Source organism: Phormidesmis sp. 146-20, assembly GCF_052939475.1.
Window position 1 is genome coordinate 57,672 of record NZ_JBJPHT010000006.1, and the last position, 114,663, is coordinate 172,334.

The 114,663-nt window shown below is 48.7% G+C and carries 107 protein-coding genes, 2 tRNA genes, 1 other RNA gene and 1 pseudogene (2 of these 111 running past the window's edge); 57 read left to right on the forward strand and 54 right to left on the reverse strand.

From position 1 onward, the window contains the following. On the reverse strand, positions 1–812 hold the beginning of the coding sequence (gene alaS, locus ACKFKH_RS07270; RefSeq protein ID WP_446857593.1) for an alanine--tRNA ligase. 1,810 nt of this gene lie to the left of the window's left edge; 812 of the gene's 2,622 nt are visible here — the first part of the coding sequence; its start codon is at positions 810–812; the stop codon falls past the left edge of the window. 174 nt (positions 813–986) lie between these two features. Between alaS and ACKFKH_RS07275 the strand changes: the two genes are divergently transcribed. Then, positions 987–1,562, forward strand: coding sequence for a TVP38/TMEM64 family protein (locus tag ACKFKH_RS07275; RefSeq protein WP_446857594.1), 576 nt, complete (start codon positions 987–989; stop codon positions 1,560–1,562). Between the two features lie 121 nt (positions 1,563–1,683). Here ACKFKH_RS07275 and ACKFKH_RS07280 read toward each other — a convergent pair whose 3' ends face one another. Next, the gene (locus ACKFKH_RS07280) at positions 1,684–2,322 is read right to left on the reverse strand and encodes an FHA domain-containing protein (RefSeq protein ID WP_446857595.1); all 639 of its coding nucleotides are present in this window, start codon (positions 2,320–2,322) and stop codon (positions 1,684–1,686) included. Positions 2,323–2,518: 196 nt separating this feature from the next. Between ACKFKH_RS07280 and ACKFKH_RS07285 the strand changes: the two genes are divergently transcribed. The 3 genes from ACKFKH_RS07285 to ACKFKH_RS07295 all read left to right on the forward strand — a co-directional run bounded on the left by ACKFKH_RS07285 (position 2,519) and on the right by ACKFKH_RS07295 (position 5,259). Continuing rightward, positions 2,519–2,734 (forward strand): DNA-directed RNA polymerase subunit alpha C-terminal domain-containing protein, encoded by a 216-nt coding sequence (locus tag ACKFKH_RS07285; protein WP_446857596.1) that lies wholly within the window; start codon positions 2,519–2,521, stop codon positions 2,732–2,734. Positions 2,735–2,756: 22 nt separating this feature from the next. Next, entirely contained in the window at positions 2,757–4,280 is a 1,524-nt protein-coding gene (locus ACKFKH_RS07290; RefSeq protein ID WP_446857597.1) for a hypothetical protein, read from the forward strand. Between the two features lie 661 nt (positions 4,281–4,941). Further along, entirely contained in the window at positions 4,942–5,259 is a 318-nt protein-coding gene (locus ACKFKH_RS07295) for a DUF6679 family protein (protein WP_446857598.1), read from the forward strand. Positions 5,260–5,306: 47 nt separating this feature from the next. On the opposite strand, the gene ACKFKH_RS07300 is transcribed toward ACKFKH_RS07295, so the two are convergent. Together ACKFKH_RS07300 and ACKFKH_RS07305 are read right to left on the reverse strand one after the other, a co-directional pair. After that, a complete protein-coding gene (locus ACKFKH_RS07300) occupies positions 5,307–5,669 on the reverse strand; it encodes a cupin domain-containing protein (RefSeq protein WP_446857599.1) in 363 nt (120 codons plus the stop codon). Positions 5,670–5,697: 28 nt separating this feature from the next. Beyond that, the gene (locus tag ACKFKH_RS07305; RefSeq protein ID WP_446857600.1) at positions 5,698–5,979 is read right to left on the reverse strand and encodes a hypothetical protein; all 282 of its coding nucleotides are present in this window, start codon (positions 5,977–5,979) and stop codon (positions 5,698–5,700) included. Between the two features lie 204 nt (positions 5,980–6,183). Between ACKFKH_RS07305 and ACKFKH_RS07310 the strand changes: the two genes are divergently transcribed. The 3 genes from ACKFKH_RS07310 (at position 6,184) to ACKFKH_RS07320 (ending at position 11,123) form a co-directional block, all read left to right on the forward strand. Beyond that, on the forward strand, positions 6,184–7,656 hold the full coding sequence (locus tag ACKFKH_RS07310) for an HlyD family efflux transporter periplasmic adaptor subunit (RefSeq protein WP_446857601.1): 1,473 nt from the start codon (positions 6,184–6,186) through the stop codon (positions 7,654–7,656). Between the two features lie 398 nt (positions 7,657–8,054). Beyond that, a complete protein-coding gene (gene rimO / locus ACKFKH_RS07315; protein WP_446857602.1) occupies positions 8,055–9,410 on the forward strand; it encodes a 30S ribosomal protein S12 methylthiotransferase RimO in 1,356 nt (451 codons plus the stop codon). Positions 9,411–9,689: 279 nt separating this feature from the next. Next, the gene (locus ACKFKH_RS07320; RefSeq protein WP_446857603.1) at positions 9,690–11,123 is read left to right on the forward strand and encodes a DEAD/DEAH box helicase; all 1,434 of its coding nucleotides are present in this window, start codon (positions 9,690–9,692) and stop codon (positions 11,121–11,123) included. 333 nt (positions 11,124–11,456) lie between these two features. Here the strand turns inward: ACKFKH_RS07320 and ACKFKH_RS07325 are convergent, their stop codons facing one another. The 3 genes from ACKFKH_RS07325 to ACKFKH_RS07335 all read right to left on the reverse strand — a co-directional run bounded on the left by ACKFKH_RS07325 (position 11,457) and on the right by ACKFKH_RS07335 (position 15,982). Next, on the reverse strand, positions 11,457–14,240 hold the full coding sequence (locus ACKFKH_RS07325) for a hybrid sensor histidine kinase/response regulator (protein WP_446857604.1): 2,784 nt from the start codon (positions 14,238–14,240) through the stop codon (positions 11,457–11,459). Between the two features lie 193 nt (positions 14,241–14,433). Further along, positions 14,434–14,814: a response regulator gene (locus ACKFKH_RS07330; RefSeq protein ID WP_446857605.1), complete on the reverse strand. Its 381-nt coding sequence runs from the start codon at positions 14,812–14,814 to the stop codon at positions 14,434–14,436. A 217-nt stretch (positions 14,815–15,031) separates the two neighbouring features. Continuing rightward, positions 15,032–15,982, reverse strand: coding sequence for an aldo/keto reductase (locus tag ACKFKH_RS07335; protein ID WP_446857606.1), 951 nt, complete (start codon positions 15,980–15,982; stop codon positions 15,032–15,034). Between the two features lie 79 nt (positions 15,983–16,061). Between ACKFKH_RS07335 and ACKFKH_RS07340 the strand changes: the two genes are divergently transcribed. Next, on the forward strand, positions 16,062–17,558 hold the full coding sequence (locus tag ACKFKH_RS07340; RefSeq protein ID WP_446857607.1) for a BCD family MFS transporter: 1,497 nt from the start codon (positions 16,062–16,064) through the stop codon (positions 17,556–17,558). A 442-nt stretch (positions 17,559–18,000) separates the two neighbouring features. Here the strand turns inward: ACKFKH_RS07340 and ACKFKH_RS07345 are convergent, their stop codons facing one another. Next, positions 18,001–18,663 (reverse strand): hypothetical protein, encoded by a 663-nt coding sequence (locus tag ACKFKH_RS07345; RefSeq protein WP_446857608.1) that lies wholly within the window; start codon positions 18,661–18,663, stop codon positions 18,001–18,003. Positions 18,664–19,114: 451 nt separating this feature from the next. Between ACKFKH_RS07345 and ACKFKH_RS07350 the strand changes: the two genes are divergently transcribed. Beyond that, a complete protein-coding gene (locus ACKFKH_RS07350; RefSeq protein WP_446857609.1) occupies positions 19,115–19,969 on the forward strand; it encodes an inositol monophosphatase family protein in 855 nt (284 codons plus the stop codon). 4 nt (positions 19,970–19,973) lie between these two features. Here ACKFKH_RS07350 and ACKFKH_RS07355 read toward each other — a convergent pair whose 3' ends face one another. Both ACKFKH_RS07355 and ACKFKH_RS07360 read right to left on the reverse strand, forming a co-directional pair. Next, entirely contained in the window at positions 19,974–20,528 is a 555-nt protein-coding gene (locus ACKFKH_RS07355) for a hypothetical protein (protein WP_446857610.1), read from the reverse strand. A gap of 262 nt (positions 20,529–20,790) precedes the next feature. Then, positions 20,791–21,609: an SAM hydrolase/SAM-dependent halogenase family protein gene (locus ACKFKH_RS07360; protein WP_446857611.1), complete on the reverse strand. Its 819-nt coding sequence runs from the start codon at positions 21,607–21,609 to the stop codon at positions 20,791–20,793. Positions 21,610–21,738: 129 nt separating this feature from the next. Here ACKFKH_RS07360 and pirA point away from each other — a divergent pair, with 129 nt between their 5' ends. The 4 genes from pirA (at position 21,739) to ACKFKH_RS07380 (ending at position 24,234) form a co-directional block, all read left to right on the forward strand. Then, positions 21,739–21,894 (forward strand): arginine synthesis PII-interacting regulator PirA, encoded by a 156-nt coding sequence (pirA, locus tag ACKFKH_RS07365; protein ID WP_446857612.1) that lies wholly within the window; start codon positions 21,739–21,741, stop codon positions 21,892–21,894. A 264-nt stretch (positions 21,895–22,158) separates the two neighbouring features. Then, positions 22,159–23,067, forward strand: a complete 909-nt coding sequence (thyD, locus tag ACKFKH_RS07370; RefSeq protein ID WP_446857613.1) for a thylakoid membrane protein ThyD — start codon at positions 22,159–22,161, stop codon at positions 23,065–23,067. Between the two features lie 45 nt (positions 23,068–23,112). Beyond that, a complete protein-coding gene (locus ACKFKH_RS07375; RefSeq protein ID WP_446857614.1) occupies positions 23,113–23,664 on the forward strand; it encodes a Uma2 family endonuclease in 552 nt (183 codons plus the stop codon). Positions 23,665–24,018: 354 nt separating this feature from the next. After that, positions 24,019–24,234 carry a hypothetical protein gene (locus ACKFKH_RS07380; protein WP_446857615.1) on the forward strand — a complete coding sequence of 72 codons (216 nt, stop codon included), beginning with the start codon at positions 24,019–24,021 and terminating at the stop codon, positions 24,232–24,234. Between the two features lie 93 nt (positions 24,235–24,327). On the opposite strand, the gene ACKFKH_RS07385 is transcribed toward ACKFKH_RS07380, so the two are convergent. From ACKFKH_RS07385 to ACKFKH_RS07400, 4 genes are all read right to left on the reverse strand, one after another. Next, the gene (locus ACKFKH_RS07385) at positions 24,328–24,567 is read right to left on the reverse strand and encodes a hypothetical protein (protein ID WP_446857616.1); all 240 of its coding nucleotides are present in this window, start codon (positions 24,565–24,567) and stop codon (positions 24,328–24,330) included. A gap of 149 nt (positions 24,568–24,716) precedes the next feature. Further along, positions 24,717–24,923, reverse strand: a complete 207-nt coding sequence (locus ACKFKH_RS07390; RefSeq protein WP_446857617.1) for a hypothetical protein — start codon at positions 24,921–24,923, stop codon at positions 24,717–24,719. 565 nt (positions 24,924–25,488) lie between these two features. Next, positions 25,489–25,908: a tetratricopeptide repeat protein gene (locus tag ACKFKH_RS07395; protein WP_446857618.1), complete on the reverse strand. Its 420-nt coding sequence runs from the start codon at positions 25,906–25,908 to the stop codon at positions 25,489–25,491. Positions 25,909–25,971: 63 nt separating this feature from the next. Continuing rightward, a complete protein-coding gene (locus ACKFKH_RS07400; RefSeq protein WP_446857619.1) occupies positions 25,972–26,328 on the reverse strand; it encodes an iron-sulfur cluster assembly accessory protein in 357 nt (118 codons plus the stop codon). A 214-nt stretch (positions 26,329–26,542) separates the two neighbouring features. Between ACKFKH_RS07400 and ACKFKH_RS07405 the strand changes: the two genes are divergently transcribed. The 5 genes and pseudogenes from ACKFKH_RS07405 (at position 26,543) to ACKFKH_RS07425 (ending at position 32,957) form a co-directional block, all read left to right on the forward strand. Next, positions 26,543–28,171 carry a DUF6930 domain-containing protein gene (locus tag ACKFKH_RS07405; RefSeq protein ID WP_446857620.1) on the forward strand — a complete coding sequence of 543 codons (1,629 nt, stop codon included), beginning with the start codon at positions 26,543–26,545 and terminating at the stop codon, positions 28,169–28,171. A 421-nt stretch (positions 28,172–28,592) separates the two neighbouring features. Further along, on the forward strand, positions 28,593–29,759 hold the full coding sequence (locus tag ACKFKH_RS07410) for a hypothetical protein (RefSeq protein WP_446857621.1): 1,167 nt from the start codon (positions 28,593–28,595) through the stop codon (positions 29,757–29,759). 410 nt (positions 29,760–30,169) lie between these two features. After that, a pseudogene (locus ACKFKH_RS07415) lies at positions 30,170–30,481 on the forward strand (HU family DNA-binding protein); the annotation flags it as partial. A gap of 38 nt (positions 30,482–30,519) precedes the next feature. After that, a complete protein-coding gene (gene cobD / locus ACKFKH_RS07420; protein WP_446857622.1) occupies positions 30,520–31,569 on the forward strand; it encodes a threonine-phosphate decarboxylase CobD in 1,050 nt (349 codons plus the stop codon). A 20-nt stretch (positions 31,570–31,589) separates the two neighbouring features. After that, positions 31,590–32,957, forward strand: coding sequence for a dihydrolipoyl dehydrogenase family protein (locus tag ACKFKH_RS07425; RefSeq protein WP_446857623.1), 1,368 nt, complete (start codon positions 31,590–31,592; stop codon positions 32,955–32,957). Positions 32,958–33,104: 147 nt separating this feature from the next. Here the strand turns inward: ACKFKH_RS07425 and dcd are convergent, their stop codons facing one another. The 3 genes from dcd to ACKFKH_RS07440 form a co-directional block, all read right to left on the reverse strand. Further along, positions 33,105–33,686, reverse strand: a complete 582-nt coding sequence (gene dcd, locus ACKFKH_RS07430; protein WP_446857624.1) for a dCTP deaminase — start codon at positions 33,684–33,686, stop codon at positions 33,105–33,107. Between the two features lie 9 nt (positions 33,687–33,695). Next, a complete protein-coding gene (locus ACKFKH_RS07435; protein WP_446857625.1) occupies positions 33,696–34,229 on the reverse strand; it encodes a P-loop NTPase family protein in 534 nt (177 codons plus the stop codon). Positions 34,230–34,475: 246 nt separating this feature from the next. Beyond that, entirely contained in the window at positions 34,476–35,273 is a 798-nt protein-coding gene (locus tag ACKFKH_RS07440; RefSeq protein ID WP_446857626.1) for an MlaE family lipid ABC transporter permease subunit, read from the reverse strand. Between the two features lie 280 nt (positions 35,274–35,553). Here ACKFKH_RS07440 and corA point away from each other — a divergent pair, with 280 nt between their 5' ends. Beyond that, positions 35,554–36,720: a magnesium/cobalt transporter CorA gene (corA, locus tag ACKFKH_RS07445; protein WP_446857627.1), complete on the forward strand. Its 1,167-nt coding sequence runs from the start codon at positions 35,554–35,556 to the stop codon at positions 36,718–36,720. 57 nt (positions 36,721–36,777) lie between these two features. Here corA and ACKFKH_RS07450 read toward each other — a convergent pair whose 3' ends face one another. The 3 genes from ACKFKH_RS07450 to ACKFKH_RS07460 all read right to left on the reverse strand — a co-directional run bounded on the left by ACKFKH_RS07450 (position 36,778) and on the right by ACKFKH_RS07460 (position 37,756). Then, entirely contained in the window at positions 36,778–37,146 is a 369-nt protein-coding gene (locus ACKFKH_RS07450) for a phasin family protein (protein ID WP_446857628.1), read from the reverse strand. A 181-nt stretch (positions 37,147–37,327) separates the two neighbouring features. Next, positions 37,328–37,424, reverse strand: an RNA gene (gene ffs / locus ACKFKH_RS07455) — signal recognition particle sRNA small type. Between the two features lie 65 nt (positions 37,425–37,489). Further along, a complete protein-coding gene (locus ACKFKH_RS07460; RefSeq protein ID WP_446857629.1) occupies positions 37,490–37,756 on the reverse strand; it encodes a YciI family protein in 267 nt (88 codons plus the stop codon). Between the two features lie 142 nt (positions 37,757–37,898). Here ACKFKH_RS07460 and ACKFKH_RS07465 point away from each other — a divergent pair, with 142 nt between their 5' ends. Then, positions 37,899–38,450 (forward strand): 2'-5' RNA ligase family protein, encoded by a 552-nt coding sequence (locus tag ACKFKH_RS07465; RefSeq protein ID WP_446857630.1) that lies wholly within the window; start codon positions 37,899–37,901, stop codon positions 38,448–38,450. 106 nt (positions 38,451–38,556) lie between these two features. On the opposite strand, the gene ACKFKH_RS07470 is transcribed toward ACKFKH_RS07465, so the two are convergent. The 4 genes from ACKFKH_RS07470 to lpdA all read right to left on the reverse strand — a co-directional run bounded on the left by ACKFKH_RS07470 (position 38,557) and on the right by lpdA (position 42,856). Next, a complete protein-coding gene (locus ACKFKH_RS07470) occupies positions 38,557–39,687 on the reverse strand; it encodes a hypothetical protein (RefSeq protein ID WP_446857631.1) in 1,131 nt (376 codons plus the stop codon). 152 nt (positions 39,688–39,839) lie between these two features. Beyond that, positions 39,840–40,112: a DUF5340 domain-containing protein gene (locus ACKFKH_RS07475; RefSeq protein ID WP_446857632.1), complete on the reverse strand. Its 273-nt coding sequence runs from the start codon at positions 40,110–40,112 to the stop codon at positions 39,840–39,842. Positions 40,113–40,229: 117 nt separating this feature from the next. Next, entirely contained in the window at positions 40,230–41,120 is an 891-nt protein-coding gene (trpC, locus tag ACKFKH_RS07480; RefSeq protein WP_446857633.1) for an indole-3-glycerol phosphate synthase TrpC, read from the reverse strand. A gap of 245 nt (positions 41,121–41,365) precedes the next feature. Beyond that, positions 41,366–42,856 (reverse strand): dihydrolipoyl dehydrogenase, encoded by a 1,491-nt coding sequence (gene lpdA, locus ACKFKH_RS07485; protein WP_446857634.1) that lies wholly within the window; start codon positions 42,854–42,856, stop codon positions 41,366–41,368. Between the two features lie 240 nt (positions 42,857–43,096). On the opposite strand from lpdA, the gene ACKFKH_RS07490 reads away from it, so the two are divergent. Next, positions 43,097–43,321, forward strand: coding sequence for a hypothetical protein (locus ACKFKH_RS07490; RefSeq protein ID WP_446857635.1), 225 nt, complete (start codon positions 43,097–43,099; stop codon positions 43,319–43,321). A gap of 69 nt (positions 43,322–43,390) precedes the next feature. Here the strand turns inward: ACKFKH_RS07490 and ACKFKH_RS07495 are convergent, their stop codons facing one another. After that, positions 43,391–44,188, reverse strand: a complete 798-nt coding sequence (locus ACKFKH_RS07495) for a TrmH family RNA methyltransferase (RefSeq protein WP_446857636.1) — start codon at positions 44,186–44,188, stop codon at positions 43,391–43,393. A gap of 161 nt (positions 44,189–44,349) precedes the next feature. Beyond that, positions 44,350–44,433: transfer RNA gene (locus ACKFKH_RS07500), tRNA-Leu, on the reverse strand. 229 nt (positions 44,434–44,662) lie between these two features. Between ACKFKH_RS07500 and murA the strand changes: the two genes are divergently transcribed. The 3 genes from murA (at position 44,663) to ACKFKH_RS07515 (ending at position 47,084) form a co-directional block, all read left to right on the forward strand. Continuing rightward, positions 44,663–46,018 (forward strand): UDP-N-acetylglucosamine 1-carboxyvinyltransferase, encoded by a 1,356-nt coding sequence (gene murA / locus ACKFKH_RS07505; protein WP_446857752.1) that lies wholly within the window; start codon positions 44,663–44,665, stop codon positions 46,016–46,018. A 136-nt stretch (positions 46,019–46,154) separates the two neighbouring features. Further along, positions 46,155–47,024, forward strand: a complete 870-nt coding sequence (locus ACKFKH_RS07510) for a M48 family metallopeptidase (RefSeq protein ID WP_446857637.1) — start codon at positions 46,155–46,157, stop codon at positions 47,022–47,024. Continuing rightward, positions 47,003–47,084, forward strand: a tRNA-Leu gene (locus ACKFKH_RS07515). Before ACKFKH_RS07510 ends, ACKFKH_RS07515 begins: the two co-directional genes overlap by 22 nt. A gap of 483 nt (positions 47,085–47,567) precedes the next feature. Here ACKFKH_RS07515 and ACKFKH_RS07520 read toward each other — a convergent pair. From ACKFKH_RS07520 to ACKFKH_RS07530, 3 genes are read right to left on the reverse strand one after another with little or no spacing between them, the layout of a single operon-like run. Continuing rightward, positions 47,568–47,834, reverse strand: a complete 267-nt coding sequence (locus ACKFKH_RS07520) for a hypothetical protein (RefSeq protein ID WP_446857638.1) — start codon at positions 47,832–47,834, stop codon at positions 47,568–47,570. A gap of 29 nt (positions 47,835–47,863) precedes the next feature. Next, positions 47,864–48,490, reverse strand: a complete 627-nt coding sequence (locus ACKFKH_RS07525; RefSeq protein ID WP_446857639.1) for a TVP38/TMEM64 family protein — start codon at positions 48,488–48,490, stop codon at positions 47,864–47,866. A gap of 24 nt (positions 48,491–48,514) precedes the next feature. After that, positions 48,515–48,748: a hypothetical protein gene (locus ACKFKH_RS07530; RefSeq protein ID WP_446857640.1), complete on the reverse strand. Its 234-nt coding sequence runs from the start codon at positions 48,746–48,748 to the stop codon at positions 48,515–48,517. Positions 48,749–49,123: 375 nt separating this feature from the next. On the opposite strand from ACKFKH_RS07530, the gene ACKFKH_RS07535 reads away from it, so the two are divergent. Beyond that, positions 49,124–49,324 (forward strand): LysR family transcriptional regulator, encoded by a 201-nt coding sequence (locus ACKFKH_RS07535; RefSeq protein ID WP_446857641.1) that lies wholly within the window; start codon positions 49,124–49,126, stop codon positions 49,322–49,324. Between the two features lie 206 nt (positions 49,325–49,530). Here ACKFKH_RS07535 and ACKFKH_RS07540 read toward each other — a convergent pair whose 3' ends face one another. Beyond that, a complete protein-coding gene (locus ACKFKH_RS07540) occupies positions 49,531–50,403 on the reverse strand; it encodes an NAD(P)-dependent oxidoreductase (protein WP_446857642.1) in 873 nt (290 codons plus the stop codon). Positions 50,404–50,610: 207 nt separating this feature from the next. Between ACKFKH_RS07540 and ACKFKH_RS07545 the strand changes: the two genes are divergently transcribed. The 6 genes from ACKFKH_RS07545 to ACKFKH_RS07570 all read left to right on the forward strand — a co-directional run bounded on the left by ACKFKH_RS07545 (position 50,611) and on the right by ACKFKH_RS07570 (position 53,670). Next, positions 50,611–51,516, forward strand: a complete 906-nt coding sequence (locus tag ACKFKH_RS07545) for a LysR substrate-binding domain-containing protein (protein WP_446857643.1) — start codon at positions 50,611–50,613, stop codon at positions 51,514–51,516. A gap of 228 nt (positions 51,517–51,744) precedes the next feature. Continuing rightward, positions 51,745–52,131 (forward strand): cupin domain-containing protein, encoded by a 387-nt coding sequence (locus tag ACKFKH_RS07550; protein WP_446857644.1) that lies wholly within the window; start codon positions 51,745–51,747, stop codon positions 52,129–52,131. Between the two features lie 76 nt (positions 52,132–52,207). Continuing rightward, positions 52,208–52,426 carry a hypothetical protein gene (locus ACKFKH_RS07555; protein WP_446857645.1) on the forward strand — a complete coding sequence of 73 codons (219 nt, stop codon included), beginning with the start codon at positions 52,208–52,210 and terminating at the stop codon, positions 52,424–52,426. 141 nt (positions 52,427–52,567) lie between these two features. After that, positions 52,568–52,792 carry a hypothetical protein gene (locus ACKFKH_RS07560; protein WP_446857646.1) on the forward strand — a complete coding sequence of 75 codons (225 nt, stop codon included), beginning with the start codon at positions 52,568–52,570 and terminating at the stop codon, positions 52,790–52,792. 186 nt (positions 52,793–52,978) lie between these two features. Beyond that, positions 52,979–53,536, forward strand: a complete 558-nt coding sequence (locus tag ACKFKH_RS07565; RefSeq protein WP_446857648.1) for a GNAT family N-acetyltransferase — start codon at positions 52,979–52,981, stop codon at positions 53,534–53,536. A 2-nt stretch (positions 53,537–53,538) separates the two neighbouring features. Then, complete coding sequence (locus ACKFKH_RS07570; RefSeq protein ID WP_446857649.1) at positions 53,539–53,670, forward strand: hypothetical protein; 132 nt, start codon at positions 53,539–53,541, stop codon at positions 53,668–53,670. 50 nt (positions 53,671–53,720) lie between these two features. On the opposite strand, the gene ACKFKH_RS07575 is transcribed toward ACKFKH_RS07570, so the two are convergent. After that, positions 53,721–55,241 carry a hypothetical protein gene (locus tag ACKFKH_RS07575; RefSeq protein WP_446857650.1) on the reverse strand — a complete coding sequence of 507 codons (1,521 nt, stop codon included), beginning with the start codon at positions 55,239–55,241 and terminating at the stop codon, positions 53,721–53,723. Between ACKFKH_RS07575 and ACKFKH_RS07580 the strand changes: the two genes are divergently transcribed. Further along, on the forward strand, positions 55,240–56,034 hold the full coding sequence (locus ACKFKH_RS07580; RefSeq protein WP_446857651.1) for a hypothetical protein: 795 nt from the start codon (positions 55,240–55,242) through the stop codon (positions 56,032–56,034). The two genes, ACKFKH_RS07575 and ACKFKH_RS07580, sit on opposite strands and share 2 nt — an antisense overlap. Before the next feature lie 1,321 nt (positions 56,035–57,355). Here the strand turns inward: ACKFKH_RS07580 and ACKFKH_RS07585 are convergent. After that, the gene (locus ACKFKH_RS07585; protein WP_446857652.1) at positions 57,356–59,086 is read right to left on the reverse strand and encodes a ShlB/FhaC/HecB family hemolysin secretion/activation protein; all 1,731 of its coding nucleotides are present in this window, start codon (positions 59,084–59,086) and stop codon (positions 57,356–57,358) included. 140 nt (positions 59,087–59,226) lie between these two features. Next, positions 59,227–64,668, reverse strand: coding sequence for a beta strand repeat-containing protein (locus tag ACKFKH_RS07590; RefSeq protein ID WP_446857653.1), 5,442 nt, complete (start codon positions 64,666–64,668; stop codon positions 59,227–59,229). Between the two features lie 227 nt (positions 64,669–64,895). Here ACKFKH_RS07590 and ACKFKH_RS07595 point away from each other — a divergent pair, with 227 nt between their 5' ends. From ACKFKH_RS07595 to ACKFKH_RS07655, 13 genes are all read left to right on the forward strand, one after another. Further along, positions 64,896–66,380, forward strand: coding sequence for a protein adenylyltransferase SelO (locus ACKFKH_RS07595; protein ID WP_446857654.1), 1,485 nt, complete (start codon positions 64,896–64,898; stop codon positions 66,378–66,380). 19 nt (positions 66,381–66,399) lie between these two features. After that, positions 66,400–66,963 (forward strand): ribosomal protein S5-alanine N-acetyltransferase, encoded by a 564-nt coding sequence (gene rimJ / locus ACKFKH_RS07600; protein ID WP_446857655.1) that lies wholly within the window; start codon positions 66,400–66,402, stop codon positions 66,961–66,963. A gap of 2 nt (positions 66,964–66,965) precedes the next feature. Continuing rightward, positions 66,966–68,333, forward strand: a complete 1,368-nt coding sequence (gene mnmE, locus ACKFKH_RS07605) for a tRNA uridine-5-carboxymethylaminomethyl(34) synthesis GTPase MnmE (protein WP_446857656.1) — start codon at positions 66,966–66,968, stop codon at positions 68,331–68,333. Positions 68,334–68,603: 270 nt separating this feature from the next. After that, positions 68,604–69,245: a hypothetical protein gene (locus ACKFKH_RS07610; RefSeq protein WP_446857657.1), complete on the forward strand. Its 642-nt coding sequence runs from the start codon at positions 68,604–68,606 to the stop codon at positions 69,243–69,245. 234 nt (positions 69,246–69,479) lie between these two features. Continuing rightward, entirely contained in the window at positions 69,480–70,412 is a 933-nt protein-coding gene (locus ACKFKH_RS07615) for an NAD-dependent epimerase/dehydratase family protein (RefSeq protein ID WP_446857658.1), read from the forward strand. Between the two features lie 105 nt (positions 70,413–70,517). Continuing rightward, complete coding sequence (locus tag ACKFKH_RS07620) at positions 70,518–71,732, forward strand: F420-0:Gamma-glutamyl ligase (protein ID WP_446857659.1); 1,215 nt, start codon at positions 70,518–70,520, stop codon at positions 71,730–71,732. 72 nt (positions 71,733–71,804) lie between these two features. Continuing rightward, on the forward strand, positions 71,805–73,133 hold the full coding sequence (locus ACKFKH_RS07625; protein ID WP_446857660.1) for a GNAT family N-acetyltransferase: 1,329 nt from the start codon (positions 71,805–71,807) through the stop codon (positions 73,131–73,133). A 23-nt stretch (positions 73,134–73,156) separates the two neighbouring features. Then, entirely contained in the window at positions 73,157–73,603 is a 447-nt protein-coding gene (gene ruvX, locus ACKFKH_RS07630; protein WP_446857661.1) for a Holliday junction resolvase RuvX, read from the forward strand. Positions 73,604–73,634: 31 nt separating this feature from the next. Next, complete coding sequence (locus ACKFKH_RS07635; protein WP_446857662.1) at positions 73,635–74,378, forward strand: DUF3727 domain-containing protein; 744 nt, start codon at positions 73,635–73,637, stop codon at positions 74,376–74,378. 225 nt (positions 74,379–74,603) lie between these two features. Next, positions 74,604–75,713 carry an endolytic transglycosylase MltG gene (gene mltG / locus ACKFKH_RS07640; RefSeq protein WP_446857663.1) on the forward strand — a complete coding sequence of 370 codons (1,110 nt, stop codon included), beginning with the start codon at positions 74,604–74,606 and terminating at the stop codon, positions 75,711–75,713. Positions 75,714–76,193: 480 nt separating this feature from the next. Continuing rightward, positions 76,194–76,718 carry a YqeG family HAD IIIA-type phosphatase gene (locus ACKFKH_RS07645; RefSeq protein WP_446857664.1) on the forward strand — a complete coding sequence of 175 codons (525 nt, stop codon included), beginning with the start codon at positions 76,194–76,196 and terminating at the stop codon, positions 76,716–76,718. A 1,125-nt stretch (positions 76,719–77,843) separates the two neighbouring features. Beyond that, positions 77,844–78,968 (forward strand): hybrid sensor histidine kinase/response regulator, encoded by a 1,125-nt coding sequence (locus ACKFKH_RS07650; protein WP_446857665.1) that lies wholly within the window; start codon positions 77,844–77,846, stop codon positions 78,966–78,968. A 10-nt stretch (positions 78,969–78,978) separates the two neighbouring features. Next, the gene (locus tag ACKFKH_RS07655) at positions 78,979–83,325 is read left to right on the forward strand and encodes a PAS domain S-box protein (RefSeq protein WP_446857666.1); all 4,347 of its coding nucleotides are present in this window, start codon (positions 78,979–78,981) and stop codon (positions 83,323–83,325) included. Between the two features lie 19 nt (positions 83,326–83,344). Here ACKFKH_RS07655 and ACKFKH_RS07660 read toward each other — a convergent pair whose 3' ends face one another. Beyond that, positions 83,345–83,521 carry a hypothetical protein gene (locus ACKFKH_RS07660; protein WP_446857667.1) on the reverse strand — a complete coding sequence of 59 codons (177 nt, stop codon included), beginning with the start codon at positions 83,519–83,521 and terminating at the stop codon, positions 83,345–83,347. 418 nt (positions 83,522–83,939) lie between these two features. Here ACKFKH_RS07660 and ACKFKH_RS07665 point away from each other — a divergent pair, with 418 nt between their 5' ends. From ACKFKH_RS07665 to ACKFKH_RS07680, 4 genes are all read left to right on the forward strand, one after another. Next, positions 83,940–84,416, forward strand: coding sequence for an MgtC/SapB family protein (locus ACKFKH_RS07665; protein ID WP_446857668.1), 477 nt, complete (start codon positions 83,940–83,942; stop codon positions 84,414–84,416). A gap of 196 nt (positions 84,417–84,612) precedes the next feature. Continuing rightward, entirely contained in the window at positions 84,613–86,271 is a 1,659-nt protein-coding gene (locus ACKFKH_RS07670; protein WP_446857669.1) for an ArnT family glycosyltransferase, read from the forward strand. A gap of 276 nt (positions 86,272–86,547) precedes the next feature. Beyond that, a complete protein-coding gene (locus ACKFKH_RS07675) occupies positions 86,548–86,913 on the forward strand; it encodes a hypothetical protein (protein ID WP_446857670.1) in 366 nt (121 codons plus the stop codon). A gap of 15 nt (positions 86,914–86,928) precedes the next feature. Then, on the forward strand, positions 86,929–87,426 hold the full coding sequence (locus ACKFKH_RS07680; RefSeq protein ID WP_446857671.1) for a hypothetical protein: 498 nt from the start codon (positions 86,929–86,931) through the stop codon (positions 87,424–87,426). Positions 87,427–87,434: 8 nt separating this feature from the next. Here ACKFKH_RS07680 and lspA read toward each other — a convergent pair whose 3' ends face one another. Beyond that, positions 87,435–87,905, reverse strand: a complete 471-nt coding sequence (lspA, locus tag ACKFKH_RS07685; protein WP_446857672.1) for a signal peptidase II — start codon at positions 87,903–87,905, stop codon at positions 87,435–87,437. 53 nt (positions 87,906–87,958) lie between these two features. After that, the gene (locus ACKFKH_RS07690) at positions 87,959–88,600 is read right to left on the reverse strand and encodes a biotin transporter BioY (RefSeq protein WP_446857673.1); all 642 of its coding nucleotides are present in this window, start codon (positions 88,598–88,600) and stop codon (positions 87,959–87,961) included. Positions 88,601–88,682: 82 nt separating this feature from the next. On the opposite strand from ACKFKH_RS07690, the gene bioB reads away from it, so the two are divergent. Further along, positions 88,683–89,705, forward strand: a complete 1,023-nt coding sequence (gene bioB / locus ACKFKH_RS07695; protein ID WP_446857674.1) for a biotin synthase BioB — start codon at positions 88,683–88,685, stop codon at positions 89,703–89,705. 4 nt (positions 89,706–89,709) lie between these two features. On the opposite strand, the gene ACKFKH_RS07700 is transcribed toward bioB, so the two are convergent. The 9 genes from ACKFKH_RS07700 to ACKFKH_RS07740 all read right to left on the reverse strand — a co-directional run bounded on the left by ACKFKH_RS07700 (position 89,710) and on the right by ACKFKH_RS07740 (position 101,052). Next, on the reverse strand, positions 89,710–90,021 hold the full coding sequence (locus tag ACKFKH_RS07700) for a hypothetical protein (protein ID WP_446857675.1): 312 nt from the start codon (positions 90,019–90,021) through the stop codon (positions 89,710–89,712). An 85-nt stretch (positions 90,022–90,106) separates the two neighbouring features. Beyond that, positions 90,107–91,489, reverse strand: coding sequence for an O-antigen ligase domain-containing protein (locus tag ACKFKH_RS07705; RefSeq protein ID WP_446857676.1), 1,383 nt, complete (start codon positions 91,487–91,489; stop codon positions 90,107–90,109). Between the two features lie 201 nt (positions 91,490–91,690). Beyond that, complete coding sequence (locus ACKFKH_RS07710) at positions 91,691–92,854, reverse strand: glycosyltransferase family 4 protein (protein ID WP_446857677.1); 1,164 nt, start codon at positions 92,852–92,854, stop codon at positions 91,691–91,693. A gap of 24 nt (positions 92,855–92,878) precedes the next feature. Further along, positions 92,879–94,069, reverse strand: a complete 1,191-nt coding sequence (locus ACKFKH_RS07715; protein WP_446857678.1) for a glycosyltransferase family 4 protein — start codon at positions 94,067–94,069, stop codon at positions 92,879–92,881. A 49-nt stretch (positions 94,070–94,118) separates the two neighbouring features. After that, a complete protein-coding gene (locus ACKFKH_RS07720) occupies positions 94,119–95,300 on the reverse strand; it encodes a glycosyltransferase family 4 protein (protein WP_446857679.1) in 1,182 nt (393 codons plus the stop codon). Positions 95,301–95,355: 55 nt separating this feature from the next. Then, complete coding sequence (hepA, locus tag ACKFKH_RS07725; protein ID WP_446857680.1) at positions 95,356–97,206, reverse strand: heterocyst formation ABC transporter subunit HepA; 1,851 nt, start codon at positions 97,204–97,206, stop codon at positions 95,356–95,358. A gap of 246 nt (positions 97,207–97,452) precedes the next feature. Then, a complete protein-coding gene (gene hepC / locus ACKFKH_RS07730) occupies positions 97,453–98,382 on the reverse strand; it encodes a heterocyst development glycosyltransferase HepC (protein ID WP_446857681.1) in 930 nt (309 codons plus the stop codon). Positions 98,383–99,113: 731 nt separating this feature from the next. Further along, positions 99,114–100,307, reverse strand: coding sequence for a chromate efflux transporter (gene chrA, locus ACKFKH_RS07735; protein WP_446857682.1), 1,194 nt, complete (start codon positions 100,305–100,307; stop codon positions 99,114–99,116). 472 nt (positions 100,308–100,779) lie between these two features. Next, positions 100,780–101,052, reverse strand: a complete 273-nt coding sequence (locus tag ACKFKH_RS07740; RefSeq protein WP_446857683.1) for a GlsB/YeaQ/YmgE family stress response membrane protein — start codon at positions 101,050–101,052, stop codon at positions 100,780–100,782. A gap of 439 nt (positions 101,053–101,491) precedes the next feature. Between ACKFKH_RS07740 and ACKFKH_RS07745 the strand changes: the two genes are divergently transcribed. Both ACKFKH_RS07745 and bioA read left to right on the forward strand, forming a co-directional pair. Further along, positions 101,492–102,262 carry a biotin--[acetyl-CoA-carboxylase] ligase gene (locus ACKFKH_RS07745; RefSeq protein ID WP_446857684.1) on the forward strand — a complete coding sequence of 257 codons (771 nt, stop codon included), beginning with the start codon at positions 101,492–101,494 and terminating at the stop codon, positions 102,260–102,262. 95 nt (positions 102,263–102,357) lie between these two features. Further along, positions 102,358–103,641, forward strand: a complete 1,284-nt coding sequence (bioA, locus tag ACKFKH_RS07750; protein ID WP_446857685.1) for an adenosylmethionine--8-amino-7-oxononanoate transaminase — start codon at positions 102,358–102,360, stop codon at positions 103,639–103,641. A gap of 1 nt (position 103,642) precedes the next feature. Here the strand turns inward: bioA and ACKFKH_RS07755 are convergent, their stop codons facing one another. The 9 genes from ACKFKH_RS07755 to ACKFKH_RS07795 form a co-directional block, all read right to left on the reverse strand. Further along, on the reverse strand, positions 103,643–103,852 hold the full coding sequence (locus tag ACKFKH_RS07755) for a hypothetical protein (RefSeq protein WP_446857686.1): 210 nt from the start codon (positions 103,850–103,852) through the stop codon (positions 103,643–103,645). Positions 103,853–103,934: 82 nt separating this feature from the next. Beyond that, positions 103,935–104,072, reverse strand: coding sequence for a DUF6760 family protein (locus ACKFKH_RS07760; RefSeq protein ID WP_446857687.1), 138 nt, complete (start codon positions 104,070–104,072; stop codon positions 103,935–103,937). Further along, positions 104,057–104,386, reverse strand: coding sequence for a phage tail assembly protein (locus ACKFKH_RS07765; protein WP_446857688.1), 330 nt, complete (start codon positions 104,384–104,386; stop codon positions 104,057–104,059). Before ACKFKH_RS07765 ends, ACKFKH_RS07760 begins: the two co-directional genes overlap by 16 nt. A 13-nt stretch (positions 104,387–104,399) precedes the next feature. Next, positions 104,400–104,750 (reverse strand): hypothetical protein, encoded by a 351-nt coding sequence (locus tag ACKFKH_RS07770; protein ID WP_446857689.1) that lies wholly within the window; start codon positions 104,748–104,750, stop codon positions 104,400–104,402. Between the two features lie 24 nt (positions 104,751–104,774). Beyond that, a complete protein-coding gene (locus ACKFKH_RS07775; protein ID WP_446857690.1) occupies positions 104,775–105,269 on the reverse strand; it encodes a phage tail protein in 495 nt (164 codons plus the stop codon). After that, complete coding sequence (locus tag ACKFKH_RS07780) at positions 105,270–105,773, reverse strand: phage tail protein (protein WP_446857691.1); 504 nt, start codon at positions 105,771–105,773, stop codon at positions 105,270–105,272. Between the two features lie 197 nt (positions 105,774–105,970). Beyond that, a complete protein-coding gene (locus ACKFKH_RS07785) occupies positions 105,971–106,438 on the reverse strand; it encodes a phage tail protein (protein ID WP_446857692.1) in 468 nt (155 codons plus the stop codon). Positions 106,439–106,477: 39 nt separating this feature from the next. Next, the gene (locus ACKFKH_RS07790; RefSeq protein ID WP_446857693.1) at positions 106,478–108,175 is read right to left on the reverse strand and encodes a phage tail sheath family protein; all 1,698 of its coding nucleotides are present in this window, start codon (positions 108,173–108,175) and stop codon (positions 106,478–106,480) included. A gap of 31 nt (positions 108,176–108,206) precedes the next feature. Beyond that, positions 108,207–108,722, reverse strand: coding sequence for a Pvc16 family protein (locus ACKFKH_RS07795; RefSeq protein ID WP_446857694.1), 516 nt, complete (start codon positions 108,720–108,722; stop codon positions 108,207–108,209). A gap of 338 nt (positions 108,723–109,060) precedes the next feature. On the opposite strand from ACKFKH_RS07795, the gene ACKFKH_RS07800 reads away from it, so the two are divergent. The 5 genes from ACKFKH_RS07800 to ACKFKH_RS07820 all read left to right on the forward strand — a co-directional run. Continuing rightward, positions 109,061–110,149, forward strand: coding sequence for a sensor histidine kinase (locus tag ACKFKH_RS07800; RefSeq protein WP_446857695.1), 1,089 nt, complete (start codon positions 109,061–109,063; stop codon positions 110,147–110,149). Between the two features lie 30 nt (positions 110,150–110,179). Next, positions 110,180–110,854 carry a response regulator gene (locus tag ACKFKH_RS07805; RefSeq protein WP_446857696.1) on the forward strand — a complete coding sequence of 225 codons (675 nt, stop codon included), beginning with the start codon at positions 110,180–110,182 and terminating at the stop codon, positions 110,852–110,854. Between the two features lie 128 nt (positions 110,855–110,982). Beyond that, complete coding sequence (locus tag ACKFKH_RS07810) at positions 110,983–112,209, forward strand: DUF4255 domain-containing protein (protein ID WP_446857697.1); 1,227 nt, start codon at positions 110,983–110,985, stop codon at positions 112,207–112,209. Further along, the gene (locus tag ACKFKH_RS07815; protein WP_446857698.1) at positions 112,206–114,116 is read left to right on the forward strand and encodes an ATP-binding protein; all 1,911 of its coding nucleotides are present in this window, start codon (positions 112,206–112,208) and stop codon (positions 114,114–114,116) included. Before ACKFKH_RS07810 ends, ACKFKH_RS07815 begins: the two co-directional genes overlap by 4 nt. Before the next feature lie 71 nt (positions 114,117–114,187). After that, positions 114,188–114,663 carry the start of an eCIS core domain-containing protein gene (locus ACKFKH_RS07820; protein WP_446857699.1) on the forward strand. Its footprint extends 1,582 nt past the window's final position, so only the first 476 of its 2,058 coding nucleotides appear in the window; it begins with the start codon at positions 114,188–114,190; the stop codon falls past the right edge of the window.

Below are 114,663 nucleotides of genomic sequence, written 5' to 3' on the forward strand. Positions count from 1 at the left end.
GAAACTTTTGTAGTCTCGTCAGCATTGTCATAGCTGATTCCAGCAATTTGCGCCGCTGTCTCCACAATCGGAAAGATCAGATCCGTTTCGTAGTTATTTGGCTTCTTTTGCAGGATCTGCGCCATTCGCTCTAAGCCAAGCCCCGTATCAATATTTTTGTTTGCCAACGGAGTCAGGTTGCCGTCTGCGTCCCGATTGTATTGCATGAATACCAGATTGTAGTATTCAATAAATCGGCTATCGTCTTCGAGGTCAAGTACCGCGTCTCCTTGCTCAGGATGAAAGTCGTAGTAAAGCTCAGAAGAAGGGCCGCACGGGCCAGTCGGGCCAGATGCCCAAAAGTTGTCCTTCTCACCCATGCGCTGAATTCGATGCGCCGGGATGCCAACTTCGTCACGCCAGATTGCAAACGCTTCGTCATCATCTTCAAACACGCTGACCACGATTCGTTCTGGTGGCAATTGATAAACCTGCGTCGAAAGCTCCCATGCCCAAGCGATCGCCTGCGACTTAAAATAATCGCCAAAGCTAAAATTGCCCAACATCTCAAAAAACGTGTGGTGTCGTGCCGTTCGTCCCACATTCTCGATATCGTTAGTGCGAATGCATTTCTGAGCCGTCGTCGCCCGTGGCACTTCTGCCTGCTGCTGTCCCAAAAAGATCGGCTTGAATGGCAACATCCCGGCGATCGTCAACAACACGGTCGGATCTTCGGGCACCAGAGAAGCACTGGGCAAAATCTTGTGTCCACGCGCTGCAAAAAAATCGAGAAACTGTTGTCGGAGATGAGAGCCGCTAGTGAGAATAGACATGACAGTACGCAGATGGAGGGACGAAGCTACAGATCTCTCTATATTAGTCATGACGCACCCCTGACGGAGCAAGATTCCATCAAAATTGGAACGAATGCTGGAGTGCAGAAATCAGAACTTGTAGATACCGTTCTTCCTTATCCTTCGATTTAGCTTTGAGCCTGCCGTCCAACTATGCAAAATAAACTAAGACTCAAGAAAGCGTTGGTAGCAATTCTGCTATTCACACTCACGTATGTTGGCATGGCGATCGTGCTTCAAAAAGTTGGTTTAGAAAACGCTCATCTTTTTATTAGAAATTCAGGTATTTGGGCACCTGTTATTTTTGTGATAGTTTGTGCTTCTACGCTGATTGTTGCGCCTCTGAGCGGGAGTTCTATCTTTGTATTAGGCGGCGTTTTGTTTGGCAAAGATTCTGCTTTTTTCTTGAGTTTCTTTGCTTCCCTAATCGGCTGTAGCATCAATTTTTGGCTTTCAAGAACCTTTGGTCGTCACCTTGCAGAACGCTTGATCGGCAAAACAGATCTAGAGCAGTTAGACCGCTTAATCAATCGCTTATCGGCTCAACAAAGCATCTTCTACATCATTTTACTAATGCCGCTTTCACAGGATATCGTCAGCTACGCCGTGGGTCTAACCAGAGTCAACTATTGGAGATTTTTGGTCGCGCTAATTGTGAGTGCGATCGCCGTCGTGGCCGCTTATGTTTATCTAGGCAGCAGCTTACTTGAATTCTTCATTCAACGCTGAGATCATGAACTGAATAAACCTAACGTCTCAAAGTTCCCCAGAATGGGAGGTTGGGGGGCAAAAGCCGTAAACACCGCAGCGAAAAAACCTAACTGAATCCACCTTCATCGCCTCGATCGCGCTAGTCCCCAAACGCAGTTCTCCGCGTCTCTCGATGGCTAAAGCGACTAAACACTTCGGGATGAATCAGATCCAACGTGCGAGAGGTTTGGCTGACGTAAAACGAGAATTCGGTATGACCCAAACACACTTGATCGCCATCCCGCAAAACCTGACGCTGTTTGACCCGATCGCCGTTCACATAAGACCCATTCATACTATTGAGATCCAGCAGATAAAACTGGCGGTCTGCATACAAAATCACAGCATGACGGCGCGACATTTTGCGATCTTGAAGCGGTAAGGCGGCTGCCCGATGGCGACCGATCGTCCAGACTCCTTGAGATTGAATCAATGTCTGAGACTGATCTTGCAGCAAATTGGTAATCAAATAGACCTGTCCCGATTGCAAAACGCCCTGTACGTATTTAGGCTTGAGGTCGATCGCCGTTTTTTCAAACTCACTGTCAGATTGCTCATTGAGGTCAATTAGCAGCGTTTGTTTGGCAGCGACACTTTCGACACTTTCCTCAGAGATCTCGTCCAAATCGTTCCAAAAAGCTTCTTCGGCAGCCTCAACCTCAGAAACTGCTTGAAACACGGACACGATCGGGTCGCGATCGTCGGGTTGACTTTCAGGGGGAATGGGTTCTGAGTTCATAATTCTTGCAACAGACTGCAATCTGAGTGGTGTCTACGACGGGATGCCCTAGAGTTCCCTAGCAAAATTGCCCTTAACCGCTTTCTTTTGCACAATTTAGAACAGACCCTAATTCCCTTTGAGCGCAAACTTTTGATCGAAATCGTTTTTGAGCGCAGGCACCCTACACTAGAAGGCACAGTTTACGCCGATGACTATGAATGACTCCCTTGATCGCGTCCCTATCGAAGACCTGCAACTCTCGATAAAAGCGATCGGCTGTCTCAAGCGGACACAAATCTACACGATCGCCGATTTAATGAACTATACCCAGGAAGATCTTAAAATTCTAGATCCCCAATCTGGCGAAGAGGTGATCTCAGCCCTACAAGAAAAAATGGGGCTAACTCTGCCGCTCAACGATCTGCAATAGTCCTTTCTGAATATCGGTTCCCATGCAAACGCCGACCGCACCCGCCAAACCATTTCCGCAGCCCCTCGATCGCGTCTCGATCGCGGTGATCCTGTTGCTGGCTATTTTGATCGGAGCGTTGATTTTAAGCGGCGATCGCAGCGCTCCACGAGTTCGAGCATTCAACTGGCAAGGCAAACAAATTGGAGCAGACGACAGCGCCTTTGTCTTCACCTTTAGCCGCCCGATGAATCATCTCAGCGTCGAGCAAAACTTAAAAATCGACCCACCTCTACCCGGAAAATTTAGCTGGTCAGGCCGCCGCATGGCCTACACGCTCACCACTCCCGCCCCCTACGGCACGACCTTTCAAGTCAAGCTCGAAAACGCCCAAGATCGCTTCACCGGATCTAGTCGAGCCAGCATCCAACCCTTCAGAGGACAGTTTCAGAGCCGCGATCGCGCGTTTGCCTACATTGGGGTCGAAGGAGACGACGCGGGCCGGTTGATCCTCTTCAACTTGAGCAAGCAAGAAAAGAAAGTGCTGACCCCCGCCAATCTGTTGGTCATGGACTTTAAGCCTTACCCAGACAGCGATCGTATTTTGTTTGCGGCGACCGATCGCGCCCAACAAGCCCAATCCCTCGTCGAACAAAAGCTCTACACCGTCACGACGGGCATCTCGATTCAATCTCCCGCCGAGCTAGGTACCCCATCCGCTAACCTGCCCTTTTTACCCGAATCGCCCGCCCCCGACCCCCAGCCCGCAGGTCAGATTAACCTTGTCCTCGACAACGCAGAGTATCAAAACCTCAAATTTGATCTGTCTGCTGACGGAAATGTCATTGTTGTGCAGCGCGTCAATCGCAAAAATACCAACGATTTTGGCCCGTGGATTCTCCGAAAGGATGCTCCCGCTCAACCCCTCGACAGCAAGCAGCCCGGTGGAGAATTTTTGATCACACCCGACAGCGCATCGCTAGCCATCACCCAGGGACAGGGACTCGCCCTCCTACCCCTTCAGCCCCAAGCCGACCCCCTGGACTTTTTGCCCAAATTTGGCACTGTCTTAGACTTCTCCAAAGATGGCTCCTCAGCCGCGATGGTAAAATTTAACAACGACTACACCCGATCGCTCTATCTAATCAGCAACCAGGGCACCCAAAAAGAAATCTTCAAAACTACTGGCTCGATTCTCAGCGCTCAGTTTGACCCCACCAAACAAATTCTCTACTGTCTGCTGACCAATCTGGTGCCCGGAGCCAACTATCAAGAACAGCCTTACCTGGCAGCGATCGATCTCAAAGCCGCCGTCGCGGCTACTGACCCCCTCAAAGCCCTTTATCCTCTAGTCCTACTGCCCAAACAGCGAGACATTCAGATCAGCCTCGCCCCCGACGGACTGGCCTTACTCTTTGACCAGACTGACACAAATGCTCAAAGATCGGACGGGAAAGAAATCGCTAACAGTCGTCTCTGGCTTCTTCCTCTGACAGGCGATCTCACCGTCAAAGCCCAACCCGAATCGCTCCCCCTACCTGGTTTTCATCCCCGCTGGCTTCTCTAAGGTTCAAAAAGAACAGACAAAAAGACAGACAAAACCTGTTTTACTTCATCCCGTATCCCCAGCAGAGACCCCTTCATAGACCTTTTTCTAATAATTGATCGATTTGTATCAACAACTCCGCTTAACAGTCGATAGAATAGTTGGTAGAATCCGATACTTAAAGACGGCTCAATTTGCAAGCCTTCTTAGAGGTTCATTCACCTAATGGGAACACTCAGCACAATGGCTAGATTCATGGCTAGATTCCTCACTGCCTCGCCGCTTCTTGTTAACCGACACCGAGCTAACACCGTTCTGCTTCCTGGCCCGTTTCGGCCTTGCATCCAGTGAGTTGAGCGTCCTGTTTGCCTCAAATTTGCCTCAAACAATGATTCCAATCCTTAGCCACTCAGGACAGATGCATTGATTCAATCGCCCTTTGCAAGTCCTGTCCTTAGCTAGAATTTTCAATCCCTGGTCTAGCGCTAGTCTTATCTTATGCATCAAAGACTTGCCCCAAAGACGACGCTTCCCCCCAATGGGTTAAAAGCCAGGGTATTCGCAGCAGGGAAACAATTGTGCCATTGCCCCTCGCTGATTTGAGAAAATGCGGGTGCTCTAATGCTAGAGTTGCCCCATTACGACGCATTTCAAAAGTCATTTTGCTCAGGAGAAGCAACTTATGCTACACCGCAAGATCTATCAACTCTGTAGTGATGGTCGTGAAGTTTGGATTTTCTTGCGGGACCAGCAACGCTGGATTGAGCGCGCCAAGATTCTCGACATTGAGGGTGATCTGGTGACGCTGCGCTATGAAACCGAGGAAGACGACGAAAATTGCTCTTGGGAAGAGATGGTGCGACTGGAAAGCATTGGTGCTGTGACTCAAAAGCTGGCATCAGTTCCCAAAGGGAATGTAGAGCCACTGGTTTCTGACGACTGCCCCGAAGCAGAACAAATTCCTAACAACCGTCACTATCCAGAGGCAAACCCAGAATAGAGTCAGCTAGGGGGCGGATTGGCGACAATCGTTTCTTCCCCCTTTACTCACTCATAAATCGTCTCATCCTTCTGCTTCCAGGCTGGGTCAACAATACAGATAAAGACGATCGGTTCACTCCCTGTATTTTGCAAAAATTGCTTTGCGTTCGGAGGAATATAAATTGCATCCCCAGGCCCAATGGTCTGGGTTTCTGCGTTAATGTGCATTTCACCCGTACCGCTGAGAATGTAGTACACCTCAGAGGTAGTGAGAGAATGGGCGATCGACGTTTGTCCGATCGGCACAATGGCCTGAGCCAGACTGTACCGCAAACTCAATGACTGTTTAGCAGGATGCAACAACTCTCTTAGCAGCGTCCCATGGCCCGCCACAATCTCAGGGCAATCCTTTAGTTTTCGTACCAGCATGACTTACCTTCGACAAACTCCCTTAATCCTAATAGGGAGAAGGAGCTGGCGTATAGTCAGGGCAGTTGATTGCATCTTCAGACAGCGCTATAGAAGGGTGAACCGTACACTTTAGCGTGTAGTCCCCTGTAAAATATTGACAGTCCGCACAGGGAATTCGATGCATCTCCCGCGCTTTGCTAAACCCAGACATTGCCATCGAAGCAATACTCCAGACGGTCAACAAAACGAATGTCCAGGCAAAGAAGAAGCAGATCGGAACCAAAAACGGCTGGAGAGCCTGAACGATCGGATATAAAAGTTGAAACACGATGCGCTAAATAAGGGATGAAACTTGGGCAATTTAAGATCAATCTTAGTGATCCGCCGACCGTCTGCGCCCTAGCTTAAGGCTTATTCAACGCCCAACACATTCTGTTACTTTAGACGGTCTGTTTCTTTGCACGACTGCGACGATCGGCTATGGTGTACCTAGATTCAAGCTTCGCTGTCCACCCCCTGACACTCATCTCTTATGCGAGTTTCTCTGTCTAACTCTCCCGCCCAATCTCAACAAGTCAAACAACAGCTTGCCCAGCCCGAAGAGTCGCTCTCGTTTGAGTTGGGGAAAGCCGTCCAGGAATTGCCGCCGCTCTACACGCGCATTCTGGCAGGTACGATTACCTTTATTGTGCTGGGCACGATCGGCTGGGCCCATTTCAGCAAAATTGAGGAAGTAGCCGTCGCCAACGGCAAGTTGATTCCTTCGACCGAGGTGCGTCCCGTTCGTTCTCTAGGCGCAGGCAGCGTTACTGAGACAAAAGTCAGCGTGGGATCAACGGTCAAAAAAGGAGACGTGTTAGTCACGATCGATCCTGGGTCTGCTGAGACGAGTGTGACCAGTTTGGAGCAAGATGCCGCCAAGATTCGCGAAGACATTGCTCGCCTCCAGGTTGAGAGAAGCGGTCAGGGCGAAGCTGGGACTCCTCTACAAGATGAGCTAATCGCAACCCGTCAACAAGAGTTTTCTAAGAAACAAGCGGGCGCGATCGCCGATGCCAACAGCAGAGCCGGAGCCTACCAAGAGTCTCAGTCTGAGCTAGTCCGATTTCAGGAAAACCTGACCGCCGCCCAAACCACGTTAGACAATGCCACCGCTAACAAAATTCAGGCAGAAAACTCGTTGGCGCTGGCTCAAAAACGTCAAGCAATGCTCAAACCCCTCGAAAATTCAGGGGCGATCCCTAACCAGGAAGTGATCAGAGCCGCTCAAGAAGTCACTCAGGCCACCCAGCAAGTCATCAGCGCAGACAACCAGATTGCGGAAGCGGAAGATCGGATTGGCTCTCTGAGAAATAAGATTCAGTCTCAGCAAGGGCAAGTTCAGCAAACCCAGCAGGCATACGAGGCCGCAAAAAATGCGGCTCAGGGGCTAAGTCCTCAACGTCAGTCAGAAGTCCTCACCCAACTCAATCAGCGTCAAGAAGAATTGACCAAAAAACTGGGTGAACTCGCTGTCGCCAAACAGCAGCAGAGCGATCGCGAGTCGGTCAAAGCGCCGTTTGATGGCAAAGTTTACAACTTGAAGGTGACGCAAGGGCCGGTTCAGCAAGGCGAAGAACTCCTGTCGATTTCTCCAACGGATCAGGATCTAGTGCTAGAAGTCAAAGTGTTAAACCGAGACATTGGCTTCATTCAACCTGGTATGAAGGCAAAAGTGAAACTGGCAACCTTTCCTTTTCAGGAATTTGGTGTGGTAGAAGGCGATGTGATTTCGGTGAGTCCTGATGCGGTCGTTGAGAAGGATGAAAATGGACGAGACATGGGGCCCGTCTTCTTGACCAGAGTGCGCCTCAACAAACGAGCGATCGACGTGAGAGGAAAAGCCGTCGAACTCACTCCCGGTATGGCGGCCTCGGCGGAGATCGTCACCCGCAAAAAATCAATTCTCACCTTCATCACAGAGCCTGTCACCCGACGATTTAGCGAAGCGTTCTCAGTGAGATAGACATTCCAAACACCACTGGCTAAAGACCTTAGAGAGATCCCTGGCTTCGATCAGGCGTTGGGGATCTCATCGTTATGGTGCAACCATTCAAGCAGGATTGCTGAATTCGCCTAAACAAGGCCCAAAGTTTTGAAACTTGTTGCCAGAAAGCGCTAGAATAGCCTCTCAGTTCTGCATCCCTCCCTACACTCCTGAAAGAAAAATAATTGTTTAACAGAACGTAATATTTGCAGAACTGCGTTATCATAGAGACCAATACAACAAAGCGATTGCATTATCTGTATCCAACAAGCATTTACTGCCTGGATTGTGAAGCGAGGGGACAGACCATCGCACCCGCGATCGCTACAGTTCATCCCTGTCACTGACCTTTCGTTCTCCCTCCATTCAGGTATTTCATGGGCAACAAGCCAACCATTGCCATCTCGCATTTAGGCTGCGAAAAAAATCGAATCGATACCGAACATATGCTGGGTCTGCTGGTGCAAGCTGGATACTCTGTTGATGCCGACGAAGCGCTTGCAGATTATGTTATTGTAAATACTTGCAGCTTTATTCAAGCGGCCCGTGAGGAATCTGTTCGCACTTTAGTTGAGTTGGCAGAATCCGACAAAAAGATTGTGATCACAGGCTGCATGGCGCAGCATTTTCAAGAAGAACTGTTAGAAGAACTTCCAGAAGCCGTTGCGCTAGTCGGGACGGGCGATTACCACAAGATTGTGGACGTGATCGAGCGGGTCGAGACAGGCGAACGAGTCAAAGAAGTTTCTCAAGAGCCGACGTATATCGCGGACGAGACGACTCCTCGGTATCGCACCACGACTGAGGGCGTTGCCTATCTGAGAATTGCCGAAGGCTGCGACTACCGTTGTGCCTTTTGCATCATTCCTCATTTGCGCGGCAACCAGCGATCGCGGACGATTGAATCGATCGTTGCCGAAGCGGAACAGCTTGCCTCTGAAGGAGTCAAAGAGATCATTTTGATCTCCCAGATCACGACCAACTACGGTCTAGACATTTACGGCGAACCGAGACTGGCAGAGTTAATTCGAGCCTTGGGGCAGGTTGATATTCCTTGGATTCGGATGCACTATGCCTATCCCACGGGGCTGACTCCCAAAGTGATCGAGGCAGTTCAGCAAACGCCTAACGTTTTGCCTTATTTAGACTTGCCCCTTCAGCACTCCGATCCTGAGATCTTACGGGCGATGAATCGTCCCTGGCAGGGTCGGGTCAATGACAGCATTATCGATCGCATCAAAACTGCGATTCCGAATGCTGTCTTGCGTACAACCTTCATCGTTGGTTTTCCCGGTGAAACAGAAGAACAGTTTCAGCATCTGCTGCAATTTGTTCGACGACACGAGTTCGATCATGTAGGCGTGTTCACTTTCTCACCCGAAGAAGGCACTGCCGCCTACGAGTTGCCCCATCCAGTACACCAGTCTGTGATGGATGCCCGTCGCGATGCCCTGATGCAGCTTCAGCAACCGATTTCTCTCAAAAAGAATCGATCGCAGATTGGTCAGGTTGTCGATGTCTTGATTGAGCAAGAAAATCCCCAAACAGGTGAATTAGTGGGGCGTTCTGCCCGCTTTTCGCCAGAGGTTGACGGACTGGTTTATGTCCAGGGTGAAGCCTCGTTGGGGTCGATCGTGCCTGTGGCGATCGTGGATGCTGACGTGTACGACCTGTATGGGCAAGTTGCGACCGCAGCCGACCTGATGCAGCACTCACTTGTTACGTCACGATAGTTGCGATTTGATGTCTACGATTTGATATCTACCACAAAAGTGCCGGATGAACTGATTCTGACCTTTTAGAATCCGATCCCCGCTTCTCACACACTTTTTTCACACACGACCGACGCGCCTTTTTCGACAGTTGTCCGCAGCAGGATTGATTGTGCCCCGGCACCCACAGTTCTGATGAGATTCCGTGACTGGGTTTCAGCACTCCCTTGAGTCCATTTGCTCAGTCAGATATCCTCTGTCGAGTCTTGGCGTTTGACCTTGACACCTCTAGGAGATTCAATGACCCTTTCTTTCCAAAGCCTTGGACTTTCTGAAACCCGGATTCGCCAATTAGAAGAACTTGGCTTTACCGCTCCAACTGCCATTCAAGCCCAAGCGATTCCTCATCTGATGTCTGGGCGCGATGTCGTCGGACAAGCTCAAACCGGGACAGGCAAAACGGCGGCTTTTTCGCTGCCTATTCTGGAGCGGCTTGATGCCAAAAATCCCGCAGTGCAAGCATTAATCCTGACTCCGACTCGCGAGTTGGCCATGCAGGTTTGCCAAGCGATTAAAACGTTTGTAGACGATCGCCGCGTTAAGGTCGTCACGATTTACGGCGGACAGTCGATCGACCAGCAAATTTCTCAACTAAGAAGAGGCGCTCAAATCGTCGTCGGCACACCGGGACGAGTGATCGACCTGCTAGGCCGAGGCGACCTCAAGCTCGACCAATTGGGCTGGATGGTGCTGGACGAAGCGGATGAGATGCTCAACATGGGCTTCATTCAAGATGTCGAAAAAATCCTGAGTAAGGCACCCCCTGAGCGGCAAACGGCTTTCTTCTCAGCCACGATGGAGCCTTCGATTCGCAAATTGGTGACCAAGTTTTTGCGATCGCCGATCACCGTGACGATTGAGCAGCCCAAAGCCGCTCCCAATCGGATCAATCAAGTCGCTTACACGATTCCTCGTGGGTGGACAAAGGCACGATCGCTGCAACCCATTCTCGAACTCGAAGATCCCGAATCGGCGATCATCTTCGTACGGACTCGTCGCGCTGCGGCAGAATTGACCAGCCAACTGCAAGCCGCCGGACACAGCGTGGATGAATACCACGGCGATTTGACTCAGACCCAGAGAGAACGCCTGTTGTTGCGGTTCCGTCAGCGTCAGGTGCGTTGGGTGGTGGCAACCGATATCGCGGCGCGTGGGCTTCACGTCGATGACCTGACCCATGTGATCAACTACGATCTGCCGGACAGCGTTGAGAGTTACGTTCACCGGATTGGTCGGACAGGCCGCGCTGGTAAAGAAGGAACGGCTCTGTCGATCGTTCATGCCCTTGATCGTCGCAAACTGCGTGACATCGAAAACCACGTTCGTCAGCGTTTAGAAATTCGCAACGTCCCGACTCGTGCCGAAATCGAAGCGCGTCAGCTAGAAAAACTGCAAGAGCAAGTTAAAGAAGCTCTGGCGGGTGAGCGGATGGCTTCCTTCTTGCCGATCGTGGCCCAGCTTGCTGAAGAGTATGAACCTCATGCGATCGCGGCGGCGGCTCTACAAATGGTCTATGACAAAACCCGTCCTTCTTGGATGACTTCCGGAAGTGATGCGGCGGATGATGCGCCTCGTGGCGGTGGTCATCGCAATGGTGGCGGCGGTCACAATAACGGTGGCGGTAATGGTTCTGATAAGCCGAAGCCGATCAAACGAGTCAAGACTGCTCACTAATTAACGTCAGTTCGATGAACGCTTCGCTTCGCTTTTAGATTCAGGAACGCCCCCTAGATCCCCCACATGTGAGGGACTTTGAACCAGAATTCTCTCTGAAAGTCTCCCAAAATTGGCAGATTGGGGAGCAGGAGCCGTGAACAACGAAGCGAAAAAACTCTCATCGAATTCACGTTAATCACCGTTTGAATGAATGAGGCGGGTTGAGAATGATTCTTGACTCGCTTTTTTCGTGCGATCGTTTTTCTTCTAAACCAAAATGAATTTGACCCCTTGCGGGGAACTCGAAGAGATGGAGTGTTTCGCTTTGGTGGTGAGTGCTAGAGCGCCGATTCAAAGTTCTATATTTATGGGGGCACTGGATTTGTAATCGTAGTGAGGCAGTTGATCGAACCTACGTTGAAGCAGCGTCGTGATCAAGCGGACAAATTCTTCGGGATCGATCGGTTTCGACAGATGGGTATCAAATCCGGCTGCGATCGCTTGTTGGCGATTTCCTTCTCCCGCGTAGGCAGTGAGGGCGATCGCCGGAGTTCTCAGGTTGGATTGCCGGAGTTGGCGGATCAGCGCGTAGCCGTCCATGTGAGGCATTCCAATATCGCTGATCAGAAGATCGGGGTTGAGCGTTGAAAAGATTTGCAGCGCTTGAGAGGCAGAGGAGGCAGCCGTCACCTTTGCACCATAAAGCTCTAACACAAATTGGATAAACTCGCGCGAGTCTGGCTCATCATCGACAATCAAAACTTGAACCCCATTGAGGTCAAGCGTTTGGGCGGCAGGAGTCAGCATAGCCGTATCTGTAACGGTCTGATGATGAATGGGCAATTGTACTGTAAATGTGGCTCCTTTGCCTTCTCCGGGGCTGGTTGCGCGGACGGTGCCGCCGTGGAGTTCGACGATTTGCTTGACGATCGAGAGTCCCAATCCCAGTCCGCCGTATTGTCTTGTAATCGTGCTGTCTGCCTGACGAAAAGCCTCAAAAACGCAGGGTAGAAAGTCTGCATGAATGCCTTTTCCGGTATCGGTGACGTGAATTTGAGCAACGGAATTCCCAGCTTGAGCATTGAGGGCGGAGGATTGTAGCCTAACTTGAACCTGACCGCCGGAGGGCGTAAACTTGACCGCATTCGAGAGCAGATTCCAAACGACTTGCTGCAAGCGACTGGCATCTCCAATCACCAACCCCACCTCTGGAGCGATCGTAGTCTGAATTTGAATTGACTTTGCCTCGGCTGACAAATGCACTGTCTCGATCGCCGCCTCAATTACCTGACCCAGATCGACCGGATCGTGAGCTAACGTCAATTTTCCGCGCAGAATTCGAGCGATATCGAGCAGATCATCAATTAGTTGAGTTTGAATTCGAGCGTTGCGTTCGATCGCGGACAGCGCTTCGGTCACTTTTTCGTCACCCAGTTTGCGACTCTGGAGAAGCCTCGTCCAGCCGAGAATTGGATTGAGGGGCGATCGCAGTTCGTGAGACAACACGGCTAAAAATTCGTCTTTGATGCGGTTAGCTCGACTCAATTCGTCGGCTTGTTGCTGGAGTTGAATTTCGGACTGTTTGCGATCGCTGATGTCGCGAGAAATGCCAATCACCCCAATCACCTTGCCTGCTACATCGCGCCACGGATATTTGGAAGAGAGCAACGATCGCAATTTTTTTTGCCTGGGCACTTCTTCCTCGTAGCTGACAGATTTTCCGGTCTGCATGACTTGGCGATCGATCTGCCAAATCCGTTCTGCTACGTCTGAGGGAAACAACTCAAAATCACTGCGCCCTAACATCGCATCAACGGTCGTATTTAACCAGTGAGCAGCGGTTGGATTGACGACGACATAGCGACCCTGAGTGTCTTTGACAAAAATAATGTCAGAACTGTCCTCAATGACCGATCGTAAAATGCTGTTGGTTTGAGATAGAGCAGCTTGTGCCTGTTTACTTTCGGTAATTTCATAAACCACGACATTCACCCCTAGCACCGTGTCGTCGATCGCTTTGAGCGGATAGAGACTCACCAGCCAATCACGCTCAACTCCCGGTTGGGATGCATTGGGGCCGCGAGCTTCAAAATTTTCTAAGGGAATTCCTGTCTGCATGACCTGGTGATAGAGCGGTTCGAGACTGTCTGCCATTTCGGGCAAAATTTCGCGCAGCGTGCGACCGATGTGAGCTTCGGCTGGAGTGCCATTGATTTCAGCCAGGCGATCGTTGATCCGCACAAACCGCAAATTGGGATCGACAAAACAAAGCCCGATCGGAGCCGTAGCATAGATGGCATCAATTTCGGCAAGTCGCTGATAGGCCGTTTGTTTTTGTCTTTGCAGGGACGCTTCGGCAACTTTTTGGTCGGTGATGTTTTGAAAGTAAACGGCCAGACCAGAGGTGATCGGGTACGCCCTCACCGCAAACCAACAGTCAAGCGGCGGATAAAACGCTTCAAAGCTAACCGTAACTTCTTGAGCAACGGCGCGATGATACTCATAATCAAACAAGCTACCGATCGCTTCAGGAAACGCTTCCCAGACATTTCTGCCGATGAGGTCGTTAAAGCCACGATTTAGAACCTGCACGGCTTGGCTGTTGAGATAAGTGAATCGCCAGTCGCGATCGAGCGAAAAAAACGCATCAGTGATACTTTCTAGCGTGTTTGACAAATCTTGTAGCGACGCTTGGCGAAAGTAGCGATCGTGTTCGGTGTTTATCGTCGGAAGTTGAGTAAACGTCGTCACTACTGCATAGGGAGTCGCTTCGCCAGCCCGAAACAGCGGCTGAGAATTGAGCGAGAGCCACATAATTTCGCAGTCTGGTCGGTGAAAGCCCATCGTTGCCGTAGAAGGCTGACCCGTTTGTAGGGCAATCATAGCGGGGTGCATCTCACCGGGGAAAGGCGACCCATCTGGGTGAATGGTTTGCCAGGGGTAATCGATCGACGTAACGCCCTGCATCTGTCCGATCGTCATGCCTAACAACCGTTCAGCGGTGGCGTTGCAGGCTTGTATCGTCCCGTCTGCCATCTGCAAAACCATGCCCATATCACTCAAATAAGTTGAGGAATTCAAGGATGTCTGAGTCAGTGAGGGGTCAGAAGCTGGGTCAGATTGCTGGCTGTACATGAACAAAAGGCATGAGATAGACAAACTGGCCGCTTAAGCACCTGGAGAACCTGCACATTTAAAGATTTTTGCAGTCGTGCAGTGTCCTCTCAAAGGAGGAGTCAAGTTCTTTTAGTCTATGCCTTTGTGGTGATTCCGTTGATCTACTGAAAGGAGGAGAAGTGTACTCTAGCTAATTTTCTAGAAGATTCCCTTAAAGGTTGCAGCGGGTGCGTTCTAGAAGATACCGGACGGCGTTCATCATTTCGATCGGGCGATAGGGTTTAGAGATGTAAGCGTCGGCTCCTTGTTTTAGCCCCCAGTAGCGATCGAAGTCCTCATTCTTAGTCGTACACATCATTACAGGAATGCTTTTGGTTTTGGGATCGCTTTTGATCCAGCGACACAGTTCGTAGCCATTCATGCGCGGCATGACAATATCGGTGATCACCAGATCAGGGCGGTGAGATTGAATGTGGGCGATCGCTTCGACACCATCGATCGCTTCCACAACCTCAAATCCCGACTCGCTCAGATACTCTTTGAGCATCAACCGAATCATTGCACTATCGTCAACGACCAAAACCGCACACATAGACGCTTCCTCTCGCTACGCACGTTCCCTTTTGAAGTCACTATTCACGGTTGCGACTTTCGATTCAGGGAGTTTTATGTGTAGAGAGCGTGAAGGAGGGAAAGACGTTAGACAAAAAACGTTAGACAAAAGACGTTGGACAAAAGACGTTAGACAAAAAACGTTAGACAAAAGATTTGAAATGCCGTTCTGTCTAAAGTCCAGAGTCCAAAGTCTTCTATCGTCGATCGCGCGTCAACAGATCCAACTGCGTAAATTCTTCGTCACTAATTGACCAGCCGAGGGCACCTGCATTTTGTTGCGCTTGATTGGCATTTTTTGCCCCAGGAATCGGAATCACGTTGCCTTGTTTGATCAGCCAGTTGAGAGAAACTTGAGCGGGAGTGCGATCGTGCTTTTCGCCAATTTGCCGTAGAAGGTTGGTCACAGGCGCGAGTTTCTCTAATCCCTGACGACTAAAGCGCGTATCTAGCTTGCGGGCACCCGTTACAGAATCGGCATTTTCGGGCGTGTACTTTCCGGTGAGCAAGCCTTGAGCCAGGGGACTATAAGCCAAAATGGTCACACCGAGTTGACGAGCCGTATCGAGAATTCCATCCGTCTCAATTTGACGAGTAATCAGCGAATAGCGCACCTGATTGACTGCCAGAGGAACGCCTTTTGCAGCCAGATATCCGTGAGCTTCGCGCATCTGATCATCGGAATAGTTGCTGACTCCGATCGCGCCAATTCTCCCCCGCTTCACTTCATCCGCCAAAGCCTCCATCAGCGTTTTCTTACTCATAAAGAAGTCAAAGGGCATGTGAACTTGGTAGAGGGCGACCCGATCGACCTGCAACCGTTTCAAGCTTTCTGTCACCGCTTCATAGACGGCATCCGCAGAAAATCGCCAGGGCAACGGCATATATTTTGTCGCAATCTGAATCGGCTGGCTGGTTTGTTTCATAAAGCGTCCCAGCAGTTTCTCAGACTCTCCTAACCCATAGATTTCTGCCGTGTCAAAAAAAGTCACTCCCGCGTCTACAGCCGACTTAAACGCATTCTGCACATCTGTCTCGCTGTAATCTTTGCCATAACTCCAAAACAGAGAATCGCCCCATTGCCACGTCCCAATACCCAGGGGAGCGAGTTCCAAACCGTTTGCGCCAAGAGAGAGCGTTTGCATCATAAGAGAAATACCAACAAACTTAATATTTCTTAGTGTAACGATGAACCTTTGATTCACCCGCCCTTCTGGAGAGTCATTTATGATCGAATACTCAAAGCCCTGTCGGTTGCCCTATCCTAAAAAACAAGTCCTAAAAAATAAGAAAGTCCTGCTCACACTCACAACGATGGATATTAATCAGCCGATCGACTTCACCGCCCCCGAAAAGTCACTCCCAAAAGTGGGCTTGTTTACAATGTTTCGCCTCGGTCTGTTTCAGATGGGGTTGGGGATGCTCTCCCTGTTGACCTTGGGCGTTCTCAATCAAGTGATGATTTCAGAATTAAAGGTGCCTGGTACGATCGCGGCAGGGGCGATCGCCATGTATCAGTTTGTGGCCCCAGCGCGAATCTGGTTTGGGCAGATGTCCGATGCAAAGCCGATTCGAGGCTATCACCGCACGGGCTACATTTGGAGCGGCATTGCCTTACAGGTCGTCTGTCTCCTGTTAGCCATCCAAGTTGTCTGGAGATTGGGTGCCAGTATCACCGACGGATGGACAACGGCCAGTACGCTTTGGGCGATGTTGTTAGCGTTCATGTTCGCATTGTATGGACTGTGTATCAGCGCGAGTTCGACTCCATTCACAGCGCTGTTGGTGGATATTTCGGATGAAGAAGATCGATCGAAGATCGTTGGCGTAGTCTGGTCAATGTTGATGGTGGGGATTGTTGTAGGCGCGATCGTCGGTCAAAGAATGCTCACAGGCTTAACTCCAGAAACATTGCAACCTGTAATCAATCGATTATTTTTAGTGTTTCCGGTTTCGGTTTTTTGTTTAGCGATCGTGGCCACCTTTGGGATTGAGAAAAAGTATTCGCGTTACGCTTCGCGTTCTCAATTGGTTGAGCGTGAAGATCAAATCACGTTGGGAACTGCGATCAAAGTGTTGACTGCCAGCCGTCAAACTGGAATCTTCTTTGGCTTCCTGTTAGTGATGACGATTAGCTTATTTCTGCAACAGCCTGTCTTAGAACCCTATGCGCGAGAAGTCTTTGGGATGACGATCGCCGAGAGCGCTGGACTCAACAAATATTGGGGCTATGGCATTCTAGCGGGCATGGGCGTGACGGGATTTCTAATCGTGCCTCGTCTGGGCAAACAGCGGACGGCTCAATTGGGATGTTGTCTCACGGCAGCTTGTTTCGTTTTGATCATCATTTCTGGCTTGACGCAAACTCAGACGTTGCTCAAAAGTGCGGTAATTTTGTTTGGGTTATCGTCTGGGGTGTTGACCAATAGCGCCGTCAGCCTAATGTTGGACTTGACCGCCACCGAGACCGCCGGAACCTTTGTCGGAGCGTGGGGTTTGGCGCAAGCCCTGTCGCAAGCATCGGCCACCGTCACCGGAGGCGCACTCCTCGATTTAGGACGAAAACTCTTCCAGCAGCCGTTTCCAGCCTTTAGCGTCGTGTTTGCTTGCGAAGCGTTGGGGATGCTTTTAGCCGTGACGCTCCTTCGACAAGTCAACGTGCAAGAATTCCGCAGCAGTTCTCGTAAAGCGATCGCCGCCGTCCTCCACCACGAACTAGACTAACCTGCATCCCTGCTTATAGCCGTTTTTTTCCTTCAGGAGACTTTGGACGAGAGACTTTGGACAAAAGACTTTGGATGCTAGGTTTTCTGCCTAAACTCTTAGGTCTCAGGTCTAGAGTCTGCACAACTTCTGTAGCACTAATTTAACGTGAATTCGATGGAATCTTTCGCTGCGGTTATAGATCCAGGCAGCCCCCTAAATCCCCCAATTCTGGGGGACTTTGAACGAGAAATCTTGCCCGAAAGTCCCCCAGAATTGGGGGGTTGGGGGGCAGAAGCGTTGAGTAACGAAGCGGAAAACCTTTGTCGAATTCACGTTAATTTAAAGAACTAGTAAGAGGGAAGAAGCCGTAGCTAGGAAGAGTAGAGAATCTGTGGTAATAAAAGATCAGCTTATTGCATTCTTATTTCACAACAATTCTATTAAATCTCTATTCGGTTGTTCACGGATTGTTAAACCGAAACGCTAACAGTGAAGGACGCAAACATAAATAGGCGAGCGGGCCAAACAAGGGAACCCACGCTGCTATATGAAATAGTTGAGATTTGGGGGTCAGTCCGCGTCGCACCATATCATCCTCTAACAGAGTTGGATAAGGAAATAGCCCACAAAACAGACAAAACGCCAAGCTCATTCCATGTACAAATCGGTTGGTTGTAAACTCTTGTATAAAGCCAGTCCAATCGCCCCACAAAACTGCGTAAAGAACCAAGATAACTGTGCTGATGGTCAACACTACGCCAGTCGTCTGCGAATCGAGTACAGCAATCCAGGGATCTTTTTTACCTGAAAACGATTGATTGGGCTGACGCAGGGCGAGGTATGGAATGAGCGCAAACACCCCGGTCGCGATCGTTGCCAGCATAAACGCCCACGCGGGTAAAGACTGCATTCTCCCGTCTGCAAAAATCAAACAACTATAAATCAATAGCCAAATACCCACCAAACTAAACAGTGACACAATCACTGGATTGATAGAAGGAAACTGTCCAGATAGTAGCGATCGAAGGGGTTGAAACGTATCAGATTGAAGGGGCGGCGCAAAAAACAGCAAATAAATAATAAAGCCAAGCCAAACAAACCAGAGTGTCAACGATCGCGCCATATAAATGAACCTCTTCGCATTACGTTTGATTGTTAAAGCTTGAGAGAGATCAACACACCTCCTAAAGATAGATTGATAGAAATACAGCGTCTAATTTTCTATTTAAGATGTAAATGACTTTGTAATAGTAAGTTATTCTACATAAAACAACTTTCTAACCTCTTTCAATATAGTTTTGTAGATAGAAAAATTGTATTTTACAACGTTTGATGGAGATAATTAAATTCACAGAAGCTACCTTTAGCAGAAGGCAATAATGTCTAAGGTGTTAGCGCTGATTTAGAGAACTGATATTACTCCCTGATTACCCAATCTTTGGTTAAATGATTCCATGCCCTCACCTTCACCCTATACAAAAGATAGAGGGAACAGGACTTGGTTTAGCTCCCATCGTCATAGCCTCATCCTTCATCCCTCATCCTTCATCCCTCATCCCTCATCCCTCGCCTTCATGGACTGGACACAAATTCTCAACTTTGCTGAAACAACGACTCATCAAGTCGGGACACAGCTTCTCAAAGATTTCGGGCAGGTGCAAGCGTCTCAAAAGTCGGACGGAAGTTTGGTAACCCAATCAGACCAATGGGCGGATCAGGTCTTGCGGGATGCGATCGCTCACACCTTCCCCACTCACGGCGTTTTGAGCGAAGAAGTGGAGCATGTTTTCCCGCATACAGACTGGTGCTGGGTGATCGATCCGCTCGATGGCACGACCAATTTTGCCAGAGGATTGCCGCTTTGGGGAGTGTCGATCGGACTGCTTTACCAAGGCATTCCCGTCTTTGGCTATGTGCATTTTCCGCCGTTGAGACAGTCCTTTCATGGCTTTTGGCAGGGTGACTCTGGGTTAGAAATGCTAACGGGCGCGTTTCTCAACGGCAAACCGATTCACGCCAGTCAAGATGCTTTAACTAGCAACCATTTCTTTAACCTGTGCGCTCGAAGTGTTTCGGTTCTCAAACAGCCCTTTCCTGCCAAAATTCGCATGTTGGGTGTAGCAACCTATAATCTGCTGACCGTAGCAGCGGGAGCAACGTTGGGCGGAGTCGAAGCCACTCCAAAAATTTGGGATATTGCGGCAGTTTGGGCGATCGTTCAGGCCGCAGGCGCAATCTGGCACCCTTTAGAATCTGAACCTATTTTTCCATTAACCGTGGGACAAAATTATCGGCAGCGATCGTTTCCTACATTAGTCGTCAGCCGATCTGATTTATTGCCTGTGTTTGAACCGTTGGTTAAGTCGATCTCTTCGAGTTACCCGCAAGGGGTCGCTTCGAGTTACCCGCAGGGGCCGGCGCGAAGGTGACTCCTCAATAACCAAATCGACTGCGAGTTTTCTTTGAGCTTTGATGCAACTTGTCGATAATTGCTTTGACGTAAGGCTTGTCGAGTTCGGGGCTGCCTGCTGCGATCGTGTCAAACACCCCAATCTCCGCTCTCAAAAACTTACCAATCACAATCTGCACATTTCTAATCTCAGCCCATCGCTCTTGAGGTAAAGAACTGTCCCGATGCTGCTCTAGCAAATCGATCAAGTAATGATGATAACCCCAGACGATTTTGGCGGTCGATCGCGTTAGAAAAATTGCATGATCAGAAAGCCAACTGTCATACTGCTTCTGAAATTCAATTAGCTGTTGATTGTTTGGAGCGCCATACTCAATCACATTGTTTAGATCATTCAAGGCTTTAAAGAGAATAGGATATCCTTCTATTCGTTTGTCAAATAAAGAAGTTGTATATTTCTGCTCTAATTGTCTACTTAGCTTGCGAAATTCTGTCCGTGCTTGATAGAGGGCGACAAAGAAAGAAGCCAATACTGTAATTAGCCCTGATACGATCGGTATCCACAATTCTGGCTTCATAGTCTTGTATAGATCTAATTGCAACTTCATCGGACGACATTAACAAAACGCGAATTCGATAAAGTTTTTTTGCTTCGTTGTTCACGTCTTCTGCCCCCCAACCCCCCAATTCTGGGAAGCTTTAGAGCAAGATTTTCAAATCAAAGTCCCTCACTTGTGGGGAATTTAGGGGGCTGCCCAAATTGACGACCGCAGCGAAAGATTCCGTCGAATTCGCGTTAACAAAGCATTATTACTGAATTTGCACTGAAATACGATCTCTTCAAGTTACCCGCAAGGGGTCGCTTCGAGTTACCCGAAAGGGGTCGCCCCAGTTCAGTCCCAGTTGCCTTTGAGCATTTCCTTGGTTGGTGGCGATTTCGATCCAGTTGTGACTGCCAATTAATGCCAAAACTTCTCCAGGTTCACTGTCTGCATAGGTCGTTTTGCTTGGATAAGTTATGTGAGCGATCGTCACGCTCCAGTCCCTTCCCTCCACTTCTGTCCCCGGAATATTCGTAATCAGATTGCCAAAATGGTCGATCGCTTGAATCGATCCTTCAATTGTGTGATCTGTCCGAATGGGATTAGCAATGGGAAACTGCACGATCGTATCCAACTCGATCGCTCGTCCCAATTCCCTCAACGGTACGCCACTCGCCAAATGTGCGCCAACCGGGGCAAAAATATCGCGTCCGTGAAAAGTCTGACTCGGAGCCAAAACGCGCCAATAATTGGGATTTGTCAACTCAACGGCGGCGACCCCTTGCGGGTAACTCGAAGAGATCGCTTTCCACTGGCTCAACACGCCACTCACCAACCCATTGTCAGGACTGACCAAAAAACCAGACCCAAGCTGAACGGCGATCGCTCGTCTCGCACTGCCCACCCCCGGATCAACGACAGCTACATGCACCGTTCCATCAGGGAAGTAAGGATAGGCATTCATGAGTTGAAATCGCGCCATCGCTACGGATTGAGGCGGAATCTGATGGGTAATATCGATCACTTGTAGATGAGGATTGACGTGAGCGATCGTCCCTTTCATCACCGCTACATACGCATCACTCAGTCCAAAATCAGTTAGAAGGGTCAGGATCATTTATCAGTAGGTTCAGTAATATTTATGTTTTTAATGTTAACTTTGGTAGCATAAGCTACGGATTATTCTACTAGCTGCTACCATTAGAATAAGCGAAAGCTAACAGGTGACACTCTAGGAACGTTTAACATGAACAGAAATCGTAATCAAAACGCCGCGCAAACTGCCAGCGTCCACCGTGAAAACCTTCAGAAAAACCTGCAACGCCGCATCGAAGCTGCCAGAGCTAGCGGTGACACCAACCTTCTTCGACTGCTAGAAGCAGAAGCCAGCTATCTCAAGTAGTGCTTCACTCATCATTCAATTCTGCTCCTATTTAGGATTCACGCAGAGGTACAGGCTAAAAGGTTTGTGCCTCTTTTATTTTGGGCTTTTTTTGATCTTCTGTTGATCTTCTGCTTTGATCAAGTTGCAGCAGTTCTCTGGTGAGTCAGGACGGTTGAGTAGAGGACGCTTGTATACTGAATTCTAAGTTTTGTGGAGGGGTTCTCAGAATTCCTTTCTCTATTTAATTTTCTAAAAAAACTTTAGAGCACACGGAGACACTCAATGAAAGTCGCAATTACAGGGGCAACGGGATTTGTGGGCAGTCGTTTGGTAGAGCGGCTTTTGGCTGAAGGGCATCAGGTCGTTGTGTTGACGCGCAATCCTGCTAAGGCTGCTTTTCCTCAGTCGTCGAGTCTCGAAATCGTTGCCTACAATCCAACTGAGTCGGGCGATTGGCAAAATGTCTTTTACGGCTGCGATGGTGTAGTTAATCTGGCAGGAGAAGCGATCGCCGAATCCCGCTGGACACCCGAACGCAAACAAGCGCTGATCGACAGCCGCAAAATCACTACCCAAAAGATCGTCGAAGCCATTGCCAAAGTCGATCACAAGCCTTCTGTCTTGGTGAATGCATCAGCGATCGGCTTCTACGGCACCAGTGAAACGGCCACCTTTGACGAAACAAGTTCTGCGGGAGACGATTTCTTAGCGGAGATCTGCCAAATCTGGGAAGCCGAAGCCAGCAAGGTTAAGGAAATTGGAACTCGATTGGTCATTCTGCGATTGGGCGTTGTGTTGGGAGATGGAGGCGCGTTAGGTAAGATGTTACCAGCCTTTAAGTTGTTTGCGGGTGGCCCGATCGGCAGTGGTAAGCAGTGGTTTTCGTGGATTCACCGAGACGATGTAGTGAGTTTGATTGTGCGGGCACTGACGCGATCGGACATGGAAGGCACTTTTAACGCAACGGCTCCCAATCCCGTCCGTATGGTTGACCTGACGAATACGATCGGTGAAGTGATGAATCGTCCTTCCTGGCTGCCTGTCCCTGTTTTTGCGTTAGAGGCGATGTTAGGAGACGGCGCAAAAGTGGTGCTAGAGGGTCAGGAAGTCTTGCCCAAACGAACCCTATCCAGCGGATTTGAATATCAATATCCAACCCTCAAGCCAGCACTAGAAGCCATTCTAAAATAAAGTTTTGAGTGGTTCCTTTATTCAACAAGTCCTGGAGAATTGCCAATGACCATCGCAACTTATAAATGGACAATCGATCGCTATCACCAGGCGGTAGAGGCTGGCATATTTGACGATCAGCCTATTGAATTATTGAATGGAGAATTGATAGAGATGTCCCCCGAAGGAGTTCCCCACGCTGGCTTGAGCGACAGTTCATCAAGGTATTTGCAAAGGCTACTAGGGGAACGAGCGATCGTGCGTGTAGGGCACCCAATCACGTTGCCTAATTGTTCTGAGCCTGAGCCAGATTTAGCGATCGTTCAACCTCTAGAGCAGGTCTACAAAACTGAGCATCATCCCTACCCAGAGAACATCTTCTGGGTAATTGAATATGCAAACTCTAGCTTACAGAAAGATACGGACATCAAGCGTAGAACTTATGCGGCGGCGGGAATTTGTGAATACTGGGTGATTAATCTCAGAACGATGGCGTTGATTGTCTATCGCAATCCTGTCAATGGGGATTATCAATCTGAAGTCACGCTGACCAGTGGAACCATTCATCCATTATCTTTTCCAGAGGTTGCGATCGAGGTGATGAGATTAATTCATTGATCGCTGAATTGGCTCAGACTATTAATTGAAGGATTGGCCAAAACGGAGCGAAGTCACCGCCGCCTCAATCACTGCAAAAAGTACTTGACTTTTACAGAGAAATTCTTGTACGCTCTCTGGTTAAGTTGCCTTGCGTGAAGTGTTCGGCAATCGGATACCCAAAAATTCTAGCCGTCGCCGCTCAAAGCTGACTGAGACCCAGCAATGAACGGCTGACCCCCAAGCTGACTGAGACCCAGCGTGGAGGCTAATGGAGAATCATAGCATTCCTCCTAGTCATCCTGCTTTGTCCTGCTTGTGGGATGGCTAGGTTTTTGGGCCTTCCTGCATCCCAAAATTTAGGAGAACCCCCAAATGTCTGACAATCTGCGCGATTTTCTGTCTGACGACGAGCCGCCCACCGACTACGAAAAGCTGAAAATTTTGATCATTGGTTTCCCAGCAGGGGTTACCGAAACGATTCACGCGCTATACAGCCTTGGGTTTGCCGAAGTGAATGATTGGAGTCCCCTATTACCCGCCCCTAAACCAGGAGAAGTGATGAGCATTTTGAGGCGCGATCGCGGATAACTCAAAGCGATTGGACTCGATAAAAAAGTGGCGGCGGATATCAGTGGATTTGAAGATCCATCTGCTCTCAAGTCCGTTGCCATCTTCTCAACCCTACTGACTGAGCCGTTTTGTTAGCCAACTTGTCGCACCACTGATCAGCGCACCTGCCATGAGAACGCCGATCGCGGGCGTAAAAACAGGCTCCCAAAGTTTGTACCAAAGATCTAACCCCAGCGGAATTTTAGCCCCTCGACCAATCACAGCCGCCGCCAGCCAAAAGAAGCTAAAAAGCACCAGAAATAAATCCAGCATCAAAATGAAGTTAAGCCACTTCAAAAACTGCTCTTTCATATAAGGTTATTAACCTAAAGTTGTTAAACGCATCGGCAAGAATTGATCTACACTTCATACCTTATCAAAACACTTTATCAAAAAATAGGGCTGCCTCTGGGATTCAGGACAGCCTTATCAACGATCGAATCAACATTGCAAATCAGAATTTACAGTTCCTCAAATTTAGGTAATCCTTTGTGGTGCGATCGTTGCAGATTTTCTGGATCGACATAGTGACAGACCGCATCACTCACACAGATGATCGCCCACCCTGCCTGATCTATCTCTCTTAGCTGATACCCCGAAGCTTGTTGAACAAAGCAACCTCTGTGATTCCGTGTGCCCGGTTTAACGCCTACGAATTCATACAACATGGCTAAATTATTCCTAAACGAATCAGTGGATTTGCACAAGAAGCTTTCACACCCCTTCACAACCAAAAGTGATGATCGAGTCGATCGAGTCGTTATGAGTTTTTGCAGTTAGTAACTGAAGCGATCGTTGAGTGCCTTCTGATCATCAAGCATTCAAAAATCGCGCCTTTTAATAACTGTGAAATGGTGTAAAGACTACTCTTTGTCTTGTTAGTTGAATCTTACCATTCTATTTCTGAAAGCATCATTAAGTTAGTTGTGATATTGTTTCGAGTAATGTATTTCAGTCGTCAAGATCTTTACCGCGTTGCAAGTATTTCAGCCGTTTTAATGTAGTTTTATGACCAGCATCCTCTAGCTTCGATTTAATCAGCCGTTTATTCTAGCGGCAAGTTCAAATTCTCTTAAAGTCCCCCAAGATTGCCAGCTTGGGAGGGCAGAAGCCTTAAGCAACGCAGCGAGATTTATGATCAACTTCACGTTAGTTTACAGAACTAATCCATAAAAAAATGGAGCCAGGTTCAAAAACACTAACTCCAGCTCAACTTGGACTTTGATTCAAAACTTACTCAGCCAGCCAGGCCTTAACTCGCTCCATACTGACCCAACCTGGCTTACGAGTTAGCCCATCTTCGATATTTTTCTCGACCTCTTCGCGCAATTCTGGAATCGCCATCGTCAACTGTTGAGCCACTTCGACATGGGTTCTGACCCCCTTCTTGTTTAAGTCGAGCATGGCCAGCACTAGATTGATTCGTGCTTGCGGATCTTGGGGATTGAGCTTTACTGCTTTTTGGGCAGTCGTAAAGGCCAAAGAATGCTTGCCAGTCAAGAGATATAACCATGAAAGACAAGTCCAGGCAGCGCTAGTTTTACCAGAGCGATCGCAGATTTCCTTAAAAACAGGAATCAACTCCTCTGGGGATTCGCCTTCCTTGTAGCGTTCCAGGGCTTCATCAAAGATGGTTTCAATAGTTTGAGTCATGATTGAGCTAAAGGTCTAAAAATTAAACGATCGCAATGGCAGTCTGAAACTAACGCCGAAACCCTATGCCGAAAACGATTTGCCACAGCCACAGGTCTGATCCGCATTGGGGTTTGTAAACTGAAAGCCGCCGCCAATTAAAGCATCACTATAGTCCAACAGCAACCCATAGAGATAGAGCATACTTTTGGGATCACAGACCACCTTAAAGCCGTCGTAATCGTAGACCTCATCATCCGATCGAATATTGCTGGGATCTTCAAAATTCATCGTGTAGGACATGCCAGAACAGCCGCCGCCTCTGACCCCCACCCGCAAACAAAGATCCTGCCCTTGCTTTTCTCGCAGCGCCATCACATGCTTGAGGGCCGCATCACTCATGAGAATTCCACGCTTTTGGGACTGAGTTGCCTGTGTCATGGTCGTCTGACTCCTAAGATCTTTTGCTGATTGATCTAGTTTATCGATTATTTGAGTAAAACAGATTTCTGAGTCACAATCTTACCGAACTGACTATGCTGATAGAAGGCTTTTGTACGACGTTTCAGAATGTCGGTGAGGAAGTAGATTAGCGTCTAAGATAAAGTCTGCTGTCCGAGAGCCTTGCATCGTCCCTCCGTTAATTGACTTGGTTATGACTGGTCTCAATCGTGCTACTCGTCGTCGGCTGCTGCAACTACCGCAGGTTCCTAGTGTCTGGGAGGGCGATCGTCGGCCACTCTCTACAGGGTTGTCGATCGCCAGCAGTCCGACGATAGACTCGACAAATGCCCATCCCGATGGCGACTGTATTCTTTGGGTCGATGGGTCACAAGGGGTCGTCAGAGCAATGGATGTGGTGCCGGATGAGACGGGGCATGAAGCGATCGTTCGCACTTTGTTACGAGCGATGGAGCATCCCCACAATCCAGGAAAGCCGGCTCGTCCTCAAAAGATCGTGGTGCGCGATCGAGAAACCCAGTTTTACCTGAGAGGCGTGCTGCAAGATTTAGAGATTACTCTGGACTATGTGCCTGAGTTGCCGCTGATTGATGAGATCTTTCGCGGATTTCAGGATGCGACGGATACTCGTCCGCCTCAGTTGCCACCCCAGTTTGCCGATCAGTTGATCGAGAAGGCAGAAGGACTTTGGCAAGATGCCCCCTGGGAAGTGTTGGGCGATCATCAAATTTTAGAAATCGAATTAAATCAGTGGGATCTGCACAGCCTCTATGCCTCAGTGATGGGGATGCTGGGGATGGAATATGGGATTTTGCTGTATCGATCGCTCGATTCGCTGAAACAATTCCGGCAGCGCGTGTTGGCTAACGAATCGCTTGAACAGATGGAAGAAGCTTTTCTGGGTCAAGATTGCCTGTTTCTCACCTTTGAATCGGGCGAAGACGAAGACGAAGACCCGCTAGAACTCGTCGATCCAGACTCAGAAATTACGCCTGTTTTTGGGACGCTCCATCCGTTAGAAGGGATTCGATCGTTTCTCTACGACGAAGAAGCCCTATCACTGCTGGTCATTCTAGAAGCGCTGCATCGATTTATGCGGCAACATCGGCGCAAATTTGAGGGCGATGCTTTTCCGGCTGTCAGCAGTAAGTACAAAATTCCCCTTCCTGAAGGGAGCGAAGCAAACACATCAGCCGTATCGGTCAAGGTTTCGACGATGCCCGATCTGGCAAATGAACTGTTTGCAATGGTAGACGACGAGGAAGAGGAGCCGTTCTTTCCGGTGATTCGGGACGACTTGGTGCCAGAGCATTCTTTCTTGAGTTTGGGCGTGATGCCGTGGGAAATGGTGGAGCGAATGCGATCGCACGTCGATCATCACCAGGGCGGCGAACCGACAGAATCGGGAGAAGGGTTGCCCGTGATTTTAATCCAGACTTCTCGACCCAAAGCGAAGGCAATGGTAGATGAAATTAAGGAGGCAGGCGGCATTCGCGGTATTTGCTTTAATCCTGGTGCCGATCCGTTTGTGGGCGATCACTATGATTTGGGACTGCTGCAAACCGCCAACGGCGAACTTCATTTATTTGGCGAATTTGAAGAAGACGATCCCACCCATATTCAGGCGCGTAAAAAGTGGGAGCAGCGCTGCAAGAAGACCAAAGGCTATTGTGGGCTGGTCGTAGCCAAGGGACTGACGGGCGCAAGTCGAGGTAATCCCAATATGAAGGATATGGTGGCCCTGTTTGAAGTGAAGGCAATCTCATCGGACGAGTTGGGTCTGGGACTGCTAGAGCGTAAGTTTGCGGTGGATTGGGTCTAAAAGGGCGCTCGAAGCGAAGGATCGCAGATCAAATCGGCGTTGCTAACTCAAGGTGGAGTCGATGGGATCTTTTCGCTTCGTTATTCAGTGCTTCTGCCCCCCAACCCCCCAAAACTGGGGGACTTAAGCCAAGAATTTCAGTTCAAAGTCCCTCACTTGTGGGGGATTTAGGGGGCTGCCCAAATTGACGACCGCAGCAAAAGATTTCATCGACTTCACGTTAACTTAGGGGATGAATTGGGGATGAATTGCCCTCAACGTCGCGAGAGATCGGACGTTCAAGGTTTTTCAACCCAATAAACGCACCCTTTTTGATTGGGCAAAGCAAGAATTGATGTAACGAATTCAGAAACGGCGATCGTCAGGGGTGAGTCAACTCACTAAGTTAGAACCATCCTTTACAACGCCTCCACTCCTGAAAATGACAAACATCACACAAAAAAACTTCAAAGCGCATCAAATCACCATCGCTGTGCTCACCGGATTGATTCTACTCACAGGTGCCAAATCACAGCAAGCCGGACTGGCCTCTCAGCCTTCAAACACTGTGCTGTCAAACACTGTGCCTTCAAAAATAAGGATGACCCGATCGCCTGCCTTGCCCTCATCCGTTGAACAAAGGGTACGCCAGGATTTGTCTCAACGGCTCAATATTCCGTTGCGGGATGTCAAAATTGTGAGCTTTAGCCAGCAAACCTGGTCAGATAGCTGTTTGGGGTTAGGAGGTGCGGCTGAGGGCTGTTTGAGGGGAACTGTCCAGGGTTGGCGAGTTGAAGTCACCAATGGTCAGCAAAATTGGTTTTATCGCACAGATGACACTGCCCAGGCGACCCGATTGGAACCTCAGCCCAACAATGTGGTGACTTTGCCTGCCGATGTCGCTCAACGTTTGCTAAAAACGGTTGCTAGACAAGTGAGCATTCCTATCAGTCGCTTACAGATTGCAGAAGTCAAATCAGCGACCTGGGATGGCTGTCTAGGAGTCTATAAACCAGAACAAGCCTGCACTCAAATTGCGCTATCTGGGTGGCAAGTGATTGTGACGAGCGACGACCCCTTGCGGGCAACTCGAAGCGACCCCTTGCGGGTAACTCGAAGAGATCGCAGTTGGGTGTATCACTTAGACGAATCGGCAAACCGGATTGCTCAAAACCCAACTGCAAGTCGCAGCCAAGGTGGACTGGTGCCTTCCTTTATTCCAGAACAGAACAAGCCTGAGATCGAAACTAACGTGGTTTTTCGGTCGATCGTCAGCGGCGATCTCACAGGCAAGGTGACTCAAGTGACCTTAACGAATGATGGCGTGATCACCCAATTGATCACCGCTCCCAATATTCGTTCTCGCCCAGTTGTGCTGGGGCGATTGTCTTCACAACAAGTGGAGCAATTTCAGCAAATTCTGCAAACGCAGCGCTTTCGCAATTTGAATGACTTGAGATATTTGAGTAGTGCAGCGTTTGCCGACTATCCCACTACGACCTTGCAAGGGGTGGGCAGTACCGTTCAGTACATCGATTTGGAGGTCAAAAACCTCCCTAAAGCGTTACAGTCCGTAATTCAAGCTTGGGAGAAATTGCCTTCTCGCTAGGGATCACGAGTGATCCCAAAGTAGAGTCATTGGACGGTCTGGTGAAGGGTGCAGTTTCGCCATCGTCTCTCATGACCAGCTTTCTCAAATGAGACGAAGTTTGGCGATCGCTTCCTCTGGTCGATCGCCCCTTGATCCAACTCAAAGCCAGTGTAGTCGGGTCAGTGCCTTACATTTCTTAGCAGTTGGGACGGAGTTTTGGGTATAAATGCTTATCAAAATGCCAAAAATGAGCAGAAAAGTGCTGTAATCCATATAACTTAAAGCTTTTCACGCTCCAGATTGAGAGAACAGCCTATAGAATGGGTCATTGAAAAATCGAGGTTCTGGGAGTTTCAGCCATTTTGAACCGACCACCTTGAGGATTCAACTTTCGGTCTCACTTTGAGACTAAAGGAACGCTTCAAACCCACTCAACAAACTCTGAGGGAAACGATATGAATAAGGGCGAACTCGTGGATGCAGTCGCTGAGAAGGCTAGTGTCACCAAGAAACAAGCAGATGCAGTGTTGACTGCTGCGATCGAAACGATCGTCGAGGCGGTTTCTTCGGGTGACAAAGTGACGCTGGTTGGTTTTGGCTCATTTGAGTCGCGTGAGCGCAAAGCTCGTGAGGGGCGCAACCCCAAAACAGGCGATAAGATGGAAATTCCGGCGACCAAAGTTCCTGCATTTTCGGCAGGGAAGCTGTTTAAGGAGAAGGTTGCTCCTTCTGACGACTAGGCTGGCTAGACATTACGACCTTTTTAAGCAGGAAAATTTTGAAACGTCCAGTGCATGGGGGGAATTTAGCTTGGGCAGCGGCGCTGGTTGGCTGTTCTCCCTCTGCAATTCTTGATTTTTCTGCCAGTATCAGTCCGTTGGGGCCGCCCCGATCGGCGATCGAGTCCATTCAAAATAATTTAGGTTTGCTGAAAGCGTATCCTGATCCCGCGTATGGGGAGTTGCGATCGGCATTGAGCGATTTTCACCAGATTTCACCGGACTGGATCTTGCCTGGAAACGGGGCGGCTGAGTTGCTGACATGGGCCGCTTGGGATTTGGCAGCGTTAGACACGACCTGGGTTTTGACTCCTGGATTCAGCGATTATTTTCGAGCGTTGAAGGCGTTTGGGGCACGGGTCGATCGCTATTCCTTAATGGTTCAGAATGGTTTAACGACACTTCCACTGGATGCCCAAAAGTCTGGGTTGCTGTTAAATAATCCCCACAATCCAACGGGTCAGCTATTTGCAAAAGCGTCCATTCTGCCTTATCTCAAAGCGTTTTCGCTCGTGGTGGTGGATGAGGCTTTTATGGATTTCTTAACGCCCGATTGTCAACAAAGTTTGATTGATGAAGTTGAGAATTATCCCAATTTAGTAATTTTACGATCGCTCACCAAGTTTTATAGTCTGCCAGGATTGCGATTGGGCTATGCGATCGCTCATCCCGATCGATTGAGTCAATGGCAACAGCGGCGTGATCCCTGGTCAGTGAATGTTTTGGCTTCTGTGGCCGCGATCACCATGCTAAAAGACACCGAATTTCAGCAACAAACCTGGGATTGGTTAGAATCTGCTAAACCTGCGTTATTTGATGGGTTGAAACAATTACCAGGATTGCATCCTTTTCCGAGTGCTGCTAACTTTTTTTTGGTAAAAACTGAGCGATCAAGTGTTGAAATTCAAAAGCAATTATTAGCAGATCACAAGATTTTAATTCGAGATTGTTTGAGTTTTGATGAGTTGGGCGATCGCTACTTTAGAGTTGCTGTGCGTTCTGAGTCAGAAAATAACCGCTTGCTCGAAGGATTAACCAACGTTTTGTAATTTTTGTTGTAACTTTTAATATGGCAGTTGAGTATGATTTGGTCGTCATTGGTAACACGGCGGTTGGAATTCATGCCGCGATTTCGGCTGCTCGATTAAAAGCAAGAGTTGCCTTAATTGATCAAGCGGTGAATACAGAAAAAACGGTCGATTGCTTTCGAGAAGTCGGGCGCATTTCTCAACAGATTACGCGAATCAATCAACTGAGCTTTTATCAACAGACGATTGATTCCAATACACTCAATTGGACAAAGGTTAAAAAGTGGGCAGATACGATCGCAACTGACTTTCAAGAAGCCAACTCTCCTGCGGTTTTAGCCTCTTTAGGAATTGAGGTAATCCTTGCATCAGGTGAATTTGTGCGTAAGCCACAGACTGGTTTTTTGGTGAATGGACGACTGCTACGATCGCGTGCTTTTCTAATCACAACGGGAATGCTAAGAACGCCCACGATCGAAGGTTTGAAGTCAACTCATTACCTCACCGAAAAAACCGCCTTTCAGTCCTTACCTGCTACCTTAACCATTATTGGTGACGATGCGATCGCGATTGAGTTCGCGCAAATTTTCACTCGGCTAGGCGCTCAAGTTACGTTGATCACAACTCAATTTTTGGCAGGAGTCGATCGAGAGGCAGCATTTCTCATTCAGGCACAGCTAGAAGCAGAAGGCGTTCGAGTTTTGGCCACCCAAGTAACGCAGGTAAGACAGATTCAAAATAAGAAATGGGTACAGGCGGGAGATGTCGCGATCGAGACTGATGAAATTCTGTTAGCAACCAAGACAGAACCCAATTTAGAGGGATTGAACTTGGAAGCAGCGGGAGTGCGATCGCCCATTCAAACTAATGCAAAACAACAGACGACGAATTCCCGCATTTATTGGTGCAACACTCAACACGAAGCAGATATTGCCGTTAAAAATGCGCTATTTTTTCCAATCTACAAGCTAAATCGTCACATTCCCAGAGTTATTTTATCAAGTCCAGAAATTGCCTGGATCGGTTTAACAGAATCTCAAGCAGTTCACGAATACGGCAAAGACATTTTTGTTTTAAGGCAACCTTTCAAAACTTTAGAAAAGGCGCAAATTCGAGGAGAACTCACGGGATTTTACAAATTAATCGTGCGTCGAAATGGCTCAATTTTAGGAGCGCACATTGTTGGCACTGAGGCAAGTGAGTTGATAGGAGCAATCGCCTTCGCCATGCAAAAAAAACTGAAGATAAGCGCGATCGCTGCTCTCCCCTTTCCTTCTTCCACACTCTCAGAAATCCTATCCAAAGTTGCTACAGATTTTCAGTCTCAAACGCTCAAACAAAATTCCAGACTACGAGACTTTTTGCGGAACTTTTTTAATCAGCGGAGACGGCGATCAAATAACAAATAAACCGTGAATTCAATACGATTCTTCGCTACGTTTGAAGTTCTTGAAAACTCCCTAAATCTTCCACGAGTGAGGGAATCTAGCATTAAATCATATTAGCTGAAACGGACAATTTAATGCGCTCAAATCATCCGCTTCAACCATCTTTTCTCACACTCTCGCCAGCGTGACACGTTCTGATTGATCTTGATATTTACCACGCCGAGTTTCGTAACTGACTGCACAAGGAGCGCCTTCCAAAAAGAGCAACTGTACAATTCCTTCATTGGCATAAATCCGACAATCCGCACTCGACGAATTCGAGAATTCCAGCGTTAAATGTCCCCGCCAGCCCGCCTCAGCAGGCGTTAGGTTTGCAATCAACCCAATCCGCGCATAAGTCGATTTACCGATGCAAATCACCGTCATATTTTCGGGAACTTCTAGCCGCTCTAGAGCCACACCCAACCCATAGGAATGAGCAGGCAACACAAAGTAGCGGCCATTCTCATCTTCATGCAGTTGAGCAGGTTCCAAGTTTGCCGGATTGAAATGTTTGGGATCGACCACCGTGCCCGGAATGTGACGAAAAATGCGAAACTCAGACGCAGACAGACGCAAATCGTATCCATAGCTGCTCAACCCATAGGAGATCACAGGCAGACCCTCCACATGCCGAACAAGCTGCGGCTCAAAAGGAGCAATCATCCCCTTCTGCGCCATTTGAGTAATCCAGGTATCGTTTTTGATCATAGTGTTTGCCTATGGCTGGTGGCTGCGACGAAGTTCAGTAATTTGATCCGCTACATCTAAAATCGCCTGGGGCATCTCAGGGCCCGTCAGAATAATGTCAATTTGCCGAGGGCGACGCTTGAGAAATTCCAGCACTTCTGCTTGAGGAATCAGCCCAAAATTGATCGCAAGACTCAACTCATCCAACACAACCAGATCGTATTTGCCCTGACACACGACATCCTGCGTGTATTGCCACAATTGCAGCAGCGATCGCACCTCTGATTCATCTAACTCAGGAGTGTCAATACACCGGGGAATGTCACAACGAATCCAATCCAGACTTTGACTGAGCTTGACGGGGCGATCGTACCCCTGCCCAATGCCCCCTTTGAGAAACTGCACCACCAAAACCGACGTACCCTGGCCCGCAATTCGCAAAGCCTGAGCCATCACTCCTGTAAAAAAGCTGCGATGAAAGGAGGTAAATACCTGCACCAGCCCTTCTACACTGAGATGAAGGGGACGAGAATCAAAAACCGGAGTCTCAACTTGGGAAACCATAGCGCACTCAGTCAAAGGGTGAGAAAAGGAACGTAGTTTCTGAAGGCTCAGAAGTCAGATATAGCGTTTTTCAAAATATGCTTTCATATCAAACACTACATGCAGAGAAGCGTCAAGAGTATTCATGATCTTGTGGAGTAGTCTCGTGCAGCGCCTTCTCTCTGACCAATAGAATACAGAAAAGTTTGTTAGAAGTACAGACGTTCTAAAAAATGGGGGTGGATCAAGTTGTGGGAAGCAGTTGTTTTAAAGCCCTCGACTCACGCCAGTTCCCGTTCCCTGGAACATGATCCACGAGAGGAAGAAATTAGAGATAAAGATCGCCAGCAGCGAGGTCACAACGGCCGTGGTTGTCGATTGCCCGACTCCTTTTGCGCCTCCTGTGGTCGTCAACCCCCAGCTAGATCCAATCACCGCAATCAATGCCCCAAAGAAAAATCCTTTAAGGGGTGCACTACAGAGATCCCAGACGCTCAAAAAATTCTTGGCTGAGTTGATGAAAACCGTGTTGGAGATGCCATACAGCCCTTCAGCGACCAGCATTCCGCCAGCCATTCCTGTAAACAGAGCCAAGATCGTCAAAATGGGCAACATCAAGCAGCAGGCAATCACACGGGGAATGACTAAGTAATCGATCGGATCAGTCCGCAACACATACAGTGCATCAATCTGCTCAGTCACTTTCATCGTGCCAATCTCTGCTGCAAATGCTGATCCCACCCTTCCCGCTAAAATTACGGCGGTTAGAACAGGTGCCAATTCTCGCGACAAAGAAATCGCTAACACGCCCCCGACGGCCGTTCCTGCACCCAGATTGATAAACTCTCTAGCAACTTGAATGGTGAACACCATGCCCACAAAAGCAGCCGTCAATAACGCAATCAGCAGCGAGGCCGGGCCGACAGCAGCCATTTGCTCGATCGTATTGCGTCGATTAATTTTGCCACTCAGTAAGTGAACGAGGACTTGCCCACCCAGCAGCACCGCAGATAAAAGGCGCTGGCTCCACAGTCCCAAAGCAGAATTTGAAGGTGTCTCAGTCAACGGAACAGTACTTCTAGCAACTATGTTGACAGGATATCAGGTTCACTCAGAGTCAGAGAAGTTGCCAAGACAGACTTTAGACTTGTCTGCGTAGAAGTAAAGAAGGTTAACCCATATTTTCACCCTTTTCCCAAGCTTGTCCAATCACTCCTAGTTCTATATTCTGGTAGCGATCGTCTACAGTCTAGGGAAGCAGACCCCTTGATCTGAACGTAAAATCCAAGATTGAGGGCATCTTAGCGATCGCGTTCCTCAAGCAGACATATAAGGTGAAATTCGCATGGTAGCAAAGCGTCTTCAGGCTCCAAGACCCGTAGTTCAATCGGATGAGGAAGACTCGTCGATCGAGTACTTTTATGATGTGCCCGGTAGTATGCCTGGGACGCTGAGAATTGACGTAGATGCCGCTCCTTCTGAGATCGTCTTGATCGACTACAACGAAGCCAACGCCGTGCGTCTTCAGATTGAGTCACCGCGAGTCTGTGCAGAGTATCTAGACACCGAATCTGTCTCCTGGGTAGATGTCAAAGGACTCGGCAGCGAAGACATTTTGAATGAACTTGGGGAGGTTTTTAGTTTGCATCCCCTCGTGTTGGAAGACGTGGTAAATGTGCCGCAACGCCCCAAAGTCGAGGAATATGAGAATCAACTGTTGCTCATTTCGCGAATGGTGATGTTGAGACGATCGTCCAGTGGTTTTCACACCGAGCAGGTCAGTTTTGTGTTAGGTCGTCACTACTTACTCACCGTTCAAGAAGAGCCTGAGCGCGATTGTTTTAACGCTATTCGAGAACGCATTCGTACCAGTAAAGGCACTATTCGCAAACACAAAGCTGACTATTTGATGTACGCGCTGTTGGATTCGATCGTCGATGGTTTCTTCCCAATTTTGGAGCGCTACGGAGAAGAAATTGAAGGTCTCGAAGATGAAGTGGTCGAAAATCCTACTCACAAAACGTTAGAAAAGATTCATAAAATCAAGCGAGAATTGTTGACGCTGCGGCGATCGATCTGGCCCCAACGCGATGCGATTAATTCTCTAATTCGAGATGGCAGTGACTTGATTTGTGATGAAGTTCGGGTGTATTTACGCGACTGTTACGATCACGCCGTTCAAGTGCTGGATATGGTCGAAACCTACCGTGAGCTGGCTTCTAGCTTGATGGATGTCTATTTATCTTCCGTCAGCAATAAAATGAACGAAGTCATGAAATTTCTAACGATCGTCTCCACCATCTTCATTCCCCTGACCTTTATTGTTGGAGTCTACGGCATGAATTTCAACACTGATAAGTCACCCCTCAACATGCCAGAGCTAAATTGGTATTGGGGCTATCCGTTGTGTTGGGCAGTGATGATGGCGATCGCCGTTTCTCTGATCTTCTTCTTTAAGCGAAAAGGCTGGTTTGAGAACTTTTCAGCAGTCAAAGGAAAGAGTAGGGAGTGAAAAAAGCTTCATAATTTACTAGATACCACTCCCCGTTTCCCTAACTAATTTCTCTAACTAATCTCGCTTTAACCGTCGTAATTCATCTTGCAAATCCATTACTTGCCGCCGCATGTCTTCAACGCTGTTTTGAGGAGTTGCCGCAGTCGGTTCCTCATCGTCGTCTAAAATCTCAATCTTGCGAGGCTCCGAAGGTTTTGGGTCATTTGACTGTGTGACGGGCGGTTGTTGGGCGCGATTGACCATATCATCAACAAACTTGCGCGCATCCTCAGCCGACATTTCACCGCGCTCGACCATTTCATCCGCCAATTTTTGCACCTGTACGCGAAGCTCACTCAGCTTTTCTCCTGCCTTTTCTCCCGCGTAAGAAGCCACTCCAATCCCCAGATACACCGCTTTCTGCACTAGATCTCCCAAACCCATATCCTTTAAACTCCCATGTCATCCGTTTCTTTTAGGGTACAAAGAAAACCGGAGACGCGCCCACGGGGGTTTACCGCACTCAAGTAAGACTAAGGAAAAGATTGCTGAATTCAAGGATGAGTTATCAAGATTCTATTTGAAGTGCAGAATCAAGAATCCATCTTAAAGTCTTTAAAATTAAAGTGACCCGGAGACTACGCCTATCTTGAGCATCCCGTATTGCTGCTGCCTTCCGGCCCTGACAAGATTTAGGTGTCACGATCGCATAGATCCGAGTCACTTATTAGAATAACACTGTTGAGCGCGATTGGTTTTTATTCAACGGATTCTTCTTGCCTTGCCGCTACTCCACGACGACACGCCATTCATAAAGCTTGTAGTTGACACAGCTGTTTTGAATTAAGGGATCTTTGGCGACGATCGCCTTTGCCTCATCCATCGACTGCGCCTTAAAGAGAAGCATTCCGCCCCCGTAGTGTGCCCAATAGCCTGTGCGAGCTTCGTGACCTTGATCAATGAGAGATTTGACGTAGGCTTTGTGAGCAGAGACGTAGCGATCGAAGATACTCTTATCTACAATTCCCTCTTCGATCTTCACAAACCAAGGCATTAGTATTCTCTTCCTTAGAATCTTTTTACTCAAGTTTCCCATTCTGTAGCTTACAGTCAGAACGAGTCTGGATAGAAATTTTCACGCTAATTGGCTCATCTACAGATGCTCCTCTACATAGTTGTTTTTATAGTTGTTCTTTATGGCTCTGATGCAACGCTTTTTCATTGCGCTTTTACCTCCCCAAGACATTCAAGATCGGGTGACTGAGATAAAGCAATATTTTACAGAGCATTATGCGACTCGTCACGCTCACAAATCGCCGCCCCACATTACCTTGCAGCCTCCGTTTGAGTGGCCGTCTGGAGAAGTTTCACAGTTAGAGCAGAGCTTAAAATCGTTTGCTCAAAAGGCGAGGAAGGTACCGATCGTATTGGACAATTTTGCAGCGTTTCCGCCTCGCGTCATCTATATCAATGTTCTCAAAACTCCTGACTTGCTGACATTACAACAGCAGTTGATGGCTCACCTCAAAGCGACCCTGAGCATCGTTGATCCGGTTTCTAAGTCTCGTCCCTTTGTGCCCCACATGACCGTAGCGTTTCGTGATCTGACTCGACAAAATTTCGCTGTCGCCTGGGAAGCGTTTCACAACAAATCCCTGCACTATGAGTTTGTGGGCGATCGCTTGACGCTATTGGTTCACACGGGCGATCGCTGGACTGTCGCCTCTGAGTTTCCGTTTCTCGCTTGAATAGACAACAGCAAAGCCCTTAAAGGTACGTCAGTTCGACAACTTTTTTCGCTTCGATGTTCTGCGCTTCTGCCCCCAATCTCACCGAATTCACGTTAAAGCAAAGCTAGGTGCGATTGCGGTAGATGCGGCGGCGGGTGAGAAAGTCTGGAAGGTCAATTTTGTCTGGATTTGACGGCTCAGTTTTGAAGGTTCGCCCCGCTTCCATCGTTTGAAGGGCGGCAAAGAGGTCTGCGACTTCTGGTGGGAGGTTGGGAATCTGATCCAACACGTCTTTGAGCCGCGTCACCTTTTCTTGAGCATTGTAAAAGCGATCTTTCCAGTGCTGTACGGCGGCCTCATACTCGCTGGCCTGCTGGGCCTGACTGAGAATTTGCTCTTGCATTTCGGCAGATTGTCGCTCTAGCTCGGCGATGCGCGTTTGACTGAGTTCTCGATCGGCTTCCAATTCCTGACAAGCTTGCTGAAGGAGGACTTGATTGGCCATCTGTTTGGCGATCTGCGCTTCGAGTTCTTCGACTCTGGGTGGCAGGCTGACTTCTGAGACGGGGGGAGAGTCCATCCCTTGCGCGTAACTCGAAGCAATTGTTTCTGGGGCAAAATCTCCTTCTAGTCGCGCTTCTAGCTCGTTGATTGCAGTGTGACGATCGCTCAACTCTCGATAGAGCCGCATGATTTGTTTTTGTGCGTCACCCAACTGCGCTTCTAGAGTGGCGATCTGCGATCGAGCCGCTTCTAACTCTGAACCAGATTGCTGCTCTAGAGAGGACTGTAACGCTTCGATCTGACGCTGCTGGATCTTGGAGCGATCGGACAGGGCCCGTAGCTGCTCTAACTCGCACTGTTGGCTCTGTAGAGACGCTTCTGCGGCTTCTAATAAGGCTTGATAGTGACGTTCTCGCTCTCTAGAGGCGTGGATTTCTTGCTCTAATGAGGCTTGTTTTTTGGCAAATAGCAGCTTGAGTTGGTGGATAGCCTGCTGCTGGACGTTGGCGATTTCTTCGGTCGAGGCGAGTTGATGCTCTAAAAACTGCTGGTCAGTAATCTGCGATCGCAGTTCATTAAGATTAGCGATCGACTGATCCAGCGCTTGCTCTAGATTTTGAATCCGTTCCGTCTGGTTACGAAGTCGCTGTTGTAGCTGGTCTAGCGCTGCCGCCGTTGAAGTGTCCACTGTAAAACTAACGGAGTCCTGATCCGCCCATTCAGAACCATGAGAAGAGTTCGGCTCGACCACCTGGAACCTCCCAAAAATCGCTCCCAAAATCCAGCTACCCGCGCAGCCAAAAAGGGTCTTGAGCGATCATAAATATTGCGATATAGCTTACACGGATTGGCCGTTTCCTGCCTCCGTAACCGATTAAGTTTTGCGATGGGCTGCGGCAATCTCTAAACTTTTGGCTCCTGTGGCAAGATAGCGGCTTCTAGGGGAGGCGCTTCGACTCGGTTGAGTGACCAGCGATATTCGATCGGTAGCTTGAGGCGATCGCACTCAGACTCTAGCTGTTTCTGTTGAGAAAGCGCCTTGCGAAGCGTAATGATCAACTGCTGAACCTGTTCGCGCTGTTTCCCTTTGTAGCCGACTGCAAACATCGTCTGACGCTCTAAGAGTTGCAGCAGTAATTCGTAGTGAATGTGCGAAGGAAGAGGAATTGGCTCCATGTAACGCTAACCTACTGCGGGTAAATAAGATTTGAGCAGAAAAAACCAGACAGATGTAGAATCCTGGATTTTAGACGCATGAATGTACTCAAGTTCAAATGTCTAAAGTTCATTCGTCTAAAGTCTAGCCCCAACGAGTTGCGCGAGGGCTTGACCAGGATCAGGCTGCTTGATTAACGATTCGCCAATCAGGACAGCTTTAGCACCTGCTTGTGACACCAGGCTCAGATCGTCGGAGGTGTGGAGTCCCGATTCGCTCACGACCAGAATATTCCGATCGAGAAGCTGGCTTCGTCGCTCAGACAGCAAATGAGTCGTGGTGTGCAGGTCAACCGAGAAATCTTTGAGATTCCGATTGTTGATGCCCACCATCGTCACGCCCTCTAGCGACAGAACGCGATCAAGTTCTTCTAGAGTATGCACCTCGATCAGAGCAGTCATGCCCAATGTTTTGACAATCTTCAGGAAATACTGCAAATCTTTGTCAGAGAGGATCGCAGCAATCAGCAAAACGGCATCTGCGCCCTGCGATCGGGCCCAATACATTTGATAGGGATAAATGATGAAGTCTTTACACAATAGCGGTAGATCCACTGCTTGGCGAATGGCTGCCAGGTTTTCAAAGCTCCCCTGAAAGAACTTCTGATCCGTCAGCACCGACAGGCAAGTTGCGCCCCCCGTTTCGTAAGACTGAGCGATCGTCACTGGGTCAAAATCTTCGCGAATCACCCCCTTACTTGGAGAGGCCTTTTTTACCTCTGCAATCACAGCCGGGGTCGTTTTGCCGTTTTGCAGCGCTGCCAAAAAGTCACGAGGAGCCGGAGTCGTCAGCACTTTTTTCTGCAATTCAATCAAAGGCACCCGATCGCGCTTTTGGTCAACTTCGACTTCTTTGTGCCAGACGATTTCCTCCAAAATATGACGCGGTTCAGAGCCGGGAATCGTAGACAGATAGCGTAATTCCTGCACAGACACCCCAGGATTGGGCGAACGACGGCGAATCTCCATTGGGCTAGTCACAAATAGCAAAACTTGACATGGCGCGACTGCAAGAGGGGCGGGCCTCCAGCAGAATCTCATTAGTAGCGTAACGCAATTCGGGGAAGGGATGAAGGAGGGAGGAGGGAAGAGGGAGGAGGGATGAAAAAGGCAGGAGATGTGAGGTGTGAGATTGAGAAAACACAGGTCAGGCTTTCAAATCAGGTGCGACTCAAATCAGTACAACTTACTTTTCATCCCTCCTCCCTCTTCCCTCAATGCGTTGCCGCCCGTTTGTAGGCTTCGTCTAAAATCTCGGACAGCGTGGGATGGGTGTGGACGAGGAAGGCCAGCGAGTGGACAGATTGACGGTTGGCGATCGCGTTGGCGGCTTCTTGAATCAAATCTGCGGCGTGGAGTCCGATAATGTGGGCCCCCAAAACTTCGCCCGTGTCGGAGCGGTAGATTAGTTTGGCGATGCCTTCAGATTCTCCTTCGGCGATCGCTTTGGCGTTGCCTTTAAAGTAAGTTCGGACAGCAGATACTTCAAACCCTTCAGTCTTGCCCAATTCTTTGGCCGCAGGTTCGGTCATGCCCACAAAGCTGATTTCGGGATGGGTAAAGGCGGCTGCGGGAATGCTGCGATAGTCGATTTCGCGGGGACGATCGCAAATGTTCTCAATGGCCACGACTCCTTGAGCGGCCGCCGTATGAGCCAGCATCATTTTGCCCGTCGAGTCACCGATCGCCCACAAATGAGGCACCGACTCGCCATCTGACAGCACTTCCATACGATCGTTAACGGGAATGTAGCCCCGGCGATCGAGTTCGACGCTGACGGTTTCGAGTCCCATGTCTTTGGCGACTGGAATCCGACCTGTAGCAATCAGGCAGGCATCGACTTCTAAAAGTTCGACAATCTCTTTGGTCTTAGCGTCTGCAAGCTCAATCACGACGGGCAATCCCGGTGTCACCTTCATCGCTAACATGCCGACTTTGGTTTCAATGTCGCGAGGCGTGATCAGAATGCGTTGGGCCAGCTTGGCAATGTCGGGATCAAACCCTGGCATCAGTTGATCCAGCGCTTCGATCAGGGTCACTTCACAACCTAGAGCCGTGTAGACATCTGCAAATTCTAGACCGATGTAGCCGCTGCCGACGATCGCGATCCAGGGGGGCAGGCTTTCTAGCTTGATCGCATCGTCACTGGTGAAGACGGTCTTACCATCAATCTGCGCTCCCGGCGGCACAAACGGAATAGATCCGGGTGCCAGAATAATGTCTTTCGCCCGAATAATTTTCTCGCCCGCGTCGGTCGTGACGGAGACTTTCTGCGACCCGGCGACCCGTCCCCAGCCCTGAATCACGTCTACACCGATGCGCTTTAAGCTACCAATTAAGCCTTCTCGCTGCTTGGTGACAATCCCGCTGGCATGATCGGCGATCGCTTGGCGATCAAACGCCACATCTCCAACTTGAATACCCAATGACTTCAAATGGTGTGCATCACGCAACTCACGAACTCGCCCAGCGGCCGCCAACAAAGCTTTGGAGGGAATGCAGCCTCGATTAACACAGGTGCCGCCCATATCTGCTGCTTCGATGATGGCAGTCTTTAGCCCACAATCGACCGCGTGAAGAGCCGCACCATGCCCCCCAACGCCTGCGCCAATAATGACCAAATCATAATCAAATTCGCTCGTCACGTCGTCCTCCCGGTGCAGTTTCTTTTCTTTATTCTCATCTGTGTAGGGCGCATCAGACAACTGTTCTCTGGTGAGTGAGGCCTATGATACGATTTCGGCGGGTTGAATATTTGATCGGGAATGGGCATCTTAGTGAGGGTAGAAATCTGTGAAAACTGGATCAACCCGCTTTACATCAATGGTTAAGTGTCGCTCTCTGAGTGATTTTTTGAGAAGTTGCCGACCCGATTTTCTGACGGGCACTCGGTCTCAAGCCACAGCCGTTCGGCGTTTTGATCCTTGAATTTGGAGTCAAGCACTATGGATTCGCATCAGCAAGAACTGCGACGTGCCGCAACAGAAGCCTTTTTTGAGTCGCTCGACAAGCTCCAAGAAACGTTAGGTGTTGATGGGCAACCTGTGCCAGTTTCTCCCCAAGAAGCGGCTCCCAATCAAGAAGACAGCGAACCTGAAATGAGTCTGGCGAGTCTAGAGCAGGCTGTAGCAGACATTGAGCAATTTATGCAGGCGAGAGAAGAAAAATAGCTTTCGCCCCCTGAATCCGATGAATCCCTGACTTCGGTTGCTGACCTTGAAGGCTTTCTAAACGTCTCCTTAAGCCAGATTTGTGGAATCTTCAGAGGCGCTCTGTCTTTTTGCTTCATACAACAGTAGGGCGGCGGCGATCGCCACATTTAACGACTCCACCCCTGGACTTAAGGGAATCGTCACCTGACAATCTGCCAGCGCTCTCAAGTCTTCAGACAGTCCCGCCCCTTCATTACCCAACAAAATCAGGCTGGGCCGACAAAAATCCACTTGCCAGTAAGTCTGCGTTGCGGTCGGAACGGTGGCCACAATCTGCATTCCTGCCGCCTTGCAGTTGAGAATTTCTGTCCTCAAATCCGCACTCACCGCCATCGGCAATCGAAACCACTGACCTGCGGACGATCGCAACACTTTCGGATTATCCAAATCCACGCTGTCGTGACTCAGCCACAGTCCATCTGCCCCTACCGCCGCCGCCGTGCGAATCATCGTCCCTAAGTTGCCCGGATCTTGGATGGTTTGCAGCATCAGTCCGAGCTGAGTGAGATGAATCGAATTGGTATGAATCCGTTCAATAGTGGCAACGATGCCGTCTGGTTCGACGGTGGTGGCGATCGCTTTGAGGACTTCAGGCGCGACAAGGAGCGATCGTTGAGCCGTTTCAATGGCTTTCTGCCCCAGATTAGGGTGCTGACTCAACCAGGTTTCTGTGTAGCAAACGGTGACAAAGGGCACTTGAGCGAGACAGGCTTCTTCGATTAAATGCGTTCCTTCGATCAAAAAAAGCTGCTGCTCTCGACGGTCTTTGGCGCGATGCAATTTGCGTAACTGCTTGACAAGAGAATTTTGCAGGCTGGTTAACATTGCAAGGCAGTACTGAATTTTAGGAGTCGCAGAATGATTAAACTTTCGTTACAAACACACGATCGCCCATAAGCAAATTCACGGCGTAACAAAAGGCTCTTCACAAACAAAAGACCCCGCTCAAAACTTTTTAGTCTAGTGCAGAGTCTCTTTGTCAAAGATGCGGAACCCGGGACTTGAACCCGGAAGTCCTTGCGAACACTAGAACCTGAATCTAGCGCGTCTACCAATTCCGCCAGTCCCGCATGAACTGTTTTAGCGTCACGATCTCCTATACTGCTGCATGAGTTCATAGTTTGTCAAGCGTGACCTTAAAAGAATTTTGTTGATACCAGAAGCGACTCACACGGTTGTTTTTAGCGACTGGCAGATGAAAGGCTGGACATCTACGAAGTTTCCGGTAGAATCGAAACCAAATTTGACGTTGTAAAAATATTAACCCAGGAGGACAAACCCATTACTTCCGCTCTCAACCTGTCTAATTCTTATTCTTCCCCCGAAGAAAGTAACTCGGTACTTCAAATCTGGGGCAAAACGCCTCTAAGTGGTCATGTCAACATCAGTGGGGCTAAAAATGCGGCTCTGGTGGTGATTGCAGGAGCGTTGCTGTGTTCTCAAGACTGCCGGATTCGCAATGTTCCGCTGTTGGCGGATGTGACTCGCATGGGTGAGCTTCTATCAGCGCTGGGCGTGAAGTTTCGGCAGCATGGAGATGTTCTGGATATTGACGCAACCCAGATCAGTCATTCAAAAGCGCCTTATGAGTTGGTGAGTCAGCTTCGGGCCAGCTTTTTTGTGATTGGGCCGCTGTTGGCGAGATTGGGGGTGGCGCGGGTGCCTTTACCGGGGGGCTGCTCGATCGGGGCTCGTCCCGTTGATCTTCATGTGCGTGGCTTGCAGGCAATGGGCGCAAATGTACAAATCGAGCATGGAATCGTTCACGCTTATGTGACAGGAACCAGCAAGCGGCTAAAAGGGGCCAAAATTTATCTCGACTATCCCAGTGTGGGCGCGACGGAAACCTTGATGATGGCGGCGACGCTGGCAGACGGTGAGACGACGATCGAGAACGCCGCTCAAGAACCAGAAGTTGCAGATCTGGCCAATTTTTGTCGAGCGATGGGAGCCAAAATTCGAGGAGCCGGGACGAATACGATCGTCATTTCTGGCGTACCCCATCTGCACACAACTGACTACAGCATCATTCCCGATCGCATTGAGGCGGCAACGTTTTTGATGGCGGGGGCGATCACGCGATCAGAAATCACCCTGTCTCCTATCATTCCTGACCACATCACGGCGATCCTGGCCAAAATGCAGGAAATCGGCATCAGAACCGTGATGGACAGTCCGAATCGGATGCGAATTTTACCCAAACAGCGCTATCGATCGACCGACATCGAAACCCTGCCTTACCCTGGTTTTCCCACAGATGTGCAGGCTCCGTTTGTGTCTCTATTGACCCTGGCAGAGGGTGACAGTGTGATCAGCGAAACGGTGTTTGAAAATCGCCTGGGACACGTCCCCGAATTAAACCGAATGGGGGCAGACATTCGCGTCAAAGGCAATCACGCCATTATTCGCGGCGTTTCGATGCTGTCGGGTGCGCCTGTAGTGGGGACTGACTTGAGAGCCTCTGCGGCCCTGGTGGTGGCAGCTTTGGCAGCCGAAGGCAAGACCACGCTTCAGGGATTACAGCACCTCGATCGCGGCTACGAACATCTGGAACTCAAACTTCAAAAGCTCGGAGCCAAACTTCAGCGCGTCCAGGAAGACACCATCACGGAGCCGATTCTAACCCCTGTCGATTCTCCCGTTTCGTCAACCTAACTCCAGCGATGACCTGATGAACGATGAATGGCACTCGATCGACCTTCATCCTTCATCCCTCATCCCTCATCCCTGTTCGCTCATCCCTCCTTCCTGTTCGCTATACTGACTTTGAGAGTCCTTTCTAGCTCCCCACATGTCTTTCTCAAAGTCTCTTTTGATTGGATTAAAGGCTGATCAATTCCGCCACCCTCTGGATTTGGAAGCCACCAACGCCCTCAAGCAGCTTCCCGGATTGGATATGGTGATCCGTAATCTGCTGGGCCCCGTGGCAGAACAGTTTTTTTATCTAGAAAATATCGCCTCCAGCATTTTGGTCAGTGAGCAACAGCTTCCTCACCTTCATGGTTTGTTAATTGAAGCCTGCCGCGTGTTGGACATTGAGCCGCCTCAACTGTATGTCCGTCAACACCCGGTGCCCAATGCTTACACCTTTGCGATGCGTGGCAAACAGCCCTTCGTCGTCATGCACACGTCGCTGATTGAGTTGCTGACTCCCGAAGAAATTCAGGCGGTCATTGCTCACGAGTTGGGACATCTCAAATGTGATCACGGGGTTTATCTGACGCTGGCCAACATTATGGTTCTGGCGGCGGGCCAGCTTCCTCTGGGAGAATTTTTGACGCAGGGATTGCAGAGCCAAATTTTAGCCTGGGTGAGATGTGCAGAATTTACGTGCGATCGTGCCGCCCTGCTCGCTACTCAAGACCCCAGAACAATTATGTCGGTGATGATGAAACTGTCGGGAGGTTCGCCCTCGCTGTCGAGTCAGCTAAATCTAGATGCCTTCATTGCTCAAGCGAGAGCCTACGACGACGTTAGCAAAAACGAGCTAGGCGAGATGTTGAAGCAGTTGCAGACGGCACAGCTAACTCATCCGGTTCCGGTTTTGCGGGCGCGAGAAATCGATCGCTGGGCCAGTAGCCAAACTTATGAATCCTTGTTGCAAGATCGAAAAGTAAGCTACAATGGTGAAGCGAAAACGGGCGGATGGCGAAACTGGTAGACGCACCACACTCAAAATGTGGCACCGAAAGGTATGGGAGTTCGATTCTCCCTCCGCCCATCAAACTTAAGTTAGCGTTATTCAACAAGTCCAGGCAACGACTAGGCTTACCGCCGCGCGAACAACCTTTGCAAATCAGACAACTATTTTGAGACACAGTGACTTGTTTTGTTAAGGTGCGGTGGTAGGTGGGATAAGAATTACTCGTGGACTGCCTTCTTGGATTTAATCACCTCAATTACATGATCGTGCCCCGCTCGATCGCATTGTTAGACTGTGCCTCATCGATAGGCTTCTAACCAGGATCACAAAGTTTCAATTCTGACGCTTCCACCCTCAATAGCATCAACCTGCAATCGATGATCGTAAAGTAGTGCCATCCCCAGCAGGGGTTCTGTTTCTGATTCTGCAATATAAATTTCGCGGTACTGCCCATCCCGGTAGTCAGGGCAAACGCATAAAAAAATTGGGTGACTGCCCTGCAAGGCTTCCAGACCTCATGGGCAGAAATGCTTAGAGGCTGAAATCCTTAATCTGAAAGGATCAACAATTTTCATGCGTTTGCCCTGGTACACAGCCCATGTTAAGGCAATCTCCGCCCATTAAATGTTTTTCGATCAGTGCCACCTTCAATCCTAGCCCTAATCCTGCGACCCCTGCGGCAACAACCAATCCAGCAGTTCCGGCTTCAATCACGACGAGATCGTAACAATTGGCAGGTTGAGGATTCACCCAGTCCATTGGATGCACATGCGAAATCAGGCGTTGATTATGAATATCAAGTGGAGCAGTAATCAATTCTTCTAGCATCGTGAAAACCTATTTGCAAAGTCTGAACGTTATCGTGAATTGACGCTTTTCTGAAGAGCGCTGCGGGCAATGCGGGTGATATAGAGCGTCACTGCGACAGTTGCAATCAAGCCAACGATGCGGATGACCCATTGCACTCTCTGGGCTTCCGGACTTTGACCTGAGTTCTGAATGGTCGCCAGACTACCTGCCAAAGAACCAATGTACACATACATCATGGTTCCAGGAATCATGCCTACACAGCCGAGAACATAGTCCCGCAAAGACACTTGCGTGATGCCCAGAGCATAGTTCAAAAGGACAAAGGGAAAAACGGGGGATAAGCGCGTGAGCAAAACAATCTTTAGCCCTTCGCGTGCGATCGCAGCATCGATCGCGCTGAATTTATCATGACTAGCGATTCGCTTAGCCACCCAGCCTCGCGCCAGATATCGTCCGATGAGAAATGCCAATGTCGCACCGATCGTTGCTCCGATAAACACATAAATCGTTCCTAGAGCAACACCAAAAACCACACCTGCTCCTAATGTTAGAATCGAACCTGGAATAAGCAAAACAGTTGCTAAAATATACAGCCCGATGAATACAACTGCGCCAACAGTGCCTAAATTCTGAATCCAAATTAGCGTTTCGTATAGTGCATTTTGAAGGTTCAATGGTTCTACTCCTTTCACTTCATCCTATGAATTTTTGAGTGAGCGAGACTGAAATTGCAAAAAGAATGCAGTACCAGTGCCCCAAGCGGCATTCAGGATCAAACCCAAGAAAATTCCGTTCGGCGTAACCGGAACTCCTTGCAGCGGGAACACCACAAAAATTGAAACTAGCGTAGGAGCAAGCATCCCAAATAGGAATGCTACGCCCCAGTAGAAAAAACGCTGTTGAATTCGATTGAGCACAACAGCCAGACCCATTCCCCAAACTCCTCCCCAAAAGGCTAAAGACCAGAAGAAGGGAATTCCAAACGGTCTAGTTGGGGCACTTGGATAAGGGGCAATGGGTGTGAAAGCGATCGCATGTAAAAAGCCAGCATTCCTTGATGAAATACCAGCGTGGACATAAATCCAGCCACGAAAGCAATCAGAAATCGCAATAATTTACGCTGAAACATAATTAGATCGAAATATTGCTCAAGTCGGACAATTAGCTAAAGATACCTGCTGCAATAAAACAAATAAACGTAAACTCATGAACGACTCTCATGCGGAAGTTGCACGAATCCTCGTTCCTTGAGGTAAGATTTTAGGTAGGGAAATCGTGGATTAGCAGGTTATGTGATCCCTTTAACAATGGATATATCAGTACTGCAACTCTTCGTGGAAGTTTTCAGGCAAGGTAGTTTTGCCGCTGTTGCCCGCGATCGCAATCTCGATCCTTCTTCGGTTTCACGGGCGATCGCAGGTCTAGAAGAAGAACTGGGTATCAGATTATTCCAGCGCACCACGCGGCAATTATCCTCCTCATCAACGTGCTTCCAGATTACGAAGTGACGGCGAAAGGTTTTAGCACCACTGCTTGGCTCGTTTATCCTTCTCGTGCTTGTATTCCACTCAAAGTTCGAGTCTTCATTGATTTTCTGAAGAATCTTAGGTTGTCTGCTGCCGCTTATCTTAGTCGTTAGCTGGCTCTATTTTGGGTTGGGGTAATCATTTAAATTCTTTCTACTGGTAGTTCAACTTTTCATTAGAAAAGGTATTTAGACAAAAAGTTGAACGATGCCTGTAATATTCTCACTACCATGACCTTGAGCGATCGCAGTTCGGTAAATACCCATAACAGCAGCGGCTGCTGGAATCGTTGCCTCCAAACTTTGAGCGGTTTGAGTCACGTAGCGAAAATCTTTCTCGACTAAATCAATTGGAAATAGCGGTGCATGATTTTGGGACACCATCAAACTTCCGGCTCCTTTGGCTGCTGGGCTGAGAACGGGCAAATCTCCCAAGCATTCCATCGTTTTTGCTGGACTGATGCCATTTTTGGATAACAGTCCTAACAATTCTGCCAAAGTTGCGACCTGAATACCAAAGAGGGCATTGACCGCGAGTTTCATCACCATACCTTGCCCCACTACTCCAACGTGATGAATTGTCGCAACCCCAGCATCAGTTAAAATAGGTTGCACCTGCATCAAGGTTTCTGCCTGTCCACCGACGAGCGAGATTAGCTTTCCAACTTCTGCTTGAGGGCGGGAACCAACCACAGGTGCATCGAGAAAACCTGCCCCACTCTGGGCAATGGCTGCGCCCAATTCTTGAATCCAATCCACGGTCAATGTGCTCATTTCAATCGCGATTTTATCTAGCGTTAATCCCAAGATTGCACCTGTTTCAGCAGCAAGCCACACTTGGCGCGAGATCTCATTGTCCGTTACCATACTAAGCACCACATCGCTTTGCTCAGCAGCAGCACGGGGACTTGTCGCAAAAGTTGCCCCAAGATCGACCAATGGCTGCGCTTTTTCGATTGTGCGGTTATGTACAACCACTGGATAACCCGCATTGAGAAGGTTATGAGCAAGCCGCGAACCCATCGCACCCAGACCAATTATCGCAACTGTTTTCGGGTTCATCCCTACATATCTCCTGAATTAATTTTCGAGATGGCCTAACTGTAGGCACTGCTAAATTAATAATAAACACAAAAATATGAACTTCTGTCGTGTAATATTCGCACGAATCCCTCATGACTCCTGCATAAAAACTTTTAGAATCCAATAAAAAATAGACATTAATGCTTACAATGCAGTAATTCTTTGATCAAACCTTGGCATTCGTCTATGGAATTATCTGTCCTGCAAACCTTTGTAGATGTCGTCAAGCAAGGCAGCTTTGCGGCTGTTGCGCGGGAGCGAAACGTCGATCCTTCATCCGTGTCACGGGCAATCGCAGGTCTAGAAGAAGAACTGGGTATCAGATTATTCCAGCGCACCACGCGGCAATTATCCCCAACCGAAGCCGGGATGACCTATTTTGAGCGCGTCGAGTCACTGGTTGAAGAACTCCAGCAAGCCACTGCCATCGCCACAGACGTTTCTAGCCAACCCAAAGGAAAACTTCGCGTCACAGCTTCCGTTTCTTTTGGTCTCAAGTGTATTGTGCCGCTATTGCCTGAGTTTACTCAACGGTATCCCGATCTCACAATCGATCTACTGCTGTCGGATACTATTGTTGATTTGTTCGCTGAAAGAATTGATGTGGCGATTCGACTTGGACTTCTTCCAGACTCAACCCTAGTTGCCCAACAACTGATGCCGACTGACTACTCTGTTTGTGCCAGTTCAGATTATCTCAAGAGATCGGAACAACTTAAAAACCCCGTCGATTTAGCGCAGCATAACTGTCTGCTATTTCCGTTCGCAGGGTTTCGATCTAGATGGATCTTCAAGGATCAGAAGGGAGAACTGAGCGAAGTTCCAGTTTTTGGACGCACGTTAATTTCTAGCGCAATCGCTCTTCAGCACTGCGCGATCGCAGGGATGGGTTTAGCTCTGCTTCCGATCTGGCTGATTGGCGAGGATCTACAAGCTGGGACACTCATCAACGTGTTTCCAGATTACGAAGTGACGGCAGCAGATTTTAGCACCGCTGCTTGGCTTGTTTATCCTTCGCGTGCTTATATTCCACTTAAAGTTCGAGTCTTCATTGATTTTCTTAAGAATTTTATTTCGAGCTATGTTTACTAAGATTCATCTGTCATTGCCGCAAGCTAACAAGTCGATGAAGCGGACAGTCAAAATATCTTGGTAGAGTCGTCAAGGCTATCTGCCGCCACTTATCTTAGTCGTTATGCCGCTCACGTTTCGGCTGGTGGCAGTGGTTTGAAGTCATTGGTCAGGAGGCTTATCGTGTCGGTACTTGACCATTTTGAGCAAATGTACTAGCTTTGTCTCAGTCGTTTTTAAGAGGCAAACGTGGACACGATAGACATACAATCTGCACTTGAATCTGTCGGCAAGCTCGAAATTACAGAGCAAACCACAAGTAATGATGCCAGTGCAGCAATGAAAGTACTTGGTAATTTCAATCAATGCATGATGGGGATGGTCTGCTTCTCAGGCTCAACGCCCTGGGAGCGTCACCCCGGTGATGAGCTTCTTCACATCTTGGCAGGTAATGTAGATGTCACAGTTTTGAGCGATGGTCAAGTGAAGAAAGTTTCTCTGCATACAGGGAGCATTTTTATCGTTCCATGTGGCTTGTGGCACAAACAGCATTCACGCGAAGGTGTAAAACTGCTTTTTGTTACATCGCAAGAAGGCAATGAAGCGTCAGACGCAGAAGATCCTAGCGACATTTAGAGGGTGTGGTTTGGCAATGATTAAGGTCGGTTGGAGAAGTGCTAGGCTGATGGAATGATGACTAGGAGACTCTGATATGGCACCCACTGCTCAACAAGTTTATAACGAGGTCATTCGAGCTTTATCGCCGACAGAACGCTTGCGGTTGGCAACGCTAATTCTAAATGAGTTAGTTCAGCAAGATTCGCCTATGATTGACCAAAGTGATGCTTGGACTGAGCAGGATCAGATGGATGTTGTTAATTTCTCGTTGCAATATGCAGCTTCCCTGTTCCCCGATGAGGAGGCTGTTTAGTGTCATTTAATCCTGGTGATTTGGTGAGCGTTGATTTTCCTGGTGCAACCGGAATGAAACGTCGTCCCGCTGTTGTTTTGTCATCTGCAACGTAATTATGCGATTCGTCCAGATCTTATTGTCGGTCTGATTACTTCTCAAATGAAAGGATTAGGCGCGACGGATTACGTGCTTCAAGATTGGGCAGCATCCGGGCTAAGAGTTGCATTCGTGTTTCGGAGTTTCATTGTTACGCTACCAACTTCTACCAATATTGTGCAAATTGGTCAGTTGTCAGAACGAGATTGGAAAGGTGTTCGTAGCTCTGTAAAAATGGCTTTTGCCGAGTTGGATAATCCGTTGAACAATCAGTCAACCTCGCCGTAGAGATCGCGGCACAACAAGTCGCTGCACCAGAACAATGAGATTAGTCGGTTGAGTTTGAGAAGTTGCCTGTGTCCGGTGAGTGCGGACATTATGCGGCTCAATTTGTCGGTGAGGGAACAAGCTAAAGCTATTTATCGTTTAGCATCGAGTGCAATCTCGTTGAATCAACGTTAGCAACGTTAAATGATGAGCCTACAACTTTCTTTTCAATCTCTATTGATCGGCACAGAGCGTGAGTTATTAGCAGATTGGTTGTCGAGCGATCGCTGGATGTATCACGGAGATCCTCAACTGAGCCGAGAAAAAGTGCTGGAATGGGTTGACCAGGGCGAATTTACTGGAACTAATTGTCAGACTTTTTGGATTGTTGCTAACTCCGATCAACGAGTTGGATTGATTCGATTGTTCGATCTCGATGACATCGATGATGGTTCTCCTATGTTCGATTTACGCATTCAATCTGAGTATCGAGGACAAGGCATTGGTAAGAGAGCACTTCAATGGTTGACGGCTTATTTGTTTGAAACATGGTCTGAACTTGAACGCATTGAGGGCAGTACTTGCGTTGATAACCTCGCGATGCGGAAAGTTTTTTTACAGTGCAACTATGTCAAAGAGGGGCACTTCCGAAAAGCTTGGGTGACTGTCGATGGCAAACGGTTAGATTCAATTTGCTATGGAATTCTGCGGGAAGACTGGATAAATCAGACGATTACGCCTATAAATTGGAATGACGAGATGTAAACTTGCGGTCTGTTTTGTTTTGTAGCTTATGGCGATCGCTGCATAACGACCCGGTTGGAGCGGACTGGCAGAGATGCTTGGTGTTGTGGCAAACGTTACTGGCAGCCGCTCAACCGGAACGTTATGTTGCTTAACCCACTGGTGAGGGCGTAGTTGAGAAGACACTTGTTGGATAAACTGCGGCTCATAACGGAGAATCTGGAAACACCACCTTGCCTGAAATATCTTTAAAGCAACCTGTGCGAATTTGCGTGGCAAGTTCATGCTCAAAGTCAACCCAATGCTTTAAGCGTGGACGTGGCAAAGAATAGAGAAGTGCATCTCGAATTGTGCTGTAGTTATTTCTCCAAAATGGAATTTCTCTTAGTTTTTTTGTTCTGAAGAAATCTGCTAAAACTGGAATATTACCTCGTCGGGCAAGGAGAAACTGGATCTGAGGATCGGTAGTTAAAGCAAGTATTACCCTCATTGCATACTGTCTGTTTTCATATTCAGGATGCCTGGGTTGTCGCGGTAATGCCAAACACCATACACCCATAACAGGGTGTTGAGCGAGTCTTTGGAATTCTATTTCATTCAGAATAGATGTATCTTTACTCAAAGAACCACTGATCCATCCGGGCCAGCCGAGAGTAACAGCTATATTGGAGTTTTCGGCAAGTAAAGATTTCTGTAGTTTCTCAAAACCTATACCAACCGAATAACGATAACGATCTGTCGAGTGGATAAAACGATTGTACATCCAGTCACTTGCTTCCCTTGCCTTGTCTATGTTGATGATCACTGCACCATATTCATTATAGTTATCTTTATGATCGAGCGAACGTAGAATCTCCCAGAAAATTTCGACTATTTCATTATCTGTGTCATCACGAATGACCAACGGGCAGATTTCAGTCCCTTGAACCGCAGAATAAAAGTCTTGGAGCGGCAATAAGTTAAGATGATCCAGATTCCGATTTAGCTTATGACGCATTCTTCTCTGTACATCACAACGATGAATCAATAATTGCACATTTCCAAGCATGGGAAGGGTCGCTACTTGTTCCTGATGGACACAGACATGTCTAAATGATTCAATAAATTTCTGACCGAAAAGCTTTTTCTTATCAAGACCTTGCTCTGAGAGGTATTTGATAAAAAGAACTTCCTCACTCAATGGGTAAATGCTATCCCAATATGATGGAATCCAAGGATCGTCTAGCATGATAATGTCGTAGGCGTTTGGTTTTCGGAATTCCTTTTCTGCTGTCTCATAGTCATGCGGAGTAATTTTGAATTTAATTTGTGACTGCTGCTCTAGTTGGAATGTATTGGTAACATGTTCAATATCTTTCAGTAGTTCTGCAATGAATTCATACGATTCAGATGACAGTCCAATTTCCAACTCCAGAATGCGTTGGTTAGTTCGATGTGTTTCACTGGTCAGATCAACAACGTCCTGCCAGGGTAGTTCAAGAATTTTGCAAAAAGCTTGAAAAGACTTAGCGTTGATGGATGCTGAACCTTCTATAAAACGCTTCCATGTACCTTCGGAACATCCATCTGCATAGGGAGGATCAGTGCTCCAAGTTTTTTCAGATTCTAGCTCTTGACTGGCTTCCTTAAGCCATAGCGGATCGTATGTATTCAATCCTCGCTCTGACTTAGCTATCTTTAGAGCTTGCTTAACCTTTCCTAATCCTTCTTTAGAGAGCCGAGGCATGTATCTCACTCATCATCAAAACGTCAAGCTCAATTTTAGATCAGTTTTAGATCAGTTAGATCAGCATGGCTCTTCCAGAAGTTCACTTAAACTGCATCTAGAGATAACTATTTTTTTTCGGCACTATGCAGGTGGAAAACATTTTGGAGTTACCACTATGCTTACTTGCCAGAAGTTCACTGTTACTGCTTTAGGGGTACTTGCTACCTGTTCGGTATCGCTAGTTAGCCAAGCTGCATTTGCGGCAGAAGCACGCCTTCAGATGAATTTGTTTTGTCAGGAGCAGAATGAAAATGGTGATGATGAAATTTATGTAGTCGTGTCCTCAAGTGATAGACAGAGTTTCCTTGCATGGCAAGGTGACATGGCAGATGACAAAAAGAGTAAGCGGAATACTGGTGCTTTCGACATTGGGCGATATAACCTGCGTCCTGGACAATCAGTTGCTCTAGTGGTGAATGTGTTCGAGAAAGATGGGCAGGATTACAGACCTGGATTGCGAGCAGGAGTCCAAGTTGCTCAGGCTCTAGGTTCAGTTGCCTTGGGGGTACCTATTCCAACTCAGATCGGTGGCTTAGATGTAAATTCAATCATTGGTGGGATTGGAATCAACACTGATGACTGGATTGGAGCTTTCTCTGTCCTTGTCAAGGCTGACTCAAATGGGAATTTGATTACTGAGTTTAGTCCCAAGGCACGATCTCGGTGGATGTCTAACGGTACTATGCGTTTGGATGGTGATGGGGGCCGCTATTTTCCTTTCATCTTCATCAATGGTGAGCGCCGACTGTAGAAACAGAAAAACCATGAAGCGGAGTAAAGGATGTTCTAATGTAACCTCGCTTCATGGTTTCCTGATCGTAAGCTCTTTGAAATCCATGCTATTGCTGAGAAGATCGCAGCATAACAAGTCGTTGGAGCGGCGAATGAAGACTTGTCACTGCGTTTAGATGTTGTTTACCGCCGCTCAATTTTGCCGTTAGCTGGCTTGGGTTATTGGAGGAACGTTCATAGACACTGTTGGCGAGAGCAGATTAATTGAGAGGTGTTTGGTTATGAGTAGTTGGATTGTTACTGTGAGGCAGTTTTAGTAGAAAAGCTTATTCATAACAGCTTCAATCTTGACCGGACTTGGGACATACAAAAATTCCTCAAAAATGTTTCTGAAGGAGTTCTTGATGCTTACAACTATTGTGGCGGAGATAGCATCCTTAGCCAGGATTATACCTATTTGAAGTCTAAGGACAAAACACTCACGCTGTTAATTTAATGTGGCAAGGTGGAGATGGCTGAATGGCATTCTTGACTATCAAAGACAACTGCTAAGAGCCGCACAAGTAGCCTGCGAGGGAGATATGAACAGTGTCAAATGGTATGATTCTTTTAGTATTCAGAGTGAATCCATGTTGTCGCGATCGTTCCTCTAACCAATCCACCAAAGCCTTCCTCAGCAGAACGCAAGCTCAAGTCTATGGAGCCACAAGTTTCCTAAAAAGAACGCAAGCTCAGGTCTATGGAACCATCAGCCTCCCCAGGAGACCTTAAACTCAAGTTGGTGCCACGACAAGCTTCTTTAGGATCGCGAATTAAATGAGATCGTTTATTGCCAAGCGACTTCGCCCCCTAAATCCCCCATTCTGGGGGACTTTGAGATCAAAAAAATTCTGGAATTCAAAACGGGTTCGAGCTTCAAAGTCCCCCAAATTTGGGGGATTTAGGGGGCTGCAACCCATTAAAACGAAGCCAAAATCAACTGACCAAGCATATTTAGAGAATTTCAGGCTAATAAACTCGCGTTCCTTAGAAGAACTCAAGCGCAAGTCTATAGAATGGGTTCTCTCCGTACAAAGCCGCACCAAAACTCAGGTTGACTCGAACTTCACCAAACCAGCCTGGCTTCTTCCCAAAGTGAGCGATCAGGCAGACGTTGAAAGGGTGAATAGCAATCCCAACAAATCGCTGCACTCATCCTTCTCTAGTTCTCTTGTCTGGCGATCGACTCCCCTTGGGGTGGATGAGCTGCGTCGTTGGCAGGTTCTAAAAACAAAAGCGAGAAATCGGGACAATTCGACATCTGGTGAACCCGCATTCAATCCCATTCCTCGCTCAACTGATTAGAGGCGATAGCCCACACTAAAAAAGAACCCCTTGTCTTGAGCATTGTTGCCTTCGTCGGTCAGTCTGACAAACGGGATGGCATAGTCGAGACGCACCACAAACCGGGGAGCAGGTTCCCAGATGAGTCCAAGCCCGGCGGCGGCCAAGAAAGTTTCGTTGGTTAGCTTATTGGGATTGCTCGATTTGTTCCAGACTGAGCCAGCTTCGATAAAGGGCGCAAGCTGCAAGGTTGGCACCCCAGACGCATCGCGCAAAATGGCAATTCGATCTTCGAGAGACAGCCGGAAACCATTGTCACCCGATCGCGCATTTTGCCGATAGCCCCGCAGAGATTGTCCGCCCCCAATTACAAACTGCTGAGACGGTAACAAACTGTCTGGAGTCAATTGCACATCCGCTTGAGCGATTAATAAGTGATTGTTGCCAAGACGCTGAACGCGCTGAATCTGACCCAACCAGCTAAAAAAGCGACCATCAGGAACCGGATCATTATTGGTCGTAGCATCGAACACATCCAGACCGAGACTAAACTGCGATCGTAGCGCCCAAGCTCCTTGAGGGTCTCGTCTTACATAATCTTGACCAAACTTCAGTACACGAGTCTGGCTATTGCCATCTGCGTCGGGGCCAATTCCAAATGGGAAAGGGGTGTCGTTAAAAAGAAAGGTTTGTCCGTCTTGAAAAGCAAAGCCTAGAGAAAGCGCTAATTCTTCGCGGGGCGTGCGGATAATCGGCTGACGATAGCTGACTTCGTAAAGCGTCGTATTACTCCGAATGTCAAAGGCTGCAAAATCAGAGGCAATAATTCTACTCTTACTAGGAGACACGCGAAGCTGAACTGTGCCATTCATCGCATTCACAGGCACCCGATAGTTAAAGTCAAACACATTCGAGCCACCCTGGAGCGATCGAAAGTAAGAGACACTCACTTCATCCCCCAGTCCGGTCGGGTTGCGGTAGCTCAAAACGGCACCCAGTCGCTCAGATCCGACGCTCGGCGGCGAGAAGTTATCCACCCCGATGTAGCCGTTCACGGCTTGAGATTCTTTGACTCGCAGGGTGAGAATGCTTTGTCCGAGTCCAGTTCCGGGGCGTAGACTGGCTTCTACATTGTCAAACAGCGGATCAGATTTGAGCAGTCTTAGCTGATCTTCTAGGCGGTCTTTGTTCAACGGAACGCCCGCCCCAAGTTGAACGCGACTGCGAACGTAGGATGGCTTCAATCGCTGAGTGCCCTCGATATCAATTCTTTCAAGTGACCCTTCAACCACCCGAATTTGCACCACGCCCTCGACGATCGCCTGATCCACCAAAACGGCTCTCGACGTGATGAAACCCCGGTTTAAGTAAAGCTGAGTAATCGCGTCTGCAACCGTTCTCAATTCTTCGAGACTGACAGAGCGACCTTCGATCGGCGTAGTAATCGGCCTGATGTCACCTGGCTTGAGAATCGTGCTGCCCGTCACTTCGATTTTGCGAACGGGAATGGTAACTGGGGCAGTGGGTTCGGGAGCGGTCGGAGTGGGTGTGGGTGTGGGCAACGTCGGTTGCTGGTCGCTGGGCGGGAGGGGCTGAGGACTGGGAATCGGCTGCGGAAAGCGATCGAGGCTGGGATTGGGAAGCGTGGTGGGTTCGGTTTGAGCGATCGTCGGGGCAGACATCGCAAAGACCGCCAGAATGACTGGAAAGGCAACTCCACAACTCACCACAAAAGACCTTAAAGACATCGGACTAGTACCCTTGGTTAAACGGCTGAGACTGAAAATTTAATCTGAGAAGGTTGAACGCTGGAGAATGACGGCTTCAGGTCTTTGATAACCGCAAGACACGGTAACACAGATCACACACCAGCGAATGAGATTTTGGATTACTGAGACTTGGACGATGACTTAATCGATCGCGGATTGACGACGACTTCTCGCACACATTCACGAACGCCTTGATAGTCATCTAAACTCGATTCGGGCTTTGTCTTAACAGCACAGAGAATCGAATTGGGTGTGTCAGGCGCAACAGCAGGCGATGGAGGAGCAGCTTGCTTGAGATCTCGTCCCAGTCGGGTTTCTTCGTCCAGTTTGAAGACGGAATCATTGGTCAACCTAAAGCGGGTGATGGTATCGACTCCCTCGGTTGCTGCCGTGCCTGTAAAGCTGCCTTTTTTGTCGTTGGCGACGATCGTCACTCTGGCAATTCCCGCAGCGTCGGTGGCCGATGAGAGCGTGGTGAAGTTGCCCGTAAAGCGACCTGTCGGCCCTTGAGTTGGCACCTGGAAGGTTACCGTGACGCTGGGGATGGGGTTGCCAAATCGATCGCTGACCTTTGCCTGTAAGGGATTGGAGAAGGCTTGCCGAATGGTGGCATTTTGGGGCGTTCCTCCAGAAGCGGTAACCGAGGCGGGACGATCGGGCTGATTGATGAGGCTAAAGTTAGCGGGAGTGATGCCCGAAACGGTGGCAGTGGCGGTGAAGCTTCCAGCGATCGTGTTGGCTTGTATGGGAATGCGAACCTGACCCGTTTCGTCAGTGCGCGTGGTCAGCGTTGTGACTTCTCCTGTTAGACGGCCGCTGGCTCCGATCATCGGCAAACTTAATGTCACCGCAACATCATTCACCGGATTGCCAAACTCATCGCGCACGATCGCTTGTAGCGCATTGTTGAAAGGCGTGTTGACGATCGTTTGTTGCAGGGTGCCGTTTGTTCCAGCGATTTGTGCAGGATTGCCTGTGTTGTTGAATAAGGTGTAGTTGGCAATGGTTGAAACTCCATTCACACTAGCGTTTCCGGTATAGCTTCCAAAGATGGTATTGGCTGCGATCGTGACGGTTGCGGTTCCAGTTGCGTCTGTGTTGGCGTTAATCGTGGTGACTTCTCCGGTAAAGCGGCCACTCGCTCCGATCGTTGGGACGCTAAAGGTTACCGTGCTGTTGGGAATCGGGTTGCCAAACTGATCGGTCACGAGAGCTTGCAGTGGGTTTGTAAAGGCCGTATTGACTCGTGCAGTTTGCCCCGATCCATTTGTCGGCGTGATGCTAGAAGGTGCGTCGGGTAAGTTGCTCAGGTCAAAGTTGGCGGGAATGGCTGCGCCTGCACTCCCGATCGTGGTGAAATTTCCGGCGATCGTGTTGGCTCGAATGGGAATCGAAACCGTCCCGTTGGCATCAGTGACCAGCGTTGTACTTCCGGTAAAAATGCTACTCGCACCGCTTTCGGGAGATTGAAATACAACGTTCACATTCGGAATCACATTGTTGTAAATGTCGTATACCGTTGCTTGTAGATTGGCCACAAAAGCTGTGTTGACGGTTGTACTTTGGGCTTGTCCACCTGTTGCACCGATGAAGTAGGGGGCCGCTGGATTGACGATAATTCCGGTTTGGCTTCCAGTGATTGTCGAAGTTGTCCTATCCATTGCTGTCAGCGATCGCGTTCCCGCAGTTGTCAGCGTTCCAGTGAATGATCCGGTTCCATTCGTCAAAGTGGATGCACCTGGTAACGTTGCATTAGGATCGTCGCTGCTAAAAGCAACCGTGCCACCATACGCGGTCACAATGTTATCAAACGAATCAAAGGCATTGACGGTGAAGCTATTGGTCGTTCCGGCGATCGTCGGTGACGCAAATCCCCCAATGCCCAGGCGACTGACTGCCCCCGGATCATTCGTCAAACTAAAATTAGCAGGGGTTGCAATGCCGTTGGCGCTGGCTGCGACGGTGTAGCTTCCGGATTTAGTATTTGCGGTTGCCAAGGTGCTGGCTTGACCCAAAGCATTGATCGTCGCCGGACTGGTTACTGTCGCACTTGCCCCCGTCGTCGGAGCCGTAAAGTTAACAATGCCACCTGCCACAGGTTCGATCGCGTCATTCGCACTCACCGTTACACTCAGCGGATTGGCAAAAGCCGTGTTGACCGTTGTGTTTTGGGGCGTTCCACTGGTTGCCGAGAGGGTGAATCCTTTTGACTCAAATGCGCCAATATCGGGATTTCCGACTCGTGCCACACCTCTTTGATCGGTTGGAATCGGGCTATTTCCAGCATCGATCGCTCGGCTTCCTGGCAGCAAAGCATGAGTTTGAGTCGGCCCGCCATAGTTTCCAAGTGGAGCCAGTAAAGGATCAACGGGAGCGGCGATCGTGCCAACCACACTGCCATTCACCCCATTGGTAAAGCCTATACTGCCGTCACTTTTACCGATTAGATTGTTGCCTTGATCAATGAATGAGCCAGAAACATCCGGACTCGTTGCATCACTGTTGTTGGCGATGATTGAATTGCTAATGTTGACGGTATCGTGACTTCCCAATCCGCCGCCTTCTCCTGGATCGGTGGAGGTATTGTTAGCGATCGTGCTATTTCTAATGGTCAAAGTGCCATCATTGTGGACACCAGCAGAGTATCGACCCTGGTTGCCAGAAATGGTGCTGTTGGTAATGGTTCCAGTGCCACTGATTACCCAAACGCCTGCCCCATAATCTGTGTCAGTGTTGTTGCTGACGGTGCTGTTAGTGAGATTAAGAGCGTTGGTCGAATAGATGCCTGCCCCACCATTGGCCGAGTTGTTGCGGATGATGCTGTTGGCAACCGTTAGCGCACCCTCGTTATAGATTCCACCGCCTTGACTGCTGGTTCTACCGTTTGCGATCGTCAACCCATTGAGATTCACCGTTGTACCAGAATTGATCGCGAAGACTCCAGAGGTATTTCCACCGCTGACGATCGTATTGCCTGCGCCTGCACCATTCAGCGTTTGAGATTTGGCGATCGTCACCGATTCGGTATAAGTGCCTGCTGCTGCGTTGACCGTTCCGCCTAGGGCGACAATATCAACTCCATTTTGAATTCTGGCGGTGTTGGCAACATTCACAATGTTTGCGGTGCTGCCTGTGACCGTGTTGGCGACGATCGGCGCTTGCAAATTGACCGTTCTCGTGGTGCCAGTGTTTTCAACTGTGACAGTGTTGCCTTGAATGTTTTGCAGCGTGACATCGCCGCCTGTATCAAAGGTGCCGACTGCAATATTGACGTTGCCTGTCCCGGCATTGATGCTAGTTCCTGGAGCCATTGTGATCACGGCGGCACCCGGATCTCGTTGAGCGGCGATCGCTCCTACATCGTTGGCAGACAGCGTGAGATTGCCGTTATCTGTCGTGACGTTGGCGTTCACCAAAATGCTGCGACCTGCTTGTAGCGTTAAGTTGCCACCATTCCCGGTTGGATTATTGCTCGTAACCGCGTTCTTGATCGTAATGTCATTATTGGCTTGCAAAACTACATTCGTCCCGGCGTTGGTCAGCGTTGTGATTTGACCGGGTGAAATTCTTACAGAAGCGGTGGGATTGTCTGTAAACAGCGCACTTGAGAGGCTGCTCTCACCACTGGTATAGGAAATGATGTTCGATCGTAAGTTTTGAGCATTGGGAGCCGGGCCATGAAAAACGGCTGGGGTCATTCCGCCAAAGAGCGCCAGTCCCTGATCGACCACTTTTTCCCCTAAGACAATCTTTGTTGGATCTGGGACATCACGAATCAAGGGAGTTAAGTCTGCTCCAGAAACAGTCGCATGGGCAAAAGAACCGCCCGAAAAGCTAGTTCCGGCGGGTATAAAAGGGCCATTAAAGATAGGATGCGCCGGGTTAACTGCTGTGACATTACTGCTTTCAAGGGAATAACCTGGGTCAAAGTTGAGGGTGACACCAAACCCCATTGAAAAGCTTCCGCCCTGGTTGGGTGCAGCATTCAAAAAGAGCCGTCCGCCTTGCCTTACCCAAGTATCGATCGCCGTCGAATTGGATGCTAGATAAGCATTGAGGCTATTGGCTCGTCCGTCGCTGCCATCCAAATAGATGAAGGTGTAGTCATTGCCAGTCCCCACTGCAAACGGAGAACCCGTCGCCGTCGCCAGCGAGATGTTGTCCCAATTACCTGTCCCAAATACTGAATTCATCGCACTGGTATTTGAATTGGTGCCAGTACTTCCCCAGATCGGATCACTGATGTAGGCAGCCCGTTGATTGGCGATCGTAATATTCTTAGGGTCGAGCAGCAGTGTGCCATTCAGTCCATTCACCGCATTGGCGTAGACCATCCCCTGAAAATTGAGATTGTTTTTGCCCGAAACCTCAACAAAGCCACCGTCTCCGCGAATCGTTCCACCTTGAGCGTTGATCGTGCCCAAAAATCGAGTTGCCTGATCTGACCAGACAATCACCCGACCACCCTGACCGATTTCTCCCGCGTTGGCGCTGATTACCGAATCGTTGGTGACAGTCGTGCGTGAGGCATTGGGCGCAGTTCCTTTACCCTGAAAGTCGCCGCCAATCAACACGGTGCCCCCATCTTTTGCGCTAGAAGCATCGAGTTTGGCGCTAACCAATCCCACTTTGTCGCCCAAGACTTGAATGGTTCCAGGAGACGCGCCAGCCGCAGAAACTTGACCGCTGACAATATTCGTCCCGGCATCAGAGGGAATCGGGGTGTCTGTGCGAGTCAGTTTGATCACGCCATTTTCAACCGTCACTCCAGTTGCATTTGCGAGTGGCTGACCTGTCAGTAAATCAGGAAGTGACAAAGGACTATTGGTGGCATTAATCACGGACTTGTCAGCGATCGGCAGATCCAAACTCAACACACTGCCCGCTTGATTAACGCGAACCAGTTTCTCTCTGGGGATGGCAGCGATCGTGATGTTGCCTCCGGGTGCAGAAAGGGTTCCGGTATTGACGACGGTTCCGCCCAGTAGCGTCAGGCTTTGACCTTGACCGACTGCTAGATTGCCCGCATTGAACAGGCTCCCTGAAGTAATAAACGCAAAGCTGTTAAGAGCGCCAATTAAATCAGCATAGTTGTTCGTTCCGACCGCGTTGAACCAGGAATTTGTACCAAACCCGATCGCATTTGCAGTCGTCGCTGTGAATGATGCAGGAACATTCAAACTTGCGCTATTGCCAAAAATAATTCCCGCTGGATTTACCAGGTAGAGATTAGAATTTCCACCGCTAACTTGAATCAATCCGTTAATCACAGACGCATCGCCACCGACCACGCGACCGAGAATATTTTGGATGTTGGGATTAGAAATGAAATTGGCAATCTGATTCTGATTTAAGCCAAACTGTTGAAAGCTCTGGAATAGATTGGCTCCAGATTGAGTTCCTCCGGTGATGTCAAATTGATTGTTGTTGGGTGTGACGATCGTTCCCGTTCCGTCTGTGGCAGGTGCAATCTGGGCGTGGAGTCCCTTAGTGCCAAAGCAGGTCAGGAGTGTCAGAAAAATGAATAGAGCTTGAGCTTGTTTGACAATTTGACGCTTCACCGAAATTTCTCCAGGGGTTTTTTACAAACTTAAGAAGGGCAGCCATCATTTAGGCTCTACTTACGATGGGTAAAGTCCGTAAGAATACTGAGCTATTTGGACTTAAAATGGTAGTTCTTACCTACGTTCGTCAATTTGCCCAAGTTTGCGCCGCAACTAACGGACAAAAAGGCTTTCTTTTGCGTAAAATACGAATGCTTTAGTCATGACTGCGTATCCTCGGTAGGATGAAGAAGACGTTGCGATCGCCCCTTCTCGTTTTGACTTCTACCGACTCTGAAAAACAGCCCAATCCCCTACTGACGCTCAATTACGAGCCAGCCCTCGAACATCTGGGCGACGATTTCTTCGATCGCGTCTCTGCCGCTCAGTTTCCCCAACAGATCCTCAGATTTCGCAATAACGACGTTCTACAACAGATCGGGCTTGACCCACGATCGGTTACGGATGCGGATTTCACGGAGGCGTTTGGCGAATTTCACGGACGCGAACCCTTTTTAGCGCTGCGCTATCACGGCTATCAGTTTGGACAATACAATCCTTTTTTGGGCGACGGTCGCGGCTTTTTGTATGGACAAGTCCGAGGAATTGACGGCGAACTGTACGATTTTGGCACCAAAGGGTCAGGAACCACGCCCTATTCGCGAGGCGGCGATGGCAGACTGACGCTTAAGGGCGGCGTGAGAGAAGTGCTGGCGGCAGAAATGCTGCATCGATTGGGAGTCAGAACTTCTCGCTGTCTGAGTCTGGTCGAGACGGGAGAATCTCTTTATCGGGGCGATGAGCCGTCCCCTACCCGATCGTCGGTGATGATTCGCTTTAGTCGATCGCACATTCGCTTTGGCACGTTTGAGCGATTAGCTTATTTAGATCGCAAAGATTTGATTGCCATTCTGTTAGACCATGTGATCGAAGTTTACTATCCGCATTTAATTGAGAAACCTGACCGCTACGCGCTTTTCTATGCAGAACTGGTGCAAAAAGTAGCCGATCTAGCGGCACAATGGATGGCTTCTGGATTTTGTCACGCTGTTTTGAATACCGATAATATGTCGGTCACGGGAGAAAGTTTTGATTACGGGCCATTTGCCTTTATCGAAACCTATAATCCCAAGTTTACAGCCGCTTATTTTGACTATGGTGGACGCTACAGCTACGGCAATCAACCGGGAATGTGTCTGTGGAATTTAGAGAAGCTTCAGGCTCCGCTGCAAAAAGTGGTTGCGATCGCTGATCTCGAATCTGCTGCATCCAATTTTGAGGCTGATTATCAAAAAGCCTATCAACAAAGAATGCTTTATCGGTTAGGATTCGATCAGTCAGAAATGGCGCAAGAGTTGGTGTATCAAACCGTTCGATTTCTCAATGATTCTCAAGCTGACTATCAGGACTTTTTCTCACAACTAACCCATCAATTTTCTAGAGATTGGCGAGAGCGTCCCGCATCGATTTTCAAAAATGTAGTGATGCCTGATGAAGCGTTAGTTGGTTTGCTCGATCGCTGGCGACAAACCTATCATCAAGCCTTAAATCAGTTTCCTGAAGATCAGATGTCAGAAATTGTAAATCGATTGGTTCACTACAATTCTGAAGTCTCCTTGATCAGACCGACGATCGAATCCGTTTGGAAGTCCATTACTGAAGAAGATAATTGGGTTCCTTTTAATCAATTGGTTGATCAAATTCAGGCTAAAAACTTTAGATCTCCATAAAAAGAATGGGTCAGGGATGATGATTGATCCTCCTGTGTTTTCAACGTCAAGGCTGATTGTCCGGCTGCTTTCACAACGAGATATTCCTGCTGTGATCAGCTACTACAGCGACAATCGAGCGTTTTTAGAGCCATTTGAGCCGCTCAGACCTAGAAACTTTTACACTCGTGAATTTTGGTCACAGCAGATTGATAAAAGTATTATTGAGTTTAGCTACGATCACTCACTCAGACTGTTTTTATTTAAGCGATCGCAGCCTGATCAGATCATTGGTTCCGCTAATTTTACTCAAATGACTCATGGTGTTTCCTACACTTGTTTTTTGGGCTATAGTTTGGCGCAATCTGAACAAAGTAAAGGCTATATGACAGAAGCTCTACAAACGGTGATTCAGTATGTTTTTCGTGACATAAATATGCACCGAATTATGGCAAATTATATGCCTCACAATCGACGTAGCGGCAGCGTTTTGAGACGGCTTGGTTTTGTGGTCGAAGGATATGCTAGAGACTACCTACTGATTAATGGCAAGTGGGAAGATCACGTTTTGACCAGTTTGATTAATTCTAATTGGCAAGAATGAGCATGATGGGAGAAACGATTGTCGCGATCGCCACGGCCATTATTCCTGAACAAGGAAGTGTGGGAATTGTGCGAATGTCGGGGGAAAAATCGGTAACGATCGCTAAAATTCTCTTTCATTCTCCAGGTTCTCAAACGTGGGAAAGTCACCGAATTCTCTACGGCTATGTGCGCGATCCAAACACTCAGAAAACGGTCGATGAAGCCTTACTTTTATTGATGTTTGCGCCTCGTTCTTACACGCGGGAAGATGTCATTGAGTTTCACTGTCATGGTGGAATTATGGCTGTTCAACAAGTGTTGCAATTGTGTCTCGAACAAGGCGCAAAGTTAGCGCAACCGGGAGAATTTACGCTACGAGCTTTTCTCAACGGGCGACTCGATTTAACGCAGGCCGAGAGCATTTCTGATCTGGTCGGTGCCCGATCGCCGCAGGCTGCTCAATTTGCGATCGCCGGACTCCAGGGCAAACTCGCTCATCCCCTTCGTCAACTGCGCCTCACCTGTCTGGATATTCTCGCTGAAGTCGAAGCCAGAATTGACTTTGAGGAAGATTTGCCGCCTCTCAATCAAGCTGAAATTCAGACCCAGTTGGCCCAAGTTCTCATCGATGTCACTCAGATTCTCAACACCGCCGACCAGGGCGAACTGCTGCGATCGGGCTTAAAAGTGGCGATCGTCGGCCGTCCCAATGTGGGCAAGTCCAGTTTACTGAATGCCTGGAGTCGCAGCGATCGCGCCATTGTCACCGATTTGCCAGGGACGACTCGCGATGTCGTGGAGTCTCAACTAGTGGTGGGCGGCATTCCGATTCAGGTACTCGACACGGCGGGAATTCGAGAAACGGAGGATCGGGTGGAAAAGATTGGCGTAGAACGATCGCGCCTGACCGCTCAGTCTGCGGATCTGGTTTTGTTGACGATCGACGCTCAAATTGGATGGACAGAAGCCGATCAAGAAATCTATCAACAGGTCAAAGATCGTCCTGTGATTTTAATTCTTAACAAGATTGATCTAGGGGGAGCGATCGATGATTTGCGATTCCCTTTAGTTGCAAAAATTGTAAGAACTGCGGCCGCTTTTAATCAAGGCATTCCTGACTTAGAAGCAGCGATTTTAGAAACAGTTCAATCCGGAAAGATTCAGGCGGCTAATCTTGATTTAGCGATCAATCAACGTCAAGCGGCCGCCCTGATGCGGGCAAAGTCTGCACTTCAACAAGTGAGTGAAACGATCGCAAATCAGCTTCCTCTTGACTTTTGGACGATCGACTTGAGAAGCGCCATTCAATCGCTCGGCGAAATTTTGGGAGAAGATGTCACCGAATCTGTACTGGATCGTATCTTCAGCCGATTCTGCATCGGGAAATAAAATTTACTTGACTCGGTCCGTTGATCCGTGTATTCTTCCACATTAAGCTAATTCATCGGAGCAGTCCGAACCCGTTGACCTACCTACATCACTAGTCGCCGCTCAAAGCTGAGGCAACAGCAATGAGCAGCTAACCCCCTATCTGACCATGAGCAGTCAGGGGGCTAAAAGGTAATCTTATCATTCCTTTTAGCCGCCCCATTTTTATTAACTGTGCAGGGTGGCTAGTTTTTTGGGTTCTACTCGACCTCAAATCCACAAGGAGTCATGATGACACCCGATTTTTCCATTCAAAAAATTTACCAACGGCTACTGTCTAACTCGATTCAGTTTCAAGAAAATGCGGGTGACTTTCTCGATCGCCTCGACCACATTGGTGTACTCATTCAGTTAAGAGAATCGGAGCCTGCGCTGGGTGAAGATATTCATAAACTGATCATTTCTGGACTCGAAAAAATCAAAGATCTGTCAGCCCATCTCAGAGAATTGATCCACAAAAATTCTTACGATGGCGACGAGCTAAATCTGCTGAGAACCGTGTTAGAAAATCAGGACAAAATGCACCTGATCAATGAGTATCGCTATGTCGTTGGCTACGAGTGGCTGATTCGTCCTTACAACGTTGAAAAGAAGATCATTGAAACGCATAGAGGCGACCTGATTTTGATGAATGAGGCTTACAACTTTCTGGTGATTGAACTGAAATTCTTTAAGAATACTGGAGAATTTTGGCGCAACGTAGCTAGAAAAAATCGCAGACTCAAGCATGTGTTTCAGCAAGCCAAAAAGTTTGAGGATTTCTTTGCTCAACAGTTTCCCTGGACTTACACTCAAAGTTTAGCCATCACCAATCTAGGCATGTATAACCCCAGAACCAAAAAACTACTGCAAAGAATTGAATATGAGGACTAGTCGTCGGACGAGTTATCTCGCTTAATCGATTGACAGACTATCCGAAAATTAAGCGGGATGTGGTTGAGCAATACAAAAATTAACAACATTTTTGAAGTTAAGTTTTGTACCTCAGCCCCTTCTCAAATCACTGTCCCAGGATCGTTAGAAAAGCTGAACGTTGCAACAGCAGATCTCAGTCCGATCGCCCAATCGCTTTAAGATGAAAAGTTGTCGATCGTTGGAGCAGTCGGTATGCGGATTCTCATCATGGGCGGGACTCGATTCATCGGGGTCTATCTGACTCGAATATTGTTGGAGCAAGGGCACGAAGTCACGCTGTTTAATCGAGGCAATAAGCCCGTTCCCGCTGCGGTAGAGCAAATTTTGGGCGATCGTACCAATCCGGCTGACCTCAAAGAAAAGCTGACGGGCAAAGAATTTGACGCAGTTTTTGACAACAATGGACGCGAACTGAGCGACACCCAGCCGTTAGCCGAGATTTTTCAAGGACGAATTGAGCATTTTGTTTACATGAGTTCGGCGGGCGTGTACCTCAAATCAGACCAAATGCCTCATTTTGAGAGCGATCCCGTCGATCCCAAAAGTCGGCACAAGGGCAAACATGACACCGAAACCTATCTGGCTGCCCAAAAACTGCCCTTCACATCCATCCGTCCTACTTATATATATGGCCCGCAGAACTACAACGATCTAGAAGCCTGGTTTTTTGACCGAATTGTTCGCGATCGTCCCGTTCCCATTCCCAGTCACGGTCAGCATTTCACCCAATTTGGGCATGTGCAAGATCTGGCGCAAGCGATGGCAAATGTGTTAGGAAACGCGCCAGCGATCGGGCAAATCTATAACGTATCAGGCGATCGTTTTGTCACCTTTGACGGGTTGGCGCGTACGTGTGCCGCCGCCGCTGGAAAAAATCCCGCTGCCCTCAAAATTGTCCACTACGACGCAAAACAATTTGATTTTGGCAAGCGTAAAGCCTTCCCGATGCGGACTCAGCACTTCTTCGCAGACATTCACAAAGCGATGCAAGATCTCAACTGGCAACCTCAATATGATCTGCTGTCGGGCTTAAAAGACTCTTTTGAGAACGATTATCTGGCTTCTGGACGCGATCAGGCGACGATCGATTTCTCCACGGATGACGAAGTTCTCAGCAAACAGTGAGGAGTGAGGGGTAAGGAGGATAGAATCCAAAACTCTCTTGCCCGATCGCTGCATTGTTGCCACACTACTCTAGACTTTGTGAAAGAGTTATTCAGATCAGAGATTGTGGGAACTATCGACGTTTTAATCGGCATCATCGGGAGTGCGATCGGGCTAATTGCGCTGATTCTGGTTGCCCTCGACCTTCAATATCGAAATCGGGCAGGCAATAAGCTGGAATTAACCTCTGGTAAATGGGAATTTGAGGTTTATGAGCCGCAGCAGTATGTGATCGTCGGAGAATTAGAATTCCGTAATCTCACACAGCGATTAGAAGTGATGGTGCCCGAACTGCGGATTGAGGTTCGCTTGCTCTCGTCTGCCAGTCTAGAAGGCATTACTACCCAAACCCAAGTCACTCCTCGATTCCGAGATGCACGAGCCGACGGATATTGGGAAGGGCACATCGTCAAAATTGGCAAACCAGACCCGATCGGGATCACGATCGACCTGCAAGGAGCCGACCTGACTCACCTCAAAGTCGCCTGGATTCAAGTTCACTATGTCACCTATGGGCCACAAGGTCGGATTCCTAAAACGCGCCATGTAATTGTGCCCTTGACCTTTCCCAATGTCGAAGACTCCAAACGCTGGCGACCTGCGGCTAGTGCCGACGTGTTGCCGATTCGTACCCATTTACTCACTGAGTTAGACAATCCCGTTGCGATCGTTCGTCGCTATGTCACGCCCCACGCCCAATCGGGAGATATCGTCACCATTGGCGAAACGCCGATCGCCATCATGCAAGGCCGCTTTCATCACCCTAGTACTGTTAACCCCGGATGGCTGGCAAAACGGTTGTGCTATTTGTTCATGCCAACTTCCAGTTTGGCCACAGCCTGCGGGCTGCAAACTCTCATCGATCTGGTCGGTGCAGAACGGGTTTTTATCGCCTTTTTAGCGGGCGCGATCGGCAAGGTTTTTGGTCAACCAGGCTTCTTTTATCGACTCGCTGGAGAACAGGCCCGTCTGATTGATGATGTCACGGGCACGCTGCCGCCTTACGATCAGTTCATTGTATTGGGGCCCCAAAATCCCCAAGCGATCGTCGATGAAATTCAGCGAGAAACCGGACTCTCTGCGGCGATCGTAGACGTGAACGACTTAAAAGCAGTTAAGATATTGGCAGCGACTTCTGATTTGTCAACCAACCTGCTCAGACAAGCCCTGATCACCAACCCCGCCGGGAACGCCGATGAGCAAACCCCTGTGGTGCTGATCCGCCCTACTGAGTCGCTGCTAAACCGCTCCAGCAAACCGGATTCGATCAGTTCTTTCTAGAATCCTTCTGGCTCAATCCGAATCTTTCTCAAGACTGACCCAGTTCGATCGCCAAACTCCTAACCTGAGAGGGTGAATAGCCGCTTTACCACCATGATTCGAGCGTTTTCTCAAACCCCAAATGTCGTGATTCGTCCACTTCAGTATCGTGACCTGGAGGCCGTCGATCGGCTTAGTACAGAAGCTGTAGAAGCAGAAAGCCCTAATTGCTCGATGGTGCGAGAAAAGCCCGTCTCAATTCGCCGCTGGTATGGCATTCTCAAGTTTCTCAGCCTGTTCCCCAATCCCTTACAGGATGCCGTCTCAGTCAACGTTGCCGAACTGAACCAGAAAATTCAGGGCATGATTCAGGTGTCCCCGTTTAATCGGACTCGCAGCACCTGGAGAGTCGATCGCGTGGCCGTCGATGCCGTAATGCTAAATGCGCCCAGCCAAACCGATGAGTCTGAAGAAACGCCCCAATCAACCACGCTGCTGACGACGAGTGACGTGGGTTCCCTGCTGCTGCGCTACTGCCTCGAAACCATCTGGCAAGCCCGCACCTGGATTTTAGAAATCGATGTCAGCGACAAATCAGGACTGGCCCTTTACCGCAAAAATGGGTTTCAATCGCTGGCCCAGATGACCTACTGGGAGATTTCCCCCAAACTGCTGCAAGATTTGTCTGAGCGAGAACCCGATCTGCCTAATCTGCTGCCTGTTAGTAATGCAGACGCTCAGTTGCTTTATCAGCTTGACACGATGGCCATGCCGCCTCTCGTGCGCCAGGTTTACGATCGCCACACTCAAGACTTTAAAACCAGTTTGTTTGGCTCTCTGACCGAATGGGCCAAACAGTGGCTCACCCAATCTGAATCCGTCAGTGGATATGTGTTTGAGCCTCAGCGCAAAGCGGCGATCGGTTACTTTCAAATTCGTCTTTGCCGCGACGGGTCTCAGCCCCACACCGCCCAACTGACCGTCAATCCCGCTTACACCTGGCTCTATCCTGAGCTGATGTCTCAGATGGCCCGCATTACCCAAGAAGTGCCCGCTCAATCTCTGCACCTCGCCTCCTCAGACTACCAGCCAGAACGAGAAGAATATCTGGAGCGGATTGGAGCCGATCGCATCGCCCATACGTTGGTGATGTCGCGATCGGTCTGGCACAAACTTCGAGAAGCCAAACCAGGCGCTTTAGAAGGATTGCAGCTTGCCGACGTGCTTCAAGGACTACAGCCTTCTCGTAAGCCCGTTCCGGGACGAATTTCAATCCTCAACTCCACCAAGCAGACTCCGCCAGACCTCAAGCCAGACAACTCGCCCAAAGTCTCTGCGCCAGATACCCCCAACAGTACCGTTCAAGATTTGGTCAATCTCGCCTCTCAAAGCGAACCTCAACGAGAAGACCCCTGCTGTTAATTCATCTGTTTGAGGGATAGACCATGCCGTTCGTTTCCGCTCTGGGTCTAGATTTAGGTCGGAAGCGCATCGGTGTGGCTGGCTGCGATGGAACAGGCCTGATCGCCACGGGGCTGATGACGATCGAGCGCAAATCCTTTGATCAAGTGGTTGCCGAGCTAAAATATCTGATTCAAGAACGGCGCGTGCAAATTCTCGTGATTGGCTTGCCCTACTCAATGGACGGCTCGATCGGCTTTCAAGCAAAACAAACCCAAAAACTTGCCAGAGCACTCTCCAGAGCGCTAGAGCTACCCATAGAATACGTCGATGAGCGATTGACCAGCTACCAAGCAGAACAGCTTCTTCACGCCCAAAATATTTCACCTTCTCGCAATAAGGGGCTAATCGATCGCAAAGCAGCGTCCCTTATTTTGCAACAATGGTTAGATGAGCGCAGACTTCAGGAAGGAACAAGGGATGAGGGATGAGGGATGAAGGATGAGGGATGAGGGATAAGGAATGAAGGATAAGATCTCAAACCCCACACCCCACACCCAAAACCCCACCCCCCAAAACCCCACCCAAAACCAACTCCCCTTTCGCGAAGGTACCCGTTCTGAGAGATACTTTTCAGAGAGCCATGTGCGCGCTGAGGAGTTTCACGAAATGCCCGAATCGAACCGAGATAGAGAGAGTCCAATGGATGAAGACAGCATTGATATGGATGCTCCCACAGTAACTTTGACAGACGAGGCGGGGCTGACCCTCACTTGCTACATTGAGCATTCCCTGGAAGTCGAAGAACAGGAGTATGTCCTGTTGCTCCCCGTTGATTCCCCGGTCGAAATCTTTGCCTGGCAGGAAGACGGGGAAGAAGACGAAGCCGTTTTGGTCGAAGATGACGAAGAACTTAACCTCGTTTTCTCGACCGCAAAAGCCGTCTTAGAAGAGCAAAATCTCACCCTCAAGCGGACTGCCGTCGTGTTGACCGTAGAGGGCGACCTTCCCGAATTTGTGGAAGACGAAGAAGAGTGGGCCGGGGTCGAGTCAGACTCCCAGGATGAGCAGGAAGAGTTGCAGCTATTGGCGAGCTTCTACCATGAGGAGCAGGAGTACGCTATCTATGCGCCACTTGACCCGTTTTTCATTTTGGCGAGGATGGACGACGCAGGTCAGCCCCATTTGCTCTCACCAGAGGAGCTAAAGAAAATCGAGCCAATGCTGCCGATGATCGAAGACCAACTGTTTGATGAGTTGGAGTAGGGAGAGGCTGAATGATGGATGATGAATTGATACCGATTCACCGTTCATCATTCTTAGCCCATCTCTCTGATAAAAACTTTTAATCAATCTTGACTAAAGACGAGAGAGCCTTATCATTTGTTCTGGCTGACGCGATTTTTTGTGGGTTAACTTGAAGCGACCCCTTGCGGGTATCTCGAAGAGATCGTTTTGCAGCCCAGCACTACTCTCAACCCAAACTATCAGATGAAAGCTGTTCAACGAATTGCCAGGTGGTCGTTTTATCTACTTTTGATTGGCTCGGCTCTGGGTGTCTCAGCGTGGCGGGCGCAGGCCTGGTGGGATTGGGCAAGTGCGCCGATCGAGAAACCAGCCGATGCCAAAAAGCAGGTCGTGATTCAAATCCCGCAGGGCACCTCAGCGCAGCAGATTGGGCAGGAGCTAGAGGCGGCGGGGCTGATCAAGTCTGCCAAGGCCTGGGAGATCTGGGCGCGCTGGCTAATGTTTAGAAATCCAGACGGTGGGTTTCAGGCTGGAAACTATCAACTCTCGACGACGGAGCCTTTGCAGCAGATTGCGGACAAAATTTGGATGGGTGAGGTGGCCCAGCGTAGTTTTACGATTCCAGAAGGCTGGTCAATCCGACAAATGGCCGCTTATTTTGAACGGCAGGGCTTCTTTAAGGCGGAGGATTTTGTCAACGCGGCGAGTCAGGTGCCGACAGGAAAGTATCCCTGGTTGCCGACTAATCTTCCGCATCTGGAGGGGTTTCTCTATCCCGATACCTACCAGATTTCTGTCGGATCTGCGGTCACGCCAGAAGAGATTGTTGGGCAGATGCTCGATCGCTTTGAGCAAGTCGCCCTCCCGGTCTACAATCAGCATCAAGGCAAAACTCAACTTTCCCTGGCGCAGTGGGTGACTCTGGGCAGCATCGTCGAAAAAGAAGCCGTCGTCGCCTCGGAGCGATCGCGCATTGCTGGCGTGTTTACCAATCGGCTCAAAAAAGGCATGACGTTGGGATCTGATCCAACCGTCGAATATGGATTAGGCATTCAGCAAACCAAAGAAAATCCGCTTACGCTGAACCAAGTCAAAACGCCATCGCCCTACAACACTTACATCAATGTCGGATTGCCGCCCACGCCGATCGCCAGCCCAGGTGTAGCCAGCCTCAAAGCCACGTTAGACCCCGAAGCCACCGACTATCTCTATTTTGTGGCCCGCTACGATGGCACCCACGTTTTTAGCCGCACCCTCGCAGAACATGAATCGGCTCAAGGCGACATCCGCGATCGAGTCGAGGCAGAGCAAGCCCAAAAACCCAAGCCCGAAGCCGCCAAGTCTGCAAATTGATCCGCGCTCCTGCTGACATGGATGAAGAACTGGGCAATCTAGCTGAAATAACGCAACTGGTTGCCTGAATCTAACGTAAATTCGGTGAAATTTATCGCTTCGGTTTCAGAGTCGAGTTGCCCTCTACACCCCCATCCGAAAGGAACTTTGAACCGGAAATCGTGCTTTAAAGTCCCCAGAATTGGCACCTTGAAGGGCAGAAGCGCTCTCAATCAAAGCGAAAAAACTTCGTCGAATTCACGTACATTTAGGGGCAGGAGTAGAGGCGATCGCTTTACACCCCGAACCATTACTTTCTCCAAGCGGCTGTTTTTGCGACTCCACCAACCGCTAAACTTGAGAAACTGCGTTTTGTTCCAGATTTAGAGTTTCTTGCCAAACCTGATGGTAAAACTTTAAAGCTCAGGGACTGCACGCCATCCAAATTTCGATTTAGTGTCTCTACCGTTTGACCTTTATTCCTCTATTAATTTGTGCTTTATGTCCTGGGGCAAACTTTTACAACCTGACTTGATTTTGGAAAGCTCGATTTTGAGCCTGACACCCGACATTATTCAGCAGCATCAACTCAAAGGTCTGGTGCTGGATGTTGATGAAACTCTCGTGCCGATTACGTCAGCCAAAGCCTGTGCAGAATTGTCACCCTGGCTCGAATCCATTCAGCAGGTCGCAACGCTCTGGCTCGTCAGCAACAACATCAGCGAAAATCGGATTAAGCGAATTGCCGCCCCCTTTAACCTGCCCTACATCATCGGAGCCGGGAAGCCTTCTCGCCGCAAGCTAAGACGCGCTGTAACGGCGATGGGTCTGCCTCCCGAACAGGTGGGTATGGTGGGCGATCGTCTCTTTACTGACGTGTTAGCGGGCAACCGTTTGGGCATGTTTACTGTTTTGGTCAAGCCAATGGTAGACCCCACCGAAGCCGCCCGTCGCTATCCCGTTCACTCGTTTGAAGTCTGGCTCTCTCAAGCCTTGGGCGCTTCTCTGACTCCCGGAAAGCCCTAGCACAGGGTAAAAGCAGCTTGTCTTCTCGATTTGCCAAACGGTGCATCTATCACCCCAAATGATCAATATATAACTTCATCTTTTCTCACAATTCGCAAGAGGCACGAAATATAAAGAAAACATTACGTCCTTCAAATTTGTGATGAAATCCTGGCATTCTAAGTACATATCAAATGGAGCCAGCTCATTTAAAGGCTCTAACCTTAAACTCTATGAATACTTAGGTAAAGCGTCAGCCCTCAGCAAAAGGGGATTGGCGCTTTATCTATTGGGGCGAGATCTATTGGAGCAAGCTTTAATAAAGCGAAATCTATGGAGCGGAACTTTTAAATAGTTGTCGTTTTAACAGTAGTCATTAAGTACAGGAGCTTTGCATAGAAGGGCATAGATAGACGAAGGGCATAGATAGACCTACTTGAGTTTCGACTTCAGCTAATGAATTTTGCTGGCCATAAGAAAATCTGAATCTATGCTAGATTAGCAAGTATCTTTAGAGTGAATGTGATATTTACTGCATACCAGAAGTAGATTAATAAAAATCCTGATCAACTTCTCTTCTGAAATTTTGGAACTTGCAGTGTGGACAATAGGGTTTCGGGAAGTCATTAGTTCCTTAATGAAGTTTAGACCTCTGGTATAAACAAGACACAAAAAGACATCTGTACTGACATCAAAAAATTAGTGTTGAAGGGTTGCTCGTTTCTGGATAGGAAAACCAGATAGTATTAGTCATTAATAACGTGTTTGACCAGGGTGCGAGTTGATGTCTTGACTAAACCTAGTCAGGGGCAAAAGAATTTTGTGATCTTTTGTGACCCACCTAAAAACCTGTTTTGCGCCGAATACCTTTTTTGGCAGCGTTGTATAGCCAGGGTGACTGGGTTGTAAGAGGACGGCGGCTAACTTTGCTGTCGATCGCTCCCCTATTTGTCATGCCTCAACCTGCCCATAATCTGCCTTTCTGTAAACCGTTTTGATTGTCCTTCCGTTGTTCGTAGTCTCCATCTCGTGCTCGATCGTGTTTCACACCACTCTTCTCCTCTTTTTGGGAATGTGCTCCTTGCCCCAGTCTTTGTCTTTCTCCAGATCGCCAGAACTGCTAAATCAGGAAAGTGAGGCGATCAAATGAGGATACTCGTGATCGAAGATGAAAAAGACGTTCGGTTAAATATTGTTGAAATATTAGCCTCTGGTGGTTTCGATTCGATTAATGCTGAAAATGGATTTGTCGGCATTCAGATGGCTAAAGAAACGTCTCCCGATCTGATCATTTGTGATATCAAGATGCCAGATTTTGACGGCTACGGCGTATTAGAAGAACTGCGTCAAGACCCCTCAACGTCAATGATTCCGTTTATCTTTCTAACGGCTAGAGCCGATCGCGCAGAAATTCGTCAGGGCATGAATCTGGGAGCCGATGACTATCTGACCAAACCGTTTCGGCGGATGGACTTGTTAGAAACGATCGCCGCTCGACTCAAGCGTCACAGTGCCCAATCTCAAATTCAAAAAAAAGTCCTGGAACTTCAAGAACTCAACCACCAAAAAGACGATCTTGTCAGCACCATCACTCACGATATGCGGGCCCCTTTGACGACCATTAAAGTCGCTTTGCAGCTAATCGAATCGGTGCCAGACAACCGCAAACAATATACCGAAATTGCCCTATCAGCCTGTGACCAATGTGATGCGCTCATTCAAAATCTTTTAGATCTCTATCAGCTCGAATCCGGAGAAGCGCTGGCTACCCCAGAACCGATCGACCTGCGAGAACAGCTTAACAAAATCATTCAGTCGTTTCAGATTCGCACTCGCGATCGCCAGCAAACCTTTAAGGTAGACCTGCCTGCCCACTTGCCGACGATTCTGTATGACAGCGTAGGCCTCCAACGCATCTTTATCGAGCTTCTCAACAATGCCTGTAAGTACACACCCAGTAGCGGTGAAATTTTGTTTAAGGTGTGCGAGTCTAACCTTCATAGTCGATGTGCGATGCTGCGGTTTTTGGTCGTCAATCAGGCGGAGATTCCTCAAGCAGATCTGCCCCGAATTTTTGATAAATTTTATCGAGGAGTCGGGTGCGATCGCTGGCCTCAAGGCGGTACAGGTCTGGGGTTGGCACTGGTCAAAAAGCTGATCGATCAACTCCAGGGGACGATCGATGTCAAAAGTAGAGACGGTTGGACAACGTTTGTCGTGGAGCTTCCTTATCGGAGGATGAGGGATGAGGGATCGAAGGATGAGGGGTGAGGGATGAGGGATGAGCGGAAATGCAGACTTGTTTGAGCAAACAATCAACCTAGAACGTAACTCACTCACCATGCGGGAAGAAGAGCAAATCAGGTTACGGCGACGCAATGCTGAATTAGAAGATCTGGTAAGAGCGCTTCAGGCACAGTTGCAGGAGAGAGACGATGCCTTGCCTAAAGTAGCCCCTTTGCCGCTCAATGGTAAGCCTTGCCAGCCAAAAACACCTTCTGATTTGCAGTTAGCGCTGCACCTGAGTCAAGCGCGGTATGCAGCGATCGTCGAAGACCAGGCTGATGTCGTCTGCCGCTTTCTTCCAAATGGCACGCTGGTTGATATGAATGAAGCCTGCTGTCGCTATTTTGGTCGGTGTCGATCGTCCCTTTTGGGGGATAACTTTTTCAATTTGGTCGCTCAAACGGATTGTCAATCTCAGCGCAGCGTTGTTGTGACGGGGGAGGCGATCGACGGCTATGAGCAGTGTCAGATGATCGATGGGCAAACCCGTTGGCACCGATGGACAAGTCGCGCGATTCGAGATTTGCAGGGGAATGTGGTTGAGTTTCAGGCGATCGGACGAGACCTGACTGACCTCAAGCTAACCGCCTGTCGTGAAGGTTGTTCGCCCCTGGTGCAGCTTACCCGACCAGAAAGCGCGACTGCTTCGAGTGACCCGCAAGGGGGTGCCCAACTTCAAGCCGAAGTGATGCGTCGCAAATGGGCCCAGGAGTCCTTTCGCGCTAGTGAAGAACGCTATCGATCGATTGTGGCCGCGATGCATGAGGGGGTGATGGTGCTCAATGCAGATGGCACAATTCAAACCTGTAACGCCAGCGCTGAGAGGATTTTGCAGCGATCGTCCAGCGAGTTGTATCAGCGTAATGTGTTGGATATTGACTGGCAAGCCGTTCACGAAGATCTGTCGCCCTTTGCCAGTGAAAGCTTTCCCGGAATGATCACCGCCCGGACGGGAGTTGCCTGCTCAGAAGTGGTGATGGGGCTGTGCAAAAGCGGTCAAGTGACGTGGATTTCGGTCAACTCACAGCCGTTGTTTCGTCCGAGTGACAGGGTATCCTATGCCGTGGTGGTCTCCTTTTCAGACATTACGCTCCGCAAATGGGTCGAAGCAGAACGCGCCCAACTGCTCACACGAGAACAAGCTGCCCGCGCCGAAGCAGAACTGGCCAGAGAGCAGATTTCTCAAATTTTGCAGAGTATTACCGATGGATTTGTGGCGCTCGATCGCGACTCCCGCTTTACCTATATCAACCCTGAAGCCGCTCGCACCTTGGGCAAATCTGCCAGAGATCTGATTGGCGAAGTCATTTGGAAGGAGTTTCCTACGTTTGGCGAGACGAGTTTTGGGCGGCTCTATCGTCGCGCTCTATCGGAGGGCGTTCCGCTGGAATTGACTGACTACTATGCGCCCTGTGCTCAGTGGTATTCTGTGCGGGCTTACCCATCCAAGGGCGGAGTCTCGCTTTATTTTCGCAATATGACTGATTCGGTGCAGACGATTCACGAGCGCGATCAGGCTCAAGAAGCCCTGCGAGAAGCCATGCAGCGTCTGACCTTTCATGTAGACAACTCTCCGCTGGCGGTGGTCGAGTGGGATCGTAGCCTCAAAGTCACGCGCTGGTCACGAGAAGCAGAAACGCTCTTTGGCTGGGAGGTCGAAGAAGTACTGGGTCGGCAGTTTGGCAGTTGGAGCTTTGTCGTTCCTGAAGATATGGAGACGGTGGATCAGACGATCGCCGCCCTGCTCAACGGAGAAGCCACGCGCAATGTCAGCTATCATCGCAACTTTACTCAAACGGGGGCGATCGTGCATTGTGAATGGTATAACTCGGTGTTGTTTGACGAGTCAGGCGAATTGATTTCCATTCTCTCACTGGTGCAAAACATCACTCAGCGCACTCAGGCAGAAGAGGAACTGCGGGAAAGTGAAGAACGCTTTCGTCAACTGGCAGAAAATATCCAGCAGATTTTTTGGATGTATGCAGTCGAAGATCAAAAGCTGATTTACATTAGTCCCGCGTGTGAGCAGGTGTTGGGCTATGGCAGCAAGGGGTGTTATCACAAATCGCCTGACTTCTGGCTGAGTCGAGTTCATTTAGCTGACTTGCATTCAGTCCTCAAAACCAGTCGAAAAGTGCTGCGCGGTAAGCCTGCGGAGGTGATGTATCGCTTTACGAGAGCAGATGGCGCAGAGCGGTGGCTATTGGCGAGAGCCTTTCCGGTGAGAAATCAGCAGGGCAAAGTGTATCGGATTGCGGGAATTGCTGAAGATATTACCGATCGCAAACAACAAGAACAGCGCCTGCGACTGTTGGAATCGGTGATCGTCAATGCCAACGACGCGATCGTCATTACCGAAGCCGAACCCGTCGAACTGCCCGGCCCCAAAATTATTTACGTCAATCAGGCCTTTACCCGAATGATGGGCTACGCGCCAGATCAAGTGGTGGGCAAAACGCCGCGCATCTTACAAGGGGCAAACACCGATTGGGGCATTCTCCAGCAGATTCGGACTGCCCTCAAAAAGTGGGAGCCGAGTCTCGTCGAACTGGTTAACTATCACAAAGACGGCTCTGAGGTGTGGGTGGAGTTGAGCATGTTTCCGGTGACCGATCAAATCGGGCAGTACACCTACTGGGTCGGCTTGCAGCGAGATGTCACTCAGCGCAAAAAGACCGAAGAAGCACTTCAGCGTCAAAACTTGCGATCGCAACTCTTTGCGGATGTAACCCTCAAAATTCGGCAGTCTCTGCATTTAGAAGAAATTCTTCAAACGACGGTTACTGAGGTGAGAAATCTGCTGCAAGCCGATCGCGTGCTGATCAATCGTCTCTCACCCGATGGGACGGGCACCGTCACCCACGAAGCCGTCAGCCCTGGCTGGCATTCTCTAATCGGCGGCACTTATAAGACTGAACTTTTACTACCCGGACATCCTCAAACCGACTACCGTAGCGTGGTGCAAGCGGTAGAAGACATTGAGCAAGAAGCGTCGCCGACCTCAGATTTTTTGCGATCGGTCAAGGTGAGAGCCAGATTAGTCGTGCCGATCGTGCAGCAAGATTCGATTTGGGGGCTGTTGGTGGCTCATCAGGGCAGCCCGCGTCAGTGGTCGAGTTTTGAGATCGAATTGTTGCAGCAGTTGTCTAATCAGGTCGAGATTGCTCTAACTCAAAGTCAATTGCTGCAAGCCCTGCGTGAAAGTGAAGAACGGTTTCGGACGATGGCAAATAGCGCTCCCGTGTTGCTTTGGATGATTGACTCTACGGGAGAATTTGTGTTTTGCAATGAGAGTTTGTTGGAGTTTATGGGGCACACGCGCCACCCCGAAGACGGGAGTTTCTTTGATGCCGTTCATCCAATCGATCGCCCCTATTGTGAGGCCACCTATCAGGAAGCGTCGAAGCATCGCACCAGTTTTGAAATCGAATATCGACTGCGACGGGCCGATGGAGACTATCGCTGGGTGATTGACCGGGGTGTTCCTCGATTTATGCCGGATGGCAGTTTTGGCGGACACATTGGCTCTTGTATTGACATTACCGATCGCAAGCAGGCCGAGGTCGAAATCTGCAAAGCTCTGGAAACCGAACGAGAACTGAGCGAATTAAAATCGCGCTTTGTCTCAACCGCCTCCCACGAATTTCGCACGCCTCTGAGTACGATTCTCTCGTCAGCCGATCTGCTGGAATTTTATGCAGGCGACTGGACACCCGACAAACAGATCGAACATATCCAACGCATTCAAAATGCCGCACTGAATATGAACAATCTGCTGAGTGACATTCTCGTGATCGAACGCGCCGAAGCTAAAAAGCTAAACTTTGAACCTGCCCCGATCGACCTTCTTGCCTTCTGTCAGCGCTTGCTCGATGAGATGCAGCTTAATGATCAACAAGACCACAAATTGATTTTGGAGGTGCAGTCCTCTGGCAAACTAGACGCTATCAAACTAAACGCTATCCCTGCCCACATGGACGAAAAGCTGCTGCGACAAATTTTTAGCAATCTGCTCTCCAATGCCATCAAATACTCGCCCTCTGGCTCCTCGATCGTCTGTCGCTTAACCTGTGAATCTAATCAGGCAATTTTTGAAGTGCAAGACCAGGGGATCGGCATTTCAGTAGAGGATCAGGCTAGATTGTTTGAGCCGTTTCATCGCGGTATGAATGTGGGCACCATTTCGGGCAATGGTCTGGGGTTGGCGATCGTCAAGCAGTCGATCGAGGTGCATAGAGGACAAATTTCGGTCTCTAGTCAGGAAGGCGTTGGAACCACGATTCGAGTCAGGTTGCCTCTGCATTCGGTTGCAGAAAGGGAAGGCACTGGCCCTGTCGCTTAATGGAATGCTACGAGCTTGCCTACTTCCCAACCAGCACTTGCGATTTTCTTTGCTTGACAAGCTGTTGATGCTCACGATCGAGCACCTGAGAGGCTAAATCAGGCATTTCTTGCCAACAGTGGGTACAAAACCAATACACTCCACCTTGTCGAACATGGCGTAATAATTTCTCAGCGCAGCAAGGACATTCAGCCATGATTTTTAACCTAACTTTTGTTAAAGAATGAATCGGACAATACACTTTGTAAAACCGTCTTTCAGTCCTCACGTTCACCTTAGCCGAGTCCGGGGATCAGCAACAAGCGGGAATTCCCCCATCTTTTGGGTGGTAAACTAATCAATCTTGTAAAGCAGGTCACAAAGCGTAGAAGTTTTGGATTTGCGACCCTAAAAAGTTGAGTTGACGAGAAACTTCTTGATTAGCAATCTATTAGAAACTTGTGAGTTTCTTGTGAGGATTCCTGATAGCTTGCTCTAGCCTTTTAACCTCACCTCTGTCTTTAGAAAGATAACGGGTCTGTCTTGAGAAAGATGACGAGCAACCTACCCTGTTTAAGCGGCCCCTTATAATGCAATTCCTTTTGAATGTTCCACAAGTTGAGTGAAAACGATCGATGGCTTCTTATCTAATTCGTTCTGATGACTGGCAAACGATTCTTTTGCGACTGGGATTGGCGCTGCTTTTGGGCGGAGCGATCGGCTGGAACCGTCAACGAAATCGCAAATCGGCTGGACTCCGAACTCACATGCTCGTCAGTCTAGGGGCGGCGCTGTTTACGTTGATTCCGGCGGGGTTTTCGATCTCGGCAGATGGGGTGAGCCGAGTTATTCAGGGGGTCGCGACGGGGGTTGGCTTTTTGGGTGCAGGCGAAATTTTGCATCTGTCTCGGCAAGATCGCTCCAGTCCCACGGTTAAGGGGCTGACTTCGGCCGCTTCGATCTGGGTGACGGCTGCTCTGGGTATCGTGTCGGGCTGTGGCTGGTGGCAGCTTGCAATCAGTGGAACGGTTCTCACCCTACTGACGCTCGGCGGGGTCAAAAAGTTAGAGGAAGCCTCCTTTATTCGAGCCGATGAGGACAACGACCAGTAACGGTTTTTCACTTTTATCTCGGCAGACTGATTGAGTTCTGAATGTGCTGGTAGAGGCTGGACGTGGATAATAGAAAGTTGGAAGCGCACAGGTAAGGAATGACCGGGCTGAGCGATCGCTCATCTGCCCCCTGACAGCCGATTTTGTAAATAGATCAACTAGATCAACCGTAGTCCTGGGTTGTTAGGAGTGGAGCATGGGTCACGAAATTTCGACAAATCGCCAATTTGGAATGGGAACTCCTCGATTTGACTCCTGGATCGATCGCGGCTGGCTGATTGGGCTATTTGTGGCGGCGGTGGTGCTGTTTGGGGTCAGTTTGGGAAATTTGCCCTTGCGCGATTGGGACGAAGGCATTGTGGCTCAAGTGGCACGAGAAATGGCTCGATCGCCCTTTGGCTCCGAAAATTGGATCTATCCCAAAGAACTGACGGGCAATCCCTATTTCAACAAACCGCCTCTAGTCCATTGGCTGATGGCGCTGCTCTACTCGATCGCGGGCGTAAATGAATGGACTTCTCGACTGCCGGGAGCCATGCTGACTGCCTGTTCTGTGCCATTGATGTATTGGATGGGGCGAGAACTGTTTTTTCAGCGATCGGCGGCTGTCTTTACGGCTCTGGTTTACCTGACTTCGCTGCCTGTGGTGCGTCACGGGCGGTTGGCAATGTTGGATGGGGCAGTGCTGTGTTTCTTTGTGTGGCTGATGGCCTGTCTGCTGCGATCGCGGCGAGATTTGCGCTGGGGATTGGGGGTGGGGGTCGGCTTTGGGCTGCTGTTCTTGACGAAAGGAATCTTGGCCATTTTGCTGGGGGCGATCGCGCTGATTTTTCTCATTTGGGACACGCCGCGCCTGATCACGTCTCGCTATCTCTGGTGTGGCATTTTGCTAGGGGTGGCTCCGGTTGCGCTCTGGTACTACGCCCAATGGGAGCAATATCGCCAAATTTTTGTAGACGCGCACTTGTTAAATCAGTCTGCCAAGCGAGTCTGGGAAACGGTTGGCCCCAATCGCGGGCCGGTGTGGTACTACCTGGTCGAGTTGCTTAAATGGGTGCCCTGGCTGGTTTTTTTGCCGTCAGGATTTCGGCTGGCCTGGGACAATCGCACGCTGAGTTGGGCAAAGTTGGCGCTGCTGTGGAGTGTAATTTATTTTGTGACCATCTCAGTCATGAAAACCAAGCTGCCCTGGTATGTGTTGCCGATGTATCCTGCGCTGTCGCTGGTGGTGGGTGCCCAACTGAGCCGCCTGTGGCATCCTTTGACGACGGAGATTTTTCAAGTTCGCCCGATCGCTCAGTCCCGGTTATGGTGTGGTGTGTTTGTGCTGTTGGCGGGGGTAGCGGGGGTGGGTAGCGCTTACTATTTCAAGGTTGATTTTCAGCCTGATTTGCAACTGGTGTTTTTGACGCTGGCTTTGACGCTGGCGATTACGGCGATTTTGATCAGTCGCCAGGATACGCAGTTTATCTCAGTGCTGCTGTGGGGAACTTATCTAACGCTGCTGGTGTTGATGATGTCTGATCATTGGGTCTGGGAGTTGTCAGAGGCTTATCCGGTGCGGCCCGTAGCCGATATGATTCGCAAAGCAACTCCACCGGGGCAGGTTGTCTATACGTCTTATGCTTTCAATCGTCCGTCGTTGAATTTTTATAGCGATCGGGCGGTGATTCCCGCTTCTCCTCAAGCGCTTCAGCAGCATTGGAAAACTGACCCTCATCCTTACCAACTGCGACAACGGTCTGAGGTGACGTTATCTCCCCAAACTCAAGCCTGGATGGTGGAAGACTGGGTTTTGATCACGCGCAATCCAATGGCTCGCTCGAAGGTCAAAACTAAGGCGCTCCCGAAGTAACGTGAATTCGATGAATCTTTTTCGCTGCGTTGTTTGGTTCAAAATCCCTGACCTGTGGGAATCTAGGGAGCCGATCTATGCAGGGCAAACAGTTTCATCAAATTTACATCAAGGTCGCAAAAATATTTAATCGAGTTCCTCACTTTTTAAGGAGTTAGGGACGATCGCCAGGTATCTAGTACCGCAATTAAAAATTTGCAAGCAGCCTTTTATTTCTTCTACACAAAGCGTCGATCGCAAGCCTCAAATCGCGCATTCAAACTTATAGGTAAAGCAATGACGTTTCGTTGGAAAACCTTCAGACTTTGGACTTTGATTGCTTTGGGTCTGATTGTTGTCGGACTGGCCTTAATGGGAATTCCTGGGCTTTTGATCTCTACAGTTTGGGCAATATTGTTGAACACGCTCTTACAGCGTCAAGCCATCCCAACTAGCAATGGCAATTTGTGGATTATGGGAATTTATTTATCAGTAATTGTGCCTGTGGGTTTGCCGTTGAGTTATGTGTTGACCAGTCGATTACACGGGTTACAAAATCTGAGCGCTCCTTTTAATCGACGAACCGTTCAAGTTATCTTGGCGACTATTGTGTGGTGGCTTTTGTGGTCAAGCATTTTAACCTGGCTTTTCTTTAGCTTTTGAGGAGTCGATCGCGTTATGAATCGTCCTTTCATTGTTTGGGTTACACAGGCTCTGATGCTGATGATGTTGTTCATTATTCTGGTGAGTCTGGTTAAAAGCTTTTCTGCTTGCTCTCAACTAGAAGGTCACTGCTGGACTCTCAACTTTGGGCTTGAGGTGGCGCTGGTTGCTGGAATTTTTAGCGCGATCGCCCTTGGCTTTTGGGGATTGCAGCACAGAAAACTTTATGGCAGATGGATTGGTGTACTGGTTTTAGCAGGATTTACGGCCATTATTCTCAGCACTGACAGCTCAAAAATGGCTTATCATTTCATCCTTCATGGAAGCCAAGATCTGCCCAAACTGTATCCAAAATCTTACTACAAAGATTTCCCTTTTAATCGGTGGTCTCCCACTCCAAAAAGTCTGATCGTAGATGTTTTCACAACGATTTTTCTGAATATTTTATTGGTTGTAGCGACTCTCTATCTAGCTTTTTCTAAATCAATCAAAGCATTTTTTGTCTCTAAATAATGTTTTGGCTAAATGGCTGAATCTCGATCGCTGTTTGGTTTATGAAACGTCGCAATTAGTAAACAAACAATTCCTACATTGATGAAAATATCTGCCCAGTTGAAAATCGGAAAATTGATTAAACGGAAATCTAGAAAATCGACCACATGACCCAAAACGAAGCGATCGATGCCATTGCCCAACGCGCCACTCAAAATAAAACCGTAGCCCAACTGCTCCCATCGAATCATCCGCGGCCCAAACCACGCCAGCGCCATCAGCCCAATACTCACCGCCAACGACAGCCACCGCAGCCACAAACTGCCCTGAAATAAGCTAAATGCTGCCCCCTTATTGACCACGTAGGTAAAGTGAAAAACACCAGAAATTAAAGGAATTGACTGGCCGAGCGTCATCGTTTTGACAACCCACAATTTGGTCAATCGATCGAGCAGCAGACCCACGATCGCAGCAATCCAAAAGAAACGGTTTTTTAGCATTAAAGGCTGAGGAATTTTAAGGGTCGAGTGACAAAACTGCTCACTCCCAATCACTAGTAGAACATTAAGCGGCGCATCACAAACGCTAACACGGTCACTGCACAAACGACAGCAAACTGTCCCGGTAGTAAGTTGACCGAAAAATTGAGCAGCGACTTAAAGAAAGGCTGCTTGGCTGCATCGACCCAGTTGAGGGAGTAAGCCAAAATTAAGTAGACAATGCCCGTTAAGTGAACTGTTAGCAACCCACAAAGGCTACTAAAAGCTAACGATTCCAGTCGAGGTGGCGTTTTGAACGCAAAGTAGCCACAAATCCAAGCGCCCGGAATAAAGCCAATTAGATAGCCAAAACTGGGTTCTTTGAGATAGCCCAGGCCGCCCCCCTGAGCAAAGACAGGAAAACCCACCAACCCCAGTGCCAGGTAAGCAATCTGAGAAATCACAGCCGCATTTTTGCCACCCAGACAGCCCACCAGCAAAACCGCCCCAATCTGATAGTTGACACCCAAAAAGTGCAGGGGCACCGTCTGCGAAGTCCACGTCCACGGCAACCCAGTAATCGAGGCTTTGAGAAGTGTGCCGCCGATTGTCAGCAGCAGCCCAATTAAAGCCCACAATAATTCAGTGACGGTAATCACGCGAACAGATCTATTCAAGCGGCGAGGCTGCAATTTTGAGCGAGGAAACCGAGTCATGGTGGTAGGCATTGTATCACTGGAGAGAGATCAGAATTTCTGCATTATTCGATCGGCGATGTGCTGATAATCTTGATAAACAATGAGCGCCAGTTACAGAACTCCCATTCATCCCTCCTCGCGAATGCGGGGCAACGCCCTCCCTCATCCCTCAAAAATTTCTGCCATGATGACCTCGATCGACTCCATCGCCAAAATTTATCACCAGTCGCTGCCAGATCTGCTGTTTGAGGCGCAAAAGACGCATCGAGCGCATCATGATCCACGCGCCATTCAGATGTGTACGTTGGGCAATATCAAGACGGGAGCGTGTCCCGAAGATTGTGGCTACTGTTCTCAGAGCGTGCATCATCAGACGGATTTGCAGCCAGAACCGTTGATGGAGATTGAGGCAGTCGTGACTGAGGCAAAAATGGCCAAAGCTGCCGGATCAACTCGCTTCTGTATGGGAGCGGCCTGGCGAGAAGTGCGAGATGGGGCCCCGTTCGATCGCGTGTTAGAAATGGTGCGTCAGGTCGCTGCGCTAGAAATGGAGGTTTGCTGTACGTTGGGAATGCTCAAACCCCATCAGGCAAAGCAGCTTAAAGAAGCGGGTCTGACAGCCTACAATCACAATTTGGACACGTCGCCCAGCTATTACAGCAAGGTGATCACGACGCGCACTTATCAAGATCGGTTAGAAACGATTCGCACCGTCAGCGAGGCAGGAATCTCGGTCTGCTGTGGTGGCATTTTGGGCATGGGTGAATCGACGCAAGATCGGTTAGGTTTTCTCGAAGCCCTGTGTAATCTTGACCCCGTTCCCGAATCGATTCCGATTAACTGTCTGATTCCCATTCCCGGAACGCCTTTAGAGAATGCGCCGCCTGTTGATCCGATCGACCTGGTGCGCGTCATTGCCACCACTCGACTTCTCTTTCCTAACTCAATGGTGCGGCTGACTGCGGGGCGAACCCAAATGAGCGATGAACTGCAAGCTTTGTGTTTTATGGCGGGTGCCAACTCGATTTTTACGGGGTCTGTGTTGTTGACGGCTCCCAATCCAGAGCGATCGCAGGATGAAGCGCTGCTCGATCGTCTGGGTATGATTCCTAAACCGCTTTAGAGGGTCAACTTTTCCGCTCTAACAAAATCACCAATCTGGAAACGCTTTCGGCGAGCGATCGGGCGGTATCTGCCTGCTGCTGGCTAACTCGCTTGAGGTCGTCAAATCCGGTTTCGACCAGTTCTCTGAGACTGTCCAAATTTCGGCTGTTGCGCTCGAAGCCTTGCTCGATGTTTTGGTTGGTGCGCTCGAAGCCCTGCTCGATGTTTTGAGCCGTACGATCGAAGCCTTGATCGATTCTTTCTGCTAATTCGGTAACAGCCTGTGCCATCATCCGAAGCTGGTATTGATTATTGATATCGGGTTCTTGAGTCATCATCATTCGCGAAATCACTGGCGCAATATTAACATTGAAGGTGGACTTTGGACTTTGAACAAAAAAATGTTTAATTTTCACGTCTTTAGTCTTTAGTCTTTGGTGGCTCGACGGAGAGCTTGGCGTAGTATTGTCGGGCTGCTATGGTAATGCCGATAAACGTCCATAGCACCATGCCAAAAGAACTGAGCATCACATTGTTGAGGCTGATTTGAGAAAACGTGGCGATCGCGATCGCTCTAGCAGTACTGGCAAATGCATCAAACTTCGCTTCCTGACTTTGAGCTAGCGTTGCAATCAAGAGCAGCAAACCACCTAAATAGGGCAACGTTCCTAGCCAGCCCAGGGTCAAGAGCATCGTCAGAATGCCGCTATCATTGCTGCCAATTACAGAACTTTGGATCGTGAAGCCCATGCCTTCTCCTGAGACGTTGGTGAGTGCCTGAGTGAGAAACTTGCTGTAGCCTTCTGCACGATCGGCATAACTGACATCTTCTTTACCTGCAAATAGCGTTTGTACCCGTGAGCCGATTACAGTTGAGAACGGCTCGATGAACGTCAAAGGTAATACAAAAACCATCATGGCTAAAATAGTCACAATCAAACGCATTTGTAGTTTTGGTTTTAGCGAAGGCAAAAAGACAACAATGCCAACGACCCAACTGAGCCACGCCGATCGTGCCAGTGACAATAAAAAAGACAAATACCCCACCGCAGAGGCAGGGAATCGAATCGGACTGCGGCTGGCAAATAGAATAAACAACCCTGCAACCATCACAGCGGCGAATGGCTGGGGCGAGTGCATCGTACTAAACGTTCTGATTCCTAAAGGGTTAGGCGTTCCAAATACCTGAGTCGTTTGATTTTGCAGCCAGAAGCGATCCCACGGAGGCGCGACCAAAAACTGCACCACACCATAGGCACCCATCACAAACGTTCCCCAGACAAAAATGCGCTGAATCGTTTGCCGAATTTCTGGATAGCTGCGCCAGTTTGCGTATAAGTGAAACCCAAATACGACAGGAGTCAACCAGTTTAATAAAGGCACAATTACGGCGGTTGGTGAGTTATTAATCACGCCTACTAGACACCCATAAATTACGCCCACCACACAAAGCACAAAAGGCAACCCACTGCCCCGAATCGCTTTTGGAAGCTGCTTGGCAAATGTCAAGAGAGAGACGATCGTCACAAAAAACGGAGCCAACAACACTGGATTTGGATCAACCCATCCTGCCTGCTGATCGACCAAACGCCGCACAAACGCTGCCAAAAACCAAACCCACCAGGTAAAGCCAAGATACAAAAGGGGATAGCGCAAATAGAGAAAGAGTCCGACTAATAAAGCCCCTAGTGGAAACGCCAGCCGCAACACTCCGCCAACGCGAATCAGAATGCAAAGGGCAGAGAACAGAGAAAAGCCAAGAATTGCCAGCCAAGCGGGGGCAGGTTTTAGAAGGGAAGGCATGGGGTTTGGGGGGTGCTAATTCATTCGATCGTAGACCTGATATTCAATACACAATACAACTAATGTTTATTAATGTTTATATAGATAGGATCAGTAGATTCAAGAGATCACAGATAGAGAGTTTTAGTAGATCACTCGCCGATGATTCCCCTAGCTTCCCTGAAAAAGGGAAACCGAATTTTAAGTGAGTTTCTCGCGCTCTTAGATTTTAATCCTCCCCATATCGCTAACTTCACGAGTCCTTGCGATCGCTTCCTTGTAATAGCGCAGATTATCTTGAGCAATTCGTGACCAACTGTAGTGTTGAGCCGTGTTGTAAGCATTGCGGCGTAGGCGATCCAGCAATGAGCGATCTTGAATTAACTGTTCCAAAGATTGCTCTAGCGCTTGACTGTCTCGACTAGGAACGACGATCGCATCTTTGCCATCCTGCACGATTTCTAATGGGCCGGGAGCAGCAGCGGTAATGGGGGCGAGTCCACAAGCCATCGCTTCGACAAGTGCAACGCCAAATCCTTCAGAAATGGTCGGAAAAAGTTTGATGTGATGTCCTTTGAGTAGTGCTGGCAGCGTGTTGTTTTGGTAAGAAGGGACGACTTTGACGCGATCGCGCACACTCGAATCAAAATCCGCATACACTTCATCGGCAGGGCATTCGGTGCCTAACATGCTGACCTCGACGGTGGGATGACGGTTGAGAATTGCATTGAGAGCAGGCGTGCCATACTGGATGCCTTTGCGAATGATGTAGCTGCTCACTTGGGCAATCCGAATGGGCTGATCAGGGGGGGGAGTCGGTTCAAATGGGAGCCGTAGATAATCATCAGGAATACCATTTGCAACGACGTGGGCCCGATCGGGATCAACGCCTAACTGATCAATCACATAGTGGCGATCGCGCTCGTTTAACAACAACACAACATCCGCACATTGCATTGAAGTCGCTGCTTCCCATAGTCGAATGCTGCCGCGATAAAGGGGATATTTCCAACTCAACTGTAGATTGCCGCGTCGAGCTTCTTCGAGATATTCCAGGTGTTCAATGTGTTCAAGTCCGTGGCAACGTGCGACTAATAGAGGACGACGTTTGTGGAGTTTGCTAATTAAAGTTGCCCAGATCCAGGCATCTCCCGTTGAAGCGTCTACGACATCGATTTCGTCCGCTAATTGTGAGATTTGATAGGCGACAAATGCTGGAAAAGTTGCAAATCTCAGGAGCCGATGGATCTGTTTAGGAACTTCGTTTAATGAGTAATATTGAACTTCATGCCCCAGTTTTTGATATTCCTGACCAAGCCGCCACGTCACACCCGCAGCCCCTGCATTTGGATTAAAGGGATAGTGACAAGTGAAGAGAGTTTTCATAAGTAATTCTTTGAACTGTAGGGTTCAGGCTTTTGTTTTAGACAAGGAAGATTTGACGAGTTCGATTGTGAGATTGGGAGCGGCGATCGCGGCTTGAAAAAGCGCTTCTAACTTTGAGAAATGAGCTTTAGCATTAAACTTTTGCTCAACTAACTGACGACCTTTTGCCCCCATTCTTTGCCCCAGTTCTCTATTTTCGATCAAGTGCTGAATGCTTTGAGCTAAGGCAGAAAGATCACCCGGTTCGATCAGTAATCCATTTTCGCCAGGTGTTACCATTTCAGGAATTGCTGTGATGTTGGTGGCCACGATCGGTAACCCTGCCGCCATTGCTTCTAAAAACACCCAACCAAACGGTTCTGCATACGTTGGCATCACGAATACATCAGCTTGATGGTAAAGATTGAGCCACTCAGACGTGTAGGCTTTAATATTTTTATAGATATGAATATTGGGATGGCTGACCTCAATTGGAGTTTGAGTAACCAGGTGAAGTTCGGCACGATCGCTAAACTTTTCTAAAAATACCTTGACCAGATCGTAGCCACCTTTCCGCTCAAAATCGCCGCCCACAAATAGGATGCTAAAAGGTTTCTCACTGGAGCAACTTCTAACGTCAGCAACGGAAATTTTATCGACATCAACCCCTGGATAAATCACTGTAACTTTTTCGGGTGAAATGTTGTAATCTTTGATCACCGATCGTCGGGCTGCTTCTGAGAAACTGACGATACTTTTTGCGGCTTCAAAGACTTGCTTGTCGAGACGAAGATTGGGGGCAAATGTCCATCTCAAACTCGGCTTAGTATATTCTCTGGAAGCTTGAGCAGCGGTGCGATCGAGACTAATGACCGTCGGCATTTCTTTCATCAAATCGAGGCATAAATACGCAAGGGGCTGGGTATGAAAATGGAGAGCGGTATAGTGAGTTTCTGCCATTTTTCTTAACACCAACCGTCGCGCAAAATAGCCAAGACACATTTGAAATCGAAAGAGAAAGAAATCGGTATTCTGTTCTAATGTCCAGCGAGTTGGGGGAATGCGATAATGTCCGATCGCTCGGCTCATCAGACGGGTTCTCAGTTCTCGTTCGTCGTTGTGCCAATAGAAGTCGATCGGGCAAGATTGGCTTAGAGACTCTCGCATCAAGCGCCCGTAGGTGAGATGTCCGATAAAGCCTTCTACGATCGAGAGCATACGAGGGGATTGAGGCATTTTGGAGGGATGAGGGATGAGGGATGAGAGATGAAATGATCTGTTGAAATTAGGCGGCGACTTTGGATTTTTGGGCGACTTTGAGCAGGGTGGTCTCGAAGTTTTCGACGAGTTTTTCTAGACCAAAATGTTTGAGTACATGGTTTCGATATCGCGCTCCTAGTTCGGGTTCTTGCGATCGCCAATCCAACATTTCAGTCAGACATCTTGCGAGATCTTTTTCATCATTGGGTGTGAATAATCCGCGCTCAAATTCACCTGTTAAGGCTTCGATCGTGCCTCCGATGCGGCTACCTACGATCGGCGTTCCACAGGACATTGATTCTAGAATGACTCTGGCAAAAGGTTCTGGCCAGGTGCTGCATAAAACATTGACATCGCTGATTTGATAAAGGGGTACGGGATTTTTTAATAATCCTAAGAACTTCACCTGCTCTCCAACCCCTGAATCGATCGCTAATTGTTCTAATGACTGTTGATATTTTGCACCCGCTTCGGGACATTCTCTGCCTTTTTCGGGATCATAGTGAACGACGGGTTTTCCGGCCAGCAAAAGGTGAGGGGTGATTCCTTGCTGGTGCAATATACCTAATGCTTTGATGAGTGATTCGATGCCTTTTGATTCGTCAATTCTGCCGACGTAGGAGATGACGCGATCGTTTTCAGATAATCCCCATTCTTTTCTTAGGGCAGCGAAGTCTTCAGCAGGTTTGAATTTGTTGGGATCGGTGCCATTTTGAATGACCTCAATCTTCTCTTCTGCTAACCCAAACTTGACCCATTCCAGCTTAGTTTGGTGAGAAACTGCAATGAATTGATCAACGCCATTGAGTGCAACGCGACGTTGACGATTGAAATCACAGGGAGGAATCTGAAAGTAGCAGATAAAGGGAAGATGTTTTAACGATGACAATGCATAACCAAACACAGCAGAATGATATGCATTACAAAAAACTAGACTGTCTTGATCAGCAGGAATTGTACCAATCCTGATCAAACTGCGAACAAACTTGAGAATATCGTCTACCTTACGGCGATCGAATCCAAATGTATCAATCTTGATCACATCCTGACAAAACTTGCGATACTCATCGACCAAGTTGCCGTCGCGCTCATAAAGCAGGCTGACTCGATGCCCTCGTTTGACCAATCCCCGCGTAATTTCAAATAGGTTTAACTCCTGTCCGCCCCTGAGTGATGTGGGTTCCTGTTCTAGCGCAATTAAGTGCATAACCTTCCTCTCTTCTAGTAAATGCGTTTAAGTCTGGTTTGAAGCCTTTTCAGGGTTACTCTGCGCTGACTTGATGCTGCATCTGGTGGTAGTTCCAGAGTTTGCCGCGTTGGTTAAGCAGTTCTTGATACGTGCCTTGTTCGATGATTTGTCCTTGTTCCAAAACGACAACTTTATCGGCTCGGACAATGGTAGATAATCTATGTGCGATCGCAATCACCGTTCTTCCTTTTGACAGTTGCTCTAGTGATTGTTGAATCAATCGTTCAGAAACTGAATCCAGGGCGCTAGTTGCTTCGTCTAAGATCAAAATTTCGGGATCACGCAGCAAGGCACGAGCGATCGCTAACCGCTGACGTTGACCGCCAGAAAGCCGCACCCCTCGATCGCCCAACTGTGTCTCAAATTGGTCGGGCATTTCGAGAATAAAGTCGAGCGCGTTGGCTTGTTCGGCGGCTCTCAAAATGGCTTCGTCGCTGGCATTTTCTAAACCGTAAGCGATATTGTATCTGACCGAAGCGTTAAAAATAAAGGTGTCCTGGCTGACGATCGCCATCCTCTGCCGTAGAGAATTGATGGCAAACGATCGCAAATCTCGACCATCGATCAGAATTTGTCCGCCAGTCGGATCATAAAAGCGAGGAATCAAATCTACCAACGTTGTTTTTCCGGCTCCCGAACCCCCGACCAGGGCTGTCATTTTGCCGCGTTCGATAGTGAGCGTAATGTCTCTGAGAACGGGCTGACGCGGATTGTAGCCAAACTCAACCGCCACAAAATCAATCGATCGCCGCAGTTCGCTAAACGGATAGGTTCCATCTTGCAAATAGGGCTTGTTGTCACTTCTCAGGATCTCTTGAATGTTGGCGATCGACCCGCCAAAACCACTGAGTTGAGCGCGATTGCCGTTAATTTCGTGGAGAGCAGGCACCAGCCGAAACAGAATAAACAGAAAAGTTAAGAGAGAGGCTGTTTGCAGGGTTCCGTTTGCGACAAATACGGTGATGGCCAGAATGATCATGCTAATCAAAACCGTCGTGGCCAACCCTTCTGCTACCGGCCGCACCAGTGCCCACCGAGAGGCCGCTTTCATGCTGGCCTTTTGTAAAGTACCACTGGCTTGATAAAAGCGTTTTCGCTCATAGTCCTGGGTGGCAAAGGCTTGTACAGTGCGGATTCCGTTGATGAATTCTAATGCGATCGCTGTGAATTTTCCATTCGCGGTGGAAACTGCAAAACTACTTTCGCGCACTCGTGCATTCAGTTTGGTTAATCCTGCGATTAATAAACCGAACAATACGATCGACACTAGCGTTAACTGCCAGGAGATCGAAAACATCAACGTCACGTAGACCAGCAAAGTTAATCCTTTGGTGATTATATAAGCCAACAGTCCAAAGGCGATTTGTAGGCGACCGATTTCACCTGTGATCGAGTTGATCAGTTCTCCTGAATTGGTTTTGCCAAAGTAGCTGAGGCTGACTGCTTGTAGTTGCTCAAAGATGCGTTTTCTCAAGCGATCGACTAATTTTTGTTGACAGAGTTCGGTATAAAACTGCGTCAAATAATTAAAGCCTGCTCGAATCCAGGTTGACACCAAAATCAAGCCAGAAACTCGATACAGTCGATTGGTAGCCGAAGAATTGATGTCTAGAACCCAAAGATCAAACCATTGAATTCCTGTTTGAAAAGGTTGTGCATCGGGACTCACCAAACTTTGGAGAAATGCAAGCAGGAATCCGAAGCCAAATCCCTCAAATGCTGCCGAACACAATGCAAACGTGATTGCAGCGATCGCTATCCACGGGAAATATTGAAACTCACTTAAGATCAAAGAATTTTCTTGCCAAAGGTTGCTTTCTCTAACAAGATTACGCACTGGATTAGGAAACTTCTTAGCTCGCATAAATAATTAGACTAGAGGGGCCGAAACTCAGGTTAAAGTCGGCGGTTTGCAATGAGTGTATGAGTTGTACCTGTAAACTTTGACTAAGATTTGGACTCTATTTGGACTCTAAACTTTAGACTCCGTGCAAAGCAGCTTTTGAGTTTGAAGTCTGAGGTCAAATGTCACCAATTTAGGGAATTCCGTGGCGTTTGTCTAAAGTCTAAGGTCTAAAGCATGAGTACTCGCAAACCGCTCACCATTCTCTCAACAAGCCCCAAATCCAGAAAGTACCCTGGGCACCGTTCGTAATAGGATCTTGAAATCGCCTGATAGCGACCAATCGCGGAGATATTGCAAATCCCGATCGTTCACCATATCAAGGTCTAATAGCGTTGATCGCGCTTCAACCTGCCACGCTCCGGTGATTCCTGGTAAGGCATTCAGTCGTTCTTGGAGTTCTGGGCGAATCCGAACAGCATCATACAGGGCCCAGGGTCGCGGGCCGACAAGGCTCATTTCACCGCGCAACACGTTAAAAATTTGGGGCAGTTCGTCCAGGCTGTATTTGCGTAACCACCTGCCCAGAGGTGTGATGCGAGGGTCGTCTTCCCGCTTGTGAAGGCTCGATTGTGACTGATTGGCCATCACAGCATGGTGATTGTTTTCGGCATCCACGCTCATCGTGCGAAACTTGAGCACTCGAAACAGTTTGCCCCGTTCACCAACACGCCATTGACGAAACAAAATCGGGCCAGGAGTAAAAATCTGTATCGCCAGCACGATCGCCAACATCACCGGACTCAACACCAACAGCATCAAGGTGGCCAGACTCCAATCAAAGGCTCGTTTGCACCACCAGAGTCCTCTGCGCTTTTGGGGCAGGCGGGAGGCGGCAGGCAGACGCAAGTAGAGTGTCTTCCCCGCTTGTTCGCAAGCATCTGCCCAAAACTTGAGGGCGGCTTCGCTGAAACTAGCATCGACGCGAACCAGGCGGATAGGAGAACGCTTGAGACATTCGATTAGCCATTCCTGGTCAGCCAAAGGCGGTAGTGAGTTGTCTTGTGGCGATTGGGTAGGGTAAACGATCAATTGTTTGCGCCGCCATTTGAGAACGCATTCTGGAAAGCCAACCGTCGATCGCTGCCAGGTAGGAGTGTCGAGGGTTTTCAGGATTGCGGGATTAAACGTTGTCATAGGTATCCGACTTGTTTCAGGGTTAAGCGTCAAAAAAGAGTAGTCAGGTTGACCACATCCAGACTGTTAAAGGCATTAGCTGTGGGATGGAAGTCCCCGAACCGATTTGGACTTAGGCGGATAATAAATAACTCAAATGTTAATCAGCAGTCCGACGAATAAATCAGCTAGAAGTTAGAGATGTAAATTTTGGTTACTTTTGAGAAGCAAATTTTTTCGGATGGTCTAGTTCGTCCAATCCATGCCGTTTTTCAGGGATCAGGGCGCAACGATTCGTTTGGTAAAGCGGACATCGTAAGTGTCAGGAGCGTTGGATCAGGCGGGTCTCGATCGCTCCCTTCTGCAATTTCAGTCAATCGGACGCTCATTATATAGATGTGCCAAATCACCTATTCCTTTGTGCCCGTACCCTTTGGCGAGAAGCTGGGTTCAAAGAAGTCATGCAGATTTTGGTGTACTGGCTTGATTTGGTGCCGCGTGAATTTTTCCCTCATCCGACCTTTTTTAGACATCAGAAGAATGAGAGATACCCCGCTTTTTTCCCGAATCGGTAGGGCTGGGGATCACGGAATTTGTGTGTGAATTTAGTGACAATTTACACTTATGACGATCGCTTTACCCTGGTGCAAAATCCTCATGACCTGAAGGGTAAATCAACGCGAATCTGATCGCGCTTTTTGTTAACTCAAATTTGAAACCGACGCGAAGAGTTTTGTCGAATTTACCTGTTATTAAACGTAACCCAGCGAAAAGGCCAGCCACCCGATCGCCGCTCCCCCGATTACCAACCACGCCGCATTTACCTGAAATCGAATCGCTAAAACAGCACTGACTAACGCGATCGCGACTGCCAAAAAATCAAGATAAGGAGCCGTCGGTTTTCCTAGAGTTGCGATTGCTAACTGTAATGTGACGACAGCCATCAACGCCAACGCACTCGCATTCACTGCGTCCAAAAATGCGGATGCCCATTTTGATCGACGAAAGAATGGAATAAAAGGATTTAACGCAACGACAAAAATAAAGGATGGTAAGAAAATTCCAACCGTTGCGACAATGGCTCCCGGAATACCTGCGATTACATATCCAATAAAGGCGGCCGTCGAAAGAATCGGGCCAGGCGTAAATTGACCAATGGCGATCGCGTCCAACAATTGTTGTTGAGTCAGCCAGCCATAGCCCTCAACAAATTCGCCCTGAATAAATGACAGCAAGACGTAGCCTCCCCCAAACAAAATGCTGCCAATCTTGAGAAACGACCATCCCAACTGCCACAGCGAAACTTGAGAAGTCGCCACAGTCGCCGCACTTGCCTGCAAAACTGTGCCCGTCACAAGACCAGCGATGAGTAGATTCGCCTCTTCTGTAGAATTGCCGCGATCGGGAAACTGAAGCCAAATCATTCCCAACAATCCGCCGCTTAAGAGGGCAACAATTTCGTTGACGCGACCAAACCAGACGAGGAGCGAGACGGCGATCGCAATCACCCAAAGCTTACGAGTTTTGACGGCTTTTTTGCCCAAGCGCCAGAGCGCATCTAAGACGATCGCCAGCACAGCAGGTTTGATCCCATAAAGCAGGAATGCAATTTGAGGAATCGTACCAAATGTAACGTAGACCCAGGCGAATGCAACCGTGATGACGATCGCAGGCAAAATGAATCCAACGCCCGACACAATCAGACCCAGCCATCCTCCATAGACATAGCCAATATGAATCGCCATTTCTGTCGAGTTGGGCCCAGGAATCAGGTTAGTCGCGCCCAGCAAATCGAGAAACTGCTCCCGTGTCAGCCATTGGCGCTTTTTGACGACTTCATCTTCCATCATGGCAATGTGCACAGCGGGGCCGCCGAAACCGATGATGCCCAGTCTAAAAAATAGGGTGGCGAGTTCTTTGAGGCGAAGTGAGGATGAGCGTTCCATAACCTTACTGTGGAAGAATCCTCTCTTAATTGAAGCGTAAAATACCCAAAAAGCCTGTGTGCAAGTAGACTTGATTTTCTCTACGTTTGTATGCTAGGTCGCTGCAAGTTTAATAAACAAACCTGAGCAAGTATTTCTCTGATCATTAGGTAGAAATGATATGCAAAAGGGGATCTCCTAAATCAAGCAGTCTCGGATTCTCAAAGTCCCCCAGACTGGAGGATTTAGGGGGCGAAGGATCTGTAGCATTAACAAATTGATTTGGTATTATACGATCGACTGATATGAGAAAGTACTCTAAATCGACTCAAGTTTTAGCCCCAAGTGATTAGAAACCTGAGCGATAAAAAACCCCGGCCTCTTTAAGAAGTCGGGGGTTCTTGTTCATTCCGCAGAATGGCTTGTAGAGTTTGGTGACGAAGCGATCGCTTTACGACGATCTATTATGATCACCTTCAATCACCCTAGCAATCTAGTAAGCATTGCGACCTGCAACGGCGTAGTAGATAAACAGCGCCAAAATTGCACCCAACACTGCCACTACAATACCGCCAAAGCTCAGACCAACCGAGCCTAGAGCGAGCGTCCCAGTTGTCAAAACTGTGTACAGCGTACCGCCCAAGAAAGCCCCTACAATACCCAAAATCATCGTTCCCAAAATGCCGCCGCCTTGGTGACCGGGATAGATAGCTTTAGCGATCGCGCCTGCAATTAAACCTAAAACAATCCAAGCTAGAATACCCATTGTGTTTTCCCTCTGCTAATGTTCTCTAAATTCAAGATGTACTTACATGATCAATCACTAACGTTCACAAGCTCAGACCGCACTGATTAAGGGCTTAACCCTTTGATGTGACCTGGTAAAGATGCAATTCAACCTTTACACCGTTCTGATTTCTGTCCTATAAACACTCCTGTTGTTCTAGATTAGAACTTCAGTAAGAAACCGTTGCGGCTCGTGTTCCCTGGTGCGTTTTCCATGAGTCAAGATTAGCAATCTCAAATCTAAATCTCTGCCTACCTTGGGATAGGGAAGCGAGCAACGAAAGTAGTAACTAATACTAAGATTCCATCTACCTTTGGAGTGATAAGGCTCGTCTAGATTGGGTTCCATAAACAATTTAAGAATTTAAGCTAAATGGTAGGCTCTTTTAATGGTTGGACAAGAAATAGGAGTGCGATATATGAGTGCAATCGTTCCAGACGCTCCTAGCTGGCTGCATTGGTTAGAAAGCTGTCCGAGTACTAATCGATGGGCGATCGAGCATTTAACTCAGTTAGAATCTGGAGCCGTCGTCTTTACTCAACAACAGACTCAGGGGCGGGGGCAACATGGGCGAACTTGGTACGCACCACCGGGAGTTTTGACATTGAGTGTTGTGCTACACATTCCTATTTCACAGCTATCGGGACTTAGTTTGATCGCAGGTTTAGCGGTGATTTATGCGGTTGAAGAATTGATTCCCGATTTAGACCATCAGTTGCGCCTAAAGTGGCCGAATGATATATGGCTAAATCAAAGAAAATTGGCAGGCCTTCTCTGTGAGGGCGTTACTCAGGGAGACTATACAAAGCTGGTTGTAGGCGTTGGACTGAATCGTTGTGCTGATTTCTCTAAGTTAAAAGAGATGATCAATCCGATTAGTCTCCATGAAGTAGTGGCGGTTCCTGATGAATTTGCTTTTCTCGATCGCATTCGTGCTCATCTCTTGAAAATTACTACGCCTTGGCAATCATTACAGTATTCTCAAAACCAATCTATTTTGCAGTCTCTATTATCTGATTTGCGCGATCGTGATGCTCTCTTGGGTCATACCGTTACGATTGAACTGCATGGGGAAACTGTGACAGGTAAGGCGATTGGGATTAACGATCGGGGCTGTTTGCTGGTGCGGTTAGCTGATCAGAGCATTCGGAGCTTCACCTCTGGGCATGTCAGCCAAATTGAAGAATGAGCGATGAAGGATAAAAGAATTGATTCAATTAGTCGGGATGGACTGGTACATTGAGTTTAGAAATTTAGGCGGATTGTTTTGCGATCGCTCATTCTATGAACTCCTCTGATTCTCCGATTTGGCGACCTTTTACGCAGATGAAAACCGCTCCTCCAGCGCTCAAAGTCGTGAGAGGAGATGGCATCTGGCTAGAATTGGAAGACGGGCGACGGGTGATGGATTGCATCTCAAGCTGGTGGGTGACAATTCATGGACATGCCCATCCCGTCCTGGCCGACGCGCTCTATCACCAGGCAAAACAGCTAGAACAGGTCATATTTGCCAACTTTACCCACGAGCCAGCCGAGCAGTTAGCCCGCAGACTGCTGACGCATTTACCAAACGCTTTGACGCGGGTGTTTTTCTCAGATAATGGGTCTACTTCCGTCGAGGTGGCGCTCAAAATGGCGTATCAATATTGGCGCAATCAAGGCGAACCTCGCACACGCTTTTTGGGCTTTGAGGGGGGCTATCACGGCGATACGATCGGAGCCATGTCGATCGGCGGAAGTTGTGACTGGTGGCAGCCGTTTCGGTCGTTGATGTTTGAGATGGAGGTGGTGCCATTTCCAGCAACGTTTGATGAAGATTCTGAAGTTGAGAATCGTGAAAATCAGGTGTTAGAGAAGATTGAATCTTATTTAAGTCGCGATCGCTATGCAGGCATTTTTATCGAACCGCTGATCCAAGGGGCGGGGGGAATGCGGATTTGTCGATCGCAGTTTCTTCGATCGCTGCAAGATTTGGCTCATCAGTTTGGCGTGCTGTTAATTTATGACGAAGTGATGACGGGTTTTGGGCGAACGGGCGAATTGTTTGCGTGTCTCAAATCCCAGACGGCTCCTGATATTCTCTGTTTGTCGAAAGGATTGTCAGGGGGCTGTTTGCCGCTGGCGGTGACATTGGCGAGTGAGGAAATCTATCGATCGTTCTACAGTGACGACGCGAGTAAAGCGTTTCTGCACGGCCATTCCTTTACTGGGAATCCCTTAGCTTGTGCCACAGGATTGGCTTCTCTCACACTTTTAGAACAGTCTCCACAACGGTTTCGGGAGCTAGAATCTCAGCATCGTCAATACTTAAATCAATATCTAAAGGAACATTCTAGAGTCGAAAAAATTCGAGTTTGTGGAACGATCGCAGCAATGGAAATCACAACGCAGGAGCAATCAGGTTATTTCAACACGATCGGGTCTGATTTGCGCGATCGCTTTCTCGATCTGGGATTCTTTCTGCGTCCACTTGGTAATACGCTTTATCTAATGCCACCTTACTGCATCACCGATCACGAATTGGAATCAATTTATCAAACAATTCATAAAGTTTTAGATACGATATAACTCACGAACCAATCAGCTTCTTTAAATACAAGTAAGCCTCTTCGGGAGAACGCATCGCTGATTCTTTTTCGTTAGGAATGTAGAACTCCCAACTGTCTGGAAAATGACGCACCACAAAACTGGGAATTAACCCTAGTTTCAGTGCTTTTCGACCTAGCGCTTCGGCTTGTTCTGCTAGTGTAATTTCGTCGTTGAATGGAGCGTTACTCATGGTTAAAATTTCTCGATCGAGCTAATTTCCCAATCCTAGATCATCCCCGTCCTATTCCATCCTTCTTTTGGTTTCTTTTTCCTCAAATCAGCCGCTTGATTTCTTCAACCCAGCGTCGCCGCTCTGCGTGTTCCAGGTTCAAAATCTCGTCGCGTGACCAGTGAAAGTGCAGCGCAATAAAGGCTACCTCCTCGTATAGCTGCTCTAAGGGGTAGCCCAAAATTCCCCCGATGGGCAACACTCGACGTAGGGCTGGTTGAGATGATTGAATAAGGTTTGCAGGTCGGTGAGGTCAGTCAGAAACAGAGATTCGAGGTCGGAGGGCGCGATCGTCTCCCAGGTTCCCAATTGAGTAATCACCTGTGATAAGAGTATTAGCGTTCCATAGTTAGGGTCGTCTTGCAGATGGCGATCGTTCTGTATCAAAAGTTCATCGTTGCCAGTCACCCGCCGCATCGTTCCTTGTTGCTGCAATTTTCCGGTAGCGTCGATCAATCCTTTGCAAAGTGTGAAATTGAATGCGATCGGTTTCATGTTCTAACGTGTTTTAAGAAGCGTTCAGTTGCAATACATTTGGTGAGGGCGAAGTATTCGTTGACACGTTGCCAGGATCTTCTAATTCATTAATTTGACGGTAAAACTTCTGTAAATAACTCAGATCACAAGCGAACAATCCCTCAATCACAGTTGGGGTAATTTCCTGTAAGATTCCCAGTTGCGTAATGACTCTCGTTAAGATGATCACCGTTGCATAAGCAGGATTGGTTTTGACACGCGGATCGCGCATCGGAACGATTTCATCGATCGCTCTTGACAATCGCATTACGCCCTGACGGTGCAGATTTCCTTCGCCATCCAGATAGCCTTTGGGTAACGTAAACTCAAATTCAGTTTGCATGTCGCCTCCTTAATTCTCCGCTCCTTAATTCACCGCAACCCGCTTCAAGCCTTCTACTGCCACTTCCAACTCTTCGACGACAAATCCACCTTCGGCTGCACTCAAATCTGTAATGCTGTAGCGCATAGGCACGCCGGACTGAAACTCCAACCGAAATTGCGCCTCGGCTGCCTGGTTATACACGACTAGCGAACCGTCTCGACGCTGTTTTGACCAGTTGCCCTGCCCCACCGTTTCCATCCAATTCCACAACGTTGCTGAGACGGTCAGACCTCGCCGCAAAATCAGATTGGTGTAGGTGACATTCCCCGGAATTTTGGTGCGAACCACTCGACCGATCGACGTGCCCGCTTTGCCCCAGGTTTGAGGGGTGACTTCGCAAGCCTCGATTACCGCTTGGCTCACCTGAAAGCCTTGACATTCGCTAAAGTAGCCGTCTACAGAATCGTCGCTGCCGTCGAGTTTGAGTTCCAAATAAAAGCGACAAGCGGTGAGAATTTCGGGAAAAGCAGTAGGCATTTAAGGATCTTTGAGCGAGAATTTCATGCGTTCAAATTGCAACTCGAATGTCCAGGTTTCCAAATCGCTGCTAGTTGCGGTTCGAGCCGGGACTTCAAAACTGCTGGGAAGAACTCCGCTAAAGTCGTATTTGATGCCCACTTTGCCGTCGGTGCCTGAATAGTAGACGTTGACGGTCATATCTTTGCGGAGCGATCGCGCCTTAGCTGCTTCCCCCAAGTTGGCTTTTGAGGAGCAGTCTGAATACCACTGATAGAGTTTGGTGTCGTCACCCTGCTGGTGTTTGCCGGGAATTAAAACGATTTTGACACTGCCATATTTAGGCTGACTGGGGACGCTGAGAATCAGGGCTTTGCCTTTGGGGCCAGAGCCGATCGAGTTCTCGGCCTGAGCGGGCGACATATCGACTTGCCAACCGCTGACTTCTTTGACAATTAGATTCTTCAAATCGGTCAATTCGACATCAAAACTGTCTTTAGATAAATACTCTGGAACGTCTGCCATATTGGGTTCTCCAATTCAGAAGGGAGGAAGGAAGAGGGGCACCTTCGCTGCGGTTACAAATCTGGGAAGCCCCCTAAATCCCCCACCAGTGAGGGACTTTGAATGATAAATCTTGGCTAAAAGTCCCCCAGATTGGGGGGTTGGGGGGCAGAAGTGCTAAACAACGAAGCGGAAAACTTCACCGAATTCACACCGTTTTAGGAAGCGCGTTCAAATTGATCGACTTGCAGGGTGAAGGTTTCTTCAAAGAGTCCGCCGTCGATCGTCAGGGAATCGATCGTATATTTGCAAATCCAGGCATTATCTAGTCGCCAGGAGCTAATCTTAGTACCCTCGGAATTGTAGGCATCGATCGAGCCTTTTTTGCGGGCAGAATCGGGAAAGCCTTTGCCGTTTTCAGATTTGGGCATACATTCTTGCAGCCAGGTACGCATCTTGGAACTGGTACTTTTTTGATCGCCGCTGGCTAGTGTTTTTAAGGTAATTTGGGCAGATTGTTCTCGCTTTTTGGTTAAGGTTTGGCGCACGCCTCCTCGTTTGCCGGACATCTGCACATCTCCCCCTTGAACATCGGTTTTGTAGGGCGGAATATCCACACTCATAAACAACAAACTGTCCAATCCGTCGATCACTAATTCAAAATTTTCAACCGTTACGATCGCCATTTCAATTCTCCTTCAGCTATCAAAATCCACAACTCAAACTTACTGATTGGGCGACCACTGACTAATCTGGAAGATCACAAATTCCGCAGGTCGAACCGGGGCAACGCCAATTTCGATATACAAACGACCTTTCATAATCGTGTCGGGCGTGTTGATCGTGGCATCACATTTGACATAAAACGCTTCTGCGGGAGAACCGCCAAACAAAGCACCTTGTCGCCATAATCCTTCTAAGAAATTGCTGACGGTGCGGGTGACTCTGGCCCACAAATCTTGATCGTTAGGTTCAAATACGACCCATTGCGTACCCATCTCGATCGACTTGGCAATATAGCTCATCAACCGTCGCACACTGATATAGCGCCATTGAATATTGTCAGGTTCGACTAAGGTGCGAGCACCCCAAACTTTGTAGCCGCGAGTGTAATTCGAGAAGTTGCGAATGCAGTTGATCCCCTGGGGGTTGAGTAATTCTTGTTCGCGAATATTGACCTCGTAAGCTAAACCAATCACGCCTCTGGGCGTTTCGTTTGCAGGCGCTTTGAACACTCCACGTCCTTGATCAACTCGCGCCCAAATGCCCATCATGTGACCACAAGGCGGCACCAATATCGGCTTACCACTATCACGAGGATTTGCAACTTCGATCCAGGGGTAATAAAGTGCTGCAAACTGAGAGCGGTAGTTAAACTTTGACAACCATTCTGCAACGTGCTGCGGCTTTTGCTGGTCAGGAGTGACTGCTTTATTCTCATTCTTACCAATTTGCACCGGAGGAGCATCAATCACGGCCATGCGAAATGGAGGACTCGGAAACGAGGTTTCACACGCACCGATAATCATCACCATAATGGCGTGTACCTGGTCGAGATCTAGCCAGCCTTTCTGGAAGGCAAGCATCAAATCGGGACAGGCAACCATCGCCACTTCATCAACCTCAAATAAGCCTTTGATCCCGGTACGATCGCTGCTTGCTCCAGGAAGCTTGACCGCAAAATCTTCTTGGGTTCGCACTTGGGGAGGTGCGGGAAATGGATAAGTTCCATTGATCGGTCGCATGGCCAAAGCAGGGCCTCCTGCACTAGGATCGATCGCGATCGTCACATACTTAGAATCTTTTAACTTCTCTGCAACCACCGCGCCATTGTTGACCATCGAAAGATTACTGTAAATTGGGGTTTTCTTCTGCGTGGCGGCATCGAGAGGTTCAACAAGCTGACCGCCAACCCGCACTTCGATTTCAAAGAATTCTCCCGTGTCCACAGGGGTCTTGCCGTCAACGGTTGGGGGCGTACTCGGCAAGATCGAGACGGTCACTGCTCCTTTGGGTGCTTTATCGTCAGCGGGAGGTTCCTTAGCAGTAATTTTAAGTGAGGGACGATTGCCACCGGCCGCAATCAGTAGAGGCGGTGCAGCAGGCTTGTCATCCTTTTTCCCCATGCCCGTACCAATGCTCGTCACCCAACAGCGCCCGCCCCCATTTTTGAACCACCCATCCACCGCAAACGGCAGATAAGCATTGAAGTCGGTGTAGCCGTCAGACTTGTCTTTGGCAAAATATTGCAGATATTGATCCCAACTGGTGACCAATGTCGGTTGAAACACTTCAGCCCCGCCCCGGACATCTTCGGTAAAGCCAATGAATCCGGCAACGCTTAAGCTCACACCCTCGATCGGACGACTGCCGCGATCGACCTCTTCAACATATACGCCAGGAGCAAAGTAATCTAAGGCCATGAGCAGAAGTCCTCCAAGTTAAGTAAAAAAGTTAATTGTGTTGACTGACTACGCAAGGTGAGCCATGTGAGCAAAAAGGCACTGTGACAACTACCTGCACTGAGGGCCGCAACGGGACGCCTAACGCTCGCCAGAGTTGTGCCGTTTCACTCAGGTCTTGACTCGAAACCCTCATAGGCAATAGCCCCTGGTGTCGCAAAACGGGAGCGAGAAACGCTTCGGGTAGAAAATGATGTCGTAATAGCAGAGTCAACACCTCCGATATCAAATGCTGTTCGCTCAGGGCGGTTGAGTCCCAAACGCTGATCAAAAACGAAACATCGACCCTTTTAGCAAGTAAATTTTCTGATGAAATTGACGCGGAAGCGTCTGGATAGCGAACCGCGTGGGCAAAACAATGTTCGCGTAGGTCGTAGCAGTAGAGATTGAGGCGCAGTCCTGGAAGGGAGCTTGTGCCAGGGTGATTAAAATAAATTTGCTCTTTGCGAATGAGCGAAATTTCACTAGACAGAATTTCCGCCAAGGTTTGGGCGATCGCAGAAATCATAGAACTCAGGTCGATAGACCGTACAGGTTATAGATTAGGGAGTTGATCACCCAAACGTTATTAGACCTTTGTCGAAATTTTAAAAAATATGTGGGAATGGATGAATTCTCCCTCATTGCGATTAATCTAGGCGATGAGTAACTTTTAGTACCGTTTCCTCTTTTTAGGGAATCAGGGGGCATTAAAATGAGGTAATACCGCTAGATGTCTTTTTGATCTATCAGTTAATCTTCGGTCTGGTTTGTGTGGTTCCTAGTTTTATCCAACGCTTCTAGGCAAGTCTTTTCGGCTCTATTCAACTTTTTTCAGAGAATTCGTTGCGTTAGACACTACTTAATATGTGTTCACTTAGCCTGCTGGACACGAGAGATGTTTATCATCTCCACCTCAAGCAGTTAGCAGCCCAATTGCCCCTGGTTGCAGCTTGTCTTGTATTCCGATCGCTCAATTCTGATCGTCAAGTGATCACTTATTGCGATCGCGATTCCTCCAAGTTGGATTCTGATTTGAATTCTGATTTGGATATAGAAGCGATCGCCGTTAAAGTCGAAGCCTGCCAGGAACAAATTCTGTCTATTCTACAGGTCGTAGAACTTAAGTCAGCAGTTCATTACAAATCCTATGTTTGTTTATTATCGCTGCGACCTGATTGTGAGTACTTGCTAGTATGCTGTGATGAATGGCTCTCTGATCACCAGCAAGCTATTATCCAACAACAAGCCCACGTTATCAGGCAGTCACTACTCTTACACGAGGAGTATTCCCGTCAAGAAGCCAAGATACAGCTTTTAGAACAGGTCGTACAACGAGTTGAACATCAGCTACGAAATCCCTTATCGCTGATTAGTCTCCATGCAGATCTGCTTCATTTACAACTGCCAGAAGGACGGCTCAGACAAGAAGTTGAAACGATTCAAGAAACTGCTAAAGATCTAAGTTTGAACCTGAAGAACTTACTCTATTGTGGATCGCAAGCGGGACTCAATATCACAGCCTGCGACCTGCGATCGCTCTTTCAAGCCAGCGTGACCCAACTCAAGGAAGCGATCGCTGACAAACAGCTAGAGATTCACTATTCAAATTCCTCGGCGATGCTGACGGTAGACGGTTGGCAGATTCGACAGGTGTTTGACAATCTCTTGAGTAATGCAATTCATTTCAGCCCACCGGGAAGCACGATTTCCTGTCACTGGCAAGTTTTTCACTCCGAAGTTTTGATCGAGTTCTCTGACCAGGGATCAGGCTTATCGCCCACCGATCTCACCCAGGCATTCGTCCCTTTCTACTCTCGACGCTCCGGCGGCACAGGACTAGGACTGGCGATCGCTCAGAAGATTATTCTCGACCATCAAGGCAGTCTCTGGGCCGAAAATTTGCCCCAGGGCGGAGCGCAGTTTTCGATTGTCCTTCCCCGACTTAGCTCATAAAGTTCACCTTCCCACTCAGGTTTCTCTACCATGTCACTCCTTACTATTTCTGTTTTGTTAGTGGACGATCGCCCCAGTTTTCGTCAAGGATTACGAACGCTACTCGACTTTTACAGCGTCACCGGATCGATGCAGTTTCAAGTGGTGGGTGAAGCGGCGACTGTCGATCAAGCCATTCACCTCACGGCAGAACAACATCCCACGTTAGTCTTATTAGATTTAGAACTGTCACAGAGCAGTGGCATTGATTTCTTGCTGCATCAAAAAGCCCAAAATGCGACGACTAAAGTTCTTGCGCTCTCGGCTCATCAAGAGGATGAATGGGTGTTTCGAGCAATGCAAGCAGGTGCCTGTGGATACGTATTCAAAGAAGGGTTAGCGGCTCATTTGTGTGAAGCGATCGCGACCGTTTTGCAAGATCAAGTTTATTTGCCTCCCGATGTCGCGACGAGTTTTTTCCGGCTGTTCCATTTCTACGCAGGTCGATCAATTCAGGCGCGTCAGGCTTGTCGGCTCACCGATCGCGAACAGGAAGTGTTGAAGTGGCTCGTACAAGGTGCCTCTAACGAAGAAATCGCTAAACATCTCTACATCACCGTTGCCACCGTCAAAGCCCACCTCACCGCCATTTTCGAGAAAGTCGGAGTCAGCAGCCGAACGCAAGCGATCGTCAAAGTTCTCAAACTAGGACTGGTATCAGCATGAGAGTGAGGTGTGAGGTGTGAGGTGTGAACTGATAGTGAATAGATCTTGATCTTGATATTCACACAACACCCAGCGCTTTTCCTCCGTCCTCCGTCCTCCGTCCTCCCTCCTCCCTCCTCCCTTTATCCATGAGCAATCATCTCGCGATCGCGACCGTCACCGCTGTTCTCCGCAAAATCCTGCAAGATCAAGTGGCAGAAGAAGGATTTCAAGTTACGACCGATCGCCCAGATACGCTGCTGCGAGGGGCGTTAGAGCGACGGGTAAATGTGTATTTGTATCAGACCGCATTGAATCCAGTTTGGCATCAGAAGTCTGATCTGAGACAGCGAAATCGCAGAGGAGAATTGGCAATAAAATCGCGAACGGCACTTGATTTACATTACATGTTTAGCTTTGTGGGAGATGAATCGCGACTGGAACCGCAGCGACTTTTGGGACGGATTGTGCGTACTTTGAGTGATGATACGGTGATTACTGGGGCAATGATTCAAAGAACGCTGGCGGATGAAGACTTTCGCTTTTTGGATGGATCAGATTTGGCGACTCAAGTCGAAGATATTCGCTTTACGCCAATGGATCTGTCGCTAGAAGATCTCTCTAAAGTCTGGTCGGTGTTTTTTCAATCCCCTTACACGCTCTCGATCGCTTACAAAGCCTCCGTAGTCGTGGTAGACGGAGAAGATTTGGCACAAAAAGCGTTACCTGTGCGAGATCGTCGATTTGCTGGGTTTGCTCCTTTTACCGGTCAGCCGATCGTCGAAATGGTGCTCTCTCAAGCAGGGAAATTTGAGCCAATTTTGGACAACAGTTCGCTTCTAATTCTCGGCAAAGATTTGAGCGGGGATCAAACGCGGGTAAGGATTGGTGGGTTTGAAGTTGCCCCAAATCAGATCAGTGAAACTCAGATTGTGCTCTCGTCGCTGCGAAATTTGCGATCGGGTGTGCAGTCTTTACAAGTGATTCAGGGAGCGATCGAGTCCAATGTGGCGGCGTTTGTTTTGCGTCCTTCGATTGTTGATATAACGGTTCTCAATTCTGTTGATGGTGGTGATAATTTATACGCTGCCAGCGTTGTTGTTCGAGTGAATCCGATCGTTGGAGCGCAACAGCGAGTCCTGTTAATTCTCAATGAATGGACAACAGATCAACCTGTGACTTATTTATTTCAGGCAAGCAATCGTACTCTTGATACAGAAACGATCACCATTCCCATTCGCGAGGTCAAAGCGGCGGATTATCTGGTTCGGGTACAAATTGATGGGGCTGAGAGTCTGTTGTTTGTTGAAGAAAGTGATGCTAATTCTGTGACATCAGGTTGGTATACTCGTCCAAAAATTACGATCGGCGCATGATCACAGCTTTAACCTGGCACGAACAAAATCAACAATTTTTGATGGCAGCGATCGCTCAAATTCGATCTCGTCTCTGTCAACTGGCTCAGATTGAAACTTCACCCGATTTTGAAGCGATCGATCCCACGTTTGGGTCTGCATTGGATCGGTTGAGTGAGATTTTTGGGCTGTCGGTGTTCGATCGTGAAGTGCTGTTACTTTGTGCAGGCATGGAGTTTGACAGTGGTTGGTCGGCTTTGTGTGCAGAAGCTCAGGGCGATTCTCAACTCAATCATCCGACGTTGGGTTTAGCGTTGCGACTTTCATTCCATTCCGATTGGGCAGGCTTACTCCCGACGGCTCCTTTACGACGCTGGCGACTGATTGAAATCGGCGGCGGTAACGCACTCACAGCCAGTCCTTTACGCATTGACGAACGAATTCTTCATTACCTGGCAGGCTTGTCTCATTTGGACGATCGCCTCTCTACCTTTGTCGAATCCGTCCAATTTAATTCAGACCCGATTCAGCCTTCTCACCAGCAAATCGCTGCCCAAGTTTCTGCCCTGTGGCAACAAGATTTTTCAAGTTTCCCGATCGTGCAACTTTGTGGAGCCGATCCCGTTAGCCAACAAGCGATCGCTATGACAGCCTGCCACAAATTAGGGTTATCGCTCCATCGCTTGAATGCAGAATTACTGCCCACTGATCCCAATTCATTACACTTAATCCAACGCCTTTGGGAACGGGAAGCTATCTTAACGAATAGTGCGCTGTTACTCAATTTTAGTTCAGATTTACTAGAAACTGAGAAAGGGCGATCGATCATTCAGTTTATAGAAACGGTGCGCTGTCCGTTAGTCGTGATGAGTCGCGATCGCCATCATCCCCGGCAACGCTATCTAGTCACGTTTGAGATTCCCCCACTCACGCGCCAAGAACAGTATACCATTTGGCAAAACGCTTTAGAAGACAATGCTGAGTTAAACGGGACGATTGAAGCCCTTACTTCCCATTTCAATCTCAACGCCACCACAATTCAAACGATTTCACGTACAGCAGTAAACCAAACCAAAAATACACTCTGGAACACCTGCCGAATTCAAGCACGCCCCAATTTAGATAGTCTTGCCCAACGCATTGAGTCCGATTCTGAGTGGACTGATCTGATCTTGCCAGAGCGCGAACAGCAGATGCTGCAAGACATTGCTATTCAGGTCAGACACCGCGCCAAAGTGTACGAAACCTGGGGATTTGCTGAAAAAGGCGATCGTGGATTAGGAATCAGTGCCCTCTTCGCCGGGTCAAGCGGAACGGGCAAAACGCTGGCCGCCGAAACCCTGGCAACCGAACTAAAACTCGACCTTTATCGAATTGACTTAAGCGCTGTTGTCAGCAAGTACATTGGCGAAACTGAGAAAAATTTACGTCGCGTCTTTGATGCCGCAGAAACGGGAGGCGTGATTTTGTTATTTGACGAAGCCGACGCAATTTTTGGCAAGCGATCGGAGGTCAAAGATTCGCACGATCGCCACGCCAACATCGAAGTCAGCTACCTGTTACAGCGCATGGAAGCTTACCGGGGATTAGCCATTCTCACTACCAATCTCAAAGACTCTCTGGATACCGCTTTTCTGCGTCGCATTCGCTTTGTCGTGCAGTTTCCCTTTCCCGATGCCAAACAGCGTGCTGATATCTGGCGACAAATCTTCCCCACCCAAATGCCCACGCAAGGATTGGATTTTGACAAACTCGCCAAGCTCACGGTCGCTGGCGGAAACATTCGCAATATCGCTCTAAACGCGGCCTTTCTAGCAGCAGAAACCAATCAGCCCGTCATGATGCCACACCTGCTACAAGCGGCAAAACGAGAGTATGTGAAACTAGAGCGATCGATCGCCGATTCCGAAGTCAAAGGCTGGGTGTAACTCGACGAAAGTCTAATCTTCTGTAATTCATTTCGGTGCCACAATAAAACATCTTCACGCTGAGGCTTGTGATGCAGAAACAGCAGATTCAAAAGAAAGCAAATACGAATCCAACCGCTAGTTCGGTGATTCCAACCCGTCCATTTGCACCTCAAAAACCTGCATCTTCAGAAGCTCAGTCACATAACCTTCTCGCCAAACCGCTGTTTCCCATTCAGGCAAAACTGACGATCGGACAGCCCAATGATAAGTATGAACAGGAAGCCGATCGGGTGGCTCATCAAATCGTCAATCAGATTCAGACACAACCGATTCAACGGCAAGAGATAGCTGAAGATGAAGAATTGAGGATGAAGTCGATCGCCCAACGGCAATCTGAAGCCAGCAGTATGACCGCAGATCCAGAGGTAGAAAACGCAATTCGACGATCGCGTGGTAGCGGACAGCCCCTTACAGCCAGCATTCGAGAACCAATGGAGCAAGCGTTTGGTAGCGATTTTAGTGGCGTTAGAATTCATACCAGCCCTCAAGCTGACCAGTTAAATCA

What these genes read in the sequence shown, in the direction of transcription:
- ACKFKH_RS07275 (WP_446857594.1), top strand. Translation starts at nt 987, where the DNA reads ATGCAAAATAAACTAAGACTCAAGAAAGCGTTGGTAGCAATTCTGCTA.
- ACKFKH_RS07280 (WP_446857595.1), bottom strand. Translation starts at nt 2,322, where the DNA reads ATGAACTCAGAACCCATTCCCCCTGAAAGTCAACCCGACGATCGCGAC.
- ACKFKH_RS07285 (WP_446857596.1), top strand. Translation starts at nt 2,519, where the DNA reads ATGAATGACTCCCTTGATCGCGTCCCTATCGAAGACCTGCAACTCTCG.
- ACKFKH_RS07290 (WP_446857597.1), top strand. Translation starts at nt 2,757, where the DNA reads ATGCAAACGCCGACCGCACCCGCCAAACCATTTCCGCAGCCCCTCGAT.
- ACKFKH_RS07295 (WP_446857598.1), top strand. Translation starts at nt 4,942, where the DNA reads ATGCTACACCGCAAGATCTATCAACTCTGTAGTGATGGTCGTGAAGTT.
- ACKFKH_RS07300 (WP_446857599.1), bottom strand. Translation starts at nt 5,669, where the DNA reads ATGCTGGTACGAAAACTAAAGGATTGCCCTGAGATTGTGGCGGGCCAT.
- ACKFKH_RS07310 (WP_446857601.1), top strand. Translation starts at nt 6,184, where the DNA reads ATGCGAGTTTCTCTGTCTAACTCTCCCGCCCAATCTCAACAAGTCAAA.
- rimO (WP_446857602.1), top strand. Translation starts at nt 8,055, where the DNA reads ATGGGCAACAAGCCAACCATTGCCATCTCGCATTTAGGCTGCGAAAAA.
- ACKFKH_RS07320 (WP_446857603.1), top strand. Translation starts at nt 9,690, where the DNA reads ATGACCCTTTCTTTCCAAAGCCTTGGACTTTCTGAAACCCGGATTCGC.
- ACKFKH_RS07325 (WP_446857604.1), bottom strand. Translation starts at nt 14,240, where the DNA reads ATGTACAGCCAGCAATCTGACCCAGCTTCTGACCCCTCACTGACTCAG.
- ACKFKH_RS07330 (WP_446857605.1), bottom strand. Translation starts at nt 14,814, where the DNA reads ATGTGTGCGGTTTTGGTCGTTGACGATAGTGCAATGATTCGGTTGATG.
- ACKFKH_RS07335 (WP_446857606.1), bottom strand. Translation starts at nt 15,982, where the DNA reads ATGATGCAAACGCTCTCTCTTGGCGCAAACGGTTTGGAACTCGCTCCC.
- ACKFKH_RS07340 (WP_446857607.1), top strand. Translation starts at nt 16,062, where the DNA reads ATGATCGAATACTCAAAGCCCTGTCGGTTGCCCTATCCTAAAAAACAA.
- ACKFKH_RS07345 (WP_446857608.1), bottom strand. Translation starts at nt 18,663, where the DNA reads ATGGCGCGATCGTTGACACTCTGGTTTGTTTGGCTTGGCTTTATTATT.
- ACKFKH_RS07350 (WP_446857609.1), top strand. Translation starts at nt 19,115, where the DNA reads ATGGACTGGACACAAATTCTCAACTTTGCTGAAACAACGACTCATCAA.
- ACKFKH_RS07355 (WP_446857610.1), bottom strand. Translation starts at nt 20,528, where the DNA reads ATGAAGCCAGAATTGTGGATACCGATCGTATCAGGGCTAATTACAGTA.
- ACKFKH_RS07360 (WP_446857611.1), bottom strand. Translation starts at nt 21,609, where the DNA reads ATGATCCTGACCCTTCTAACTGATTTTGGACTGAGTGATGCGTATGTA.
- pirA (WP_446857612.1), top strand. Translation starts at nt 21,739, where the DNA reads ATGAACAGAAATCGTAATCAAAACGCCGCGCAAACTGCCAGCGTCCAC.
- thyD (WP_446857613.1), top strand. Translation starts at nt 22,159, where the DNA reads ATGAAAGTCGCAATTACAGGGGCAACGGGATTTGTGGGCAGTCGTTTG.
- ACKFKH_RS07375 (WP_446857614.1), top strand. Translation starts at nt 23,113, where the DNA reads ATGACCATCGCAACTTATAAATGGACAATCGATCGCTATCACCAGGCG.
- ACKFKH_RS07380 (WP_446857615.1), top strand. Translation starts at nt 24,019, where the DNA reads ATGTCTGACAATCTGCGCGATTTTCTGTCTGACGACGAGCCGCCCACC.
- ACKFKH_RS07385 (WP_446857616.1), bottom strand. Translation starts at nt 24,567, where the DNA reads ATGAAAGAGCAGTTTTTGAAGTGGCTTAACTTCATTTTGATGCTGGAT.
- ACKFKH_RS07390 (WP_446857617.1), bottom strand. Translation starts at nt 24,923, where the DNA reads ATGTTGTATGAATTCGTAGGCGTTAAACCGGGCACACGGAATCACAGA.
- ACKFKH_RS07395 (WP_446857618.1), bottom strand. Translation starts at nt 25,908, where the DNA reads ATGACTCAAACTATTGAAACCATCTTTGATGAAGCCCTGGAACGCTAC.
- ACKFKH_RS07400 (WP_446857619.1), bottom strand. Translation starts at nt 26,328, where the DNA reads ATGACACAGGCAACTCAGTCCCAAAAGCGTGGAATTCTCATGAGTGAT.
- ACKFKH_RS07405 (WP_446857620.1), top strand. Translation starts at nt 26,543, where the DNA reads ATGACTGGTCTCAATCGTGCTACTCGTCGTCGGCTGCTGCAACTACCG.
- ACKFKH_RS07410 (WP_446857621.1), top strand. Translation starts at nt 28,593, where the DNA reads ATGACAAACATCACACAAAAAAACTTCAAAGCGCATCAAATCACCATC.
- ACKFKH_RS07425 (WP_446857623.1), top strand. Translation starts at nt 31,590, where the DNA reads ATGGCAGTTGAGTATGATTTGGTCGTCATTGGTAACACGGCGGTTGGA.
- dcd (WP_446857624.1), bottom strand. Translation starts at nt 33,686, where the DNA reads ATGATCAAAAACGATACCTGGATTACTCAAATGGCGCAGAAGGGGATG.
- ACKFKH_RS07435 (WP_446857625.1), bottom strand. Translation starts at nt 34,229, where the DNA reads ATGGTTTCCCAAGTTGAGACTCCGGTTTTTGATTCTCGTCCCCTTCAT.
- corA (WP_446857627.1), top strand. Translation starts at nt 35,554, where the DNA reads ATGGTAGCAAAGCGTCTTCAGGCTCCAAGACCCGTAGTTCAATCGGAT.
- ACKFKH_RS07450 (WP_446857628.1), bottom strand. Translation starts at nt 37,146, where the DNA reads ATGGGTTTGGGAGATCTAGTGCAGAAAGCGGTGTATCTGGGGATTGGA.
- ACKFKH_RS07460 (WP_446857629.1), bottom strand. Translation starts at nt 37,756, where the DNA reads ATGCCTTGGTTTGTGAAGATCGAAGAGGGAATTGTAGATAAGAGTATC.
- ACKFKH_RS07465 (WP_446857630.1), top strand. Translation starts at nt 37,899, where the DNA reads ATGGCTCTGATGCAACGCTTTTTCATTGCGCTTTTACCTCCCCAAGAC.
- ACKFKH_RS07475 (WP_446857632.1), bottom strand. Translation starts at nt 40,112, where the DNA reads ATGGAGCCAATTCCTCTTCCTTCGCACATTCACTACGAATTACTGCTG.
- trpC (WP_446857633.1), bottom strand. Translation starts at nt 41,120, where the DNA reads ATGGAGATTCGCCGTCGTTCGCCCAATCCTGGGGTGTCTGTGCAGGAA.
- ACKFKH_RS07490 (WP_446857635.1), top strand. Translation starts at nt 43,097, where the DNA reads ATGGATTCGCATCAGCAAGAACTGCGACGTGCCGCAACAGAAGCCTTT.
- ACKFKH_RS07495 (WP_446857636.1), bottom strand. Translation starts at nt 44,188, where the DNA reads ATGTTAACCAGCCTGCAAAATTCTCTTGTCAAGCAGTTACGCAAATTG.
- ACKFKH_RS07510 (WP_446857637.1), top strand. Translation starts at nt 46,155, where the DNA reads ATGTCTTTCTCAAAGTCTCTTTTGATTGGATTAAAGGCTGATCAATTC.
- ACKFKH_RS07520 (WP_446857638.1), bottom strand. Translation starts at nt 47,834, where the DNA reads ATGCTAGAAGAATTGATTACTGCTCCACTTGATATTCATAATCAACGC.
- ACKFKH_RS07530 (WP_446857640.1), bottom strand. Translation starts at nt 48,748, where the DNA reads ATGGGTCTGGCTGTTGTGCTCAATCGAATTCAACAGCGTTTTTTCTAC.
- ACKFKH_RS07535 (WP_446857641.1), top strand. Translation starts at nt 49,124, where the DNA reads ATGGATATATCAGTACTGCAACTCTTCGTGGAAGTTTTCAGGCAAGGT.
- ACKFKH_RS07540 (WP_446857642.1), bottom strand. Translation starts at nt 50,403, where the DNA reads ATGAACCCGAAAACAGTTGCGATAATTGGTCTGGGTGCGATGGGTTCG.
- ACKFKH_RS07545 (WP_446857643.1), top strand. Translation starts at nt 50,611, where the DNA reads ATGGAATTATCTGTCCTGCAAACCTTTGTAGATGTCGTCAAGCAAGGC.
- ACKFKH_RS07555 (WP_446857645.1), top strand. Translation starts at nt 52,208, where the DNA reads ATGGCACCCACTGCTCAACAAGTTTATAACGAGGTCATTCGAGCTTTA.
- ACKFKH_RS07560 (WP_446857646.1), top strand. Translation starts at nt 52,568, where the DNA reads ATGAAAGGATTAGGCGCGACGGATTACGTGCTTCAAGATTGGGCAGCA.
- ACKFKH_RS07565 (WP_446857648.1), top strand. Translation starts at nt 52,979, where the DNA reads ATGAGCCTACAACTTTCTTTTCAATCTCTATTGATCGGCACAGAGCGT.
- ACKFKH_RS07580 (WP_446857651.1), top strand. Translation starts at nt 55,240, where the DNA reads ATGTATCTCACTCATCATCAAAACGTCAAGCTCAATTTTAGATCAGTT.
- ACKFKH_RS07575 (WP_446857650.1), bottom strand. Translation starts at nt 55,241, where the DNA reads ATGCCTCGGCTCTCTAAAGAAGGATTAGGAAAGGTTAAGCAAGCTCTA.
- ACKFKH_RS07585 (WP_446857652.1), bottom strand. Translation starts at nt 59,086, where the DNA reads ATGTCTTTAAGGTCTTTTGTGGTGAGTTGTGGAGTTGCCTTTCCAGTC.
- ACKFKH_RS07595 (WP_446857654.1), top strand. Translation starts at nt 64,896, where the DNA reads ATGAAGAAGACGTTGCGATCGCCCCTTCTCGTTTTGACTTCTACCGAC.
- rimJ (WP_446857655.1), top strand. Translation starts at nt 66,400, where the DNA reads ATGATTGATCCTCCTGTGTTTTCAACGTCAAGGCTGATTGTCCGGCTG.
- mnmE (WP_446857656.1), top strand. Translation starts at nt 66,966, where the DNA reads ATGATGGGAGAAACGATTGTCGCGATCGCCACGGCCATTATTCCTGAA.
- ACKFKH_RS07610 (WP_446857657.1), top strand. Translation starts at nt 68,604, where the DNA reads ATGACACCCGATTTTTCCATTCAAAAAATTTACCAACGGCTACTGTCT.
- ACKFKH_RS07615 (WP_446857658.1), top strand. Translation starts at nt 69,480, where the DNA reads ATGCGGATTCTCATCATGGGCGGGACTCGATTCATCGGGGTCTATCTG.
- ruvX (WP_446857661.1), top strand. Translation starts at nt 73,157, where the DNA reads ATGCCGTTCGTTTCCGCTCTGGGTCTAGATTTAGGTCGGAAGCGCATC.
- ACKFKH_RS07635 (WP_446857662.1), top strand. Translation starts at nt 73,635, where the DNA reads ATGAAGGATAAGATCTCAAACCCCACACCCCACACCCAAAACCCCACC.
- mltG (WP_446857663.1), top strand. Translation starts at nt 74,604, where the DNA reads ATGAAAGCTGTTCAACGAATTGCCAGGTGGTCGTTTTATCTACTTTTG.
- ACKFKH_RS07645 (WP_446857664.1), top strand. Translation starts at nt 76,194, where the DNA reads ATGTCCTGGGGCAAACTTTTACAACCTGACTTGATTTTGGAAAGCTCG.
- ACKFKH_RS07650 (WP_446857665.1), top strand. Translation starts at nt 77,844, where the DNA reads ATGAGGATACTCGTGATCGAAGATGAAAAAGACGTTCGGTTAAATATT.
- ACKFKH_RS07655 (WP_446857666.1), top strand. Translation starts at nt 78,979, where the DNA reads ATGAGCGGAAATGCAGACTTGTTTGAGCAAACAATCAACCTAGAACGT.
- ACKFKH_RS07660 (WP_446857667.1), bottom strand. Translation starts at nt 83,521, where the DNA reads ATGGCTGAATGTCCTTGCTGCGCTGAGAAATTATTACGCCATGTTCGA.
- ACKFKH_RS07665 (WP_446857668.1), top strand. Translation starts at nt 83,940, where the DNA reads ATGGCTTCTTATCTAATTCGTTCTGATGACTGGCAAACGATTCTTTTG.
- ACKFKH_RS07670 (WP_446857669.1), top strand. Translation starts at nt 84,613, where the DNA reads ATGGGTCACGAAATTTCGACAAATCGCCAATTTGGAATGGGAACTCCT.
- ACKFKH_RS07675 (WP_446857670.1), top strand. Translation starts at nt 86,548, where the DNA reads ATGACGTTTCGTTGGAAAACCTTCAGACTTTGGACTTTGATTGCTTTG.
- ACKFKH_RS07680 (WP_446857671.1), top strand. Translation starts at nt 86,929, where the DNA reads ATGAATCGTCCTTTCATTGTTTGGGTTACACAGGCTCTGATGCTGATG.
- lspA (WP_446857672.1), bottom strand. Translation starts at nt 87,905, where the DNA reads ATGCTAAAAAACCGTTTCTTTTGGATTGCTGCGATCGTGGGTCTGCTG.
- ACKFKH_RS07690 (WP_446857673.1), bottom strand. Translation starts at nt 88,600, where the DNA reads ATGACTCGGTTTCCTCGCTCAAAATTGCAGCCTCGCCGCTTGAATAGA.
- bioB (WP_446857674.1), top strand. Translation starts at nt 88,683, where the DNA reads ATGAGCGCCAGTTACAGAACTCCCATTCATCCCTCCTCGCGAATGCGG.
- ACKFKH_RS07700 (WP_446857675.1), bottom strand. Translation starts at nt 90,021, where the DNA reads ATGACTCAAGAACCCGATATCAATAATCAATACCAGCTTCGGATGATG.
- ACKFKH_RS07705 (WP_446857676.1), bottom strand. Translation starts at nt 91,489, where the DNA reads ATGCCTTCCCTTCTAAAACCTGCCCCCGCTTGGCTGGCAATTCTTGGC.
- ACKFKH_RS07710 (WP_446857677.1), bottom strand. Translation starts at nt 92,854, where the DNA reads ATGAAAACTCTCTTCACTTGTCACTATCCCTTTAATCCAAATGCAGGG.
- ACKFKH_RS07715 (WP_446857678.1), bottom strand. Translation starts at nt 94,069, where the DNA reads ATGCCTCAATCCCCTCGTATGCTCTCGATCGTAGAAGGCTTTATCGGA.
- ACKFKH_RS07720 (WP_446857679.1), bottom strand. Translation starts at nt 95,300, where the DNA reads ATGCACTTAATTGCGCTAGAACAGGAACCCACATCACTCAGGGGCGGA.
- hepA (WP_446857680.1), bottom strand. Translation starts at nt 97,206, where the DNA reads ATGCGAGCTAAGAAGTTTCCTAATCCAGTGCGTAATCTTGTTAGAGAA.
- hepC (WP_446857681.1), bottom strand. Translation starts at nt 98,382, where the DNA reads ATGACAACGTTTAATCCCGCAATCCTGAAAACCCTCGACACTCCTACC.
- chrA (WP_446857682.1), bottom strand. Translation starts at nt 100,307, where the DNA reads ATGGAACGCTCATCCTCACTTCGCCTCAAAGAACTCGCCACCCTATTT.
- ACKFKH_RS07740 (WP_446857683.1), bottom strand. Translation starts at nt 101,052, where the DNA reads ATGGGTATTCTAGCTTGGATTGTTTTAGGTTTAATTGCAGGCGCGATC.
- ACKFKH_RS07745 (WP_446857684.1), top strand. Translation starts at nt 101,492, where the DNA reads ATGAGTGCAATCGTTCCAGACGCTCCTAGCTGGCTGCATTGGTTAGAA.
- bioA (WP_446857685.1), top strand. Translation starts at nt 102,358, where the DNA reads ATGAACTCCTCTGATTCTCCGATTTGGCGACCTTTTACGCAGATGAAA.
- ACKFKH_RS07755 (WP_446857686.1), bottom strand. Translation starts at nt 103,852, where the DNA reads ATGAGTAACGCTCCATTCAACGACGAAATTACACTAGCAGAACAAGCC.
- ACKFKH_RS07765 (WP_446857688.1), bottom strand. Translation starts at nt 104,386, where the DNA reads ATGAAACCGATCGCATTCAATTTCACACTTTGCAAAGGATTGATCGAC.
- ACKFKH_RS07770 (WP_446857689.1), bottom strand. Translation starts at nt 104,750, where the DNA reads ATGCAAACTGAATTTGAGTTTACGTTACCCAAAGGCTATCTGGATGGC.
- ACKFKH_RS07775 (WP_446857690.1), bottom strand. Translation starts at nt 105,269, where the DNA reads ATGCCTACTGCTTTTCCCGAAATTCTCACCGCTTGTCGCTTTTATTTG.
- ACKFKH_RS07780 (WP_446857691.1), bottom strand. Translation starts at nt 105,773, where the DNA reads ATGGCAGACGTTCCAGAGTATTTATCTAAAGACAGTTTTGATGTCGAA.
- ACKFKH_RS07785 (WP_446857692.1), bottom strand. Translation starts at nt 106,438, where the DNA reads ATGGCGATCGTAACGGTTGAAAATTTTGAATTAGTGATCGACGGATTG.
- ACKFKH_RS07790 (WP_446857693.1), bottom strand. Translation starts at nt 108,175, where the DNA reads ATGGCCTTAGATTACTTTGCTCCTGGCGTATATGTTGAAGAGGTCGAT.
- ACKFKH_RS07795 (WP_446857694.1), bottom strand. Translation starts at nt 108,722, where the DNA reads ATGATTTCTGCGATCGCCCAAACCTTGGCGGAAATTCTGTCTAGTGAA.
- ACKFKH_RS07800 (WP_446857695.1), top strand. Translation starts at nt 109,061, where the DNA reads ATGTGTTCACTTAGCCTGCTGGACACGAGAGATGTTTATCATCTCCAC.
- ACKFKH_RS07805 (WP_446857696.1), top strand. Translation starts at nt 110,180, where the DNA reads ATGTCACTCCTTACTATTTCTGTTTTGTTAGTGGACGATCGCCCCAGT.
- ACKFKH_RS07810 (WP_446857697.1), top strand. Translation starts at nt 110,983, where the DNA reads ATGAGCAATCATCTCGCGATCGCGACCGTCACCGCTGTTCTCCGCAAA.
- ACKFKH_RS07815 (WP_446857698.1), top strand. Translation starts at nt 112,206, where the DNA reads ATGATCACAGCTTTAACCTGGCACGAACAAAATCAACAATTTTTGATG.